Genomic DNA, 112,318 nt, shown 5'->3' with positions numbered 1-112,318 from the left:
TTTGATAAGCGCTTGGCTCAGGAAGAGGTATGGATTAGGCAGGGCATAAAAGCCCGGCGCACGCGCAATGAAGGCCGGGTGCGGGCGTTAAAGCGCTTGCGTGAAGAGCGCGGCGAGCGACGAAACGTACAAGGCACGGCAACCATTAACGTGGAATCAGCCAGTGGCTCAGGAAAATTAGTGGCCGAGGTTGAAGGTGCGAGCTTTAGTTTTGGGGGCAAACCCTGTTTGAGCATTTAAGTTTCAACATTATTCGCGGCGATAAAATTGGCCTGTTAGGACCCAATGGTGTCGGTAAAACGACTTTACTGAAAGTATTATTGGGTGAGCTGCAGCCAACGTCCGGGACTGTGAAATTGGGCACCCGTTTGGATATTGCTTATTTCGATCAGATGCGCGACAAGCTAGATGGCGATAAAACCATTGTTGATATTGTTGGTCAAGGTCGCGATAGCATTGAAATTAATGGCAAGTCACGTCACATTCTTAGTTATTTAGGCGATTTCCTCTTTTCTCCAGAGCGCGCCAGAACACCGCTAAGAGCGCTATCTGGCGGCGAGAGAAATCGCGTTCAGCTTGCTTGCTTGTTTAGTTTGCCAGCTAATGTATTGGTTATGGATGAACCGACTAATGACCTGGATGTAGAAACACTGGAGTTGCTAGAAACAGTCCTGGTTGAGTTTGACGGCACCATTTTATTGGTCAGCCACGACCGGGATTTTATGGACAATGTCGTTACCAGTACGCTGGCGTTCGAAGGTCAGGGGGTAGTGCGCGAGTATGTGGGGGGCTACCAGGATTGGATCCGTCAAGGCGGGCGCTTTATTGGTGAGGCAGAAGTTGCTGCAGAAAAATTATCCGCTGCCACTGCTACCAAACCTGCTGAGGTGAAAGCTGCGCCAGGCAAAACCAAAAAATTAAACTTTAAAGAACAACGTGAACTCGAAGAGCTGCCGGGATTGATTGAATCCTTGGAACAACAACAAAAAGCGCTTGAAGAGGAAGCAACTGCAGCGGATTTTTATCAGCAGGATCGTCAGCTTGTCAGCGATAAGCTGGAGCAGTTAGCAGCGGCTACCACCCAGTTGGAACATTGTTACGAACGCTGGGTGGAGTTGTCAGACGAGTAGGGAGGTTACTCACCTACCCGTACGGCCAATACGTCGCAGGTTGCACCATGTAATACGGCATTGGCCGTGGAGCCGAGCAATAATGCGATACCGTGGCGTCCGTGGCTGCCAACTACCACCAGGTCTACGCTTAGTTTTTTCACCAGATTGTGTATTTCACTTTCCGGGCGACCAATAACAATGTGCTGGTGTTCAGGATTGATGTTATAGCGTTTAGCGAAATCACTCATTTGGGCTTCTGCTTGTTTTTGCATTTCTTCCTGAATGCCTGAGAAATCCATCGGGATATCACCGCCATAGGCAAAGCTAAGGGGTTCTATCACGTGAATAAGATGCAGGCTTGCACCATTAGCTTTCGCGACAGCCATGGCTTTATCAGCAACCTGCTCAGCTTCATCGGATAAGTCTGATGCGAGTAAAATGGTGTTGTATTGGCTCATAATGGGCTCCTGAGAGGGTTAGGTTGTGGAATTATTTTGTTTTAAATCACCTATAAAATGTTAAAAGTTTAAGCGGGTATCTATTATTGATTAACGTCTATATTCAGTGTTAAGTCTACTGATATAAATCAAATAGTGCGCGTAATACTGCATACTCTTTGGGAGAGAAAATTGAGCTACATAATTATTGTTGTCGTTATGGCGGTGGTGCTGTCCCCCATATTTTGGATGATGCCAAGTCCTAAGCAAAAACGCCAGATGCAACTGCGCCAACATGCTATGAATTTAGGCTTACAAGTTAAAATTTGTGATTTACCGCAGACAGAGCGGGCAAAAGTCAGACGTGAACCAGTAGTGCAGGGGGTTATATACCGACTGCCATGGCGGAGTAAGCAGCGCGATGTTTTTCAGCATATTGTGCAGCGTAGCGACTTGGAGACAGAGCCGTTTCAAAAGGCTGGTAGTCGCGATTGGCAAACGTTGGTCGGCGCTACGCTAGCTGCCTTACCCGATACTGTCGTAGCCATAGAATATGCGACCGCTGGGCTGGCAATATTTTGGCGAGAACAGGGCGATGTGGATTTTGTAGAAAGTCTGAAGCGGCAATTACAGCAGTTGCAACAGCAGTTGCATGCACCCGGCTAACAGTAGAATTTAAAACAGTATATAGAAGGAAGAACGATGGCAGAGTTGCGACCAGGCCTTTACCGGCACTATAAAGGCAATGACTACCAGGTGATTGGTGAGGCGGGACATACTGAAACAGAGGAGCGCTTTGTGGTCTATCGCGCACTTTATGGTGAGCGGGGTTTATGGTTAAGGCCGCTTAGTATGTTTATTGAGCAGGTTGAAGTGGATGGCATTGTAAAGCCTCGATTCGAGTATATTTCAGAATAAAAATATTTAGTTGTATTTTGTGTACCTTGACCTCATGGCTTAAAATTAAAAATTTCCTGATATATCCAGTACTTAGCTAATAGTAGAGGTGCTTGAATTCGGATCGTTTTGTGTCTGAATCGGATTGCTCATCAGTAATTTTTATTTACTGTTGGGTTGACCGAGACTGTAACAGGACTTATATATGTCGCCTCGCGTCGGTAGCGGCGTAAAATATTTTCTGAATTTAGAAGGGTAATATGGGTAAATCACTGGTTATCGTCGAGTCGCCAGCTAAGGCTAAAACAATAAATAAGTATCTGGGCAAAGACTTTATTGTTAAATCAAGTGTAGGCCATATCAGGGATTTACCTACCGCAGGCAGCTCTTCATCCGACCCCAAAGCCCGCGCCGCGGCTGCAGCGATTACCCGCAAAATGTCGCCAGAGAAAAAAGTTGCTTACAAAAAGAAAAAAAGTCGTGAACAGTTGATCAACCGTATGGGCATCGACCCTGACAATGGTTGGGCCGCGCATTATCAAATCCTACCGGCCAAAGAAAAGGTCGTCACTGAGTTACAAAAGCTGGCTAAAGATGCCGATACTATTTATCTCGCGACGGATTTGGACCGTGAGGGAGAAGCTATTGCCTGGCATCTGAAAGAAGCGATTGGTGGCAATGAAGAGCGCTATCGTCGGGTAGTATTTAATGAAATCACCAAAAAAGCGATTACCGAAGCTTTTGAAAAACCCGGTCACCTCGATATTGATCGTGTAAACGCGCAGCAGGCACGCCGTTTTTTGGATCGCGTAGTTGGCTATATGGTGTCGCCACTGCTTTGGGCGAAAGTGGCCAGAGGTTTATCGGCAGGGCGTGTACAGTCGGTTGCTACCCGCCTGGTGGTAGAGCGGGAGCGTGAAATTAGAGCGTTTATCCCTGAAGAGTTTTGGCAGGTATTTGCTGATACCAGCGCTAAGGCCGGAGCCTTAAGGCTGGAAGTTAAAAAACAGGGTGACAAAGCCTTCAGGCCTCAAAATGAACAGCAAACTAACGCAGTGCTTGAGGCGCTAAAGCAACAAACCTTTACCGTTAGTAAGCGCGAAGATAAACCGACGCAGTCTAAACCTTCCGCCCCTTTTATTACCTCAACTTTACAGCAGGCCGCGAGTACGCGACTTGGTTTTGGGGTGAAGAAAACCATGATGATGGCGCAACGCTTATATGAAGCGGGTTACATTACTTACATGCGTACAGATTCGACCAACTTGAGTGCGGAAGCTGTCGCTAATTGTCGCGACTTTATTAGTAGTAATTATGGTAAGAAATACCTCCCATCTGATCTGGTCTCTTATTCCAGCAAAGAGGGGGCACAAGAGGCACACGAAGCGATACGGCCTTCTGATGTCAATACCAAGCCCGTGCAGTTACAAAACATGGAGCGTGATGCTGAACGCTTGTACGAGCTAATTTGGCGTCAGTTTGTCGCTTGTCAGATGGTGCCTGCGGAATTTACCAGTAGCAGTATCGTGGTGACTGCGGGCGAATTTGAATTACGCACTCGTGGAAGAGTGATGCGGTTTGATGGCTTTATGAAAGTCTTACCTCCTAATTCTAACAAAGATGAAGATGTTATTTTGCCCGATGTAAAGGTGAATGATCAGTTAACATTAGAAAAGTTAGACCCTAGTCAGCATTTCACTAAACCGACCGCGCGTTACGGTGAGGCCAGCTTAGTAAAAGAGTTAGAGAAGCGTGGAATTGGCCGCCCCTCTACCTATGCCTCGATTATTTCGACCATCCAGGACCGTGGTTATGTGCGGGTTGAAAATCGCCGCTTTTATGCGGAAAAAATGGGCGATGTAGTTACTGAGCGTTTAGTTGAAAGTTTTTCCGAATTATTAGGTTACGATTTCACTGCCAAAATGGAAGAGCGGCTCGATACAGTAGCTGCTGGTGATCTGGATTGGAAGGATTTGCTAAATAGTTTTTACACTGATTTTCAAAAGCAATTGGAAGTAGCGGAATCAGAAGAGGGTGGCATGCGTGCTAACAACCCTACTGAAACCGATATTGCTTGTCCCAAGTGCGAACGTCCGATGCAGGTTAGGACAGCTAGTACCGGCGTTTTTCTCGGGTGCTCAGGTTATGCCTTGCCTCCCAAAGAGCGCTGCAAGAGCACTATTAACCTGGTTTCTGGTGATGAAGTGGTCAGTGTTGATAGTGATGATGAAGCTGAGTCTCGTTTATTGCGAAAAAAACATCGCTGCAAGATTTGTAATACCGCGATGGACAGTTATTTAATTGATGAACAACGGAAATTACACGTTTGTGGTAATAACCCTGACTGTACTGGTTTTGAAGTAGAGCAAGGTAGCTTCAAAATTAAGGGTTACGAAGGTCCGGTGCTGGATTGCGATAAGTGCGGTGCAGAAATGCAGCTTAAGTCTGGTCGCTTTGGTAAGTATTTTGGTTGTACCAATGAGGATTGTAAAAATACTCGAAAATTACTTCGCAATGGCGATGCGGCACCACCTAAGATGGACCCTGTCCCCATGCCTGATCTCAAGTGTTTAAAGGTTGATGATCATTATGTGCTGCGTGACGGTGCCGCCGGTATGTTTTTAGCCGCGAGTAACTTCCCAAAAAATCGAGAAACGCGTGCCCCGTTGGTTGAAGAGATCTTGCCCTTTAAAAAAGCAATCGATCCCAAATACAAGCATTTATTTAAAGCGCCCACTGAAGACCCCGATGGCAATAAAGTGATCATCCGTTACAGCCGTAAAACGAAAGAGCATTATGTGCAAACGGAAATCGATGGTAAACCTAGTGGCTGGAAGGCTTTCTACGAAGGGGGCAAGTGGATAGTGCAGGAAGGTAAAACTAAAAAAAGCGCCAAGTAATGGATTTATTTAGTTGCTGCATGCTGATATCTGCCTGAATCGTTAATATTACTCAATATTGACTGAGTTTATTCACTAGTATTGCTGGCAGCTGTTAGAATATCCGCTATTAGTTTTACACGTTGTAACAGGAATATCAGTGTCGTCATCATTTTTAGAAATTATTGAGCTCCCTAGCGGAGAAATTGTATTAAAGCGATCTGACGAAGATGGCAGTGAGCCATTGGTGAATATTCGTTTTTCTGATGAATCAAAGGCGTATATGGGGGATGCAGGGCTGGATGTCGCTAAAGTGATGATCCAGGCAGGAATTCAAGCTGCCGCGCATATTACTGAAGAAACATTAGAGGATGATGCTATTGTTGAAGAAGAAATAACCCATACCTTGCATTGAATTTGAAGGTTCGGCTGTTCGCAATGATCGTGCTCCAGGCAATAAAAAAGCCCCTACGGGGCTTTTTTATTGCCTGGAGTAATTTTACTGTCGCCTTACTACGCCAACGCTTAGGCCTTCAATGGCAAAATCCTGATGGCGTAGATCCACTTCGATTGGTTGGTAATCCTGATTTTCCGGTAGCAGCAGGATTTGATGTTTGCTGCGTGTGGTCTTTAAACGCTTTACGGTCACTTCATCATCAATTCGAGCGACAATAATTTCGCCATTATTCGCTGTGGACGTTTTGTGCACGGCCAATAGGTCATCATCAAAAATGCCAATATCGATCATGCTGTCACCACTGACTCGAAGAAAATAATCCGCGCGGGGACTAAAGAAAGAGGGGGGCATTTCACAATAGTCTTCAATATGTTCTTGCGCCAGGATAGGGCTGCCAGCGGCAACTCGGCCAACGATTGGAATGCCTGCGTGCTCGTCATCGGGAATGCGTATGCCTCTTGATGCACCGGAATCATTTCGATTGCGCCTTTGCGAGCCAATGCCTTTAGGTGTTCTTCTGCGGCATTGGCAGATTTAAACCCTAGCTGACGGGCAATATCGGCGCGCGTTGGCGGGAAGCCAGTATCTTCGATATTACTTTTGATTAGGGCAAGTACTTCTGCTTGTCGGGGGGTAAGCTTGGTCATCATGAATTCCCTTGGTCTGTGTCATCGCTTGAAGCTAGCTAGTGCGATCTGTTTTTATATACAGTTCTGTGATTATATACAGTAAAGGGTGTGCTGCAAGTTTTTTGTACAGTTTATATCTTTGGTAGCGGATTAATTTACGGGCCGGGAATGCGGGAAGGGTGCGTTGTACGCTGCTACTTGAGAAAAATGGGTAAGGGTGATTGCCATTAAGAGGTGAGATGGCTAGCACTGTGCGCTGGTCAGCAGCGCCTGGATTGATGCATTATTTAGGTGCGGGTCTATTAGAAATCGTCGTACATACCATTAACGATGTCTGTTTCGATCATTTCCAGTGGTCCGCTCCAGTCTTCCGGATAAAAAGTATCATCGGCGTTGGCGTAATCTTCGCTGCTGAGCTCATAAGCATTGCGCCAATCTTCGGGTTCTTCGACTTCTTCCAATAGCATTTCACGCCAGCTATCAAAGTCAAATTCCGTGATAGCACCATCGATAAATTGGGTTTCAATCGTTTGTGCGCTGTCGTCAACTGCAACCACTTCGAACATTAAACCTTGCTGAATTTCTCTATACCAATTACCGATTTGTGGAATAGTGCTCTTCATTACAACGCCCCTATTTATTAATCGCTTAAGTTCAAAATAACACGTAAAAACCTGCTGTCCAGCCTCGTAGTTTTAATTGTTATTAAGTCGTATTAGTGATCGATATTTTTTACTGTTATGAAATATTCCAGCGTTTCAATAGCTTATGATTTGTAAAATTGCAGTCCATGTTTTATAAAGGGTTTTTTATAGGGTTTTAATATAAGAATTGGGTTGTTCGAGATAAATTTGTATAACTTATGGCTTGTTCAGTTCAAAATGAGTGTAATTCATGGCGCCTATCGACAGAGGGTGACCAATTAGCATTTTAGAGAAGCGTAATATGAGTGAGTCGTTGGCAGGTCAAACGTATTTTGGCGTTGATATATCCGCTTATCCCTGGTTGTGGGAGGTTTTTAGTCTGGTTTTGGCAACCCTGCTTGCTCATTATCTGCTGGGGTTGGCTTTTAAGAAGTTAGACGTTCAACTTAATAAGACCCACAACCTGTGGGACGATGCTTTGCTCGAAGCGGCCAAAAAGCCTGCAGGATTTATGGTGTGGTTATTCGGTTTTAGTTTGGTCGCTCAGGTGTTGATCGACAGCTCTGATGCCGTTGTGTTTCAGATGTTCGGCAATGTTCGCTCTTTGTTAGTGGTGGCATTATTAGCGTGGTTTTTAATTCGGGTAATTTACCAGGTTGAAAGGCGTTTAATCTCCTCTGAATACGATGAACCGGTGGATGAAACCACGGTACTTGCACTGGGGAAATTAGTGCGCGCTGCTGTAGTCATTACATCTGCATTGGTGATACTGCAAACCATGGGTTACAGCGTATCAGGTGTCCTCGCCTTTGGTGGGGTAGGCGGTATCGCCGTTGGTTTTGCTGCCAAGGATTTACTGGCCAACTTTTTTGGTGGGTTAATGGTCTATCTTGATCGGCCGTTTGCGGTTGGTGATTGGGTGCGTTCTCCGGATAAGGAAATTGAGGGCACGGTCGAACATATTGGCTGGCGTCAGACCAGAATCAGAACCTTTGATAAGCGGCCCTTGTATGTGCCGAATTCAGTATTTAGTCATATTTCTGTTGAAAACCCTTCGCGTATGCATAATCGCCGTATTTATGAAAAGATCGGTGTGCGCTATGACGATGCCAGCAAAGTAAAAGCCATTGTTGCCGATGTTAAAACGTTATTAGAACAGCATGAAGATATTGATCATGAGCAAACCTTGATCGTAAATTTTAATAGCTTCGCCCCCTCTTCATTGGAGTTCTTTATTTACACTTTTACCAAGACAACCAATTGGGTGGAGTACCACCAAGTAAAACAGCGGGTGTTGTTAGAAATACTGGATATCATCTTTCATCACGAAGCTGATGTGGCCTATCCAACAACAACTCTAAAAGTACCAGATGCTATCCATTTAGCTTCCTCTCAATAGTCAGCCTGGATGAAAGCGATTGTGGCGCAATATAATCGTGTGCCGTTGGGATTAAATTACAGTTGAATGAAAGGTTAATCTGAATGTTGGCGATTATTGGTGGTACCGGTCTTAACGACTTTCAACAGGGCGCAACCGTAGGCGAGCGGCTTACCCCTTATGGCGAAACGTCTGCAGCCATTATTCAAACCCAGCTAAATGGTCGTGATGTAGTTTTTCTTGCGCGTCACGGTAGTCCGCATCGAATTCCGCCACATAAAGTCAATTATCGAGCCAACCTGTGGGCGTTAAAGCAGTTAGGGGTGGATAGGGTGCTTGCGGTTAATGCGGTGGGTGGTATTCATCCATCGATGCCTGCGGGAGCCATAGTTATTCCGGATCAGCTTGTGGATTACAGTTACGACCGTGAGCATACTTTTTTTGATGGTGTTGCCATTGGTGATCAAGCGGCTGCGCTGGAGCATGTGGACTTTAGTTACCCTTATTCAGCGTCATTGCGTCAGGCATTGCTATCTGCAGCTGAACATATTGGTTTGGCGGTAAGCGATAAAGCGGTTTATGCGGTCACCCAGGGCCCGCGCCTGGAAACAGCCGCGGAAATTAATCGCCTGGAGCGAGATGGTTGCGATATTGTCGGGATGACAGCAATGCCGGAGGCGGTGTTGGCCAGAGAGTTAGGTATCGATTATGCCAGTATTTGTCTGGTGGTTAATCCTGCCGCTGGACGCAGTTCAACCCTAATCACTATGGATGATATTCATCGGGTGATAGCGTCAGGCATGGGCAGGTAAGGGCGCTGTTGGCAGCGGTTTAATTTTGCTGCTCGCTGATATTGGTAGTGGGTAGCGGCGTTTCTGCTGATAAGGGTTTTTCGTAGGGTGTAATTCGCACCAGTAAACCCATTAGTGGGTGATCGATATAATGCAGCTCTTGGCTACGCATGCGACGTTCCTGACGCAGCGTAATAGTTTCTGCTACTGAAAACAGATTACCGGCGGTATCGATAAAGGGATTATCAAAGCTAAAGGTTTGATCGCTAAATAAATTATTTTGCGCGCTATTGAGAAATGGGTCGCCCGAGGGCGTTAGCGAAGACGTAACGGCTTTGGATGTTATTGGTATCGGCGGTAATACAGGCCAAGGGGTTTTATCCAAACCGGCATTGCTGACAAAGTTGCTCAGCCATAAATCAGTACTAATATGCAGATAGCGTTCCAGGCCAATGCTAAGGGAGCCTTCCAGTTCAAAGTGATTATCATATTGATCGCCGCCACGTATTAAAATACTTTCTGCTGTGTCACGTTCACGAATGGGTTGTCGCCAGGCCGCATGAAATAGCTGACGAATATTGCGCTGGGCTGCCAGCCGCTTAGCAATAGTTTGAAAGGTCATTTCCTCTTTAGCTAGCAGAGTAAAAGGCTGTTCCTCCAGTTCGACCGTCATCACCGGTAAAACTGTCGACTCACTATCATTTAAGAGCTGTTTGTTGTTGTCGACCACAGGCTCGTTTGCTGGCACGTCGCTTTCAGTGATAGTTGCATCTGCTGGCGTAGTATCTTCACTGAAGGTCCTATCAAAAACAGACACCATAGGCGGTATTGGTTCATTAATGATGACCTGATTGGCAGTGGCTTGTTTAAGTTGCAGAATACGCTGCGGGTATTTTAGCCCAAGCTCCTGTGGCCATAGTTCTTGCTGGCTGTTGTCCCGTTGATACGCAAAGATCAGCACCTCAATCTGATACCACTTGGGGATGTCGACTTCCACAGATGGCTGTGCCTGTATGCTCAAGGCATTACCGAGAAACGAGATTACCAAAACTATGTAGGATATTGTTTTCATGGGCTAAGTGTAATGTACTCTGGTTATCACAGGCTAGTTTTGCGACTGAATTAGTGGGTCAACCGGCGTCAGCTTGTTGATTAAGTCCTCAACAAAACTAAAGCGTAGTTCTCTATCTTCCAGGGCTTCACTAAATTTCAAGGCGGTAGCGCCGGCCAGTTGATAGGTTTTTGATTGTGTTTGTACCAGCTTTACCAGCGCAATGGGTTCAACCTGGGTATTGTCGGCGAATTCTAACTTGCCGCCTGCGGCCGATGCTTCTACTTTCTTGATCCCGATCTGCTGTGCTTGCAGTTTAATTTGTGTGGCGCGAAACAAATTTTTCACCGGGTCCGGTAACAAGCCGAAGCGGTCGATCATTTCAACTTGTAGCTCACGTAAATCGTTGTTGTTTTCAGCGCTGGCGATGCGCTTATAAAGAATCAGCCGTGTGTGTACATCGGGTAAGTAGTCGTCGGGGATTAGCGCGGGTAAGCGCAGGTTAACTTCACTACTGGTATCAAATGATTGTTCCAGATCGATCGTTTTACCTTGTTTGATTGCGTTAACTGCGCGTTCGAGCATTTCCATATAGAGGGTAAAGCCGATGCTATGAATTTGCCCGCTTTGGTCATCGCCTAATAGTTCTCCCGCACCACGTATTTCCAGGTCGTGAGTAGCCAGGGTGAATCCCGAGCCTAAATCTTCCGCCTGACTGATGGCCTCCAGGCGTTTTTCCGCATCACGAGTCATGTTCTTTACGCCGGGTGTAAGCAGGTAGGCATAGGCTTGATGGTGAGAGCGGCCGACGCGTCCACGCAATTGGTGTAATTGCGCTAAGCCAAATTTATCAGCGCGGTCGATAATGATGGTGTTGGCGCTAGGGATATCGATACCGGTTTCAATGATGGTGGTACATAACAATAGGTTAAAACGTTTGTGATAAAAATCCGACATCACTTGCTCAAGTTGCCGCTCCGGCATTTGCCCGTGACCGATGCCAATACGTAATTCGGGTATTAACGCTTTTAGTTCCCGAGCAGACTGCTCGATAGTTTTAACCTCATTGTGCAGGTAATACACCTGACCGCCGCGCAATATTTCTCGCAGTATGGCTTCTTTTATTACACCATTATCCCACTCTCGAACAAAGGTTTTGACCGAGAGTCGTCTGGCCGGTGGGGTGGCAATAATGGATAAGTCGCGCATTCCCGACATTGCCATGTTTAGCGTTCTGGGGATAGGTGTTGCGGTTAAGGTGAGAATGTCGACTTCGGCGCGCAGGGACTTTAGCTGTTCTTTTTGGCGTACTCCGAAGCGGTGCTCTTCATCGATAATTAATAAGCCGAGATCATGGTACTTTACATCTTTTTGCAGCAGTTTGTGGGTGCCGATTAAAATATCTACTTTACCGCTGGCCACTTTAGCAAGTATTTGCTCCTGTTCTTTGACTGACCGAAAGCGGGATAGCACATCAATAGTTACCGGCCAGTCAGCAAATCGATCCTTAAAGGATTCATAGTGCTGCTGAGCCAGTAATGTTGTGGGTACTAAAATAGCGACTTGTTTGCTGTTGTGTGCGGCAACAAATGCCGCGCGCATGGCAACTTCCGTTTTACCAAAACCCACATCGCCACAGACCAGGCGATCCGTTGCTGTTGTGTTTTGCATGTCTGCCAGTACTGCAGTGATAGCTGTTTCTTGATCCGGCGTTTCTTCAAAGGGAAAGCCCGCGGCAAACTTTTGATAGGCTTGCTCGGGAACCACCAGTTTTTGCCCGGGTCTGGCGGCCCTGCGTGCATAGATATCCAGTAGCTCGGCGGCTACATCGCGTATTTTTTCTGCGGCTTTACGTTTGGCTTTTTGCCACTTGTCGCTTCCCAAGCGATGCAGTGGTGCCATCTCTTCATCGGCGCCACTATAGCGACTGATTAAATGGAGTGAGGCGACGGGGACGTACAATTTTGCGCCGTCTGCATATTCCAGTGTCAGGAATTCAGTCTCTTCACCGTCAATGCCAATACTTTGTAAACCGCGATAGCGTCCAACGCCGTGGTCAATATGTACAACTGGAGCGCCCAATCGTAATTCGGTGAGGTTTTTGATGACTGCATCGCTGTTGTCCTGCATTTTGCGACGGCGACGACTTTGCATCACACGCTGGCCAAATAGCTGTGGCTCAGCAATCAGTAAAATATTATCGAGCTTTAAGCCTGACTCTAATGGCCCTACGGTAATACCTAGCATTTCATCACTGGCTATAAACTGCTGCCAGCTATTAAACAGAGCTGGTTTGATATTGTGCCGCTGTAAAAGCTCCAGCAACGATTCTCTTCTGCCGGCACTTTCGGCACAAAATAAGATGCGAGCGTCAGCATTTGCTATCAAACTTTCCAGTTCGATTAACGGATTTTCTGCTTGTGCGTTAATGCTTAGGAACGGCGGCGGCTGGCTATCAAAATTGTAATTGCCAGCTTTGGCTTCCAGTGCATCGCGATGTAAAATAATTCGTGGATATTGTTTGAGCGCAGCAAATAGTTGCTCGGTTGCAATAAATAATTGGCTGGGATTTAACAGTGGTCGTTGTGGATCAATATTGCGATCTTCAAAACGTTGATGCAGGTCGCGCCAGAATTGATCAGCAGCAGCTTCCAACCCTTCGGTGCAGGTCACCATCGTGGTAGCGGGTAAATAATCAAATAAGGTGCTGGTTTGTTGAAAAAATAAGGGCAAATAATATTCGATACCCGCTGGCGCAATACCCTCGCTGACATCCTGATAAATCGGGCAGCGCCGGTGATCGACATCAAACTGTTGATGCCATTGATCACGAAAGCGTTTGATACCGGCTTCATCCAATGGGAATTCTTTGCCGGGCAGCAGGCTGATTTGTTGTACTTGTTCGACGGTGCGTTGGGTTTCGGGGTCAAAGGTGCGTAGCGTATCTATTTCATCATCAAGTAAATCAATCCGGAAAGGGTGCGGACTCCCCATAGGAAAAATATCCATGATCGAACCGCGCAGGGCAAACTCACCGTGTTCATAAACTGTATTCACACAGCGGTAGCCGTTGGCTTCCAGTTGCAGACGCATGCTGTCGATATTAAATTGCTGGCCGACATTAATGGCCAAGCTATGGGCATGCAAATAATCACTAGGAAGCAGTCGATGCATCAAGGTTGAAATTGGAACAACCAGAATACCGTGTTCCAGTTGTGATAATCGATGTAAAGTGGTGAGTCGCTCAGAAATAATATCCTGATGCGGTGAGAAATTATCGTAAGGCAGTGTTTCCCAGTCAGGGAAATGAAGAATATCCAGGTCACTCGCAAAAAATGCCAATTCCTGTTCCAGTCTGAGTGCGCTGGCGGTGTCGTTACAAATGACCAGCGTGAGTTGCCTGGATGATTGCGCCTGATTGGCAATGGCCAAGCTCGGAGCACTGCCGTAGAGACTCCCCCAGCGATGACGATCGCTGCCAGTAGTTGCAGGAAGAGGGGAGAGCAAAGCAAGCTTGGTCATAGTATTACTTAGTGATTAACGATGTATTTAAAAGCCGGCTATAGGCCGACAAAAATAGGCGGCGCTATTGTAGCTTGCCAAGGGGGCTTTTACACCGGCATTGTGCGACTGCTTTTTAGGAAACGTGTCAGGATCTTGGGTGCAGCTCATTTTTTACGGCAATTTGCCCGTAATTGGTTGACCAGTAGTTGAACTTGGCTCGGTGAATGAACATAATACGCCCCTTTTTTGCTGGCTCGTTTTTCGGGGTCGGGACTAAAGAAGTGGTTAGATATTTGGCCGAATAAGATGTCCTTAAGAACATTAAATACATCCAACATAAATACACCAACATAGGTATACGACAGTGAGTACTGATAGCAGCAACCGTAAACGCCCTGATGATTACTTTGAAGACTGGAAAGAGCGCGAAGCGCTAGCCGAAGGAATGATTCCATTAGTTGGTAAGTTGTATCGTGGCAGGGTTAAAACCTATATCTATGGTCAAAATCTAGTCAATCTATCGGTTTTGGAAATCATGCAGGCGCACCGCGCGGTCCGGGTGGTTGAGGGCAATGAACTTTCAGAGTTTGAAACATTTCCAGTGATTAAAGCCTTGTCAGACCTCAACTTGGGGATTGCTCATATTGACGCTGGCCGTATAGCGGTAATGTATGAAGAGGGCCCTAGAGAGCAAGGTATCAGTGTTGAGGATTTCGTTAAATCACAGGTTAAAGAATTAATTGACGATAAAACCCCGGCGCGACCATCACAAGATGTTGTGCTGTATGGTTTTGGTCGTATTGGCCGGTTGATGGCCAGATTGCTGATTGAGAAAACTGGTGGCGGCGATAATCTGCGTTTAAAGGCTATCGTTGTACGTCGTGGTGGTGCCGCTAATGATTTGGTTAAGCGCGCCAGTTTACTGCGTCGCGATTCTATCCATGGCCCTTTCAAAGGCACCATTCGTGTTGATGAAGAGCGCAGTTCATTTGTTGCTAACGGCAATGAAGTCAAAGTCATTTATGCCGGCTCCCCGAGGAAGTGGATTACACCGAATACGGTATTAACAATGCCATCGTGATTGATAACACCGGTATGTTTAAAGATGCGGCGGGCTTGTCGCGGCATCTTCGTCCTGGTGTTTCGAAAGTTATTCTGACCGCGCCTGGGAGCGATATCCCTAATATTGTGCATGGCATTAATAACAGCGATATCCGCCCTGAAGATCGCATTATTTCTGCAGCGAGTTGTACGACTAATGCTATTGCCCCACCCTTAAAAGCCATGAACGATAAGTTTGGCATTGTCTCCGGGCACATCGAAACTGTTCACGCCTATACCAATGACCAAAACCTGATTGATAATTACCATAAGGCAGATCGCCGTGGTCGTTCAGCGCCATTGAATATGGTTATTACTTCAACGGGTGCTGCCAAAGCGGTAGCTAAAGTGTTGCCCGTTATGAAGGGGAAGTTAACAGGCAACGCGATTCGTGTACCTACGCCGAATGTGTCTATGGCGATTTTGAAATTAACACTGGAGAAATCTACTACCGTAGAAGAGGTTAATGATTATATGCGGCAGGTGGCGCTGCATTCGCCATTGCGTAAGCAGATTGATTTTTCCAATTCACCAGAGGTGGTTTCCAGTGATTTTGTGGGTTCGCGCCATGCCTGTATTTATGACTCGGAAGCAACAGTAGTAAATGGTAATCAGGTAATTATGTATTGCTGGTACGACAATGAGTTTGGCTATAGCTGTCAGGTCCATCGCGTATTGGAGCAAATGGCGGGTGTTGATTACCGGGTCTATCCGAAAGAGCCCTGAGTATTTACGCGTTCAGTTAGCGTTAATAAAAAACCGTCTCAAGGCGGTTTTTTTACACCCTGAGAATCCCCTTGGTAGCTATGAAGCTGAGACTGGCCGTTATTTTTAAATATAGTTGTCCCAAGATTGCCGGGGCATTCACTTTATTGAATTAAATCTCTTACAAATCAAACAAATGCGGCCACTACCTATGGTATTTACAGGCCTCACTCTTTATACTTGCGCCATTTTTTTGATGGGCTAAATTCTTTAGCAATAAATCCGCCGGTAGCCGCAGCTTTTATGGTCTATCCTAGAGAGGCAGCTTGCGGGAAAGGATCAATTTAAGTGCTTTTTAGTGCTAAATTTGCCCATTAAAGCCGATTTTTTAACTTTCAACATTTCAGGCATATCTATGATTAAGATAAATCGTGGTTTGGACTTGCCTATCTCCGGTACACCTGTGCAGGTTATTAGTGACGGCGTGAAAGCGCGATCAGTTGCTGTAATCGGCTTTGACTATGTTGGTATGAAGCCAACTATGGAAGTGCAGGTCGGGGATAAGGTCAAGACTGGTCAGGTCATTTTCACCGATAAGAAAACCGAAGGGGTTAAATATACGGCCCCGGCCAGTGGCACCATTGCCGCCATTAACCGCGGTGATAAGCGTGTTTTGCAATCGGTGGTTATTGATATTGAGGGTGATGCGTCAGAAATATTTGCCACTGTCAGTGATGTTACCCAGCTGAGTCGTGAGCAAATCGTTACCACGCTGGTTGATTCAGGGCAGTGGACTGCCTTCCGCACCCGCCCGTATAGTCGAGTACCCGCACCTGCAAGCACGCCCAACGCTATTTTTGTAGCCGCCATTGATACTCACCCGTTGGCAGCTGATCCCGCCGTTATTATTGCCGAACAGGCGACTGCTTTTGCCGATGGTTTAACGGTATTGAGTAAATTAACCGATGGCAAAGTCTTTGTTGCTAAAGCACCAGGTGCGGCGATAGAGACTGGCAGTGCCCCAGTTGTTACTGAAGAATTTGCGGGGGCACATCCGGCTGGCTTGGTTGGTACGCACATGCATTTTCTTGCGCCAGTGAGTACCAGAAAAGTCGCCTGGAGTATCGCCTATCAAGATGTCATCGCCATTGGCAAACTATTTGTTGAAGGTAAATTATATACAGACCGTGTTATTTCATTGGCAGGCCCACAAGTTGAGCGTCCCGAATTAGTGAGAACACGACTGGGTGCGAACTTGGATGAGTTGACTGCGGGTAAGATGAAGGTTGGCAGCAACCGTATTATTTCCGGTTCAGTTTTAGGCGGTCGCACCGCTTCTGGCTCAGTGGCTTATCTCGGTCGTTATCACCAGCAAGTAACGGTATTGCTCGAGGGCAGTGAGCGCGAATTTATGGGCTGGATGTCACCTGGCCGCGAAAAGCATTCTGTATTGGGTATTTACATTTCCCAATTAACTAAAAGTAAATTGATGGACTTTACGACGACTACCAATGGTAGTGAGCGGGCGATGGTGCCAGTGGGTAATTATGAGAAAGTTATGCCGCTGGATATTTTGCCAACCCAATTACTGCGATCGTTAATAGTGGGTGATACCCAGATGGCTCAGGATCTGGGCTGTCTTGAATTAGATGAAGAAGACTTGGCCCTTTGTAGCTATGTCTGTGCAGGTAAGTATGAGTATGGTCCAATACTCCGCGATAACCTGACTCGTATAGAGAAGGAGGGTTAATCATGGCGGTAAAGTTCCCGGCACTGCGCAAATTTCTTGATGATATTGAACCGCATTTTCATAAGGGCGGTAAATACGAAAGTTGGTTCGCGCTGTATGAAGCAGCAGATACCATATTCTATTCTCCTGGTAGTACCACCAAAACATCTGCGCATGTTCGCGATGGTGTAGATCTTAAGCGGATCATGATTACCGTGTGGTTGTGTACTTTCCCCGCTATGTTTTTTGGTATGTGGAATGTGGGGTTCCAGGCTAATACCATTCATGCGGCCACTGAGTTAGCAATGAACGATGATTGGCGAAGCGGTCTAATCATGGCCTTCGCTGGTAATGACGTAAATAGTATCTGGGATAATTTCTGGTACGGTTTTTGGTATTTCATTCCTGTTTATCTAACGACTTTTATTGTTGGTGGTTTTTGGGAAGTGTTATTCGCGATGAAGCGTGGCCACGAAGTAAACGAAGGTTTTTTCGTAACCTCGATTTTATTTGCACTGGCGTGTCCGCCTTCCATCCCGCTGTGGATGGTGGCGCTGGGTATCAGTTTTGGTGTGGTAATAGGTAAAGAAGTGTTCGGGGGTACAGGTAAGAACTTCCTCAATCCTGCTCTTACCGGTCGCGCCTTTTTGTTCTTCGCTTATCCGGCAGCAATGTCAGGTGATGCAGTTTGGACGGCGGTTGATGGTCACACAGGGGCAACCGCGTTATCCGTTGCTGCCAGTGGTGGTGTTGATGCACTGGAAGCTGCGTTTAGCTGGAATTCAACCTTCTTTGGAACGATTCCAGGCTCGATGGGTGAAACCTCAACGCTGGCGATCTTCATCGGTTTAGCCGGTTTGATGATTACCAGAATAGCTTCCTGGCGTATTGTGCTGGGTGTTTTTGCTGGCATGTTTGCATTGACCACTTTATTTAACATGCTGGGTTCAGACACAAACCCGATGTTTGCTATGCCCTGGTACTGGCACTTAACGGTTGGTGGATTTGCTTTCGGCATGGTGTTTATGGCGACAGACCCCGTGTCTGCCTCTATGACTAACACCGGGAAATATTGGTTTGGTGCGTTGATAGGCATAATGGTGGTGTTAATCCGAGTGGTTAATCCTGCCTTTCCTGAAGGCATGATGTTGGCCATTCTGTTCGCCAACTTGTTCGCACCTTTGATCGACCACTTTGTGGTGCAAGCTAACATTAAACGGAGGCTCGCCCGTGGCTAATAAAGAAACGACTTCAAGGACCATTATTGTCGCCTTGGTGTTATGTATAGTGTGTTCGTTGGTAGTTGCCAGTGCTGCTGTCTTGCTGAAAGATCGACAGCAAGCTAATAAGAAGTTGGACCGTTACAGCAATATTCTGGCAGCGGCTGGCTTGTTGCAGTCTGGTCAGGATGTTGAAGCACAATTCAATGAATTGGTTACCGCAAAAGTAGTCGATCTGGATAAAGGTGTTTATACCGATGAGGTGGATGCCGCTAGTTTTGATCAACTGCGCTCAGCCAAAGAAGCTGATTTATCCGCAAGATTAACCGCTGAAGATGATCTGGCAAAAATTTCACGCCGTGAAAAATATGCACTTGTCTATTTGGTAGAAACGGATGGTGAATTAACTAAAATTATTTTGCCTGTTCGTGGTTATGGCTTGTGGTCGACGTTACATGGCTTTTTGGCTTTGGAAAACGATGGCAATACCATTGCCGGTTTAGGCTTTTCCGAGCACGGTGAAACACCTGGGCTAGGTGGTGAAGTCGATAACCCAAAATGGAAATCGCTCTGGCCGGGAAAAAAAGTGTATCAGGACGGAGATGTTGAAATCGAACTGATAAAAGGCTCAGTAGCCCCCGATGCAGCTGGTGCAGATTACCAGGTAGACGGATTAGCCGGTGCAACGTTAACCAGTCGTGGTGTCACCAATCTGGTGCAGTTCTGGATGGGTGATAAAGGCTTCAAGAAATTCCTTACTAATTTACGATCAGGGGAGGCAGGATAATGTCTAAAGTGAAGGACTCTCTAATCGATCCTATTTTCAAGAACAACCCCATAGCCTTGCAGGTGCTGGGTATCTGTTCAGCACTGGCAGTCACATCCAGTTTGAAAGTAACATTGGTTATGGCTTTGTCTGTGACCGTGGTAACGGGTTGCTCTAACTTTTGTATTTCATTGATACGCAATCAGATTCCAGGAAGTATCCGTATTATTGTACAGATGGTTATTATTGCCTCGCTGGTTATTGTTGTGGATCAGGTACTCAAAGCCTATTTTTACGAGATCAGTAAGCAGCTATCGGTATTTGTTGGTTTGATTATCACTAACTGTATTGTTATGGGGCGTGCTGAAGCCTTTGCGATGAAAAATACGCCGATCCCCAGCTTTTTTGATGGTGTCGGTAACGGCTTGGGTTACAGTACCATTTTGATAGCGATCGCGATTGTCCGTGAATTATTTGGTTCCGGTAAATTGTTCGGTATCGAAATTCTACCGCTTGTGAACGATGGCGGCTGGTATGTGCCTAATGGCATGTTGTTGTTGCCGCCCAGCGCATTTTTCCTGATTGGTTTGTTTATCTGGGCTTTGCGCGCATGGAAAACAGAACAGGTAGAAGAGCCTGAATTTAAAATCACAGCGAATACTCGCGCGAAGGAGGCTGTGTAATGGAACATTTTTTAAGTTTGTTTGTGCGCTCTGTCTTTATCGACAATATGGCGCTCAGCTTTTTCCTGGGTATGTGTACCTTATTAGCTCTCTCCAAGAAAATGAACGCGGCGATAGGTTTAGGTATTGCTGTAATCGTAGTGCTGGCCATCACCGTACCGGTTAACTACCTTATCTACACCTATCTATTAAAAGAGGGTGCATTGGTCTGGTTAAGTGCGGATTTTGCAGCGGTTGATTTAAGCTTTTTAGGCCTGCTTAGTTATATAGGTGTTATCGCGGCTCTGGTACAAATGCTGGAGATGTTTCTGGATAAATTTGTACCGGCACTTTATAACGCGCTGGGTGTGTTTCTGCCATTGATTACCGTTAACTGCGCCATCATGGGGGCGTCACTGTTTATGGTTGAACGCGATTATGATTTTGGTGAGTCCGTAGTGTTTGGTCTCGGTTCCGGTGTGGGGTGGGCGTTGGCAATTGTAGCGCTGGCCGGTATCCGCGAAAAAATGAAATACAGTGATGTGCCTGATGGTTTACAAGGTTTAGGCATTACCTTTATCACCGTTGGCTTGATGTCGTTGGGCTTTATGTCTTTCGGCGGCATAGACCTATAAGAGGCTAAGAAGAATGAATCAAGTAATTGTCCTCGGCGTAGGCATGTTCACAGTTATTGTGTTGTCTTTGGTCGCAGTGATTTTAGTCGCTAGAGCTCGAATGGTTAGCTCTGGTAATGTCAATATCGAAATTAATGGGCAGAAAACAATCTCTGTTCCTGCGGGTGATAAGTTGCTAAACACGCTGGCTGCACAAGGTGTGTATCTCGCTTCAGCTTGTGGTGGTGGCGGTAGTTGTGCGCAGTGTAAATGTGTCATTAGTGAAGGTGGCGGCTCTATGTTGCCTACTGAAGAAGCGCATTTCACTCCCCGCGATGCTCGTGAAGGTTGGCGTTTATCTTGTCAGGCTCCGGTTAAGCAGGATATGAAAATTGAAGTGCCGGAAGAGGTTTTCGGTATTAAGCAGTGGGAATGTACGGTTGAATCCAATCCCAATGTGGCGACCTTTATTAAAGAGCTGACGTTAAAATTACCGGAAGGCGAAAGTGTTGATTTTCGCGCTGGTGGTTATGTTCAGTTGGAAGCGCCAGCCCATCATGTAAAGTACAAAGATTTCGACTTAGGTGACGAGTACAAAGGTGATTGGGAGCGGTTTGGCTTTCTGGATGTTGAATCCAAAGTGGATGAGCCGATTATTCGCGCTTATTCGATGGCAAACTATCCTGATGAAAAAGGCATTGTTAAATTTAATATCCGTTGCGCAACGCCGCCACCGAATAATTTAAGTTTGCCTGCCGGCCAAATGTCCTCATGGGTGTTTAGTTTAAAACCTGGCGACAAAGTCACAGTGTTTGGTCCCTTCGGTGAATTTTTTGCAAAAGAGACTGATGCGGAAATGGTCTTTATCGGCGGCGGTGCCGGTATGGCACCTATGCGTTCGCATATCTTTGATCAGTTAAAACGTTTACGTACAGACCGCAAAATTTCATTCTGGTATGGTGCGCGATCATTGCGTGAAGTGTTTTATTCTGAAGAATATGATGCACTGGCTGCTGAGTTCCCTAACTTCAGTTGGCATCTGGCTTTAAGTGATGCTCAGCCCGAAGATAACTGGACCGGGATGACAGGCTTTATTCACAATGTTGTGCATGATAACTATTTAAAAGATCACGCCGCACCGGAAGATTGTGAGTTTTATATGTGTGGTCCTCCAATGATGAACTCGGCGGTGATTAACATGCTGCACAGTTTAGGTGTTGAGCCAGAAAATATTATGTTGGATGAATTCTAAATTGATCAGCAATGCCAGAGTGTTACCAAGAGCAGCTTCGCTGCTCTTTTTGTATCTGTTGCTTTCAGGTTGCGGCGATCAGCTACTGTCACATAGCAAGTTTTCCGGTTCCACCATGGGTACGTTTTACCATATCACCGTGCTTACCAATCCCGCAGCGTCAATCAGTGAACAGGATGTGCAGCAGGCAATCGATCAGCAGTTACAGTTAATCAATCAACAAATGTCGACCTATATCGATGACTCTGAACTGTCACAGTTTAATGCGGCGGCAGTGGATGAGTGGGTGCAACTTAGTCCTAATCTTTTTGATGTGTTGATGTTGAGTTTGGAGTTGGGCTGGCTGTCTAATGGCGCTTTTGATATTACCGTTGGTCCATTAGTCGATCTTTGGGGCTTTGGACCAGGTAGGCTTGATAGGGCTGATACAGTACCGGCGCAGATTAGTATTGACCGCCAATTAAAGGGGGTTGGTTTTCAGGCGCTGGAGTTTGACTTGGAGTCTTCCAAAGTCAGAAAGCGTAAACCGGTACGTTTGGATTTATCCGCCATAGCCAAAGGGTTTGCCGTTGATAAATTATCTGAATTATTACTCTTCGCTGGCTATACGGATTTTATGGTAGAGCTGGGTGGTGAGTTACGCTTACATGGTAACAGCCCTCGTAATAGTGCATGGAGGATTGCCATTGAACAGCCTGAATCATCGATGATGGCGGTGGCCAATAAAGCTATTAAGGTTAGCAATGTCGCTGTTGCCACATCCGGTGATTATCGAAATTACTTTGAATTACAGGGAAAGCGTTACTCCCACACCATTGACCCTGCTACCGGTTACCCAATCACCCACAAACTCGCGTCTGTGACTGTGATAGCCGACAGTGCAGCCTATGCCGACGGATTGGCCACGGCAATTAATGTTTTGGGCCCTGACAAAGGTTTCCAGTTAGCGCAACAGCAAGGTTTGGCAGTATATCTTTTAGTTAAAAGCGAGCAGGGTTTTGATGCCATTATCAGCGATGCTTTTAAGCCTTATTTGGAGTAACATAGTTTCAGTTGATCCCTGCTGTAGCAGGCAAAGATAAGTGAGAAAATTATGGCAACTATTATTTTAGCGTTTGTGTTGATGCTGCTTATTGTAGGAGCTATGGCAATAGGCGTTATTCTAGCTAACAAGCCGATCAAAGGTTCTTGTGGTGGCCTGGGTGCGCTGGGTTTAAAAGAAGATTGTATGATTTGTGGCGGCAACAAAGATGAATGGAAACGCGAAGTCGATATTATCGGTAAAGCGGATCTGGCTTACGATGCGATGAACCCAAAACCCTGAAGTTAACAGTCCAATAAAAAAGCCGCTCTGTAGCGGCTTTTTTATTGGCGGCAGTGCGGTCGGATGAAGGAAAAGTTTCATCTGCCCCCACTTTGTCATAATATTCAGGCTCTGTTTCGACAATAATGGAAGAGGATCTTTTCATGACCATAAAATGTGGATTTATAAATAAAGTGATACCAGCTGTAGTTATCGTAATGTCGGCAAGTGTGGTGCAGGCTCAGCCGAATGATATGGCAGTGATGATGCAAAATTTGCAGGATATGCAGCGCTGTATGGCATCCATTGATCAAACAGAGTTAAAGCAACTTGAGCAGCGTGCGCGCGGTATGGAGGCTGAGATTAAAAAGTTATGTGCGCAAGGCAATGAGAGTAAAGCCCAGCAGCAAGCATTGACATTTGCCCTGGAGATAAGAGATTCCAAATTATTGCAACAAATGAAAAAATGTACCGAAAAAATGGCTGATTTTGCTAAAAATATGCCTAATCCTTTAGCGGTCTATGACTCATTTTCTGATGAGAATGAGGCGAAAGGTATTTGCCAGAGTTTGTAAGGTATTGGATTACAGCAGCTCAGCAATGGACAGGCAGCGGGCAGATAAAAAAGGAAATCTTTTAATCGGGGCTGAGCGTCAACATGTAATTAACCAGCTTAATCCGTATCTTTTTCGTGCGCACCACGCCGCACACTGACTGCCTTCGCTAACACCTTCAGCGTTTCCTCGGTAGTCTCCCAGGAAATACAAGCATCAGTGATACTTTTGCCATAAACCTCAGGTGTTTTTTGGCTGCCTTCCACCAAATTACTTTCCAGCATGACCCCGGCTATAGCATGGCTACCGTTACTAATTTGCGCCGCGATATCCGCAGCTACCAACGGTTGGCGAGCAAAGTCTTTATTGCTATTACCGTGGCTACAATCAACCACTAAATGCGGCGGTAAATGATTGTTATCAAGTATGGCTACAGTGTTAGCGATGGCCTGCGGATCGTAATTGGGTCCCGCGTTTGAACCGCGCAAAATCACATGGCAATCGGGATTGCCGCTGGTGGTGACGATGGCAGAGATGCCTTGTTTGGTGACGGATAAAAAATGGTGCGGGTGAGCGGCGGCACCAATCGCGTCAATGGCAATTTGAATGCTGCCATCGGTACCGTTTTTAAACCCTACTGGCATTGATAAGCCCGACGCCAATTCTCGGTGTATTTGACTTTCTGTAGTGCGTGCACCGATGGCCCCCCATGAAACCAAATCGGCAAAAAATTGCGGGGATATTGTATCCAGGAATTCACAGCCTGTTGGAATACCGAGGTCGGCAATATCAAGCAGTAATTGCCGTGCCACGTGCAGGCCGCGATTAATATTAAAACTGCCATCAATACCGGGGTCGTTAATCAAGCCTTTCCAGCCAACTGTGGTGCGGGGTTTTTCAAAATATACCCGCATTACAATCAATAATTCTGCGCGATGTTGCTCAATGGCTTGTTGTAATTTGCCGGCATAGTCGAGTGCGGCATTGGTGTCATGAATTGAGCAGGGGCCAACTACCACCAGCAAACGATCATCTTTACCTTTAAAAATATTGGCAATATCCTGTCGTGCGTTTGTAATCATGCTGGCTGCGTCAGGTTTTAATGGTAATTCTTCCATTAAAATGGCAGGCGATACCAGCGGGCGTAGCTCTGCAATACGGACGTCATCGGTAGTAGTGGAGGGTGGTGTTGGGTGTGTCATGAATAGATCTCATCCTGTGCGAAGTACTCGAACAGGCCTAGTTTAAAGTGTCAATGGATTCAGTGAATCAGCGATTAATGATGGCCAGAGATTTTAGCCGCTATGGCGTCGTGCTGTCACCTTTGGGGAGATCCTTTTGTGCACGATGTTTTAATACGCTGTGGATGACCGCCTCATTCTCAAAATAAACACTAAAATCCTGATAGTCCCAGCGGATGATTTTTGGCTCGCCTTTTGGCTCATGGCTTGCAAGTGGTGCGCCAAATTGTGTTTTAACATCTGTCCGGGATTGTCCAAGCCTTGGCCGCTGAATGTCTCCCAGATATTGGCCTTGGCTGGCTATGGGCAACTGGATGGATTCAGCTTGTGACGGTAGTGCCGGAAATAGCAGCGAAACTACAGCTAGTACCGGGATTGTCAGCATGTTATAAGCCATTGGGTTGTTGCCGCCTTTCTGCTAATTGTAATTGCATAATGTGTTTGGCAATTATTTGCCGGTCTGCATCTTTCAGCTGCACAAAACTCAGAGCAGTTACAAAGTCATCACCGTTGCGAGAGCAATTAATCACCCGGCAGAAAACGGTAAGCGGAATGTGATTGGGTAATAGGGTTAACTGCAGAGCCATATAGCTATCATGTGCATGCTCTGTCATTGAGTGGAATGATAGCCCCCCTTCGCTGAGTGTAATGGCGTACTGCTGTTGATCGGGTGCCGGTTCTTCATACTCGATTAATTTGCCCGCAATTAAATCCAGCTTTTTATTGATACCCTTTAAATAGGCTTCAAGACTCCGGTTTTCTTCGCCAATGGCACGCAAAAATTTACTGTGTTCCTGCTCGATACTGAGCAGCTCACGAATCAGGGAGTATCCGGGCGCGTCTTTTAATTGGGGTGGCAAGTGATTAGCCAGTGCACTGTTTTGATCAACAGCGTGGTAGCGCATCAGCACGGTATCTTCTACCCGGAAATAGTCACGGCGTTCATTAATCGAGGGTTGGGAAGGCGATTTACGTTGCAATGGGGTAAACTCCAAGGCTGACAATAAGTTAAAGCAGTGTTCTAATCTGCTTTTTTAATAAAACTGTCATAACTTTAGTACAGCTTCGGCGAAATACCATGATTAATCCATGGCTTTTATTGACCTTGTCGTTACGGTAAAACCCGCAAATATGTATCAACCACTGTCACTATTTATCGGTCTGCGCTATACACGCGCAAAGCGTCGCAACCAGTTTATTTCCTTTGTGTCGATGATATCGCTATTGGGAATGATCCTCGGGGTCATGGCATTGGTGGTAGTGTTATCGGTGATGAACGGCTTTGAGGCAGAACTACGCGGCCGTATTCTGGCGCTGGTGCCTCACGCCTACGTGAATGGGCCGCAAACCCGCTTGTCAGATTGGTCAGCCAGCCAACAGCGATTAGCTGAATTACCCATGCTAAAAGGTGCTGCCCCTTATATCGCTGGTAATGTCATGCTGAGCCGGCCGGGTATGGTGAGGGGGGCACAACTACAGTCGATTAACCCCAAAGCGGAACAGCAAGTCTCCAAAATAGCCAGCAGTATGATTAACGGTAGTCTGGATGATTTGGTGGCCGGTCAGTATCGCATTGTTGTGGGCGATATTCTGGCGCGCTATTTGGGTCTTTACCCAGGCGATGAAGTCAGTGTGGTGTTGCCAAGGGTGACGGTTACCCCGGTGGGTGTGTTCCCCCGAGTGAAGCGATTTACTGTCAGTGGCGTGTTCCAGGTTGGGGCTGAGCTGGACAGCAATACGGTATTTATTCATTTAGCTGATGGCCAGAAATTATTTCAAATGGGTACGGATGTACAAGGTCTACGTCTGCAGTTTGATGACTTGATGGCGGTAAATAGCTATTTGGATGACGTCTTACAGCTGATGCCTGAAAACTCATCGGCCACGGCCTGGAGTGAAACCCAGGGTAGCTTATTTAAAGCAGTGGCGATGGAGAAAACCATGGTGGCTTTATTGCTGTTGATCATCGTGTTTATTGCTGCTTTTAATATTGTTTCCATTCTCAGCATGATGGTTGCCGACAAGCGCTCAGACATTGCTGTGCTCAGAACCATGGGGGCATCACCGGCCACAATTTTAAAAATATTTATGATTCAGGGGACGGTGGTTGGATTATCCGGTATCGCTATTGGAATCGGCTTAGGCATACCGTTAGCGCTGAATGTGGGTAATGTAGTGGTGTGGTTGGAAACCACTCTGGGTGGTCATGTGTTCAATCCGGATGTGTATTTTATTAGCCGGATACCTTCTGTGTTGGTATGGTCAGATGTGTTAATGGTTGCTGGCTGTGGTTTAGTGCTCAGCTTTCTAGCCACGATATATCCGGCAACGCGTGCAGCAAAAGTGCATCCTGCAGAAGCCCTTAGATATGAATAACGGATGGGTAGCAGTTAGTGTTATGCATACTTTAAAGAGATAGATATTTTGAATAATTCAGCAGCGGTATTGCAGTGTGTAGATCTGCATAAAACGTATCGACAAGGCCCGCAGGATTTACACGTGTTGGCGGGCATCAATCTCAACATTAATGCCGGTGAGCGCGTCGCTATTGTCGGTGCTTCCGGTGCGGGTAAATCGACCTTGCTCAATATGTTGGGCGGTTTGGATTTGCCCAGCACGGGTCAGGTATTTGTTGCCGGTAAAGATTTAAGTACGCTGTCGGAAAAACAGCGAGGAGAATTACGTAACCGCTATTTGGGTTTTGTTTATCAGTTTCATCATCTATTGGGAGAGTTCACAGCATTGGAAAATGTTGCTATTCCGCTATTGATACGCGGTGAAAAATCTTCATTGATAGAACAAAAAGCCAGCGCGATGTTGGCGCGGGTAGGGTTGTCGGCAAGATTGGAACATAAGCCGGGAGAACTCTCCGGTGGTGAGCGCCAGCGAGTTGCAATTGCCCGCGCATTAGTCACTGAGCCACAGTGCGTGATGCTGGATGAGCCGACCGGTAACCTCGATCATCATACCGCTAACGCTATCCATGACTTAATGAAAGAGCTCAACCAGCAGTTACAAACCAGTTTTATTATAGTTACTCATGACTTGGCATTGGCTGCGCAAATGGATAGACAGTTGTCGCTTGTTGATGGCAAATTGCAGGATGCTTGAACGTGTTTAATCCCTATCCCTTATTTATTGGTATCCGTTACGCCGGTGCTCGTAGACGAAGCCAGCTAGTCTCCTTTATTTCGTTAGTATCGATGATGGGCATGGCTTTGGGTGTGGCTTTGTTGATTTTGGTGCTATCAGTAATGAATGGTTTTGACCGGGAAATGCGCAACAAAATTTTAGGTTTGGTGCCGCATATCAACATCACCAGTTATCAAGTGCAAGATACATCCGTAGAGCAACAGGCCAGTTGGAAGCAAATTGAAAATAAAATTATGCATCATCCACAGGTGCAAGCGGTTGCGCCTTTTGTACAATTGAATGCGATGTTACTGCGAGGAACTAATGTAGAGGGTGTTTTAATTTACGGCATTAATCCTGAGCGTGAAAAGTCGGTCTCGATTCTGGCGGACTATGTCGACAATACTGCGCTAGATAATTTACAAGATAGTACAGAACGGCTTAGCCCGGGTATTTTATTAGGCGCAGCGCTGGCCAAGCGGGTGGGTGTTAGTGTTGGCGACACTGTCAGTGTAATGGTTCCGCAGGAAACCGACAGCGGTCGACTCAATCCAAGTTTTGTTCAACTGACTGTAGCCGATATTTTTACCACCGGTACCGAATTGGACCAATCAGTCGCACTGATCTCTTTGCATCGCGCTATTTCATTAATACCGCCGCAGCAACGGCAACAGGGTTTGCGGGTGACTGTCACGGATACCTTTGAAGCGCCACGCATCGCTTGGGAGTTAAGTCAGAATATACCTTATGGTTTTACCACTCGTGACTGGACTCGCACACATGGTAATTTATATTCTGCTATTCAATTATCAAAACAATTGGTGGGTTTGATGCTGGTTACCATTATCGCGGTGGCGGCATTTAATGTAGTGTCGGCGCTGATAATGATCGTGACGGATAAGCGTGGTGAGATTGCCATTTTACGTACCGCTGGTGCAAGCCCGTCAGGTGTAATGGCGGTGTTTATGGTGCAGGGAACATTAATCGCGTTAATCGGCACCGGTATCGGATGCATACTGGGTGTGTTATTGGCTATATCTATTACTGAGATTGTGGCGGCACTACAGACGTTGCTAGGAGTCCAGTTTTTGAATTCCGACGTTTACCCCATCGATTATTTACCATCAGATTTACGCATCCAGGATGTCATTGCGGTGTCTGCTACGGCGTTTGTGATGAGTGTGTTGGCGACGGTCTACCCGGCGTGGCGAGCATCTCGCGTACAGCCGGCAGATGCGCTGCGCTACGAGTAAACATCTAGCTTTTTTTCTGTCTTTTTAGACGGCGTTCATGCCAGCGACGAATAGTGTGCTGGCGCCAGGCATAACGTACAAAGGCCGAACCCGCTAAACCTGAAAATAGTCCGCAGAGTAAACACCCTAACAGAAACGGCTGCCACGTATAGCCAATCTCGGTAGTGAGCCATTGCCATGACAGTTCAAAAACAAATTGCTGTTCCGGTCTATCCATGACCGCAGCGCCCACTTTATACGCTAGATAGAATAGCGCCGGCATCGTGACCGGGTTGCTCACCCAGACTAAAATAGTCGCGATGGCTAAATTGGCTCGCATCAATACTGCCGCGAGAGCGGCTATTAGCATTTGTGTAGGTAACGGAATAAAGGCGACAAACAGCCCAATAAAGCACGCCATAGAAACCGAGTGGCGAGTTAAATGCCAAATATTGGGGTCATGTATCCAGTTACCCAGTAATTGCAGCGACTTCTGTTGCTTGATCCACTCGGGATCTGGCATATAGCGTTTGATGAATTTGCGAGCCATTAATGGCAATTACTCAGTGATTTAAGTATTAGCAGCCGCGCATTATGCACGGAATTGTCAGCCTTCTCTACTAGCGACCCTGTTAAGTTGCCGTTACTATTAATTACGATTATAAAATGTAAAGTACAAAGCCGGTTAATTGTAGCCAGCTAATGTTAAAGGAATAATTCTAATGTTGTCATGGATGATGGCAGTGTCGGTTGGCATTGCTGCAGTCTCGTTGTTGCCCGAATTACCCCCGCAATGGTATCTGTTATTGGCGCTACTGGTTAGCGTCTTGTTAACCTGTTGGCTTAAGCACTGGCGGTGGCTATTGCTGGTCTTGTTAGGAATCAATTGGGGTGGGTATTACGGTCATCAACTGTTGGCTCAACAGCTGCCTATAGAATTAGAACAACAGCCCATTTGGTTGCAAGGGCGGATCAGTGGCTTACCAACGTCTGGCATGAGTCGAGGTCAGTCATTCCAGCAATTTGATTTGAATGTTACTGACCATCGCTGTATTAGCCCTGCAGGTGATTGCGCTCACCGCCTAAAGCGCGTGCGGTTGAAATGGTATGGTGCGCCGCAGCCACTCAAACCTGGTCAGCATTGGCGTTTGTTAGTAACACTTAAGCGGCCTTATGGCACCAGTAATCCCGGCGGTTTTGATTATCAAAGTTGGTTAATCCAGCAGGGGATTGGCGCCACCGGTTATGTGCGGCCATCGCATCAGATTCGGCTGCTTGCAGATGATCAATGGGGTGTTGATCGATGGCGTTGGCGGGTCGCCAATTATATGGATAGCTTACCCAATTTGCCCCATAGCCACTTGTTGAAGGCGCTGTTGATCGGCGATAAGCGCGATATCGGCTCTGGTCAGTGGCAATTATTCGCGGCAACAGGGACGACGCATTTGATGGTGATCTCCGGCCTGCATGTGGGCATGGTGACTGGTCTGGTATTTTTAATAAGCCGTTGCTTGCTGGTGATCTCTCTGCCAAATTGTCGTGCCCATGTTGGCGCCGCCTGGCTCGCTATATCGGTAGCGTTACTTTATGCACTCGCTGCGGGTTTTACCTTACCCACTCAGCGCGCATTATTGATGATTGCGGTGGTATTGTTGTGTGTGATTCGCCAGCGGCATATTTCACCACTGGCCGGCTTGGCATTGGCGTTATTGCTCTGTTTATTATTAGACCCCTTAGCAGTCATCACTGTGTCGTTTTGGCTGTCCTTTGTTGCAGTGGGTGCCATCTTGTATGCCAGTACCGGAAGACGGCAGAGTAAGACCCAAAGTCGCCAATGGATGCTTGCCCAGTACGCCGTTTTCATTGGCTTAATACCGGTGTTGGCAATGTGCTTTGGTCAAATAACGTTGCTATCACCAGTTGCAAATAGTCTGTTGTTGCCGGTGTTCAGCATTTTAATCGTGCCCTTGGATTTAGTGGCAGCTGTGCTCGCCTTTTTTAGTGAAAGTGCTGCGCAGTGGTTGTGGCAACAATTGGATCGGGTTTTAGCTATCAGTTTGCAGGGTTTATCCTATTTGCATGAGGTTGCTGGTGTTGGTGTGCTGACGATTAGCGCTAAACCATTGATGGTGAAATGTATGGCGCTAGTAGGGGCAATGGTGCTGTTGCTGCCTAAAGGCCTGCCGTTAAAATGGTTAGGTTTGTTATTACTCATACCGTTGTTTGCTTATCAGTCACCGCTCATGGCGCGGGTGATCTAGAGCTGACCGTGTTGGACGTTGGCCAGGGGCTGGCCATTGTAGTGATCAGTCGCGAGCATGTGTTGGTTTATGATGTGGGTGCCAAATTCAGTGACGATTTCTCGATGGTGACAGCGGTCGTTCAACCTTTTTTACTGCAGCGTGGCGTGGAGACGATCAATACTTTAGTCATCAGTCACAACGATAATGATCATGCCGGTAACTGGCTGTCCTTGCGGGATCAGTTCACGGTTGATCAGGTGATGATGGGTGATCCTTTGCCCTATCAGCAATACGGTGTTTTGCCTTGTCTGGCAGGTCAGCAATGGCAGTGGGATGGTATCGATTATGCGGTGTTACATCCTCAAACTGATACGACTTATGCTCGCAGTAACAACCGCTCTTGCGTGTTAAAGATTAGCAGTCAGCAAATCGGCTTTTTATTAGCCGGAGATATCGAGCAGTCCGTAGAGACGCTCATGGTACATAATCTCGGTCCCCAATTAGCCAGTAACGTACTGATTGCACCCCATCACGGCAGTCATAGTTCCTCGTCATGGCCTTGGGTAAAGTCAGTGGCTGCTGAGTATGTGGTTTTTAGCAGTGGCTATCGCAATCAGTTTTCGCACCCGCGGCCAGATATCCAACAACGCTACCAGCAAGTGGACAGCAACACGTTGATTAGTCATCAGACTGGCGCACTCACATTTACTGTTAGGCAGGGGAAATTACTGATACCGAGTGCTTATCGGCAGCAGCGACGACGTTATTGGTTGGCACCAGTTGATAGTGATTAAAAACTTGTCAACAAATTAGCTATAGTCGATAGTTTTTCCTTGGCTGGTCAGTATAATGCAGTTCAATAAGTGCATAAGAAAGCGTGGCTAAGTAATTGTCTTAGCAGACGAAAATGGGAGAACGTGAGTGTTTGAACTGATAAAGGCGGGTGGCTGGTTAATGCTGCCGATCATGCTTTGTTCGATAGCCGCAGTGGCGATTTGTATTGAACGCTATCTGGCTCTTAATCCGGCAAAAATTGCACCTCCACACCTTCTGGCCCAAGTCTGGGGCTGGATCAAAAATAATCAGGTGACCGCTGATAAATTGCGAGAGTTAAAACAGTCTTCGCCATTGGGCCGTATATTGGCTGCTGGCCTGAGTAATTCACGCCATGGTCGTGACGTCATGAAAGAAAGTATTCAGGAGGCGGCCAGTCATGTAGTCCATGATCTGGAACGCTACCTCAATACGTTGGGTACCATCGCGGCGGTTGCGCCTTTACTGGGCTTGTTAGGTACGGTCATCGGCATGATTAAAGTATTCACCGAGATCATGTTGCAAGGTACCGGCAATGCCGGTGTATTGGCTGGTGGTATTTCAGAGGCGCTGATTACCACGGCGGCGGGTTTGAGTGTCGCGATCCCGGCATTGATTATGCACCGGTTTTATTCCCGTCGTATTGATAACGTTGTTGTAACGTTGGAGCAGGAAACTATTAAGTTGGTGGATGCTCTTCATGGCGAACGCAAAGTCGATATCAAATCCAGTTAACGGACACAAAATACGTGCAATTTCGACGACAAAAAGGTGAAGAAGTCACCGTCAACTTAACGCCACTGATCGATGTGGTGTTTTTGTTGTTGATCTTTTTCATGGTCTCTACCACGTTTACTAAAGAGACCCATCTGAGCCTGGATCTACCTGAAGCCACCGGCGAAGAGTCCACTGATCAGCCACAACAGATTGAAATTATTATTGATGCCAATGGCCAGTATGTGGTGAATGGCAATAGTTTGGTGTCCAGTAAAAAAGATATTATCGCCGCCGCATTGAAAGAAGTGGCTGCTGGCGATTTCAGTTTACCTTTAACCATTACTGCTGATGCGAAAACGCCTCATCAAGCGGTTATTACCGCGATGGATGTAGCGGGGCAGTTGGGTTTTTCTCATCTCAGTTTGACCACTAAAAAGCCTGCAGGCGAGTAGGGTAATCAGCGTGGCAAAATCTTCAGCAGAAAATAGCCGCGAGCATTTTCTGGTGCGTGCCTGGTATCAGAGGTCGCCATGGCTGTTACTGCTGACACCTCTGAGTTTACTTTATCAGCTGATGTCCGGTGTGCGGCGTCATTTATATCAGCGCGGTTTGTTGGCTTCCTTCCGTCCACCGGTACCTTGATTGTGGTCGGCAATATAACGGTAGGGGGGACGGGTAAAACACCGATGGTTATCGCATTAGTTGAAGCGCTTCAACAGGCAGGCTTTAGTCCGGGTGTTATTAGTCGCGGCTATGGTAGTCAAGCACCTCATTATCCTTATACCGTCACTGCTGAGAGCCCGGTGCAACACAGTGGTGATGAAGCGTTGTTAATTGCCTTGCGTGCTAAGGTGCCAGTCGTGATTGATGGCAACCGGCAGCAAGCGGTCACCGCTTTATTAGCTGCGCATAGTTGCGATGTGATTATCAGCGATGATGGACTGCAGCATTATGCCTTGCAGCGTGATTATGAAATTGTAGTGGTAGATGGGAGTGCGGGGTTTTGCTAATCAGTTGTTATTACCGGCCGGCCCGCTACGGGAGTCACTGGCGCGATTAACCACTGTCAATCATGTGGTTTGTAATGGGCGCCCAGTTCCCTTACCTGCTGCAGTCAGCTCTAGCGTTATGCGATTAATCCCTGCGAGCCTTCACGCATTAAATGGCGACACAACCATTGCTGCCAATGAATGGTCGGGCAATAAACAGGTACATGCCATTGCCGGCATTGGTAACCCCCAACGTTTTTTTACCAGCTTAAAACAATTAGACTTTGATCCAACAGAACATTGTTTTGCTGATCATCATCCCTTTGTAGAAACTGACCTACAGTTTGATGATGATCTGGCAATTATTATGACGGAGAAAGACGCGGTAAAAATTCGTTGCTTACCGCGTACATCCAATAGCTGGTATTTACCAGTGAGTGCGAACATTGAGGGTGAGTTGCTAACTGATGTGGTCGCAACCCTTAAACGGCTTGCTGCTGTTAACAAGGAGCCCGAATGAGCTTTAGTGTCATTATTCCATCCCGCTATGCCTCCAGTCGCTTACCGGCAAAACCGTTGGCAGATATTGCTGGCAAACCTATGGTGCAACGCGTCTATGAGCAAGCCTGTAAAAGTGCCGCCGAACGGGTGATCATTGCCACTGATGATCAACGTATTGCTGAGGTTGCTCTGGCTTTTGGTGCAGAGGTGTGTATGACATCGCTTACTCATGAATCCGGTACTGATCGCCTGCAGGAAGTGGTCACTCAATTAGGTTTCTCGAGTGATCATATTGTGGTGAATGTACAAGGTGATGAACCACTGATTCCCCCTGCGGTCATCAATCAAGTGGCTGCCGATTTGGCCGCTGATGCGCAAGCGGCGATTTCGACTTTGGTAGAACCTATTACTGATATTGATACGGTATTTAACCCCAATGCAGTGAAAGTCACTATGGATTGTCATGGTCGCGCTTTGTATTTTTCCCGCGCGCCTATACCTTGGTACCGCGATGGATTTAATGGCGACAACGAACAACTTCCTGACGGCGTAAACTATTATCGCCACATTGGTATTTACGCTTACCGGGTCGGGTTATTGCATCAGTTCGTGGAGTGGCCAGTCAGCCCGTTGGAGCGAACAGAAAAGCTGGAGCAGCTACGTGCGTTGGAAAATGGCGCCATCATCGTTGCCAAACCCGCCTGCCAATCGATTCCTGCCGGGGTAGATACCGAACAGGACTTGCAAGCGGTGCGCGCACTTTTTTCTTAGGATATAGTCAATGCCTCGAATTAACGTACTGTTTGTTTGTCTGGGGAATATTTGTCGTTCACCCACTGCGCACGGGGTGTTTCAGCAACACATACGAGCCAGTAAGCTAGAGCATGTGATCAGTGTGGACTCAGCGGGCACGGGCGACTGGCATGTCGGTAAAGCGCCGGATCAGCGTTCTGTGAAAGCCGCTGCGACACGTGGCTATGATTTATCGGCTTTGCGTGCCAGACAAGTATGCGCTCAGGATTTTTACGACTTTGATTATATTTTGGCAATGGATAATAGTAACTTAAGTGATTTGCAAACCTTACAGCCTAATGATAGTCGTGCGTCACTTTCATTATTGCTGAGTTATGGGGATGTCGCCGTCGCCGAAGTGCCAGATCCATACTATGGTGCCGGGGATGGTTTTCAAACAGTGCTGGATTTAATAGAGCAAGCGAGTAGCGCGTTATTGCAACAAATTATTAACGACCATCAGTTGGTACAGGATTAAATGAAAGCGTTGCAACAGCAGGTGTCGCTGCAGCCTTATAACACATTGGCCATTGCAGTGAATGCGCGATACTTTGTCGAGCTTGATAAAGCTGAAGCGCTGCCTGAGTATTTAGCCTTTGCTGAGCAACAGCAACTACCAGTACTGGTGTTGGGTGGTGGCAGCAATATCGTTTTACGGCAGGATTTTCCCGGCCTGGTGATTAAGATAAGTCTTCATGGTATTGCTGCCGAAGCATTGGATGATTCAATCATTGTGACCGCTGCTGCCGGTGAAAACTGGCACGATTTGGTGATGTGGTGTTTAGAGCGAGGTTATAACGGCCTGGAAAATCTTGCGTTAATTCCAGGTTCAGTCGGGGCCGCGCCGATTCAAAATATAGGCGCTTACGGCGTTGAGTTTACGCAGGTGTTTGCGCACTTACACGGCTGGGATATCCAGCAACAATGTTGGCGCACTTTATCTAAAGCCGAATGCCAGTTTGCCTACCGTGACAGCATTTTTAAACATGCATTAAAAAACCAGTTTATAGTGACTTCGGTTGCGTTGCGCTTACATACAGAGCCCAGGGTAACTACCAGTTATGCTGCGTTACGCCAGTACTTGCAGCAGCAGTCGTTAACAGCACCCACTGCTAGACAGATCGCTGCAGCGGTTATCGCTATTCGCCAAAGTAAATTACCCGACCCTGTGGTATTACCCAATGCGGGCAGTTTTTTTAAAAACCCCATTGTGAGTCAGCAGCAGGCTCAGCAATTAGTAGATCAGCTGCCAGCGTTGGTACATTATCCACAAGATGATGGCAGTGTTAAACTTGCGGCGGGGTGGTTGTTAGAGCATGCGGGGTGGAAAGGAAAACAGTGTGGCCTGGTGGCAATGCATCAACAACAGGCACTGGTATTAATTAATGTGGGTGATGGTAAAACGATGGCTAGTGGTGCGCAGGTATTGGCGTTTGCTAAGCAGGTTCAGGCCGATATTCAACAACGTTTTGGTGTGATACTGGAAATAGAGCCGGCGATAATTGGTGATCAGCCCTCCATGGCAATGGTGAGTAGCTAACGATGCAGCCCAGTTTGTTTGCGACTGATAATTCCCAGTTTGATCTGCCTGATGCCGAGCTGCACTACACGGATAATTTCATTGCCGAGCAAGCCCTGATCTATCAACAGTTGTTAGCCCAACTTGAATGGCGGCAAGATACTATCAAAATGTACGGTCGGCGAGTAAAAATCCCACGGCTCAATGCCTGGTATGGGGATGTTGATGCGCACTACGGGTATTCGGGCTTGGCGTTGCAGCCCCGGCCCTGGCAGCCGTTATTACTAGCACTCAAGCAACAGCTAGAAGATTTTACCGGCGAACAATTTAATAGTGTGCTGGCCAATTATTATCGCGACGGCAATGACAGTGTCGCTTGGCATAGCGATGATGAAAAAGAATTGGGTGTTAATCCTGTTATTGCCTCTTTGAGTTTTGGCGCCAGTCGCCAGTTTTCGCTGCGGCATAAATCATTAAAACAATTTGCGCCAATACATATTGATTTGGCCGGTGGTTCTTTATTGTTGATGGCGGGTACAACGCAACGTTATTGGCAGCATCAAGTGGCGAAAACGTCTGGCCAGGTCGGCGCTCGTATCAATCTAACATTTCGCCGCATTGTTTGAGTGCGGCTATGACTAAAAAAATTACAGACAAAACCGTGCCGGCAGAGACCGTCAACAATGATAAGGTTGACAAAAAACTTCTGTTTGATCACAAAACCTTTTTAGCTTCCGTCACCCAGAAACCCGGCATCTACCAGATGTATGACGCCGAAGGCAAAATTCTTTATACCGGCAAAGCTAAAAATCTTAAGAATCGTCTGGCAAGTTATTTTCGCAAACAGGGCTTGGCGATTAAAACGGCGGCGTTAGTAACAAAAATTGCCGCCATCGAAGTGACCGTAACCAACACTGAAGCTGAAGCTTTGCTGTTAGAACACAACCTGATTAAGCAGCAGCGCCCGCCCTATAATATTTTGCTCCGCGACGATAAATCCTACCCGCATATTTATTTATCTACTCAACATGAATTTCCACAGCTGTCTATTCATCGCGGTGCTAAAAAATCGAAAGGTCGTTATTTTGGACCTTATCCAAGCGCCGGTGCAGTTAAGGAAAGTTTGAATTTTTTACAAAAAGTTTTCAAGGTTCGCCAGTGCGACGACAGTTTTTATAGCAATCGCTCACGCCCATGTTTGCAGCATCAAATTAATCGTTGTACCGCGCCCTGCGTCAATAAAATATCTGTAGAAGAATACCAGCAGTCGGTACGACATACAGTCATGTTTTTAGAAGGCAAAAATCAAACATTGATTAAAGAACTCGCTGATCAAATGGAACGCGCATCGGCAGAGCTGGCCTTTGAAGAAGCGGCAGAGTGCCGTGATAAAATCCAATACCTTCAGCAAGTACAAGCCAGTCAATATATCGAAGGTGAGCAGGGCGATATCGATATTGCCGCCTGTGAATTTACTGCTGGCGCCGTTTGTATTCAATTGTTGTTTGTTCGTGGTGGTCGGGTGCTGGGGAGTAAAAGCTATTTTCCGAAAGTGTATTTGGATGAAGACGAGGCGCAAATACTGGAAGCATTTTTAGCCCAGTATTATTTATCCGGCAATGCCCGCGCGACCGCTGAAAATAGTTTGCCGAGGGAAGTGGTACTGAGTCACGCTATCGATAGCGCACCCTTGGTGGAGGCATTAACCGGGTGGCTGGTCGTAAAGTCAGTGTCAGTAGCAGTGTGCGTAGTAATCGTGCCAAGTGGTTAAAGCTGGCAGCCGAAACGGCCAAACAGAATCTCACCAGCCATCTGGCCAATAAGCAAACGATCTATCAACGTTTTGAAGCGTTGCAAGATGTTCTGCTGCTGGCTGAAATTCCGCAACGATTAGAATGTTTTGATATCAGCCACAGTAGTGGTGAGGCAACGGTGGCTTCCTGTGTGGTATTTGATACCAATGGCCCGCTTAAATCCGATTATCGTCGATTTAATATCGAAGATATTACCGCTGGCGATGATTATGCGGCTATGCATCAGGCATTAAGTCGCCGTTATACCAGGATCAAATCCGGTGATGGCCAGTTACCCGATATTTTATTTATCGACGGCGGTAAAGGTCAGGTTAAACAGGCCGTTGAAGTGTTGGAAGAATTACAGATTACCGAGTTGCTGGTAGTGGGGTCGCCAAAGGGACCACCCGCAAAGCGGGGTTTGAGGTGCTGTACCGAGCCGATACCGGTAAAGAATTTGTAATGCCCTCTGATTCATCGGCCTTACATCTGATTCAGCATATTCGTGACGAATCCCATCGGTTTGCCATCACCGGTCATAAGCAGCGGCGGGATAAAAAGCGCCGTGAGTCACCGCTTGAGGGTATACCCGGCGTTGGACCTAAGCGTCGACGTGAATTGTTACGTCATTTTGGCGGATGGCAGGGTGTCAGTGCCGCAAGTGTTGAAGATTTAACCAAATTACCCGGAATTAGTGAAAAATTAGCATTGGATATAGTGGCGGCGCTCCAGAATGGTTAGAATCCCTGCTGTAAAAATAACCGCAGATGATTAATGAATATCCCAAATCTCCTTACGCTATTACGTATCGTGCTGATTCCTGTGCTGGTATTGGTGTTTTATTTAGAATATCAGTGGAGTTTTATCGCTTGTTCTGTGATTTTTGCACTGGCCGGTATTACCGATTGGCTGGATGGTTACCTCGCCAGAAAGCTGGATCAGAGCACGCCCTTTGGTGCTTTTCTGGACCCGGTGGCTGATAAATTAATGGTGGCCATTGCCCTGGTGCTGTTGGTTGAACGCTATCAAGTGTGGTGGTTTACCTTGCCGGCCATGGTCATTATCGGTCGTGAAATTGTTATTTCCGCCCTGCGGGAATGGATGGCCGAGCTGGGTAAGCGCACCAATGTCTCTGTGTCCTACATTGGTAAAGTAAAAACAGTATTTCAAATGCTCTCGATTACGGTTTTGCTAGCAGCAGTGCCGCCTGATACCACCGGTTTTTTATTGGAATTAGGTGTGGTGCTGATGTACCTTGCGGCGCTGCTCACACTGTGGTCTATGTTCGTGTATTTACGTGCAGCCTGGCCTGAGTTTGGGCTCGGTAAGTCGTAAGTTTATTTATTGAATAGTTGAGTCATATTGCCCGTTATTCTCCTGCGCGCCCTATGTTAAATTTTTCGATCGGCTGAACAACCGATCCATTTCTTTTTTAGAGCTAGCCTATGAATATCAAACAAGAATTGCAGAAAAGTAATAATAAACTCGACAAGTTTCGGGTGAAGCTGGCAGCGGCTGAACAGCGTCAGGATCAACTTAATATCACCAAGTTCACCGATGATATAACTGCCGTTAGCAAGCATATTGCCAGTTTAAAGGGGCGACTGGAGAAGGAAGTCGGGAGTAAAAGTGCTGCGGTAAAAAATCTGGCATTTAACCGTGTGCTGACCAAGGCAGAACAGGCGGACATGGGGAAATTAAAAAAATCAGTGCGTGGCCTAGTCGTTGTGCACCCAATGACGGCATTGGGGCGTGAGATGGGTGTCAGTGCGGTAACTGGTTTTGCCCCCAAGAAATTCTAGGGAGCAAAGACCTGAATGTCTAAGCACCATAAAAGACATCGACTAATTCGCCGGTATTGACATCCGTTATATTTTTATAAGATTTCAGTATTTCTTCAATAGCTTTTCGATCTGTCTCGGTCGCTGAACCATAGCGATAGGCAGAGGTAACAAAACCTTCAAATTCATTATCATCGCCATCAACACTCACTACTAGATTTAACTCTTCCACTTTATCCGCAAAGCTATCAAAAAACTGATCATAGTCAGCTTCAGTGTCTAAAATTATTTTGCATGAAAATTCAAAGCCCATAATCGCATATTCTTCCAGATAAAGTTTTTTACGAAGGCGCTTATTTCTAATAATTTCATTGCTCATGATGTTGATACCTGGTGCTTGTTTGTGTTTGAAGGCTTGCTTACGACCAAGGCTGCTATAATCGACATTACAGTCATAAACCGGTTGGCATATTATCAGTATTCGTAGAAAAAGGGTGCAATACTCTTACTGATGAAGGAAAAATGTTTTGGGCATGATTGTTTACTTGTCCATATGCAAAAAGGGCATTCGCTGTGGTTTAGAAAAATTGACCCTTAATGAAGTTGAAATGAAGTTGAGTGTTTCATAAGTGTCTTGAAGGTAGGCTGCCTTCAGCTACCAATCGATTTCTGCCTTAATGTAATAGGCTCGGGTTACGCCGGTGTTAAGGCGCGTAGTGTCTATCACTTGTGTATCTGCGTCATCCAGTAGGTTTTGGCCTGCCAAAATAATGTTTAGATTTTTATTGAAGCGATATTGAATATTAGCATCTACTTTCATATTACTGGAAAAGGCGTCATTGCTGCTTTCTGGTAGTACATCGGTATTATAAAATGCAGAAAAATTAACCTGTAATTGTTCGTTAACACTCCAGTGTAATTGAGCGCCTGAAAGCTGTTTTACATTATCAATACCTGATTGATTAAATGAGTTGGGGGTTGAATTCCTATCATCATTATCATGAAAAGAATACTGCAAGGCTGCGCTCAGGCCTGGCGTTATATATTTCGTTAAATTTAGTTCAAAGCCATAAAGGTCGGATTTTTGACCTTTACTATTTTCGTCCTGGTGAAGGTGGTCATATTGGTTATAGAAAGCCGTGGCTTCAAAAAGCATAGTATCTTTTGAATATCGATAACCCAGCTCAAAGGCTTCTACTGTTTCAGCCACAGCGTTACTATTACCAAAGGGAATAAATGTTGAGCCAAACTGCTGTCCAAATTCAGCGTCAGCTCTGCCAGGTATATTGACTGAGCGTGATAATGCAGCCCAGACCCGGTTATTGTTGTCTATTTGATAAAGGGCTCTCAACGTGGGTTGGTGTTCCCAGTGAGTATATTCATTATTATCTAAGCGTAAGCCCGCTGTGATATTGGCCTTACCGTCCAGAAAGTGATAGGAATCCTGAATAAAAATACCATGATATTGCAGCGTTTTATTAGCGGGAATAAAAACCACTGTACTCAATTTTTCCGTTTCATCTTTTGAGTGGATATAAGAATATCCAGTTAATAAATTATGCTGGCCTATTTCTCTTTCGTACTGAGCAGATAACTCTCGAGATGTTCTTTTTTCTCCAAGGCTGCCATCTTTCCTATTGGTGCTTTGTGTGGTTGCGCTTATAAAGAGGTTGTCATTATTATCAAGAGGCAGATTCCACTGTGCTTGTAGGTAATGTCCATCTGATGAAATAGTATCTGCGACAGGCGTATTCATTGCGAAGCCTGTTATTCGCGTTTGATCATACTCGGCGTCAAAAATCTCACCAGTAAGTGTTAGCGTCTGATCGTTTATCTTTGAATCCAGACGGAAGCCAACAAGATCGTGGTCCCATTTATCCTCTCCAGAGTCACCAGCGCGTAAACCTAGATTTGTTACTTGATTGATATCGGTAAGTTCACCACCCGCGTGTCTGGTTTTCTGTAAATAGACGCGGCCTTCAATATTATCGAAGCTGAAGCCTTGCCTAATCAAACCTGATTTTTCGACTTCATTGTCCCCGGCGATGGCCGAGACATGAGTGCCTAATGTTTTGCTGCTGTGTTTAGTAATGATGTTGATGACACCATTGTTGGCATTGCTGCCCCAAGAGGCTCCGCCGGGACCTCGTATAACCTCAATTTTCTCAATGTCCTTCAATGGTGGCACATGATGCTCCCAGTAGGTACCTGAGAACAGTGGCGTAAAGATATTACGACCATCAATCATTACCTGAAGTTTGCCATTGAATCGATTACCAAATCCTCTGATCGAAACCCACCATTTATTGCTATCGGCACGTCCGACATGGAGGCCGGGGACTAGTCGAAGAATGTCGGGCAATTGGGTGAAACCACTATTTTGAATTTGATCCTGGTTGATGACGGTTACTGCGGCGCTAGTATTAAGAAAAGGTTGGCTGGTACGAGAGGCGATGGTCACTTCGACCTGCAATAGTTCTTGCAAGCTTAGATCAAAAAGGTCTTCTTCTGCTTGTCCAGTGGCAACATGAGAAGCCAATCCGATTAAAATACATGCTTTAACTCTGATTCTTTGGTGCATTCGTGTAGGTCCAAAAAATTGAAAAAAACCAATGTAACCGCAATCTCCTAATAGAGTAGCCTATTTTTTACTTCTACAGTGTAGTTTGTAGTTTCCTTGCCCATGTTTTGGTGTTTTATCCTTGTTTATTATCCAAAGTACAGCGTTATATTGGTGGCTGCGCAGATAGATGCTTCGGGCTAATCAGTTTGGTTAAAGTTAAAGAGTCGCTAGTGTGAATTTTACCAATATAGGTGTTCATACTAATGCTTTAACTTTGGTCTAGTAATTATAGTTGTCGTGGAGTTAATTATAATAACGAGGAATATCGTGATGTTTATTTTAGAGTGGGGCCATCAGTTTGTTCGTTGTATTTGCTCCGGCAGTGTTTCCGGTAGCGAATTGCTGCGCGCTAATCAATTGATACATGCTGATGCTCGCTTCGATGAGTTAAAGTTTATGACTTTTAATATGGAGGACGTAGAAAAGATTGACGTGTCTATACCTGATATTGAACGTGTTGCTGCTTTTGGTGTTGGTGCGGCCCGAAGTAATCCAAATCTACGTTGTGCCATGGTATCAACAAGTGAGGATTTATACGGCTTGTCTTCAATGTATCAGATGACTATGGAGGAAGCCGGTGGTGCTACGTGGTCCATGGGTATGTTTGCTACAACTGATGCGGCCGAAATTTGGCTTAGTCAGGAGTGCGTTTAGTTATAATAAATTGCGGCTGTGTAGAAATTAATTAGCAAACCTGCATATAGTTATTTTGTGATAATACTCGTGTCGATAGTTAGTATTTCTCATCACTAAAAAGTTTAATGATGAGAAAGTTTATCAGCCTAAGGTCGTCCGGTTGTGAAATTGGTGATAGTTTCCCTACGTAATTCTTTTGCTTCAACATCCGCTGTACAAAACGCCATATCGATCCAGCCAGATTGGCTATAGAGTTTGGTGGCGTCGGCAAAGTGATCAGAGGCGGGGTCAGTAGATTGTGAGTAGGTTAAAATAGCGCTGGCATCGGGACAATCGGTTTCATCCCAGGTGACCGTCTGCATATAGCTATTGCCGTGGCGAATATTAGAATAACCTTCACCGTCTACCAGGCTTGAAGTGATAACACTGAATAGCATGCCGCCAGAGCCGCCATGAATAGGAATCCGCTCCCCGTTTTTTTCATCGAACTGAACGTCACCCCAGGGTTGGTCAAGTGCAATTCCGGCGTTAGTCAGCACGGCAACGCCATCGGCTAGCGCCTGACGTAAATCTTCGGCCACCGTTGAGTCCGCGGTATTTAACGAGTTGGGCGTATTAACAGGGTCAGCCGGGTTGAACGGTATTTGCCATAAGTCATCCAGTTCACGGGCAATGCGCCAAAACTCGGTAAAGATATGGCCGCCGGTACTTTCAATCGTATGACGACCATCCCAACTCGCCAACAAGCTACATGCTTCTGCTACGGAGCTGGGATTAGCGCTGTAAGTTGACCAATCACTAACGGCACTACAGAGTGTTATCAGGTCTTCTAGCACCAGTTCGGCAGCATAGTTTCGTGCACTATAAGAGATTTGTTTTACTTGCTCGGCAGTGAACGTAGGGCTAGTGCCAAGTCCATCGGTAGCAGCGAGCCGCTGTTCGGCTTGGGTAAAGGTCAGCCGTGTCCGCAGCGATTGCTCAATTTCTTCCTTGCCGATAATCGGTGAAAAACCGGTGGTTAAGTTTCTGGGGTTGGGTAGCCAATAGCTGTCGTTAGCGTTGGCGCCGTACTCCCGGGTTTGCAATTTGGGGGAGGCTATCAAAGCCAAACACACCCTCTGGTGCACCCGCATCATTGCCCCATTCACAGTCAGAGGTTGAACCGTCCAGCGTAGTGAAGCCGCCCTGAGTTAACAGTTGAGCAATGGTGCCGGTGACACAGCTATTCAGTTTTTGTTGGGTAACATGCGGTACAGCAGAAATGTCGGCGTAAAGTGCATCGCCATAACGGTCTGCGGCAATCGTGTTGACCCAAGGGATACCTATTGCTTTAAGTTCATTGGTAAATTCTTCCAGGTTGGTCGCTTGGCCCATGCCAATCCATTGGTCAAAACCCCGAAAATTTTCCAGATTAGCATCGCGGTATGCCATTACGGTACCAGCAAAATTTGGCCAGCCCGCCAGTACGCTGCTGACACCGCCGAGGTCTAATACCGGACCAAAACGGCTAAGGTAAAAGGTGTGCTCTGAACTTACCACGTCACCCGTGCTGCTAAGGCTGTCAGCGGAAACCGTTACTGCTTCCAGATCCAGCCATTCACCATCATAGTCATATTGCAGTGGGTTGCCCGGGTTCAGGGTAAGCTCATAAAAAGTAAACCGTTGCCCGGTTGAAACGGTATGACTCCAGGCCAAGTCACGATTAAAACCGATTAAAATAGCTGGTACACCAAACAGGGATCCACCAGAGACATCATATTCGCCGGGTATGGTCATATGGCTCATATAAAAACGGTTGGAACCTTGCCACGGGAAGTGAGGGTTGCCGAATAAAATGCCAGCGCCGGTAGCGCTGGCATCCGCACCGATGGCATAGGCATTACTGCCAAGTTGTTCGGGAGAGGGCATCCCTAGCTTGGTGGCTAGCGTTTTGGGGTCGATTTGGGCGAGTAGGGTAGTTGCTTTGGCTGCATCAGTTGTAACCACTGACGCAGGTGGTGTCGCGGCAACGATGTAATCGGCCAAGGGGTCGGTACTGGCTCTCAGCATCAGTTTATGCAGGAACTTCACAACATCCGCTTGGTTAATGGTTCTGGCGTAACTTGCCCCACGGCAGCCTTCCTCACCTTCGGCAAGGTTGTCGACGCCGGTTTCCTTAAAGTAACGGTTTACACCGGCAACGTAACCATTAAGTAATTGGTTGAGCTGATCTGAAAAGCTGGCAATGAGAACAGCATTAATCCGCTCATCATTATTGATAAACTTCCACACATAGTCTTTATCAAGGTCACCGTCCTCAAGGTAGCGCGCTGAATTACCGTTGGCACGGACGATCTCTTGCATCAATACACAGTAATTTTCCTGCGAGAAGGCATAGCCATAGCCATAACCTAATCCACCCCAGTCTTTTGCGGTGATATGGGGGATACCATATTCCGTCCAGACAATTTCAGCTTCATAGCGATCATTTTTACTGTTACTGTTGTTGTGACAGGCGGGTAGCAAGAATAGACAAATGATGAGCAGCGTAATTGTTTTCATTATTAGAGGCCTGTGCAGGGAAGTTTGGTTTAGCAGTCTATCAAAATGCTGTGTCTCGTGTCTCGTGCATCAATATGAAGAGAACGTAATGGTAGATTATGGTCAAAGTTAATCGACAGAATATAACACTCAAGGTCAATAATGATAATACGACAATACAAGGCTGCAGACCTGCAGCCAGTACTGGATTCCTGGGAAGTATCAACCCGCATGGCTCATCAATTTATGACTGATGATTTCATCGCGCAGGAGCGCAAAAATGTCGCTGACATTTACCTTCCCAATACAGACACCTGGGTGGCTGTTATCGATGACGAGGTTAAAGGCTTTATCGCACTGATGGGAAATGAAGTGGGTGCGATCTTTCTACAGCCTGAATGTCATGGTAAAGGCATAGGTAAAGCGCTAATGGATAAAGCGCAATCGCTGCACGGTGATCTTGAAGTGGAAGTGTTTAAAGAAAATGTGATTGGTCGAAAATTTTATGCGCGGTATGGTTTTAAATTTATGGAAGAGAAACTCCATCAGCCGACAGGGCAGCAAGTCTTGCGGCTTAGGTATAGTCTTGCGGCTTAGGTATAGTCTTGGGGTTTAGTCTAAGCTAGAGTTGTGACGATATTGCCTGTTTTTTCTTGCTGGATAGGCGGTACTGGATAATCAAAAGAATCGGGCGTAGCTAGTTTGGAACTCAACTTCTACATATAGGTAAAAAGCAAGTTTTAATCAGTAAGCATCATTATTCTTGATTCGTTCTCTTTATAGGCTTTTTTGCCACTCAATTAGTAAAGTTTGAACAACAGATTATTCTGATTTAATCAATTCTGAATAAATTTCTCTAACGTTCAACAAATGGTGCTCAGGTAATATCCTAACCTGTACTCATATTTTGTGAATGCCTCTGCATTATCAAAAGTATTAAACCATCTGCAGCCTGCTTTGCAAGCAAGCTTACAAAGATTGTGTTTAGCTACCCTGCCAAGCTTGGTTTTTCAACCGCCAGGATAATCGCTATTCCTTGAAAATTCTTCTTTCCAAGCTTTCAGTATCGTATACCCACAGTGGATTTAAATGATTAAAACAGGGAATTCCATTTTTATATAATTTTCATTTAATTCATTTTTGGAATTAGATAATTTTTATTTATTCCGTTTATATATCCGGTTTTGTTAGTCGCCATGCTTCTGTTATTCGTATTTGCAGTGAATTCCAATGATCAGTGCTACGTATGCAGATTTATTTTAATAAATATGAAATATTTTAAAAAACAGTATTGACTGATTCTTTTTATTAGTGGATAGTCTGCCTATAAAAATAAATAACACAATAAATACAGCTGCGAAGATTACTGCCTCATGCTGAAAAAGCCTCTAGCCCTTGCTGGCTAAAGGCTTCCATATATTGCCATTACAGCAATTGTGTCCTCGCGTGTCATTGACACACAAATAGTCACCGGTGGTGGCTAGACATAAACCACTGCAATCAAAAACTATAAAAACGAGGCTCTTATGAAAAATAATAGAAGGCGTCGACCCATTGGGTCAATTTTAACCATGTTGTTCTTTGTCATCTCTATCCAGGGTTGTGTTGTCGGTAAGATCACAGATTCTGCCGGCAATGTAATCCAGGATGTGGATGTAGTTGCTATATCTGAATGCTCTGGTGCAGGTTGTGCGGCAAATCAGGCCCAAGTGGTAGTAGGTAGTGACGTATATACAGGCTATAAGGCTACCACCAATAGTAATGGGCATTACGTATATGACCCGTATGCAGAGGTGGCTGCGCCTGAAGATGCGATGGCGCTGTATGTGCCGCAAGAAAACCCTGATAAAACGATAAAATTCGCTATTTCAAAAAGTGGTTATCAGGACATCTTGCTTCATCATGCGCCCCAATATGAAAGCTATACCAATAACGAAAATGGTAAAAAATACATTATTGCCACAGTGCCTGAAATGCATCTTTGTCGTGATGATGAAATAGACTCAGATGGTGACACGATATGTGACGAGTCAGAAAAACTGTACGGGACTAGCCACGGTAATGCGGATACTGATAAAGATGGTGTTAATGATAATGTGGAGCTATTTGTAACCGGTACCCCACCAGGCGATTTGCAGCAGTGTGTGTTTGCCTACTGTCAGACTGATGTTCTCGGTTGTCTTGGCGATCCCGAATGTAGTGGATGGTTATCCTGTATGGAGAACTGTGGAGAGGACAGCATGCTTTGTCCAACAGAGTGCGGTGCTTTTTATCAGTCTCCGGTCATTGATTCGCTGTCCTCTTGTGCTCTTGGCAACGGTTGTGCCTTTGTAGAGTTCCCTGATCTACCACTGTGTCAGCTGCCTGAAGCAGAGCACGCTACAGTCGGTAATATTGATGGGATTTGGTGGGTATCGGCAATCAAAGGCTATGACTATGTACTCTATGATGATTGTCAGCAATTCAATTTCACCGCATTGAATGCAACTGAAATCGATGTTGAAGGTTCTCATCCTATTACGTTTGAAGGCGAAACAAGAATTGCAATCAATGACGGTCTATTTACACGCTCTCCTGAAGGGTATCTGGAGCTTGTTTATGAAAATTGGGCTGGCTATAGAGAGCGGTATAACCCTTATTATGTCACTCCGAATGTAATGGTTATGCATGTTTGTTCTGTTGGTACGGACGACATATGCCATGATTATGGCACGCTAATTCTTACTCGCCAGTCTCTATCGTCCATGGATAGTGCAGAACTCGCAGCATTGGAAAGCGCCCTTGCTAATATTTTCCAAACCAATCTGTTGGATGATTACACCATGATAGGAACAGAAAGCTGCCCTAACGATGCGACCTTGCCTTAGTTTAGCTGTTCGCTAGTTATTGAAAAAAGCTCGTTTAAATGACGAGCTTTTTTTATGCAGGCAAAACCACAGAAAACCGGGGACAGACCACAGTTTTCAGTGACTATATTGCTGAAAAGTATGCCTGTGAAAGTGTGTGTCCCCGGTTAATTTTAATCAAACCGGTTAATTGATAGCAGGAATCAGAGCTACGCTGTTTGTTAACTATCGTTTTATCTAGTAATTTTTCAAAAATAACTGACGGATTTTCATAATCAGCAAGCTCCAACACGTTATAGCACCTATGCTAGGTTCCAGAACTCTTTCTTGTTAAATACTATTTTTAGAGACCATCAATAATGAACAATAGCCAGCGTTTGCATGGATTGGATTTTTTGCGCGCGCTAATGATGAGTCTGGGCGTGCTGCTGCACACTGCCCAGCTCTATACCACAATGCCGTTTGTTGATTATTATTGGGACCTATCACGCTCAATTAGTATGGATGCGCTACTGATCTTTATTAACACTTTTAGAATGCCCACTTTCTTTTTACTGTCAGGGTTCTTTACTGCATTGCTGGTATCACGTAGCGGTTTGTCCGGCATGTTGCTGAATCGACGTAAGCGATTGTTATTGCCATTTGTTATTTTTCTACCGTTACTGGCTATCTCAATGTCCACGTTGCGAATTATGGCGGTACATATAATGGTGAAGGGCGAGTGGGGTTTCGATCCTGCACTGGTCGAACCACAAAGTGCGCTTTGGAATAACACACATAACCTATGGTTTTTGTATTATTTGATGATGTATGTCGTCACTGCGGCGCTATTGTTGTATTTAAGTCCCTATATAAGAGTATTTACTGCAGCTTTGAAAGCAGGTTGGTTGGGGCGACTGCCGGTGTATTCGCCCCTGACCATTTGTGTTGTAGCCTTATGGTTGGCTGTGATCGGTAGCAGTAGTTATTCTGGTCGTATCAGTGGTGCATTGGGTTTTATACCTCTTGCGACTGTCTATGCCTACTTTGGTTTATGTTTTTTAATGGGCTGGTTTTTGTTTCAGCGACAAGGCGATATCGCTGTGCTGGTAAAACGCTCATGGTGGTTGTTAGCCATGGCCATAATGTGTTTGTTAATAGGCTTATTGGCCTTCCTAAAGCAAGGTGAAATGGGTGATGCAAACTATTCAAGTTGGCACCTAGTGTTGTCATTAGGTAATGGCTTCTCGATGGTGTTTTTTATGTTTGGCTTAGTAGGGCTTTTCTGTCGATATTTTACTCGCCACCATCCATGGGTGCGTTACTTTTCTGATAGTGCTTATTGGATATTTATTTTTCATTCTGTGCCGATGATTGCGATAGCGCTATTAATGCATGATTGGGTAGTGGCAGCTGAAATTAAATTTTTAGTGGTTGTTAGTGGCACTTTTGGGGCTTGTCTTTTGAGCTACCACTATGCTGTTCGGAGTACGGCAATAGGTGCCTTGTTGAACGGGCGGCGGTATTCTCGGGAATGCTATTGATATGGAAAACCAAGGACAGACCACAGTTGGCAGTTACTGTATTGCTTAATGGTGTGCCTGCAGCATATACAGTGTAATCTGTCTCCGGTTAAGTGGATTTTTCTTTAGTTTATTTGCGCCATTATCATTTCGGGAGCCAGAGCAGCAACCGCATCAGTACTAGGCTCGACTTTTTGTAATGATAGGCGATGTTTCTTATCAATATCACCACTGACATAGGTCACTGCACCGGCAGCAACCACCACCTTTAGCTTGGTACGCTTGGAATCAGTCGCAGAAATAACATGCTCTCCCTCTTCAAGTTTGAGTCCGATCACCGCGCGCTTACTCAGCTTTCCTACACGCTTACCGTCAACCATGACCCGGTAACTTATCGCTGAACGATCCGTATCACGATAAATAACCAGGTTGGGTTGCATTGTTTGATCAAGTGTTTGACCAGTCTCACTGGCAGTCACCGCAGTACTCAAGACGCTGGTCATAAACAGTGTGCAAGCAATCATTATGTTTTTCATATCAAAGTCCTTCTTCATTGAATGTGGCGTTATTCTATGGCTCAATAGCTCTGTCGTAAATTGCACATAACTCAACAACTATTGTCTGTTTATAAACATTGATCTTATTAACTAAATGGTTCGATAATTTCACCTTAACAAGGAGACCGTCGGTGAGAGACTGGGAAAACCTTCGCTATTTTCTGGCCGTAGCACGTCAAGGCACCGTATCCGGGCTGCGCGTGAACTTAACGTTAGTCACTCCACGGTACTCAGGCGTATTGAACAATTTGAAACCATACTTGGCAGCAAGCTGTTTAAAAAGCTCCAGCGTGGTTACGAGCTAACAGCGGCAGGTGAGCAGCTCTACGAAAACGGACAATCGATAGAAATAAATATTGACCAGCTATTATCACAGGCCGAAGGCCATCATGATGTCACACAGGGTAAGCTACGTATCTCACAACCAGAGATAGGCATATTGAATATCTATCCTTTGTATGCCGAGTTTAAACGCCAGCATCCCGATATAACGTTGGAAATCCAAAGTACCATGGCGGCGCATAACTTGGCTCAGCAAGAAGTGGATATTGTTTTGCGGTTTTCCGAACAACCACCAGAGCTGCTGGTTGGCCGCTTAATCGGCACAGTTAAAGCAAAAGCCTATGCCAGTAAACACTACCTAAAGCAGTTGCCCAAAAATCACACCAGCAAAGACTATGACTGGATACAATGGCAGAGACCCAAAAGCGTTCCTGCGTCTAATTGGGTTAAAGACAACATACTTAATCCACGAATTGTATTCCGTACTCCGCACATGCCAGATGTCGTTAGCGCCATCCTCAGTGGTATAGGTGTTGGTTTTATGTCCAGTCATGAAGCCGCACAACATAAAAGTCTGGTCGAGCTGTTCGATGGAGAAATTATCGCTACATATCCACTCTGGATGCTCACCCATCGCGACCTACGCAATAGCGAGCGGGTTACCACTTTTATGCGTTTTATGGCAGAAAACCTACATCTCGATTAACCGATTGTATATAAACACTATTAGCAAGGTATATAACTATGGATTTTAAACATCTAAAACTTTACCACTATCCGGCCACTCGAAGCGCTCGGGTAAAATGGGCGCTTCATGAAACGATTGGTGATAACTTTGAGGTTGAAGTGGTTTCTCTCTACGATGGCGAGCAATATCACCAAGACTATATGCAAATAAACCCGAACCACTCAGTACCGACACTTGAAATCATCTTTGCTAACGGCGAGGTGAAGCAGATGCTGGAAAGCGGTGCCATCGTCAGTTTTCTTGCTGATGCTTTTCCGCAAAAAAATCTGGCACCCGCAGCCAACAGTTTTTCTATAGAGCGTGCCGACTATCAGCAAATGCTATTCTTTGCTGCCAGCGCTATCGATATGATGCTCTGGCAAATTCGTATTCATGAGCATGTGTTACCACCCAGTGAAATAGATCAACCCAGTTCAGCGCGTTATCGCCATAAATTTACTACTGAAGTCGAGCCCCAGCTTATTAAACGCCTGAACAAGCATGCTTATATTTGTGGCGAACATTTTACCGCAGCAGATATTATTATGGGTCACAATGTGATGTGGGCGAAAATGTACGGTATGTGTAATGATAAGGCGTTTAGTGCTTATTTATCATTAATATCCAAGCGGCCTGCTTTTTTGCAAGCCTTTGCGGATGCGGGTAAGTTTAATCCTGAGCCACCAGCAGGTTCAAGAATGGCTGGGGTTTTTACTGGGTGATAGAAGAGAAGAGGGCTGTGTCTTGCCCTTTGCCCTTGCGGACCGGCTTTAAAAATGGTGGATATAGCATGAAAAATTTTGGCTATTATTTTAGAGTTAGTCTCATTGTTAAAGCAAAAGGCAAGACATCTTCTTTTTGGGAAATAATCGGTACAAAGAAGAAATTTAAAAGTGTACTGGGTCGGAAGGCGACGAGCCGTAATAAGGGGTCGTAACGAATATTATTTGATCAGTTATTTGCCTTCGTGTAATGTGCTTTTTTGTGAAAAGGATTTCGCAATGCCTAGAAAAATTCGGATGTACCTACCGGGCGTACCAGCCCATATCGTTCAACGTGGTAATAATCGTAATGCCTGTTTTTTTTCAGATGACGATTACTTTTACTACAAGCATATTTTAGGGGAAGGGTTGCGTCGATATGGTGGGCAGTTACATGCCTACTGCTTGATGACAAATCATGTCCATTTAATAATTACGCCCACTGAAAAAGATAGTATTTCTCGCATTATTCAGCACACTGGCCGCCAATACGTCCAATACATAAATAAAACATACCAGCGTAGTGGCACTTTGTGGGAAGGGCGTCATAAGGGCAGTTTGGTGGATGCTGAACAGTATTTGTTAGCGTGTTACAGATATGTTGAATTGAATCCTGTTGTAGCTGGAATGGTGAATACACCGGACGAGTACCCGTGGTCTAGTTATCGCTGTAATGCCTGGGGTGAGGTTGATGACTTGGTTATACCGCACAGTATTTATCAGTCCGTTGGTCTCACGGAATTTGAGCGATTACAAAGCTATAGAGAGTTATTCTCTATACCAACTACTGAATATGATGTTCACTTTATTCACCAGTCAGTAAAGCAAAACTTGCCTACAGGGAATAACCGGTTTAAAGAAGAAATTGAAGCTGCATTAGGCCGAAAGGTTGGGCGGGGGCTGCGGGGTAGGCCAGTTAAAGCTGATTAAAAAATATTCGTTACGACCCCTTTAATTTTACCCGATTAAGTGTTTTCTGCACTTTGTAAAGCATGGCCCCCATCAATGAACTAGCTTTTTATTAGGATTATTTTTTCTTTAACTAGAGGCGTGCCCGCTTAACCCCCAGCAACGCAAGTACAGAGGACCCAAACAGCCAAGCTGTAGCCGGCAACGGGACAGAAGTTACACTCATGAACATTTTGTAGCTATTTCCACCCGCAGCCCAATAATGAATGTCTCCATTACCAGTACTATCAACCGTATTCAGCACGACATCAATTGGCAGCTCCCCCAAAGGGGCTCCGCAGTCTATACCTATACCTGGAAGTATAGCGAGCTCACATGATGAGTAGTTTATTGTTCCGGTCAATTCATTAATTACCCACTCAGCACTTGCTGTTGTAGTTAGGCTATCCCAGCTCCCTGAAAACTCTATAGCCCCTGTCAATGAGTCATAGGTGCCGGCACCGGTGCCGAACAAGTCTTCCACTGCAGCCATAGTTGTGGTTGCCCCTATTTCAACGTTTACAGGGATAATTTCCGCCCGCAAGACAGGGCTAGATAGCAGCAGCGGCGCTACTGCTCCAAGTGTACAGATAATATTTTTCATAATAACAAATCTCCCTTGTATTTTATTATCGTCTTAGCTCTCGATATTCAGGTTGAAAGCGGCCTTTATGATAGCCGTGTTCAAATATTTATCAAATTTATAATACCTAAAAAGCATATTGATATTCAGGTCATAAAATAAATAAAAACTCATTCGCACTTAACGAGGCTGTAGATTAATCCCAATAGAGCAGCAGAAGAGGATATTAACTAACAATCTGAATATTTCCCTACCGCTTATTTTTAAGGACTAAAAACAAACCTTCCTTTATTTTGATAGACTAATCATGCCCGATTCAGTCTTATATGGCCAGTATTTAGACCCTGTTGCCGTAACGCTGGATCTTCTCAATATTGTGTACCATACAATACATCAGCCACTGTGCATTAACCTTGGCTTTACCTCGTAAACTAAATCGACTCAGCCGTTTTGTCGTATTGATATTGCCAAATACCGGCTCAATAGTACCCAGTCGCTTGCAGTAAATATGTCGACCTTCATCACTATCGATTTTCGCTTTCATTCTATCGATACTGCTGACGCTTTTATTTTTCTGCCGCCCCAGCTTAATCGATACTTGCCGCCCACAGACTGTTGCCGGTCGCCTCATGCATTGCTTTTGCAGCGGGCAACCACTGCACTTATTTAGATAGCCGGTAAAGGATGCGTACTCATTGCCTTCTATAATTCGCTTACCACTAGGCCACATAGCATTACCCGCTGGGCAGCGACAGCGCTGTGTTACCGGATCATAGTCAAAGTCTTCAGCCTTAAACCATTTGGCTTTCCTGTTTTTCGGCTGGTAGCGGTCTCTATCAATAAAACGGGGGTCTCGCTTTCTGAAATTACCATCGGCTAAATACGCATCAACGTTTTGATCAAAACAATATTCAACACTGTCTTTGCAATGGAAGCCGGAATCGGCAGTCACCTTAGTGCTATGGGTATAGCTTTCACCCAAATTACTTGCAACGATTTCTATCATTGGTTGAAGTAAATTATTCTCTGGACCCTGACCAAAGGCCGCTGCGCCAACAATTACCTGATGCTTATCATCGGCAGCAGCAACACCATTATACCCCTGCAAAACCCCATGAGAAGTCAGCATTTTGGCACTTTCATTATCGGTAATATTACTCTTAACAATTTTCCCGTTGATACCACGGCGATCATCCGTGGTCTCTAAATGCTTTTTTATCTTACGCGACGCCTTTCGTAGTGCTTCAATATTTTTTTCTTCTGCAGCGCGGCGTGTATGGTCATTGCTCTGGCTAACGGCATCCTCTTCTCGATGCTTAGCGAGCATTCGCCTAACGGCTCTATCAATCTTCTTATGTTTTTTATTTAACTCCGCATGCGTGCCCGAATGTTCTTAGGAAGCGTTTGAGGGCATTTTACACCCGTCGATGGCGAACAAATTGCCGCCAATTAATCCCTGATCATCACAGACCATCAATACTTCAGTGAAAAGTGGTTGAATCACATCACTCATCTGCGCAATAAATTTTGCAATGGTAGTGAAATGAGGATGTGTGTCAGCTGACAACGCCATGAACACAACGTTTTCATTGCACAGCGCTTCAATATCGCGACTGGAGGTAAGCCCCCGTGCGTAAGCAGATAGAATAACCTTCAGCAGCAATGCTGGGTCATAGGCTGGCCGGCCAACCTCATCGTTTTTATAGCGCTCATCAAACACCTCCATATTGAGATGTTCATCCACTAAAAAACTGACCGTGTATTCGAAAGTACCAGGTGTTATCTGCTCAGAAAAAACAATAGGAATAAATTTGCTTTGATTAAGGTCGTAATCTTTATAACGCGCCATCATAAAATCCACTAAGGGGCTGATGGGGTTATTTTAAAACAATAAAGGCTATGAATCTCGAAGGAAAATGAATTTTTTAGGGTTTTTCTACAGCCTCAACGCCAAGCGAAGGGGCGAAGTGCGCAGCACTTTGTCCCGCTTGCGCTTTTTTGTTATGAGTTGCTGTTGGTAAAGCTATTCCCTCTTCTCCATCCTAGGCCTAAGAGCCCTACACAAAGAAGTGCAATTGTAGATGGTTCTGGAACGGCACTTGCGCCGACAATTATAGGTAATCCAGAATTATCATATGTGAAAGACCTAAGAGAGACAGTATTCGATGCTGAGTAATAGTCATAGGTCATGTAACCAAAATAGTCCCCAATGGTTGTATTACGCACAGCTAGATATAAAAGGTCATCCTGTACATAACCGTTAGGGCTAGGCCAATAATTTCCTGACCACCATTCAGTATCAGCGTTAATTTCATCGCCAATTAGTGAGTATGACCTGCTGAATCTTGTATCTAAGTTAAATACATTTGCATAACGGTTTGACGCGAGGTTTATGTCAGTATTCCCGTCAGCATCGAGATCAATTGGGACGTAACCACTATATGGAAGATTAGTAATATTGTGTTCAATAGTGATAAGAGTAGCATTAGCTGACAAAGACAATGCCAGAGTCGCTAATACGAGGGTTTGTTTCAGCATGGGTAGTACTCCTTGTAATATTAAATGATTTTTTTAAATTATAATAATTTTTATGAATCTCTAGTTTTTCGTTGATTTATATCTGCGCGGAAGCTACGAATAATGAAGCATCTTGGGCTACCCGCACTCATAACAGTTTATTCATAAGCCCCAGTCGCTATATCTCAATGGCGCATTATCCCGGAACCAAAAAAATAAAGCGCTGAGAAAAACCATCAGAAATCAATGTGTTATTAAAATGGAAGGGGAGTGTGTGCTTAGATAGTGAGCCTTATTTCTATTCTTATTATCCAAATCCATTCCCTTGATCATAAATCAGATTCTTGTTAAATCAAACACTTAAGTTAACCATATCCAGTGATATAAGGCCGTAGGCTACTGATCTGGAGTGAAAAAGGGCAAAAACTGGTGCTGTCTGTTGGGTAGGGCCTTGATTGAATATCTGATGGCGGCTTTGGGTAATGGCGCGAACAGTTACGGGCTTGTGATATCAAGCTTTTGGAGGGTTTAGCTGAAGGTGTACAGGGTTGATTTTTGGATTCTGAAGGATGTTTGTTTATGTCAGCCCTGTCTACATTGGGTCTACATAAAACATTATGTTAGTGAGCACTAATCTGGAAAGTTTTGCCCGGGGCCGGAGTTGATAAAAACAACCTAAGGGCTGTTTTCACCCCTGCGGGGCATCGTCGCTTTGCTCCTCGTCCAAATTGCCTGCGCAATTTGTGAACCTCACCGATTCAAGTCCTAGTATCGCAGTACTAAGTTGTGTGGAGGAGGGGATTTAAACTGTGAGAATTAAGTGGTGCCCGGGGCCGGACTTGAACCGGCACGCTCTTGCAAGCGCAAGATTTTAAGTCTTGTGTGTCTACCGATTTCACCACCCGGGCATCGAGGGGTTGTTTATACACGGCGGTAGCCGTGTTATTTACTGAGCGGTCAGTCAGTAAATGGAGGCGCGGGTCGGAATCGAACCGGCGTACACTGAGTTGCAGTCAGCTGCATGACCACTCTGCCACCGCGCCTTGATCTTACTCTGGCAACTTAACGGTGCCTTTACTGCGCTTGTTAATTATTGGAGCGGGAAACCAGGTTCGAACTGGCGACCTGTACCTTGGCAAGGTACCGCTCTACCAACTGAGCTATTCCCGCTTAATCTATAACAAGTCTTTCTGGTTTGGCTTGGCGTATTGCCTGTGGCCTTCCCGAAAAGAGCGCCTATTCTAATGGGTGCATTCGAAGTGTCAAGAAAAGACATCGTGACAGGGTTAAAAAGCTGCAATAAGTTATTGTTTTTGGTCGTTTTCAGCCTGCTGTCCGGGTGAGCCTGGCAATCCCCACAGCTGTGGCGGCGTAAGTTGCTTTAGGCTGAGGGTGATGCACATAGGCTAACTCATTGCAAACAGCATGACATCAGCTGCTCGCGTCAGATTTCTTACTCTAAGTGCCTAAAGGGGTAAAAATAAGTACCGGTATTCTGCGTACGCCCTCGGTGCGCGCGCGATACTCTTTATAGTCTGCATACATATCTTCCAGTTGCGGCCATAGTAATTGTTCTTCTTGCTCATTGGCTTCGCGCATGGTGTAGGTTTTTTTAACGCTGCCAATTTGAATTTGAGCTTCCGGCTTGGCTTTTAAGTTGAAGTACCACAGGGGTAATTTTGACATGCCCCTTTGGATGCTGTCATGACCACTTCTTCGCCGTGCATTAAAAATAGCAGCGGGATTTTTCTTTCAATACCACTTTTGCGGCCGACGGTAGTAAGGATTGCGACGGGCGAGCCCAGAAATTTGTTCCATACCCGGCCACCTGTAAGTTCATAAATAGTTGTTTGCCAGCGGCCGATTTTATTAATAATCCAAGTCCCGAATTTTTCTTGTTTGGCGCTATAGGGCTTGATGGGTTGTTCGCTCATGTGTATTCCCTTTAAAGTATTATCGCAATATCAATCATGAATGATGCACGGTGCAGCTGAGCCTGTCTTCTTAACATCTATTAATTAATTTGTCGGTTTCTAATTGTAGAGTTGGCCAGCGGATTTTTAGGGGGGGCAGAGCAATGGTCAGTCGTTGAGCATTGCTCTGGCGAGTGCCTATACCACGCCTTCTTCAAGGTAGTCATCCTGGACTGCCAGCGTTCTGATGAGTTCAACTTTGTTGCCCATGGCTGATTGCAACATTGTCATGCCCATTTGATACATTGAAATATCAATTGTTGTTGTCTGAATCATTAAGTCGGTATTATCCCGCTCGCTACGATACAGTTCGGACGTCTGCCTGGTGTTCAGTTCCCTGGCATTCATCCAGCGTTTTGCCTTACTAGTAATTACGCCAATAATCGCACTGAATGCTTTCTGTTGCGCTAATTCATACATTGCAACGCTAAGTAGGCCGGTGCTGAGTTGTCCTAGCCGGGTGCGGCTGCTTTTACCGACCCAGCGAGAGCTCTCCCAAATAGTCGGTGATTTTGGCAGCTTGGTACCATGTGTCAGGTACTGATAGCTACTAGCTTCCAGTTCATAATCGTAGATTGTGGGTAAAAATCTAACGGCACTGATAAGGGAGTCCTGACCTTTGGCAGTGGTTTCAGTTATCATGATATAAATGGTTGATGGCTGTTGATCGAAGTGATCTAACTCTATTTGCTGTTGATGGTTCATATTCACATAGGGATCATCAGGGTCAAAGCATTGATAGCGAAGTTGGCCGTATTGTTGTTTAAGGTGAACGGGGGTTTGGGTTGCGATGTAGAGCCGGGTTTGTAAGTGCTTCATAGTAACTCCTTAAATGATTGCTCAGAATTGAGCCCATTTAAGTTAAGCTATTGGCGAAGAATAAAACTACCTTTTGGGGTAGTTTGGTGTTGTGCGGGTAGGAGTGGGCGTGAAGAGCCAGTTTATAGATCTGATTGTTGAGGATATTGCGCCTGGCGGCTGCACCAGAGGTGCGAATGACCCGGAATGTATCAATCGCTTACAACAGACCATTGAGCGTGCAGCAGCTTCACTGGGGTTTCGATACTATCGGTTTGCTTTTCGCTTGAAGGGCATGGCGATTAACTCGATGATTTCACCGGGCTTTTATTTGAGTAATTTTCCGGTGGCATGGGACTCACGTTATATTGCTGAGCGTCATTATCTGTTTGATCCCGTTATCCGCTTCACCAGCGATTCGGATTCACCTGAATATATTGACCATGGCTATTGGTCGGAACTGATCGATAAAGCGCTGGCCAAACCGATTAATGTGGACAATCTAGGCGAGAAGGAATACTTGCAACGGGCGATGAATGTGTATTCTGAAGCCGCACAGCACGGTATCTATAGCGGTATTTTTCTGCAAATTGCCAATGATATTTATATCAGCGATTTAAGTTTTGCTACGCCTGAGAATACAAGCAACAAAGTCGATTGGCGTGAGGTTAGGGCAGGTGCTTTATTGTTGGGGGACATAATTAACTCTTTATATGACTGTGAGTCTTGTAAAGACGCGGGGCAAAACCCGGCTGATATTAAATCGCCGTCTTTGAGTAAAGCTGAAGCGGAGGTATTAAGGTTATTTTTTGAAAACCCCAGTGCTGGCCAAAAACAGATTGCTGAACTTAAAAGTTGTACTGTTGATAACATCAAAGTGCATTTAAAGAATATCAGAAAGAAATTTAATCTTCCTAAGGTTTCGGGTCATCAGCTGGCTAGGCTTGCACGAAACCAACATTTTTTGTAAAAACTACCCCTCTAGGTAGTTGTTATATATTTAAAGCCTGCCACTATCGTTGTAGAATAATAGTAATTTCTGCTTTGTAAATTTATGTAAAGAGGGTGCCGTGTTAATACTAACGAGAAGAATTGGTGAAACTGTGATTATCGGAGACGATGTTAAAATCACTGTCCTTGAAGTACAGGGTAACCAGGTTCGATTGGGGATTGCTGCTCCTAGAGAAGTTGAGGTTCACCGCGAGGAGATCTATCAACGTATTCAGCAAGAAAAAATGGCAGGTGTAGCTGGCGAGGCCAGTGGTAACCGCTAATTAAAGCGACGGGGGTATAGCCATATTGCTGCCCCTGCCAAAACCTTTCTGTTTTATTTTATTTGATCATTCGTATCAACCCGTCCGGCTATTCAAACGTTCCGAATAATTTGTCGTACAGCAATGTGATAGTTGCGTAATTCCCTTTGTGCATGTTTTCGTGATGTACCGAATGTTTTGCTGTAATCCAGCTGAGCGTTTTAAATGGAAAATACTGCAGATCAACATGGGTGTGGTTGACTGTATTGAGCTGAGTGAAAATCAAAAAAACAATCACCAGCGTTGCTGAGTGATACGGGCCTAGAAAGAGACCCAAGCCTACAATAGTCAACATAAATAACGCTATCCCCATAAACGTTTCCACTGGATGTACGTAATAGGCATCGATATGGGTGGTGGGGCTACGAGCCTGGTGATGTAAGGCGTGTACCCGCCGAAAATAACCTTGGCCGTGAAACAGAAAGCGGTGCATTAGGTAATAAAAAAAATCATAAATCATTAGTATTAAAACAGAATCGATTAAGATTTTTGTTACTGACTGCGTTTGCAGGGTGACAAAAAAAGGCGTAACAGCAATAAAAAAGATCAGGTTGCTAACAAGGCCGATAAGATTATTCCTTTTAATAATAGGGGGGTATTTCTCCTGCGCTTTACGCTTTTTATCTTCCGCATGATTCAATTGCCGCGTGTTTGCTAATGCGGGAATAGAAAACAACAGGGTACGTCCAATCATTGTGATTGCTATTAGCGGTATAACAAAACAAAGGGTTGCAAGCCAGTCATAATTCATAGTTGTATTTTCACCCTTTATTTTTAATGTGGAGCGGTAGCTTTAATAGCGTGTGTTGTGGCAGCGTCTTGTTGGCTAAGCAACTGCGCCAGTCTTAAACAATCGTCAGCGCTTAATTGATGTCTAAGCTTTGCCGCTAAGGCTAATAGTGCGCTGTTATCACTGTAACGCGTCGGCTCTATGTTCAGGGCCTTATGTAAATTAGCGACTAATGACTTTAATTTTATAAAATTTTTGTTACCCAAAATATCAATAAAATCCTGCTCTAATTCTTTGACTGACTGTACTGAATCTTCTATCAGCAATTCGCCTTGGGTTGTCAGTGTTAATAGCTGTTGTCTTGCATCGTGAGGGAGTGTGATGCGTTGGATGTAGCCTAATGTAACCAGCTCCGCTGCTATTGCACTAATTGATTGTTTACTGACATTGTTGATGGCAGCAATATCTTGAATACGGCGGCCACCATTACTAATTAAAGTGAACACCTGGCCGTGTGATAATTTTAATTGTGGATGCCCTTGTTCTATGGTCAGCTGCATCAGCCGTTGCATAATATGGTTACTTAAGCCGGGTAATAACGTTGCAAGAATAGCAGGGGTATTGTGTTGACGTCCGCTAATGCGTTGTTGGTCAATACCCAGGCTTGTCATCAGCATGAACAGGATATGGGTTAATTCACTTATTGCCTGTTGCCCAAGATGATTTGCAAACTGCTGCTGCAATGCAGCGGCTGCCGCCATGCCATCTTTTTTTAGGCGTATACCTTGTGGCGTTAACTTAAGAATTTTTCCGCGGCCATCTGCTGGGTCTGGCTGACGATATAGATACCCTTTAATTTCTATCTCGTTAATACTCTGGTTACAGGCTTGCTTACTGATATTTAATAAAGTGGCGAGTTCACTTGGTCGGCACCCGTTTTTATCCACTAAACTAATAAAGGGCTCAAAGCTTAGCCTTAACCCCTTATGGCCGCACTGTTGAATAAGTGACTGCATTATTTCAGTCTGCATATATCTGGATATTTCAATTATTTGTCGCGGCATATTGTAGCGATACTGGTGCCAGCGAGGGGGTTGTGGACTGCCTGTATATCATTCATTGGCCAATAGTAAATACAAGTACAAAATCAGTCAATACAAATTGACTTGTTGGTCTTGCTGCATTTACTATCTGCTGGCCAGATCTAGCTGATATCATAATTGCATGACATTGTCATATGCTAAGCAGCTTAGAAATAAATACTAAATCCAGTGTGTGGAGTCAGCTAATGTCAGTACTAACCAATAAAACCTATATCATTACGGGTGCCTCTAAAGGGTTTGGCTTGGCAATAAGCAAAGCATTGCTTGCGGCAGGCGCCAATATTGGAATGTTAGCGCGCAACGATGAGCAGCTACAGCAGGTGGTCTCAGGTCTTGCTACTGATTGTGCGATGGGTATTGCTTGTGATGTGACTGATGCCAAGCAATTACAACATGCATTTGCTCATATAAAGAATCACTTTGGCAGCTTGAATGGAGTGATTAATAATGCCGGTGTAGCACGTCCAGGTAGCGTTGAAAGTATTCGGGCTGACGACTTACACTTGCAAATAAATACGAACTTTATTGGTACTGTGCTTTGTTGTCAGACCTCTATTCCCTTGCTTCGGGGTGAGGATAATCCGCGTATTATCAATATTTCTTCCGCCAGTGCCTGGCATTACGACGAGATGCTGCACCTGTCGATTTATGCCGCTACCAAAGCGGCGGTGGAACGATTCACTCGCGATTTACGAACCGAGCTTCAAGAGGATGGGATTGGTGTAACCTGTATTCGCCCCGGGGCAGCCTGGACAGATTTTTCTAGCGGTTGGGATGAGGCTTTACTGACAGCAGGCATTCAGGCCTGGCACAAAGTCGGCACTACTATGGATACCGGAATGGAAACGGAGCATGTTGCGCAAGCGGTACTTAACTGCCTGTCTTATCCCGCTGGCGTTGCTGTAGATTTACTGGAAATACGCCCGAATATTCCTGTCCCTAAAATTCAACTGTAACTAACTTTTAAGTGACCAAAACGTAATATTGTTATTTTGATACTTTCGACGGCATTTATGTACTGTTTTCCGTGTCTAATAATCAACAACGTTAGTCCAGCATCCTTTCTGAACAAGGGCGCGCTGTACGAGAGCTAAATAAGACTGTCAGTCCGTAAATACCATAGCTAATTTTGATTCGATGCAACTGGCATCATCTTGGGGTATAAATCTTCTGAAGCAATTGTCAACATATTCCTGTACAATGGCTGCGATTTTGAACTTTATACAATGACTCCTTAAGGCAGGCACTAACGATGGCTAAAGCCAAGAAAAACACAGCAGAAACTGAAACTTCACGTTCTATCGACAATCAAATTAAAGAATTCCTTAAATCTGGTGGTGAGATTGAGCACATTGAAACCGGAGTCAGTGGCCAGCTGTCAATGGCACCGAACAAGCATATTACGCTCGGCAATAAATCTACTGCAAAGAGTTAATTCGATAGCCAAGCTTAATTTGACCAAGGATGCCCCCTTTAAATTAAGCAGCTTGTCTAGTGGGCCTCTTTTTATTACCGCTTGATGTTGTGCCCATCTGGCCATAGCTGCCACATCAGTTTTCCCTTTATGTTTGTTTTGCTCTAGCCTCTTTCCAATATTTAATTACCCCTCTGAATATCGCCACGCCGTTATCCTTATCAAGCTATAGACACCGGCTGATTGGTGATTCTGACGGGGTAGTTGAAAGTTTAGATATCCCGGTCATCCAGTAGCGCGGTCATGGCTTTATCAATCTGGGTGATTAAGACCGTCGATGCATTTTTGGGCTGGAATTGTTGATGGCTTAAACAATCATGTTGCACTCTAGTCCAAGCTTAGCAAAGACTTTACAGCTCAATCGCGAGGCCTGTAAGCTACTGAAGTGTAGATTGGTTCACAGCAAATACCATTTATCAGCTTACACTCCTGCCTATTACGGTCTATCCTCTTGTTAGGATATATTTTGGGGTGTTTAGTGTTTAAACAGTCGGTTTTTAACAATCAGGCAAAAGGTTTTGCCAGTGGCTAATCAAGTCAGCTATGAAGCTATACTATTTATGGGTCAGCATGGCGTGGCTAAGGAAATGCTTTACCCTGAATTTGAAGCAATTCTTGATCATGTGGTGGCTATTGACGAATTTAAGGCCCAGCAAGTAGCCGCCGTCTATCTTCGTATCAATCATCACTTGCAGATCCGCGCTGCTGTTTTTTTCTACCTCAATTTTACTGCTGAGGGTTATGCCGATTCCAGCTGGAACTTACCTTTACAGCACCTGGCAGATCAAGCTGGCCCCGGCCCTGATTTGGGCGCTGGTCCGATTAAGTTATCGTGCCGCAGCCAGTGTTCAGTGGCCTGGCATCAGCGGGCGCTTTGGGACCCGGTTATTGATGATAGTAGTGCTAGTAAAACCTTTCCTCAGTTAGTCAATGTTATAGCAAAAAACCGATTAGGTTTTGATGTGGTAATAGCACCAACACCCGTTGAAAAGGACGCGCCCAAGATAGTACCGCGAGACAATAATGGTGAGCAGGAGCAGGCTAAACAACAAAAGCGATTAAAAGAGCAATCGGAAGCCCGAATAGCAGCATTGGTGCAAGAGCATAAATTACGTATTGACTCACTTAAATCTGAAGCGAAATCATTTATAGAAACTCAGCAGCGTCGCTTTCAGCAACAGCTAGCAGAAGTAACAGAGACACTGGAAACAACCAAACAATTATTTTTAGAAGAGAAGCATAAAAATTTGCAGCTGAAAAAAGCCCAGCAGCAACAGGCAGATACATTGCATGAAACACGGCACGATTATCAACAACAAGTGCTGAGTAATAAGGAAATGGCTGATGACCATATTAAGGAGCTAGAGCAAAAGTTTGAGTTGGAGATGTCCGCGAGAATTGAAACCGCCACTGCAGAAATGCAGCAAATGTTAGAAATGCGTGAAGTGGAATTATTCTATCGCGATGAACAGGTTAAGCGGTTAAATGATGAAATAACTTTGTTGCGCCAACAAAAACAACAGCTGGCTAATGGTGGTGATCGTTTATTACAAACAATGAATGATAAGGGTGTTAGCTTTGTAGCTTATCAAATCGGACTGGATCAGATCACCTTGTCGATGGCTGAAATGTCCCAATATTTAGATTCTCCCTTAGCTTATTATGCTGAGAAAACGGGCCTGGATGTCAATCACTACCAACAATGGCTTGCACACTATAATAAGCCTCAATGCAATCATATAAATGATCGTGGCGAAGCCTGCGGCTCATCGATTCCTAGAGTTAAAACACCTCAGCGTTTTGTTTGTGGTGAAAATGATCGCTGCGTAAATCATAGTCGTGCTTCTGCTGCTTTATCCGAGCTGCTTAAAGTTCGTGAGCCAGTTAACTAGTTCAATGTCTTTGCCCCTGTTCGCGCCCTTGCAGCGTATTAATGATAAAAGGCTTAGTCAGTCCGGGATTGATTTGCAGGTTTTACGTCTAGATCAATATTCACCGCAGCTTTCAGGTAATAAATATTTTAAGTTGAAACTTAATCTTGAAGCCGCCAGGTCACAGGGATTTAGCCGCTTAGTCAGTTTTGGTGGTGCTTTTTCAAATCATATTCACGCGGTAGCCAAAGCTGGTCAGTATTATGGTTTCAGTACGATGGGGTTTATTCGTGGTGAGGAGCATTATCCGCTTAATTCTACCCTCCAGGACGCAGTTGATGCCGGCATGCAATTACATTACCTTTCTCGTGAAGATTATCGACTAAAGTCAACGACAAACTTTATTAGGCTATTGCCGGATGCATTGCGTGAAGCTTATCAAAACGCCTATATCATTCCAGAGGGCGGTAGTAATCTGTTAGGTGTTAAGGGCTGCATGGAGATTGTTGAGCATATTCATCAGCAAATCGATCGGGAGTATGATGCTATTGTCGTTCCATGCGGTACCGCTGCTACACTGGCAGGTATTGCTGCTGCAGTGCCTGCTGATAAACAAGTAATAGGTATTTCAGTATTAAAAAATAGCCAGTATCTTGAGTTGGAGTGTCAGCGCTATATTGAGGCTGTAATGGTAAAGCCAATACATTGCTGGCAAATATTGCATGAATTTCATCATGGCGGCTATGCTAAAACCAGCCAGGCACTGATATCGTTTATCGCTGATTTTTTTGATCAACATGGCATACCGCTTGATCCGGTCTATAGTGGCAAGATGTTTTATGGTTTATTTCAGCTGTTGAGTCAGCGCACATCTTTATTGCCCAAGGGACTTAGAGTGGTGGCAATCCATACTGGCGGTCTGCAAGGTGCGCGCGGTTTTAAAGGTCAACGCCAAAGACCTGTAGCTGCTAAATTATTAGCGTAGCCTCATTAGTAAGGAATTTAACAATAATGAATGAGTACAGTCCGGTTACAGCAACACATGCAATAGCCCAGCGCTTATTACAAACGCTGGTTCCAGTGAATGCACTCACTGTCGATCACCTGAATACCTTGTTGCGTGATCAATTTATAGAGTCTGTCTGCCCTGGCCAATTATTATTTGATCACAATGATTTTGACAGCAAACATGTGTACTTGCTCAGTGGTGAAATATCGCTGACTGATGATTCTGGGTTATCGACGATATTAACTGCTGACAATCCAATTTGTCGCTACCCATTAACCCATTTTCAACCCCGTCGTCATAGTGCAAAAACGCTGACAGATTGTAGCTTGATGCGATTTGATAGTGATCAGCTGGATGCCATGTTAGCGTGGGATCAAGCGTCACGTTATATCACTCTGGATATTGCTGCACAGAGGGATTTGGATGAAGACGCTGATTGGATGCTGACACTGTTAAATTCCAATTTCTTTTACAAAGTCCCACCGATGAATATTCGAAGTGTATTGAGTAAGTTTGAAGCCCAATATGTTGCATCGGGCGAAACTATTTTGCGTCAGGGTGAGCTGGGGGATTGTTGCTATTTTATTAAGGAGGGGGTCGCTGAAGTTTTTCAGGCTCAAGCAGAAAACCACCATTCCGAGCTTGTTGCTGAGTTAGGTGTGGGGCGTTGTTTTGGTGAAGATGCATTGGTCGGTGATAAGCCGCGTAATGCGACGATTGTGATGAGAAGTAATGGTGTCTTGATGCGATTGGATAAGCAGGATTTCTTTTTGTTGCTGAAACCACCGTTAACTCAGGGGTTAAGTTTTGACCAAGCTATAACTACCATTACAGAGCCTGCCCAGTGGATTGATGTCAGAACACAGGATGAATTTGAGCAAGGTCATCGTGCAGGCGCGATTAACATGCCGTTGGATTTACTAAAGCTTAAATCCCGCATGCTAGATCAAGCAAAACGTTATTTAATTTATTGTAACAGTGGTCGCCGTAGTTCAGCCGCTGCCCATTTATTGGGGCAAGATGGGTTTGATGCAGCGGTATTAAGTGATGGCGTAGCGAACCTTAGTCGGCAGCAACAGGAACAATTCAGTTCAGGGCTCAATAGTTAGTAGTTTCACTCAAATAGTGGCCACTGATCATTAGTGATCATAAATCGCTGTTCTTCATTATAACCCCCTGTGCATTCCTGCATCAGGCAGAGCATTAATGGACGCTGCTGTTGTTGAAAATACTCAAGTAATACTGCTTTTAATTGATTGCTATTCATTAACTTTTCTGTATTTTTCAATTCTACCCATGCCGGACTTATCCAAAGTGATTTTTCCAGCACTATCCAGTAAGCAGATGACAAATCTAATTCTATAAATTCTGTCAATGGGTACCAGCGCCCCTGGTGATGGTTTTCTGCCAAGGTGATTTTTTGATGGTTCGGGGTTGGTTGATGTAGTTGTGGATAAAACAACGTGCCTTTGATAATGATACTTTGCAGTAATTTTTCCGCGCCATGTTGCTTCAGTACAAATTTGCCTTCATCAAGTTGGGACAGTGTTATCTGGTGATCCAATAATCGATTAACTTTTTTATCAAGACGGTCATTGGCATTTGGCCCTAGCCAATGCTTAAGTTCAGCCGAGCATTCGGCTGCTTGGTCCAGAGTTATTAACGAGCTATTAAGATAATATTTGGTAGAAAGCTCCAAATGAGTAAATTCTTTTGTGGTCTTATTCTGGTAGATAATGTCGAATTCACCATAAGTTTTTTTGTCGCGATAGATAGGTAAATTATGAGCTATCAGATTAAGGTTAGTGTCTTGCTGAAGAAAAAACTGCCATAAAGCTTCAAAGTAAATGCCCAGTCGCTGGCTTTTTAATGTCGCAAGATATTCGAACAGTGGGCTTGGCTCTTTGTCCAGCTGCCGAAGCCAATGGATGCGTTGCTCTGTTAGCTCGAAGTTACCGCTACTAATAGGTTTGTCATCGCTTGCGAAGCTAAAATCATTGATTAAATTTGCACCAAAGCATGCCCAGGCTAAGTCCCGTACCACTTGTTGCTTGAAAAAGGGGATTGTTTGCATAGATTTTACTCAGCAGGGCGGCTGCTGGTTCTGCTCAAGTTGAAAATTAAGTATACTGCGGGCAACTATAACAGCAGATTTGATCGCTATGGGTGAATTTAAAACAATTGGTATTATTGGTCGTGAAAGCGATGCGGTGGGTGAATCCCTCAAAGTGCTTACCCGCTTTTTAAAGAAGCGGTCCGTAAAGGTGCTACTGAGTGAAAAAATTGCATCGTTGCTTCCCAATACTCAACTCCCTATTTGCAACCGTACCCAGCTTGGTGAAAGTTGTGATTTGATTATTGTGTTAGGTGGTGATGGCAGTTTGCTCGGTGCAGCAAGGATGCTTGCCAGGCACAATGTTCCAGTATTAGGTATTAATCGTGGGCGGCTGGGGTTTTTGACCGACATTTTACCTGATGAGCTGGAACAAAATGTCGGCAATGTGCTGGATGGACACTATGTGCTCGATAAACGCTTCTTGTTAAATGCTGTGGTCAAGCGTGGTGCGGAAACAATCGGCCGCGCAGAAGCTTTAAACGATGTAGTGGTTAACTCAGGCACATCAGCGCAAATGATTGAATTTGACTTGTATGTTGATAATGAGTTTGTGTATCGGCAACGTTCTGATGGCTTGATTGTTTCTACCCCGACAGGCTCAACCGCCTACTCGCTATCGGGCGGCGGTCCCATTATGCATCCAAAACTGGACGCTGTGGTTCTAGTACCTATGTTTCCTCATACCTTAAGTAGCCGGCCAATTGTTATCGATGGCAATAGTGAAATACGGATTGAAGTGAATGGCAGGAATGCGATTCATCCCCCGGTTACCTGCGATGGACAGGTCATTATTACTGCGGAACCTGGCGACACCATTTTTATTAATAAAAAGCGGCATAAATTGAAGTTAATCCATCCGGTAGATCATAGTTTTTATGCCAGTTGCCGCGATAAGCTGGGCTGGGGCAGTGCACTGGTATAGAGAGATTAATTGTAACTTTTACAGTGGCGTCGCATACGTCTACGTTCAGACATAATAGATTGGGGTTTGATGTGCAGATTTTTATACGGCTTGTTTTTACTTTCGCGATACTGATGCCCGTGACTGGCTGGCCTGATGCTGGAAATGAAACGTACCAATCTACTATTCTGATTACAGGGGCTAACCGAGGTATCGGCCTTGAGTTTGTAAGGCAGTATAGCCAGCTGCAGTGGAAAGTGATAGCTACTGCTAGAAAACCAGCTGAGGCTGATGAGTTAAATGCACTAGCCAGCAACAATAACAATATTGTTATCGAGCAACTGGATGTCACTGATCACCAGCGCATTGATGAATTGGCTCAAAAATATCAATCACAAGCGATTGATATTCTAATGAATAATGCTGCTATTACGCCAAAGTATCTTTCCGCATTCAGGTCGCTCGATGGTGTCGATTTAAACATGGCCCGGTTAAGTTTTGATGTTAATGCTATGGGCCCACTGAAAATGGCGCAAGCATTTATGCCACATGTTGAAGCATCTCAACAAAAAAAGATTATCGTCATTTCTAGCAAAGCAGGTTCTTTTGCCGAGAGTCCTGAGGCCGCAATGATGTACAGCTACAGGGCTAGCAAGGCTGCACTTAATATGTATATGTATACGCTCGCTTTTGAGACAGAAAAGCGCGGTATTATTCTCACTTTATTATCTCCCGGGACAGTGAATACCATGGGTTTTTTCGGCCGATTTATGCCTGGTTCCATCCAGCCTGAAGAAAGTGTTAGTAATATGGTTAATGTTATTGCCGAGCTTAAACTACAAGACAATGGAAAGATGCTAAATCATATTGATGGCTCGGTGATCAGTTGGTAATAAGGTCAGGTTATCCATTGAAGTATGACGCGGAGTTTGTATTTTCGATTTCTGTTGTATTAGGCGTTGATTATGACTGCTGCTGAACCTCTTAATAGTGACAGACACTTTGCTGGTTATGATCTCATCGGAGATGTGCATGGCTGTGCGGACAGTTTAGTAAAACTACTCACCTTGCTGGGTTACAGTAAGCAGCGAGGAGCCTATCAATTTTCCAATCCGTCCCGGCCTAGACAAATCATTTTTATGGGCGATATTCTCGATCGTGGCCCGAAGATTCGCGAGGCAATGCTGATAATTAGAGAAATGGTTGAGAGTGGAAGCGCTCAAATTGTTATGGGTAATCATGAATATAATGCCTTGGGCTATACAACATTGGCACCCGGCAATAGTAATAAAACCTATTTACGAGAACACACCGAAAGCCATACCCATTCGATTCAGCAGACTCTGGATCAATACGCAAATCACCCTGGAGACTGGAGTGATACTTTGCAGTGGATCTACCAATGGCCATTGTTTTTAGAGTTCGAAAGTTTCAGGGTTGTTCATGCCTGTTGGGATCAGCAGCTTATCGATGAATTTTTATTACAGCGACCTGATGCAACGATAGATCATGCATTTTTGCTTAAATCCCAGGATTATAAAAATTTTGCAGGACGTTTTATGAGTCGAACGGTTCGCGGTGTTAGCTTAATGCTGCCTGATAATTTATCGATGATCGGGCAGGATGGATATACGCGCCGCGCTTTTAGGGCTAAGTATTGGGTTAAAAACCCCCGTACTTACGGTGATGTAGAATTTCAACCCGATGCTTTGTCATCAACGGTTGCTAAGACATTGTTAAGTGCAGCCGAAATACAACAGATTCCATACTATGATAAGCATCAGCGCCCTTTGTTTATTGGGCATTATTGGCAAAGTGGTGATCCTGCGCCACTCACTCCCAATGTTGCTTGTCTTGATTATAGTGCGGTAAAAAATGGGCGATTAGTGGCTTATCGCATGGATGGTGAGCAACACTTAACTGCTAACAAATTTACTTGGGTGCATGGTAATGAAACGCTCGAGTTATAGAATTCCTGATGTTGAGTAGTGAATATGGGTGAAATTGTCGTAGTTAATGTCGGACTGGACGAGGACCTTCAGGCATTTAGCCAGTACCTGTGGCAGCAGGGTGTTGCGCATCGCGTAATAGAGAGTGAGGGGCGCCGCCTGTTGTTGGTCGGCGATAAAACGGTGGCAGCCCAGGTTCACGACATCTATCAACAATGGCAAGATGGTGTGGAAGAATTACCAGCGATTAATTTACCACCAAAACCTGAGGCCGCTGTAATCGCCAGTAAGCTTTTTCAACACTTACCTGTAACGATCGTTTTTATTGCCCTGAGTATTGTTGGCTTTCTTATTGTTTCCTTCGATCGTGATTATGATCTAGTCAAATATTTTACTTTTTTCGATTTCGATCGAGTGAGACAGTATGTAGTCTTTAGTATTCCTGAAGGGCAGTATTGGCGCTTGATTACCCCTATCTTTCTACATTTTGGATTAATGCACATCGCTTTTAATATGTGTTTGTTGTGGTTCGTTGGCCAGCGCATTGAGTTGCTTCAGGGCAGTGTTAGAATGCTGGGCATCACTATGGTTATCGGTTTAGGGTCTAACATACTTCAAGCCAAGTATGCCGAGGTGTCAATATTTGGAGGCATGTCGGGTGTAGTCTATGGCTTGCTCGGGTACGGCTGGATTTGGAGTCTATTAAGGCCAGCTAAAAATTTGCAAATCCCAAACGTAATTTTATATTTTTCTTTAGGGATGATGGTGTTGGGTTTTGCCGGTTTTGCCGGCATGCTTGGGGCTGGTAAAATCGCCAATGTTGCCCATTTAGGCGGTTTAATTATGGGCTGTTTGATGGGGTTAGGCGCGGCTCTGATTGATAAGTTTTCTGCCGATCAGCAGATTCAGAACTAGCTTTATGGTTGGTTCAATGCAAGAACCTGAATACTATCTTTTTAATACGAATGCAGAGTACGACATGAATTTTGAACAATTAATTAACAACCTTACGCCGGACATTCATGCCAGTTTAAAGAAGGCCATAGAAATTGGAAAATGGCCTGATGGTAAAGCCCTGACACAAGAGCAAAAAGAATTATGTATGGAAGCAGTGATTAATTACGAACAGCGCTTTCTTCCTGAGGAACAACGCGTGGGTTATATAGATCGTGGCAGCAAGGCTGAAGGAGAGCAGTGCGGGGATGACGCTTCTCCCGATGCTGATGCCGACACTCCTCTAAAATGGCACTAAAAGTAAACCTGATTTATAAAATTTCACCGGAGTTTTCAATTGTCTGATCTAATCGCTGGTAACCTACGTAAAATGCAAGTGGCTATGGCCGGGGAGAGTGATAATCAAGTACTTTATCAGTTGCCACTGAGTGACCAGCTGGTGCCATTAAATGAACTTATTGGTAAATCCATCAAGTTACACTATACCGGTGCTATTCAATGTAATCATTGCGGACGCAATACTAAAAAGAGTTTTAATCAAGGCTACTGCTATCCTTGTTTCACCAAACTGGCACAATGTGATACTTGCATAATGAGCCCTGAAAAATGCCACTATGAACACGGCACATGCCGTGAGCCAGAGTGGGGGGAAGCCAATTGCATGATTGATCATGTTGTTTATCTTGCTAATTCTTCAGGTATTAAGGTGGGTATCACACGCGGCACTCAGGTGCCTACCCGCTGGATTGATCAAGGTGCTATTCAGGCGTTGCCGATCTATCGAGTTTCAACTCGACGTCTATCTGGCTTGGTTGAAGTGGTGTTTAAAAATCATGTTGCAGACAAAACCAATTGGCGCAAGATGTTAAAGGGTGATGTTGAGTTTATTGATTTAGTTGCTGAGAAGAATCGCCTACAACAAGAATGCGCAGCATCCATTGCAGAGTTGCAGCAACAGTATGGTTTGCAAGCGATACAATCAATCGATGATGCCCAGGCTTATGAATTCGACTTTCCAGTAGCAGAATTTCCCAGCAAAGTGATTTCACTGAATTTTGACAAGCAACCTCTTATTGAGGGCGTGTTGAAAGGAATAAAAGGCCAATATCTTATCCTCGACGTGGGCGTATTGAATATTAGAAAATTTGGCGCTTATCATATCGAGTTCAGTACACACTGATTTTATAATAATTATACAAAGTTAATTTTTGGAGCATACAAAATGCGTGATGCGCAACCGCACACTATTTATTTAAAAGACTATAAGGTTCCTGATTTCTTAATTGAAAAAACGGATTTGCACTTTTCTCTGGATGAGAGTTTGACTGTGGTAACGTCAACATTATTGTTGCATCGCAATCCTGATGCTGCTGATAATAGCGTACCATTAGAACTGCACGGGCAGGACCTGGTTTTACAATCAATAAAAATCGACGGTGTGTTATTAGCAGCAGATCGCTTCGTGGTCACTGCAGAATCACTAGTAATTCATTCAGTTCCCGACCACTTTACGTTGACCTGTACTACCGAAATAAAACCGCAGGAAAACACATCATTAGAAGGCTTATATAAGTCCCAGACGATGTTTTGCACTCAGTGTGAGGCAGAAGGTTTCAGAAAAATTACCTACTATCTTGATCGGCCTGATGTTATGTCGGTATTTACTACCACTATAGAGGCTGATAAGAAACGGTATCCGGTATTACTGTCAAATGGAAATCAGGTGGCTAGTGGCGAGCTGGACAATAACCGCCACTGGGTGAAGTGGGATGACCCCTTTAAAAAACCTGCCTATTTATTTGCATTAGTTGCTGGGGATTTGGCATTTACTGAGGATTATTTTACCACCGCTTCCGATCAACATGTCACATTGAGAATATTTGTTGAAGCTAAGGATCTCGATAAGTGCGAGCATGCAATGACTTCACTAAAAGCGTCGATGCGATGGGACGAAGAAGTCTATGGTCGCGAATACGACTTGAACATATTCAACATTGTAGCCGTTGATGATTTTAATATGGGCGCTATGGAGAACAAAAGTCTCAATATTTTTAATACTTCCTGTGTATTAGCTAAACCCGAAACCACTACCGATGCCGGGTTTCAACGGGTAGAGGGTGTGGTTGCCCATGAGTATTTCCATAACTGGTCCGGCAATCGGGTGACCTGTCGAGATTGGTTTCAGCTTAGTTTAAAAGAAGGCTTCACCGTCTATCGAGACACTGAATTTTCTGCCGATATGGGGTCGCGTACGGTTAAGCGAGTGGAAGATGTATCAATGCTGCGCTCCATACAGTTTGCTGAAGACGGTGGACCGATGGCACACCCGGTACGGCCTGAGTCGTTTATGGAAATTTCCAATTTTTATACCGTGACGATTTATGAAAAAGGCGCCGAGGTTGTCAGGATGATAGCCAATTTGCTGGGGCCAGAAAATTTCCGTAAAGGTTCAGATCTGTATTTTGATCGCCATGATGGACAGGCCGTAACCTGTGAAGATTTTGTTAAAGCGATGGAAGATGCATCAGGCAAGGACTTGAAACAATTTAGGCGTTGGTACAGTCAGGCGGGTACTCCACGGCTGACGATCTCAGGTCACTACGATGAGCATGCCCAAACCTATACGCTGGATGTTGCGCAGAACTGCCCTTTGTTAGCGGGTGAAACGGAGAAGCAACCTTTCCATATTCCACTGGCAATGGCCTTATTAGGTGAGGCAGGTGCCTTGCGCCTGGAGCTGGCTGGTACTGCGGCTAATGTTGAAAGCAGTGATAATACCGAGTTGGTTCTTGATGTCACTGAGGCGAATCAACAGTTTATCTTTAACAACGTCATTGAGCGTCCCGTCCCCAGTTTACTACGTGGCTTTTCAGCGCCAGTTAAGTTGGCATTTGATTATAGCCGCGATGATTTAATGTTTTTAATGAACCATGATAGTGACGGATTTATACGCTGGGATGCGGCCCAGCAATTGGGTGTTCAGATAATTAATGATTTGGTTAGCGATTATCAAGCTGGACGGGAACTTAATTGTGACTCTCGATTAATTGACGCTTATCGGGCGATTTTAATTGATGATACGCTTGATAAGGCAATGGTTGCCTTGATGCTGCAATTACCAACAGAGGCCTATCTGGCTGAAATTTCATCCCCTGCCGATGTACATGCAATCTATCATGCGCGTACCTTTGCTCGCTTGACGATAGCCGAACAGCTAGAGCAGGAGTTGTGGCAGGCCTATCGTGCGAATGATTCCAGACAGGCTTACCAGCCTACAGCAGAACAAATTGCTGAGCGAAGTTTAAAAAATACCGCATTGGCCTATTTGATGTTGCTAGAAAGTGATGAAGCGTTGGCTGCCTGCAGTGCACAGTTCGATCGTGAAGAGAATATGACGGATGTGCTGGCAGCTTTTGGCTTTTTACTAAACAGTTCTTTTGGTCATGAGAAGGCCAGAGTGCTAGGTGTTTTTTACCAGCGCTGGCAGCATGAAGCATTGGTGGTTAACCAATGGTTTATGGCGCAGGCTACGTGCGCAACCCCGGGTACATTGGGCAGGGTTACCGAGCTAATGAACACCCGGCTTTTGATATCAAAAATCCCAATAAAGTACGTGCATTGATTGGCGCATTTTGTGGTCAAAACCCGGTAAATTTTCATCAGCAGGATGGGGCAGGCTATGCTTTTCTTGCCGACCAGATTATTCATTTAAACGGGCTTAATCCGCAGGTGGCGTCACGCTTGGTTGGGCCGCTGACTAAATGGAAAACGTATACCGTTGAGAGTGCCAATTTAATGAAAGCTGAATTACAGAGAATTCTCGCAGCGCCAAATTTATCCAGCGATGTTTATGAGGTAGTATCAAAAAGCCTGGCCTGAATTAGGTTAGGCTTTTAAAAATTCGTAAACCCTGAAGTCAGAGACATAGCCTAGCTTTTCCCATACAACACACTTGGCCATATAGTCATTGATCATGGGTAGGCCGTTTTCTTTTTCTTTGATGCTAATGCGGTAGTAGATTAGATACTGATTTTTTTGCTCTTCAAAGCGGGAAGATAAATTGTCGTAATGCTTACTTACTAGTTTATCGCCATATTTGTTGACAATTTTATCCTCGCAATCATAGGTTGCATCATTGATGTCGCGGACGTAGAAGGTTTTGGGTTTGGTATCACCAAGGTAAAAATACAATATCAACCCAGTACCGACTAGCACCGATACAATCACTATCCCAATAAGGATATTCTTCACCATATTATTGTTTTTTTTGGACATGAGACCTAGCTGATTTGAGGGTGGATCGGATTGGATGAATGGTAAAAAATATCAGTATAGTTGAAATTTTCGGTTTGGCAGCCTGTTATAGGCTATTCGTGCGCCATTGTTTTGGTCAGCCGATTCATCTTGATCATTCGGCATATGTTCTGGCGATATCAGGTTTAAACTGCAAATGTTGCGATATTATTGTCTCCAACACTCGCTGTTAGCTACCAACAAGGAGTACAGATTTCTGTGTATTTACTTAAGCTTGATACGCTATTTCTTGTTTTAAAGCACTGAAAAGTATCCTATATGTCTGTGGCTATGAGTAAGACATAAGCTGCTGTTTATGCAAAGTGACCTTAACAATATTGGCAAGACTATAGTGAGTTATTTTTAATCACATAGTGTTATCGTTATAATCGAGAGCTTAACGGGTTTTTCAATTGTCTTTAGCTGTGGCGTAGATAATATTAACTGCTTGTTTATGGAGATCTTTTGTTGAGTATTTCTATCCTTTCTCGCTGTGGATTTATACTGGCCCTGACTGCTATAACTGTTCTTGCTTTAGCGCCACAAGAACAGGCTACAGTTTCTTTGGGTTGGGATAAAGCCAATCACTGCGTCGCGTTCTTTGTATTATTTGTACTATTAGACCTTGGCTACCCAAGCCGCCATATGTGGTTAGCCAAATTGCTGCCGTTATTTTCTTATGGTGTGTTGATTGAGCTTATCCAATTATTTTTACCTTACCGTGAAGGGTCGGCCATTGATCTCGTAGCAAACTTGTTTGGCCTATTATTATATCAATATACAAGATATGAATTAATTAAGCGCTCAGGGAAAGATCTATCTGGCTGGCTAAGTCGAACTTGATGATATGACTAAGAAGCTTGCTATTATTTATCATTCGCAGTCGGGTAATACCCGGCAGTTAGCCGCTGCTGTTGCTACGGGTGCGAATTGTGAAAAAGGCATAGAAATCCGCCTGTTACGGGCAATGGAGGCCTCATCAAAGGATTTGTTATGGGCGGATGGTGTGATTTTTGGCAGCCCTGAAAATTTGGGTTATTTATCTGGCGGTTTAAAAGACTTTTTTGACCGCAGTTTTTACCCCACGCAAGCTCATCAGCTAAATATACCTTATGCATTTTTTATTAGCGCAGGCAATGATGGCTCGGGAGCTGCCCGCCAAATTCAGGTCATTGCTAAAGGCTATCCTTTAAAATTAATCGCTGAACCCTTAATAATGCAGGGAGAGGCATCAGTTGATATGCTTTCGCAATGCAAGGAGTTAGGTCAGGCAATGGCTGCCGGACTGGTACTTGGTATATTTTAAATGTCTGAGATATTCACAAGTGATCTAATAAGTGACCCTTAATTGCTTGGATTTGTTATTTACACTTGCTTTATTAGTACTAGAATGAGGAGTAAGGTCGTCAGTGTCGGTTATTCGACTGATATAACAATAAGTTTCATAATTTCTTTGGGGGAAAATATGAGTCGTCAAAAAAGTAACTACGTTCCATTAGTATCCGCTGCACTACTTTCATCTTTATCGCCATTCTCGCCGCTTACTGCAGAGGAGTTGGTGCTTGAAGAGATTCTTGTTACGGCCCAAATTCGTACTGAAAGCTTGCAGGACGTACCTGTGTCCGTTTCTGCAGTTTCTGGCTCGAAATTAATGGAGGCGGGGATCGATAAGATTGAGGATTTGCAGGCTTATGTGCCAAATCTCACCATGTCTGAAACGGGTATCGGTACCAATATTTACATACGTGGTATTGGTTCCGGGATTAATCAGGGTTTTGAGCAATCTACGGGTATGTATATAGATGGCGTATCTTACGGTCGTGCTCAATTATCCCGAGCTCCTTTTCTGGATTTAGAAAGGGTTGAGGTGCTTAGAGGCCCGCAAAATATATTATTTGGTAAAAATAGTATTTCAGGTGCTCTGAGTATTATCACCGCCAAGCCAAGCAGTGAATTTGAAGGTTCGGTGACGGCTTTATATGAGCCAGAGCATGGTGAAGAGATTTTTGATTTAGTCCTCAACGGGGGACTTACCGATAATTTAAGTGCGCGCTTAGCCTACCGTAGCCGTGAAATGGACGGTTATATGGAGAATATCTTTAGCGGTGATGATGAGCCAGGACGGGATGAAGAGACTATTCGTCTCGCTTTTGCTTTAGACGTAAATGAAAATTTAGATTTATCACTGAAAGTTGAACATGGTGAATTTGATGTTACCGGTCGACAAATTGAAATTGTTAATGAAGAGCCCGGTGCCAACAATTTAACCTATAGCCAGCTTCTGGTTGCTGGTTTTGGCGCTGATGCATCAGTCTTAAATAATGAGCAAGACTATAAACGTACATCTAATGGTGATAGCAGTGAAAATGAAACGGATAGTATCACCTTTACTGCAAATTACGCCTTGGGCGAGGGGACACTGACTTTTATCACCGGATTACTCGAATATGAGTATGACGAAGTCTGCGATTGTGATTTCACCGGCGCGACTATTTTTTCACTGCGTTCACAAGAAGAATATGAGCAAATTAGTCAGGAGATTCGCTTTACCTCTCCAGTCGGTGAAACCTGGGAGTATATCGGTGGATTGTATTATCAATCCAGTGAGTTGGTTTTCAATGACCGTATCACGTTGGATTCCAATAGTATTTTACCTGCAGCAGTTAATGCCGGTTTTGCCGCGTTTAACATCACGCCCGGTGATCTCTTGGTAAATACGGCAGTGCCTCGAGAGTTCACCACCGATACCGATATTTATTCCGCATTTTTACAAGCAACCTGGAATGTACGTGATGATTTGCGGTTAACTTTTGGTGGCCGTTATACCGAAGAAGAAAAGGATGGTAGCCGCGAATTAACTTACACGGATCTACAAGGCAATGAGTTACCGTTTGATTATGGCTCTATATTTTCGGCACAGCCTTTTGGTGTTGATGCAGTTTACGGATTGGTTTTTAAAGTCGATCGGCATAACTTAAAAGACAGTCGTAATGAGCAGGCTTTTTCACCCTCCATATTAGTCGAATATGACATCAACCCAGACATGATGATGTACGCCAATATTTCTCAGGGAAGTAAGTCAGGAGGATTTGATGCTCGTTCAAATGCTGACCCCGCAGGTTCTCCCCCGGAATTTCCCGCGGCAGCTGCAGGTTTCGGTTATTTTCCTAATGTAGGTACCTTTGAATACGAAGATGAAAAAGCGACAAGCTTTGAGTTGGGTGCAAAAACAACGCTGATGGATGGCGCCGCTGAACTTAATGTCGCGCTTTTCTATACCGAGTATGAAGATCTTCAAGTCAGTATCTTTGACGGCACTTTAGGCTTTAATGTGGGTAACGCTGGTGAGGCAGAAACCTATGGCCTGGAGCTTGATGGCCGCTGGAGAGTTACCGAGAGCTTTACTGTTTCCGGGTCCTTGGCTTATCTGGATTTTGAATTTACTGATTATGCTGAAGGCCAATGTAATTTCGGTGAAACACCTAATTCCCCCAGCGGTAATAATTGTGACTATAAAGGTCGTACTAACCAATACGTCGCCGACTGGAGTGGTAGTTTAACCGGTAATTATTTTACTACTATCGGCGACTCTTTAACGTTGAGTAGTTCTCTGGATTTAATTTTTACTGATGATTACAACCCCACTCAAACACTTGACCCTGGCATGGATCAGGATGGCTATGTCAAAGTCAATGCCCGTATTGCCATTTCTGATATTAATGCCAATTGGGAGGTGGCCTTGATAGGTAAAAACCTGACTGACGAGGAGATCATGACCTATGGTAACCAAACACCGCTGGCAGGTACGTCCTTTGATGTGGCTAGTCGGTATGCTTTTTACGAGCGCAGTAAAAGTGTAGCGGTGCAGGGTGTTTACCGGTTTTAGGTGGTAAGTTACAAGCCATAAAAAAAGCCGCAATTGCGGCTTTTTTTATGGCAGTAATATCGTTATAACTGGGTGATTAAAAAACCGATACCCGCCACTGTGGCGAGACCAATAACGACAATAATTGCAGTCCATAGTGTATTGCTGGCTTTTTTAACCGTCGACATTTGCTCGGTGGTGCTGCGGTTGCCAACAGAGGTCGGCTTGGTTTTCCAGTTTTTGGAATCAGGACGTGGCTTGGGTGATGTCACTGGTTTTTTAGGGAGGGCTTCTCTAATCATAGTCGCGTTGCTGTCGAGTTCCGCTGACTCTGGCCCCTGAATACGAAAGCGTAATACATCAAAGCGAACGGTGTCTCCTGTTTTTAACTCTGAATCCATGACTTTTACATCGTTGACATAAGTGCCATTAGATGAACCCAGATCGCGTATTTGTAACTTATTGCCTTTGACCGCCAGCTCAGCATGACGTCTGGATAAATGGGTGCCGGGTATAGTGATATCGCAGCTGGCATCTCTACCTAACACCGCGTGGCCGTTTATTCTAAATCGTTGGCCTACTAGCCAATCGCCCTCAGCGACCAATTCCCAAATTGCAGTACTGCTTTTGGCAGGGTTGAACGGGTTGTCTTCTTGGATTGCCAACGTAATTCTCCGTAGCTACTTATTTCTATCTATGCTTTTTAGCAGAAAATTTAGCAATGGTCACTGTCTATAGCATTATTAATGCTTGTTCTAGCGTCTATACTTTAGCTCATAAAATAACTATTGATAAATATGAGTCGCTTTTGTCTTCGATACCTCCGCTAGAGTTGCCTGGATACCAGATAAAGAATCCCTTGGGTGAAGGGGGCATGGCGGTTGTGTATCTTGCTGTGCAGCAATCGCTTGATCGCCCAGTGGCTATTAAAGTCTTGAATACCACGCTATTGGCGGATCCCATTGTAGAATCCCAGTTTCAGCAGGAGTCCTTACTTGTTGCCGGACTCAATCATCCCAATATTATTCAGGTCTATGACCAGGGCACATTGGTAGACAGTGATGGTCAAGCGCACCCTTATTTTGTCATGCAGTATGTCAAAAGCATCACTTTAACCGCAATTACAAAGCGTGCTGATGTTTCCTGTCACGTAAACTCGATATTGTAGTCCAAATCTGCAAAGCCTTGTCCTATGCGCACCGTAATGGCGTAGTACACCGTGATATTAAACCTGCCAATATTTTGGTTGATTATGACGGTCATGTGCGGGTGGTTGATTTCGGTATTGCCGGTTATTTCAAAAAGCTGGCTAATGCTAATGGCCAGCAAACTCAGTCTGTGATTATGGGCACCCCTGCTTATATGTCGCCTGAGCAGGCTGACCCGGAAGCCGAGGCAAGCTATCTCAGTGATATTTATTCGCTTGGGGTTTTGATGCATGAATTGTTTTTAGGTTTTCGTCCTGACGAGAAAAAGTCAGTGACTCAGCATTTAGCCAAAGCGCTAATGGATATTATCAGGCAGTGTTTGCATACTGATTTGAAACAGCGACCCCAATCTGCTGAGGAAGTAGAGCGCCGCTTACTGTTATTGTTACAAGGTAAGCATTTAGCTAATCCCTTATGGGAAAAGAGCGCCAGCGCGACCAGTTACCCGATAATTACAAATTACTTGATGTGCTGAAAGAAAATCAATTTGGCGCCAGCTACTTAGTGAGCGAGCCAAAACGTCAACAGTGGTTGGTTGTAAAAAAACAACAGATCGCTTATGAAGGTAATGCTTATATTACGGCAACTGCTTTAGCTAAATTATCGCATCCACATATAGCAAGGATTCATGGCACCGCAAGAAATGACCGTGTGTTTATTGTAGTGATGGAATACGTCACTGGCGGTAGTTTGCAGGAACGATTAACCCAGGCCTTTTCATTGGATCGATGGTTGTTATTAGCCCAACAAATATGCAAAGGCCTTCATGAAGCCCATCAACTTGGCTTATTACATGGTAATCTTCGCCCCAGTAATATTCTGGTGGAGACATCCACGCATATAAAACTGACGGATTTTGGTTTTGATGATCATAGTGTCGGTACTGGCATCGACTGGTATCAACCGCTGCATGAACAGTGCTCAGTGGCCTCTGATATTTTTTCCGCGGGTGCAGTATTATTTCACTTATTGACTGGAGAAATAATTCTCCAGAACGGAAAAGGTATCAAGAACATTGATGCGTTAAGTATTTTACCTGGACCGCTTGAGAAAATTGTTAGTAAGATGCTGGCGGTAAATCCTGATAAGCGTTACAGCAACATTGAGCAGGTAAGGGTGGCGTTACAAACCTTTTGCGAAACAGAAGAAACGATCAAAATACAAGCCGAGCCTGCACAGGATAAACTTCATCGGGGCAATAAGCGGTGGCATCGGCTGGCTAAAGCGGGCTTGATTTTAGCGGGATTGTTTTTTGTCGCTGAAATTTTCTGGTTGCTGGATTTATTCGGGCCATTAAGAGACGCCATTGGCTTGTAGCGCCTCAACAAAGGCGTTAGCCGCATTGCTAAGGCTGCGATTGGGATGCACAACATAACCTAACGTTCGATGTAATTTTAGATCATCAATGTCTAATACTTTAAGACTGTCATCAATCATCGTGTGTGGCAGCACACTCCAGCCCAATCCTATCGACACCATCATTTTTATCGTTTCCAAATAGTTTGTTGCCATTGAGACATCGAGCTTTAACGAATGCTGTTGAAATAATGCTTTTATAATTTGCCCAGTGTATGTATTCAGGCCAGGTAAGATTGCCGGAAATTGACTGAGGGTAGTGATGTCAGCACGGCCTGATTGCGCCAGTGGGTGGTCTGGCGATACGGTAACCAGTAATTTATCTTGCCAGACCGGCTGGCGGCGTAACGGGCTATTGTCTGCCGGGTCCAGTGTGACTACACCTAGCTCAATCTGACCATGCATCACTTGTTCATGTGCCTCTTCGGAATCCATAAAATCTATATCAAAATGGACATTGGGGTGTTGGCGTGTAAAGGCTTGTAATACGGGCGGTAAACGATGCAGGCCAATATGGTGACTGATACCAATCCGTAACTGGCCACTTATATCACCCTGTAAATCATCAATGCTGCGTTTCGCCTCCTGCACTGCCAGCAGGATTTGCCGGGCTTTGGGGAGCAGCGAATGGCCGGCTTCAGTTAGCTGTACAGTGCGATTGATGCGGTCGAAGAGCTTGCAATCCAGTTGGCTTTCAAGCGCTGCGATCCGCTTGCTGACGGCTGGCTGTGTTAAGTGCAGTATTTCTGCGGCGTGAGAAAAAGAGCTGGTTTCGGCCACTTCCACAAAGGCCTTTAAGTTTTGGGTATCCATGGTGGGTTGTTTGCTTGCCTTTTTACTATGAATTACTTAATGGAATTCAATCTATGAATAATATGAATTTGTTTTATTCTAGCGCCGCGCTTAAAATTCGTCCACTTAAACGCCATATTCAAATGAGGTAACTTATGAGCGCGAAAACCCTCTATGACAAATTGTGGGACGCCCACTTGGTCAAGCAGCGGGACGATGGTACTGCGTTGATTTATATCGACCGGCAATTAGTCCATGAAGTCACGTCCCCTCAGGCTTTTGAAGGGTTGCGTCTCGCAGGCCGCAAGTTATGGCGCTCGGATGCCAACTTGGCGACCCCTGATCACAATGTACCTTCGCTGAAATCTGAGCGTGATGGCGGTGTTGCCGGTATTGTCGAGGATATCTCACGTATTCAAGTTCAGACCCTGGATGATAATTGTGATGAATTTGGTATTCCAGAGTTTGAGATTAACGATATTCGTCAGGGTATTGTCCATGTAATTGGTCCTGAGCAGGGTGCCACATTGCCAGGCATGACCGTAGTCTGTGGCGACTCTCACACCGCAACCCATGGCGCCTTGGGTGCTTTGGCACATGGTATTGGTACTTCTGAAGTTGAGCATGCACTGGCAACCCAGTGTTTGATTCAGAAAAAAATGAAGAATATGCAGGTCAATGTCGATGGTGTGCTGAACCCTGGTGTTACCCCGAAAGACGTGATTCTTGCCATTATTGGCACCATCGGAACAGCGGGTGGCAATGGCCATGCGATTGAGTTTGCCGGCAGTGTGTTCCGTAATATGTCGATTGAAGGCCGCATGACGGTTTGTAATATGGCGATTGAAGGCGGTGCTCGCGTGGGTATGGTCGCGGTTGATGAGACCACTATCGACTATGTAAAGGGGCGTCCCTTTAGCCCCAAGGGTGACGACTGGGACAAGGCGGTCAGCTGGTGGAAGACCTTACACAGTGATGACGGTGCACATTTTGATCGCGTGGTTACTATTGATGCTTCAAGCATAGTGCCGCAAGTGACATGGGGTAATTCCCCGGAAATGGTGACCGGTATTAATGGCATTGTACCTAACCCTGCTGATATCGCTGATCCTGCGAAAAAAGCCGCCACTGAGCGTGCTTTGCAATACATGGGTTTAACCGGTGGCATGTCAATTACTGACATTAAACTCGACTGTGTATTTATAGGTTCCTGTACCAATTCCCGCATCGAAGATTTACGAGCTGCGGCAAAAGTTGCCAAGGGTAAAAAAGTCGCCAGCAATGTTAAGCGCGTATTAGTTGTGCCTGGGTCGGGCTTGGTCAAAGCGCAAGCTGAGGCGGAAGGTCTTGATAAAGTTTTTCTGGATGCGGGTATGGAGTGGCGTGAACCGAGTTGCTCTATGTGTCTGGCTATGAATTCTGACAAATTAGGGGCAGGGGAACACTGTGCATCGACTTCAAACCGAAATTTTGAAGGTCGCCAGGGCTTTGGTGGGCGCACCCACTTGGTTAGTCCTGAAATGGCCGCAGCAGCAGCCATTGCCGGTCACTTTGTTGACGTTCGCGACGTCATGTAATCAGCGCACAAAGAAGAGAGATTAACGATGAAAAGTTTTACTACAGTTACCGGCTTGGTTGCACCCATGGATCGCGCCAATGTTGATACCGATATGATTATGCCCAAGCAATTCCTTAAATCGATTAAGCGTTCGGGTTTTGGTCCCTTTATGTTTGATGAGCTGCGCTATTTGGATGAAGGGCAGCCTGATATGGATTGTTCATCACGACCAAAAAACCCTGACTTCCCGTTAAACTTCGATCGTTATCAAGGTGCGGAAGTATTGCTGGCCCGTGATAATTTTGGTTGCGGTTCTAGCCGTGAACATGCGCCTTGGGCGATTGAGGATTATGGCTTTCGTGCGTTGATTGCGCCTAGCTTTGCTGACATTTTCTTCAACAACTGTTTTAAAAATGGATTGTTACCCATTGCGTTAGATGCCGCTATTGTAGATCAGTTATTTCAGGAAATGTATGCAGAAGAGGGCTATAAGCTCACCATCGATTTACAGGCGCAAATTATTCGGAAACCCAATGGTGATGAAATCCCGTTTGAAGTCGATGGATTTCGCAAACACTGTTTGCTAAATGGTTTGGATGATATTGGTATTACCTTGCAAGATGCGGATGCTATTAAAACCTTTGAAACCGAGTGGCAAAAAAAATCCCCCTGGTTGTTTGGGGCCGGTCAGTAACGACCTGCAACAATAGTAAAACAAAGGGGGCTTTAAGCCTCCTTTGTCATATTATGAAGTTTAAAATTTATAAACACATAACATTAAGTGTTTACTGAGTATAGGTGGCAATGTGACTGTAAGTAGAAAAGTATTAGTAATTTCCGGTGATGGTATTGGCCCTGAGATTACCGTAGAAACCCGCAAGGTGCTTGATGTACTGAACCAGCGGATGGATTTGGGAATAGAATTTGATGAGGCGTTGTTAGGCGGTGCTGCTCTTGATGTTACTGGCATACCCATGCCTGCCGAAACGCTTGACAAAGCAAAAGCTTCCGACGCTATTTTATTTGCTGCCATCGGTGGCCCCAAGTGGGATGCTGTTGGCCGTGATTTACGCCCGGAAAAAGGTTTGTTGCAATTTCGTTCGGCGCTGGAATTGTTTGGTAATTTACGTCCCGCTATTTTGTACCCACAACTTGCCGATGCCTCTTCGCTAAAGCCCGAAGTGGTAGCTGGTCTCGATATTTTAATTGTCCGTGAATTAACCGGTGGTATTTATTTTGGCGAGCCGCGCGGTATTCGCACATTAGAAAACGGCGAGCGAGAGGGCTATAACACTTACAAATACAATGAGTCTGAAATTCGTCGCATCGGTAAAATGGCCTTTGAAGCTGCGCAAAAGCGCGGTGGTAAATTATGTTCCGTCGACAAATCGAATGTATTGGAAGCCACTATTTTATGGCGCGAAGTGATGCAGGAAATGGCGGCAGACTACCCAGACGTTGAGCTGTCACATATGTATGTGGATAACGCGGCAATGCAACTGGTGCGTGCGCCTAAACAGTTTGATGTAATTGTTACCGGAAATATGTTTGGCGATATCCTCTCAGACGCGGCGGCTATGTTGACCGGTTCGATTGGTATGTTGCCATCTGCGGCGCTGGATAAAAATGGTCGTGGCATGTATGAACCCTGTCATGGTTCGGCACCCGATATAGCTGGGCAAGGTAAAGCGAATCCATTGGCGATGATTTTATCGGCAGCGATGATGTTGCGGTATTCTTTAGGCGCTATTGAGGCCGCCAATGCCATCGAAGCTGCTGTCGGTAGCGTGTTAGATGCGGGTTTGCGAACCGGCGATATTTATTCTGCTGGCACTACCTTAGTCAGTACCAGTGAAATGGGTGATGCGGTTGCCGCAGCACTATAGAAAACTTTAGGTGTAAGGAAGAGAGTAACGTAATGAAAAAAGTAGGTTTTGTAGGTTGGCGCGGCATGGTTGGTTCTGTATTGATGGAGCGCATGCTGGCAGAAGGGGACTTTGATTTTATTGAAGAGCCTATCTTCTTTACCACGTCTAACGTTGGAGGTCAGGGGCCTGATATTGGTAAAGCCATCGCGCCATTGCACGATGCCAATGATATTAAGGCGTTGAGCCAGTTGGATGCGATTGTCTCTTGTCAGGGTGGAGACTATACCAAATCAGTATTTGCGCAGTTACGCAGTAATGGCTGGGATGGTTATTGGATTGATGCAGCCTCGAGTTTACGGATGGCGGATGATGCATTGATCATCCTTGATCCTGTCAATATGGATATCATCAAGGACGGCTTGAATAATGGGGTTAAAAACTTTGTTGGTGGTAACTGCACGGTTAGCCTGATGCTGATGGCTATGGGCGGTTTGTTCAAGCACGACGTGGTTGAGTGGATGAGTGCAATGACTTATCAGGCTGCCAGCGGTGCTGGCGCCCAGAATATGCGTGAGTTGATTGCGCAAATGGGGGCCATAGAATCCAGTGTGACCAGTGAGCTGGCAGATCCTGCTAGCGCCATTCTCGACATTGATCGTAAAGTAGTTGCGACTATGCGGGACGGGGATTTCCCTACTGATAATTTTGGTGCGCCTTTGGCCGGAAGCTTGCTTCCATGGATTGATACCCAACTTGAAAATGGCCAGAGTCGTGAAGAGTGGAAGGGGCAGGCCGAGACCAATAAGCTGCTTGGGCGTACGCATATCGTGCCAGTTGACGGTATTTGTGTGCGAATTGGGGCTATGCGCTGTCACAGCCAGGCGTTAACCGTAAAGTTGAAGCGCGATCTGCCGATGGATGAAATAGAATCCATGCTAGCCGAGGCGAATGACTGGGTTAAGGTCGTGCCTAACCAGCGTGATCTCTCGCTGCAGGAGTTAACTCCAACAGCAGTTACCGGTTCACTGCATGTGCCAGTAGGGCGCTTACGTAAAATGAATATGGGGCCAGAGTACCTGTCAGCCTTTACCGTTGGCGATCAGTTATTGTGGGGGCGGCAGAGCCACTGCGTCGCATGCTGCGGATATTGATTGAGCGTTAACAGCACGCGTCAATCGTTATTAATTTTAGCGGCTACTTGAGTGTGCAATTTAGGTTATGGGCTGTTTATTGGCTCAATAATAAAGCGTCTGATTAATACACTTACGGCAATTTGTGCGCCATGTCTGAAAAAAAGTATAAAAGAGCTGCCGATCATTCCCCATGATCGGCCGAATTCTTGCTAAAACTCTATTTCTCACTAATACTTACGTGAAATAGTAAAACTCTATTCTAGCTTTGGGATTGTGTATTTTTTGTCTAAAGTAACAATAAAATTACTCTGGCAGTGGCGACTTGGCACAACTAATAGTTATAACGAAATTTTAACCCATGATTAGGGTCGCTGTATTAGCGGCTTATTCACTCGGTAAAGAAGGGACGGAATATGGTACGTAATAAGCTTGCAGCAGCGATTGCAGCGATTGGGGCATTGCAGGCAGGCCTGGTAAATGCATTGGGAATGGGGGATTTCTCCCTGAACTCTGCGCTCAACCAGCCATTAAATGCTGAAATTCGCTTATTAAATACTGAAGATCTGGATCCAAGTCAGGTTAAGGTAAAACTTGCCAGTAATTCAGATTTTGCCAATGCCGGGGTTAGTCGTGAGTTCTTCCTAACCAACCTTAAGTTCAAAGTTGTAATGGACGGTAAAGGCGGCGGTGTAATTAAGGTCTTTACTCGTGAACCTGTGCTTGAACCTTATCTTAATTTCTTAATAGAAGCGCATTGGCCTAGCGGTCGCCTGATGCGCGAATATACCGTTCTTCTCGACCTTCCCGTATTCAGTGATAGTGAGGCCGCGCCAGTAAAAGCGGCCCAAGCTGCTCCTTCTAAGGCTTCTGCCAGACCTGTAACCCCTTCATCTTCAAACCGCCCAGCAGTACAAACTTCCCCCGGCAGACTCTGCAACAGGGTGAATTAACGGCTGGAGAGAAATACCGGGTTAAAAATGACGATACATTATGGGAAATAGCCGTTAAGAGTCGTCCTGCTCAAGGGGTCTCAGTACAACAAACGATGGTAGGTATTCAGGCGCTTAACCCGGATGCTTTTATCAACGGTAATATCAATCGACTCAAGGCCGGTTCGGTATTGCGATTACCAACCGCTCAAGAGATATCTGTTTCTGATCGTCAGGCTGTAGGTGAAGTCGCCAGCCAGAATCGAGCTTGGCGCCAAGGGGATGATGCTGTTGCTCCACAGCTGGATGCGACAGCATCGAAGCCGGGATCAAGTGTTGCTGCAACAGAACAGCCTCGTTTATCGATAGCGACAGGTGGAAATACTGATCGTGCAGCTGATGGCGCTGGCGATATTGACTCAAAAGGAAGCCAGGCATTGCAAAATGAGCTGGCTGTTACTGCTGAGGCGCTGGATAAAAGCGCGCGTGAAAAAGAGGAGTTGGCGCAAAACCTAGCTCATATGGAAGAAAAACTGGCGACAATGCAGCGCTTGCTGGAATTAAAAGATGACCAGTTAGCGAGCATGCAAGCCAATGCAGGTGACCAACCGGAGCCAGTCGCCGAGCCCAGTCCCGCAGTAGAGGAAAAACCTAAACCCGCCAAGCCACCAGCCCCAGCTCCTGAGCCAGATTCAATGTTCAGTGATCCCTTGGTTTTAGGCGGTGCGGCTGCGTTGTTGTTATTACTAGCAGCGGGCGTGGTAGTTATGCGTCGTCGCCAGAGCGATGAAGGCGATGCTGATACTATTGATTTTATTGAAGAGGAGCCTCTGGCCGATACTTCTCTGGACGAGATATCAGCGGAAGAGACTGCCCCATTCATGGAGGAAGAGCTTGATACTACGGATGATTTAGTCGCCGAGCTTGAGCAACAAATTGCTGCTGACAACGCCGCTGAGGCTGCGCTTGCTGCTGAACAGGAAGATCAGGAAGTTGCCGCGGAAAGTGCGCCTGCTTTGCAAGCTGAAACCGGTGATGTGGTTGCAGAAGCCGAGATTTATATTGCCTACGGTCGCTATCAGCAAGCTATCGACTTATTAAGAGGCGCTATTGGCAAGGAGCCTAATCGTAGTGATTTGCAGGTTAAGTTATTGGAAGTTTGTGTTGAAACTCGCGATAAGCCAAGTTTTCAGCAGCAGTTTGTTGCTTTGCAGGCATTGGGCGATGAAGCCGCAATCGCTGATGTTAAAGAGATGCTTTCTACTGTAGACGGTGTTTCTGACTGGCTTAATGATTTACCAGGCTCCATGGATGATTTCACCGACGAGGATATGGATGCCGATTTACTTGATGACGGATTAATAGCTGAGCCAGCCGCTGCGGATATCCAATTAGATTTAGATGATGATTTAGATATTGATCTTGAATTAGATGGTTTGGATCTTGATACCGACGATGTGGATTTCGGTAGTACCATGGAAACCGATGCTGTTAGCGATGCGGATCTCGAGCTACATGATCTGGGTCTGGATGAATCCTTTGACGAAACAGACGCCGGTGATTTTGCAGCAGAGCTGGATTTAGGCGAGCTGGAGGCAGAAGCAGAGGAAGACTCCTTTACTGCGGATAAGACTGTGCAGATGGATGCTGCTGCTATACAGGCTGAACTTGCTGCCCAAACAGAATCTACAGAGAATAACCTTGATCTTGACCTTGATGGCGACCTTGATCTGGATTCCCTGGACGATACAGACTTGGGGGATCTCGAGGCTGAGTTTGGTGAAATTGGTGATGTTAAGGCTGATCTCGATATTGCCGAGTCTGAATTGGAGCCACTTGCAGAAGAGCTTGAATCAGATACAGAAACCACTACTGCAGAGTTAGAAGCAGATATCGATTTCGATGACATGGATTTTGACCTGGAGGCATCCGCAGATAACGATGTTCCTGTATTGGCTGAGTTTGACGCTGAGCCCGAAACAGCTGAGCCGCCACCGGTAGAAACTGATAAAGGCTTTGACGAATCAGTAACTACACCAGCGGGCTCTGAAGATGATTTTGATTTTCTCGCTGATACTGATGAGGTAGCTACCAAGCTTGATTTAGCCAGAGCCTACATTGATATGGGTGATACCGAAGGGGCGCGCGACATTCTTGATGAAGTGCTACAAGAGGGCAATGATGAGCAGAAGCAAGAAGCAACAGCACTGGTTGATCGTATCGAATAATTAATAAGTGCTTAATCATCGCTATAGCATAGCGGGAACAGTGTAAACTGTTCCCGCTTTTTGTTTTAATCGGCACCAATTTTAGTCTCATCTCGCTAACATCCAACAAGAGCTTTCAGTTTGTTTACCGATCAATTTAACCCTGGTGATACAGTAGCAATGGCCATAAGCTACGATGGTAGCGCCTATCACGGGTGGCAGGCGCAACGTAAGCCACAAGTGGCTACGGTGCAGGAAGAGCTTGAAAAAGCGCTCAGCCAAGTTGCTAATAACCCCGTTAAAGTGCAGTGTGCCGGTCGTACCGATGCCGGTGTTCACGCTAGCTATCAGGTAGTGAATTTTGAAAGTCCGGTTGCGCGAGGAGAAAAAGCCTGGGTCACTGGCACTAACACCTTGATGCCTCGCAATATTGCTGTGCAATGGGCCAAGCAGGTCCCTGCTGATTTTAATGCCCGCTTTTCAGCGACGGCGCGCCGTTATCGCTACATTATTTTGAATACAACCGCACGTCCCGCGTTATTACAATCCGGCGTTACCTGGGAGAGTCGGCAGCTCGACCATAATTTAATGCATGAAGCCGCCCAGCATCTTATTGGGGAATTGGATTTTACCTCCTATAGGGCTGTGGCATGTCAATCCAACACGGCCATGCGCAACATTCACTTTATTGAAGTGAGTCGACGTGGAGAGATGGTTATTATTGATATTCAGGCGAACGCTTTCTTACTGCATATGGTGCGTAATATAACTGGAGTACTGTTAGAAATTGGTAAAGGTAATCAGCCATCTTCATGGGCTAAAGCTGTGTTAGCAGCCAAAGATAGAACCGTTGCCGCCGCTACGGCACCGCCACAGGGTTTATATTTAGTCGGGGTTAGCTATCCTGAGCATTATGGTTTACCAGTGTATGCTCCCGGGCCTTATTTTATCACTGAATAAAAGATTCTCCTTTCTTATTGCAGACAGCATAGCCTGCAGTTTGTTACCATGGTGCTTTATTCCGGCAGGCTAATTTAATGCGTGGTAGCCGGTTGGTCAGTCAATAAAATAGTATTCAGAAACCTTGATCCCACCGTGAATCGAACTCGTATAAAAATATGTGGTATTACGCGTCCAGAAGATGCCGTCGCTGCTGTTGAAGCAGGGGCAGATGCTATTGGTCTGGTATTTTATGCCCCTAGTAGCCGTGCCGTGAGTATCGATCAGGCAGCAAAAATATGTTCGGTTTTACCTGCCTTTGTTTCCATTGTGGCTCTAACCGTTAATGCTGATCTGCCATTGTTGCAACAAATCGATAAATACTTACCTATTAGTTTGTATCAATATCACGGTGACGAAAACGCTGCTGATTGCATGCAGCTAGGTCGGCCTTATATGAAAGCGCTAAGGATGCGCCCAGATATAGTGTTGCTGGATGAAATTGCCAGCTTTTCGTCCGCCCAGGCAATTTTATTAGATGCTTACCAGCCTGGCGTTCCTGGCGGTACCGGTGAACGATTTGACTGGCAGCGGATACCACCACAAATTCGGCCACAAATTGTATTGGCGGGCGGTTTACAACCAGACAATATTGAGCAGGCGGTGAGCAGTGTTAAGCCATTCGCGGTTGACGTGAGTGGTGGCGTTGAAGAGTCTCCGGGAATTAAAAGTTCAGAAAAAATTATGCAATTTATTCAAGGCGTACAATGTGCTGATCGCTTGGCACTCGCCGGTTAATAATGGTGGCAATACAAAATGACAAGCAGTAAAACAAAATCGGCAGTAGATTATGCTGCAGTTCCTGACGCTCAAGGCCACTTTGGTGAGTATGGCGGCCGTTTTGTTTCAGAAACGTTGATGCAGGCTCTGGACGAGCTTGAAACCAGTTATAAAAAATTATCCAAAGACCCGGCCTTTCAAGCAGAATTCGATCAGGATTTGGCTCACTATGTTGGCCGTCCATCACCTTTATATTTTGCTAGACGCTGGACTGAGCAGCTCGGTGGTGCAAAAATTTATTTAAAGCGCGAAGACTTGAATCATACCGGTGCGCATAAAATCAATAACACTATTGGTCAAGCGCTGTTAGCAAAATACTCGGGTAAATCCCGTATCATCGCTGAAACCGGAGCGGGGCAGCATGGCGTAGCGACTGCGACAATTGCTGCCAGATTAGGTATGGAGTGCCAGGTATTCATGGGGGCTGAAGATGTACAGCGACAGTCCCTCAATGTTTACCGTATGAAACTGCTTGGTGCCGAAGTGATACCAGTGACATCCGGTTCCAAAACATTAAAAGACGCTATGAATGAAGCTATGCGCGATTGGGTCACTAACGTTGATGATACTTTTTATATTATTGGTACTGCTGCAGGACCTCATCCCTACCCATTATTAGTGCGCGATTTTCAGTCTGTCATTGGCCGTGAAGCTAGAGCACAGTGTTTGGAATTAACTGGCCAATTACCTGATGCACTTATTGCTTGTGTTGGTGGGGGTTCTAACGCTATCGGTCTATTTCATCCCTTTCTCACAGATGAAAATGTCGCCATGTACGGTGTAGAGGCGGGTGGCGATGGTGTGGATACTGGCCGACATGCTGCGCCTTTATCCGCTGGTGAGCCTGGCGTATTACATGGCAATCGTACTTATCTGATGCACGATGAAAACGGACAGATCATTCATACTCACTCAGTTTCTGCAGGGCTGGACTATCCAGGTGTTGGCCCAGAGCACTCATGGTTAAAAGATATTAAACGTGTAAATTACGTTGCAATTAATGATGACGAAGCTTTAGCCGGTTTTCGCGGCCTAACTAAAATTGAAGGTATTATGCCAGCGTTAGAATCCAGTCATGCAGTGGCTTATGCTAACAAGCTGGCACCCACTATGGATAAAGACCAAATTATTATTATTAATTTATCTGGCCGTGGCGACAAAGACATTCATACCGTGGCAGGCATCGATGGTATTACTATTTAATCTCGTTGCTTTGGCAACTATCAAGATAGGAGATAATTCTTGAGTCGTATTGCTGCTTGTATGCAAGCGTTACAAACGCAGGGCCGCAAGGCATTAATCCCGTATATTGTTGCCGGTGATCCCAACCCGGATTTTACCTTGCCGTTGATGCATCAATTAGTTGCCGATGGCGCTGATATTCTTGAGCTTGGCATTCCATTTTCTGACCCGATGGCCGAAGGCCCGGTCATTCAGTTAGCCCATGAACGGGCGCTGGAATATAACATCAGTCTACGCGATGCGCTGGCCATTGTTGCTCGGTTTCGTGAAACAAACCAGCATACGCCGGTGGTATTAATGGGTTATGCAAACCCGGTAGTAGTGATGGGGTTTGAACAATTTGCTCAGGCCGCAGCTAAAGCAGGCGTAGATGGTTTATTAACGGTTGATATGCCACCGGAAGAGGCAGGCGCTTTAAATACTGCGCTTAAAGCCTCCAATATTGATAGCATATTTTTATTGGCGCCAACGACAACTGCCGCGCGCATTAAGCACATTGCCGAATTAGCCACGGGTTATCTTTACTATGTTTCGCTTAAGGGTGTTACTGGTGCCGGTCATTTGGATGCTGACTCTGTTCGTAATAAATTGACCGAAATTAAAGCCATTACCAACTTACCTGTGATGGTAGGTTTTGGTATTAAAGATGCTGAGTCAGCCTCTACTATTAGCCGTTTGGCTGAAGGCGTAGTAGTAGGCAGTGCACTGGTTCAAAAGGCTGTGGAATTATCACAACAAAATGATAGCAACGCCATCGCTGGCGCTTCAGCGTTGATTGCCGACATGCGTCAGGCAATGGATGCAGTTTAAACTATACTTATTAACACTTAATTTTAACGGGATAACACGATGAGCTGGCTAGATAAAATACTTCCTACCATTGGTCGTACTGGAGAGCAGGATAGAGATCGGCGCACCAGTACCGTACCTGAAGGCTTGTGGAAAAAATGTGTTAAATGTGAGGCGGTTTTGTATCGCCCTGAACTTGAGAAAAATCTCGATGTTTGCCCTAAGTGCGAACATCATATGCGTATTGGTGCCCGTCGCCGCCTTGCTGGTTTTCTCGATGAGGCTGATCAACAAGAAGTACTGGCAAGCATCGAGCCAGTTGATCGCTTGAAATTCAAAGACAAGAAAAAATATAAAGATCGGCTATCTGCTGCGCAAAAATCAACTGGCGAAAAAGATGCGCTTATTGCCGTGCAGGGTAAAGTTAAAGGCGTACCTGTGGTCGTGGTCGCATTTGAATTTAATTTTCTGGGTGGCTCTATGGGTTCTGCTGTCGGTGAAAAATTTACCCAGGCAGCAAATCTGGCGCTCGAACAAAAAATTCCTTTTATCTGTTTTTCTGCTTCCGGTGGCGCCCGTATGCAAGAGGCTTTAATTTCATTAATGCAGATGGCGAAAACCAGCGCAGTTTTGGAGCGCCTTAAGCTTAATGGAGTACCGTATATTTCTGTAATGACCGATCCGATTTACGGTGGTGTGTCGGCAAGCCTGGCTTTGCTTGGTGATATTAATATTGCCGAACCTGATGCCCGCGCTGGTTTTGCCGGCCCGAATATTATTGAACAAACCATTCGCCAAAAACTACCGCCGGGCTTCCAGCGTAGTGAGTTTTTATTAGCTCATGGTGCAATCGATATGATCGTTCATCGGAAAGATATGCGTGATACTTTGGCCAATCTATTATCCATGCTTACACGGCGTGCTGCTGCTTAGGCGTTTCTTTTTACATGCGCTTTAATCTACTGCAGGACTGGCTGAGCTGGCTTGAGTCCTGCCACCCTTCTGAAATTGAACTTGGTCTAACGCGTGTTGGCACTGTTGCCAGCACCATGGGGCTTGATTTATCTGAATGTAAAGTCGTTACGGTTGCTGGCACTAATGGCAAAGGCTCCTGTGTCGCCAGCTTAAACACATTACTGCGCTCTGCGGGTTACCGTGTGGGCTGTTTTACTTCACCGCATTTTTTAGAATATAACGAGCGAATTGTTGTTAATGACAAACGCGCTACAGATCAACAAATTAGTGCAGCATTTGATGCTATAGATCAGGCTAGAGCTGATATCAGTTTAACGTATTTTGAATTTGGTACGCTCGCAGCATTCTATATTTTTCAGCAAAGTGAATTGGATGTAGTCATTCTTGAAGTGGGGCTTGGTGGGCGATTGGATGCGGTCAATATTATTGATGCCGATATTGCTGTTGTCACTAGCATTGATATTGATCATGAAGAGTGGCTGGGTAATGATCGTGAAGTTATTGGACGCGAAAAAGCCGGTATATTTAGAGCAGGGCGTTACGCTATTTCAGCGGGTTATTCGCCACCTCAATCTTTACAGCAAGCCGCTGCTGAGTGCGGTGCCATACTCTTGCAAGCCGGCGATGATTTCACCTTTAATGCGGATAAAGGCTGCTGGTCCGGACAAAACCTGTCATCTCAACCCATACAATTAACTGCATTACCGGCAGTGCAACTGCCAACCGAAAGCGTTTCGGCTGCTATTCAGGCATTGCATTTACTTGATCTACCTATTGCATCGGTGGATTACCAAGTGCTGGCCGCTACCGCCCTGACAGGTCGTTTTCAGCAGCTTCGTATCGCTGGCAAGCACGTCATCATGGATGTTGCCCATAATCCAGCTGCTGCGACCCATCTTGCTCATCAGTTGCTGGTTAACGTTTGCCAAGGTCGAACATTCGCTCTTTTTGCAGTCATGGCTGATAAGGATATTCCCGGCATTATCTGTGCCATTGAGCCACAGATAGATAGCTGGTATTTAGCGGATTTACCGCACACGTCCAGAGCTATGTCTGCTAGCCTGTTAGCCAACGAAGTTGTTAAACATTCCTCCTCGCAGGTTAGTGTTTGCCATAATATTCAACAAGCATTACAGCAGGTATTATCATTAATGACAGGGCAAGATCGTCTGGTGGTTTTTGGCTCTTTTTTCACCGTGGCTGATGTTCTGGCTTTTAATCAGCAGCCCTCAACAATATTATGAATGAACTATTAGGTAGCATGCATGAATGACGGATTTAAACAGCGTTTAGTGGGCGCAGTGGTGTTGGTGTGCCTCGCATTGATCATGTGGCCACTTATTTTTTCTGATGCTGACCGCATTGCAATGGATCGAACCAGTCAAATACCGCCTACACCGGCTTTTGAAAAATACACTGTCACAGCGCCAGCAAGGCCTCCATCTATTGAGCCAGTGGTCACGCCACAAGAGCAACCCGTCGCAGCGCCAACGCCTAGCCTTCCTAAGGCTGAAGAACCCCCAATTAAACTGACACCAAGGCTGGATTCGCGTAACTTGCCGGAAGCATGGGTGCTGCAAATTGCCAGTTTTTCCGAGACGGCGAATGCCAGAGAATTGACCAAGGCTTTGGTTGAGAAGGGCTATAAAGCCTATACACGTACTGTCACTACCAGTGATGGCCCCTCTACTCGGGTTTATATCGGTCCGAGACTGACTAGTGATGCCTTCGATGACATTATGCCAACCATCAATAAAGCCTATGGTGTTAAGGCCATGGTTGTACGTTACGAACAATAACCAGGGTGTTAGATTTGATCGTTGCAGATAATAAAATTACTAGGGCAGTGACACGCCCTCTGTTAGAATTCGCGCTGTTAATTTGTCGCTCTTATCGTCGTTGAAAACAGGTTGCTAATGAATTGGGCAGATTGGACCATCGTTTCCATTATAACGATCTCCAGTTTATTGAGTATTAAGCGAGGCTTTGTTAAAGAAGCAATCTCGCTAGCAATCTGGGCGCTGGCTTTTTTTATCTCTGTCGCTTTTCATGAGCGATTGGCCGTATTGTTAGAAGATCTTATTACCTCTCCTTCTCTTCGCTATCTGTTATCATTCGCCGTTCTTTTTGCAGCCACCCTCGTGGTTGGTGCCATGGTCAAATATTTAGTTGGCGAGTTGGTAAAGATGACCGGGCTTAGTGGTACCGATAGACTTTTTGGTATGGCATTTGGATTTGTCCGTGGCGTCATTATTGTGATGGCATTGTTGATATTATCGCCAATGGCTGTCCCGGTTAATAATGATGGCTGGTGGCAGCAATCGTTATTAATCCCGCATTTTTTATTGATTGAGCATTGGTGTAAAGACAGCTTCAGTTTTTTACTTGAGTTTTTTGGCCAGTGGTTATAACTATCTTCCCGGATTGGGGATAGCTAAATTTATGGATAGTGTTGTTAACTCTACAATAGCATTGTAGCTTGATGAGGTTTAAACCATGTGTGGCATTGTAGGTATAGTCGCCAAGTCTAATGTAAACCAGGAACTCTATGATGCGCTTACCGTGCTGCAACATCGCGGCCAGGATGCCGCTGGCATTGTTACTTTTGATAACGGCCGATTAAACCAGCGTAAAGGTAATGGGTTAGTTAAGGATGTGTTTCACACTCGCCACATGCAGCGTTTGACCGGTAATATTGGTATTGGCCATGTGCGCTACCCAACAGCAGGAAGTTCCAGCCCCGCTTTGGCACAACCGTTTTATGTCAATTCCCCTTACGGTATCAGTCTGGCTCACAACGGTAATTTAACTAACTCTGCAGAGTTAAGTCGCGAGTTATTCCAAACAGATCTTCGCCACCTCAATACTGATTCAGATTCTGAAGTACTACTCAATATTTTTGCCCATGAATTACAAAAGCTCGGTAAATTAGCGCCATCTGCTGAAGATATTTCAATGCAGTCACTGCTGTGCATAACCGCTGCAAAGGTGGTTATGCCGTAGTGGCAATGGTTGCCAATTACGGTATTGTGGCTTTTCGTGACCCGCATGGTATTCGTCCAGTGGTATACGGTGAGCGTGTCACCGCTACCGGCAAAGAGTATATGGTTGCTTCCGAAAGCGTTGCGTTGGATGTCCTGGGTTTTAAACTCGTTGGCGATGTCCCGGCAGGTGGCGCTGTTTATATCGATACTGACGGCCATCTACACACTCGCCAATGTGCAGAAAACACGATTACTACCCCGTGTATTTTTGAGCATGTCTATTTCGCTCGCCCTGATTCCATTATTGATGGTATTTCTGTTTATAAATCCCGTCTACGACAGGGTGAAAAACTAGCCGCTAAAGTGTTAGAGCTGCGGCCTGATCATGATATTGATGTAGTCGTGCCAATTCCAGACTCCAGCCGCATAGCTGCTCAATCAATGGCGCACAAGCTTGGCGTTAAATTCCGCGAAGGTTTGGTCAAAAATCGCTATATCGGCCGTACGTTTATCATGCCGGGTCAAAGTCAACGAAAAAAATCGGTGAAACAAAAGCTCAATACCATCGGTTTAGAATTTAAAGATAAAAACGTCATGCTGGTCGATGATTCCATTGTACGCGGTACGACATGCAAACAAATTATTGAAATGGCTCGTGATGCCGGTGCAGCCAAGGTGTATTTTGCCTCTGCTGCTCCACCAGTAAGGTACCCCAATGTTTATGGTATCGATATGCCATCTGCTGAAGAGCTCATCGCACATGGTCGCACTGAAGAGGAAGTAGGTGAGCTGATTGGTGCTGACTGGTTGGTGTATCAAGATCTTGATGATCTGATTGATAGTTCTGCTGAAGGTAATCGTTCTATCAAAAATTTTGATTGTTCGGTCTTTACCGGTGAGTATGTAACCGGTGATATCGATGCCGCATATTTAGCACGTATTGACGCTGAACGTAATGATGAAACAAAGTCCAAACAAGAGTCCGCAGATGAGGGGGCAGTGATGGCTTGCACAATGACGATGCCCTATAGCATTATTGGGCATTTTGAACCATCGACCGAATAATCGAGAACAAACAGGTAAACCAACATGTCACTTAAAGAAGAGCAGCGCCGAGCCGCCCTGGAGCATGCCCGGATCGATACGCTGGCGATTCGTGCCGGTCAAATACGTACGGCCGAAGGTGAGCATGCCGAGCCCATTTTTCCTACTTCCAGTTATGTATTTGATAGTGCTGCACAGGCCGCCGCTCGTTTTAAGGGGGATGAAAAGGGCAATGTTTATTCTCGCTACACTAATCCCACCGTACGCAATTTTGAGCAACGTATTGCCGCGCTGGAAGGCGCCGAGGCGGGAGTGGCTACTGCATCAGGCATGGCAGCCATACTGAGTACTTGCATGGCCTTATTAGCAGCCGGTGATCATGTTGTCTGCTCTCGCAACGTGTTTGGCACCACCACCAATCTATTTTTAAAATATTTATGCAAGTTTGGCCTTGAAGTCAGTTTTGTTGATTTAGTGGACCTCGATGATTGGGCGTCAGCAATTAAACCTAATACCAAATTATTATTTTGCGAAACGCCTTCGAACCCTATTTGTGAAGTAGCCGACTTAAGTGCGCTATCAGTGTTGGCTAAAAAACATCAGTGTCTGTTTGTGGTTGATAATTGTTTCTGTACACCCGCATTACAAAAACCAATCGACTTTGGTGCCGATCTGGTTATTCACTCTGCGACTAAATACCTTGATGGTCAAGGTCGTTGCGTAGGGGGCTGTGTAGTCGGCAGGCATGAGCAAATTGAAGAAATTGTCGGTTTTCTACGTACCTGTGGTCCGACTATGAGTCCCTTTAATGCCTGGGTATTTTTAAAAGGTCTGGAAACACTGCGCTTGAGAATGGATGCACACAGTGCTAATGCTCTAGCTCTCGCGCAATGGCTGGAACAACAGGATGCAGTGGAGAAAGTCTTTTATTCAGGTTTGGATTCTCACCCGGGCAAGCCCTTGGCAACCAAGCAACAGCGCGGTTACGGCGGGGTACTCTCATTCCGGGTTAAAGGCGGTCGCGACGAAGCCTGGCGCTTTATCGATGCCACTCGCATTTGTTCATTAACCGCCAACTTGGGCGATGTTAAAACCACCATCGTTCATCCTGCTACGACCACGCATGGCCGTTTAACCGATGAACAGCGCGCTGCAGCCAGCATAAGCGATAACTTAATTCGCCTTGCAGTGGGCTTGGAAGATATTGAAGATCTTAAAATCGATATGCAGCGGGGTTTAGACGCACTTTAAACCAGCGTTTATTCCGCCAACGTTTCTGACTATAAAATTGGTTGCAATCGTTATTGCCTATGAGCTGCTAAATTCTTAGTGTTTCGCTTACTTTAAGAAGGGAAACAAAGATGGCTTATATCGTCACCCAAGCATGTATTGGCAACAAACATACCGACTGTGTTGATGTGTGTCCGGTCGACGCATTTCGTGAAGGGCCGGAGATGCTCTTTATCGATCCTGAAGTTTGTATCGATTGTAATGCCTGTCTCACTGAATGCCCTGAGCGCGCTATTTTTCCAGCATCATCAGTACCTGCAACGATGCGGCATTTTATCGATCTCAATGCCGTAAATTCCCAGCTGTATCCATTAATAAGTGAAAGCATTCATCGTCAAGCTCACACCACTCATTCCAGTGCGGCAGCAAGGTTTGCCGTCGTCGGCTCAGGTCCCTCCGGCTTTTATACCGCAGATGCATTATTAAATAAGATGCCATCAGCGCAGGTCGATATTTTTGAACGCCTACCGACACCATTTGGATTGGTGCGTTATGGCGTGGCGCCGGATCATCCCAAGATTAAATCAGTAAGTAAAAATTTTGAACGGGTGGCGGAATCTCCGCAGGTACGTTTTTTTGGTAATGTGAATGTAGGTACTGATTTATCGGCGGAGGATTTACGCCAGCACTACCATGCTGTTGTTTACAGCACCGGTGGGTCTAACAGTAAAACACTGGCCATACCCGGTGCAGAACTAGGTAACGTATTTGGCTCTTCGGAGTTTGTCGGCTGGTATAACGGCCACCCTGAGCATCAAGCGTTACTGCCTGATTTGTCATCCGGTTCGGCCGTGGTGATTGGTATGGGCAACGTCGCGCTGGATATTGCACGTATATTATCGGCAGAGCAACTACAGCAAACGGACATTGCCGATCAGGCACTTACAGCTATTGCTAATAGCAATATCAAAGATGTTTATCTATTAGCCCGTCGTGGTGCTATGCAAGCAGCCTTTACGCCTAAAGAGCTAGAGCAGTTAATGGCTATGCCAGAAATCGACCTCGTTGTTGATAGTAATGATCTCGCGCTTGATAGCCAATCTTTAATTGAATTAGAACAACCGGAATGTAGTGAAGCAAAGCAAAATATACACTTGTTACAAAAAATAGCGGCGGGCAACGTTAATAAACAGGTCGCAGCTAAAACGATTCACTTTATGTTTGGTTTGAGCCCCACCGCAATCAAAGAAAATAGTAATGGCAAAACGTTATCTGCAAGCCGCAATAGGTTGCAACGGGGTGCAGACGGAAAAGTAAGCGCTGTTGCTACTTCTGAAAGTATCATTCTATCGACAGGGTTAGTGATTAACGCAACGGGATACCAAGGTGAACCCATTACCGGTTTACCTTTCGATCAGCAGCAGGGGGTAATCACCCATCATAATTCGTGTATTGATCTAGCAAGAAAACAACCGCAGGAGTATGTCTCCGGGTGGATTAAACGCGGTGCCAGTGGTGTGATTGGTAGCAATAAGCAATGTGCCGCTGACACGGTCGATGAATTATGTGCCAATTTTTCAGTCGGGATCGATGCCGATACGTGTCAAGACATAAGTACACTATTACAGCAGCGCCACATTGATTACGTCAGTTTTAGCGACTGGAAGCTACTGGATAACTATGAACAAGAACAAGGTAAGCGAGAAGGGCGCCCGCGGGTTAAAGAAACCAACATTAACCGTATGCTGCAGATTATCCGTGACATTAAATCGCGGGAGGTAGCGGAAAATGATGCACAACATGCATTACCGATAAAAACACATTTTCGCAGTTGTACCCTCTGTGAGGCTATGTGCGGCGTTAAAATAGAATTTCAAGGCGATAAAATACTGTCCATTATTGGTGACGAAAATGACCCGCACAGCCAGGGCCATATTTGCCCCAAAGGTTATTCCCTGCAAGATCTACATAACGACCCCGACCGATTGAAAAAACCGTTGCAGAAAGTAGATGGCCAATGGTTAGAAATATCCTGGGAGGAAGCACTTGATATTACCGCCGGCAAGCTAGCTGAAATACAAGCACAGTATGGTAACGACTCAGTAGCGGGTTACTGGGGTAATCCGACCTCGCATAACTTTGGTTTACTGTTAGCGACGGGAAAAATTCGCAAAGCGCTAGGCAGCCGCAATTTATTTACCGCCGCCTCACTTGATCAAATGCCTCATCAATTAACCTCTTACCTGATGTTTGGTCATGCGCAGGTGTTTACGATTCCCGATATTGACCGCACTGACTATATGCTTATGTTAGGCGCAAATCCGGCGGTCTCTAACGGTAGTTTGATGTCTGCTGGTGATGTCCTCAAGCGTCTGGAGGGAATAAAACATCGTGGAGGCAAGTGGGTACTGATCGATCCTAGAAAAACTGAATCGACACTCTATGCATCAGAGCACCATTTTATTCGGCCAGCCAGTGATGCGCTATTTTTAATCGGTATCATTCAGCATATTATTCAATACCGGCTTTATAAACCTGGTCATCTCGAACCGATAATGAATCAATGGGAGCAGTTGCTGACGCTGTTTGATCATTTTTCACTAACTGATATTTCTGGGTTGTGCGGTATTGCTGAACAACATATCCAGCGCATCGCCGAAGAATTCAGTGCCGCCGAAAGCGCCGTTTGTTATGGGCGGATGGGAATATCTACCCAAACTTTTAGTACCCTTAATCATTGGCTAATCAATGTGCTGAATATTATTACCGGCAATATGGATCGTGCAGGCGGTATGATGTTTACCACACCGGCGATGGACTCCGCGGTACAAGCCAGTGCTGCAGGCAGTTTTGCCAGTTACCATACCCGCGTGCGAGGTTTGCCCGAGTTTAATCGTGAGTTTCCAACAGCGGCTATGGCCGAAGAAATGCTGACACCCGGGGAAGGTCAGGTCCGTGGTTTTATATGTATTGCTGGCAACCCGGTATTGTCTTCGCCTAATGGCAGGCAGTTGGATCAGGCGTTAGAACAGCTAGACTTTATGGTATCGGTTGATTTCTATCTAAACGAAACCTCCAGACATGCTGATATTATTCTCCCGCCTACCGGTCCCTTAGAGCACGAGCAATTTGATTTAGTGTTTAATTTATTAGCCGTACGCAATGTCGCCAAATTTTCCGAACCACTGTTCGAGCATGCGGAAGGAGCACTATCAGACTGGGATATTATGCAGGGTTTGATCAGCCGTCTTGACGAGCATAAAGGCTTGTCGACAAAAGAAGGGGCTGAACCAACACCCAGGCAAATACTTGATTTTTCATTGCAACACGGCCCCTATAGAAAATCGTTTACTGAATACAGAGGTACGGAGCAAATACATCACGATCAAGGTCTCAGTCTACAGGTATTAAAACAGTTTGAGCATGGCCTGGATTTAGGTCCATTAGACGCACGTTTTCCTGACCATTTATTTACCTCGGATAAAAAAATTCATCTACTCCCTGAACCTATCATGCAAGATCTTGAAAGATTTTATGCTGGGATTGACGCTTTACTTAAACCCGACGCATTACTGCTAATCGGGCGCAGGGATTTGCGTACCAATAATTCATGGATGCATAACAGTCAGCGACTGATTAAAGGGAAGGACCGTTGTTCGTTGTTGATTCACCCGAATGATGCTAAAACGCAGGGTCTGGAAAACCAACAGCAAGCAAAAATTAAGTCACGGGTTGGCGAGCTGATTGTTGATATCAAACTGACCGAAGACATCATGCCTGGTGTTGTTTGTCTTCCTCACGGCTGGGGTCATAGCCGCCAGGGTATTGGTTTACGCGTCGCGCAAACTCAGCCCGGTGTAAACAGCAATGACTTAACAGATGAATTAAACGTTGATCAATTATCGGGTAACGCGGTACTTAATGGCATCCCCATACAATTGCAGGCCATTTAGAGTAAAAAGGGGTTTTTAAATCAGTCAGCTCCCTGTTAGTCTATGCCTACGTTGTTAAGGCTGGTTAGGGGCATCTTATTTCATGCAAAAAAAAATAGACCAGGCCGTAGCCGAAATTAGTACGGTACTGCTAGGTAAAGAATCTCAAGTCCGACTGGCATTGTGCTGCTTACTAGCCAAAGGCCACTTATTAATCGAAGACCTGCCTGGGATGGGTAAAACCACCTTATCTAATGCCTTGGCCAGAGTGTTAGGTTTAGAGTATCAGCGTGTTCAGTTTACCAGTGACTTATTGCCCGCCGATATTTTAGGTGTTTCGGTTTTTAATCGTGATACTTCTGCATTTCAATTTATTCCCGGGCCTATTTTTACTCAAGTATTATTGGCTGATGAAATTAATCGCACAACGCCAAAATCACAAAGCGCGTTACTTGAAGCAATGGAAGAAGGGCAGGTCACCATAGAAGGACAGACGCGAGAACTACCGGCTCCATTCTTTGTTATCGCTACTCAAAACCCGGCAACGCAATCTGGTACCTATCCATTACCCGAATCTCAACTCGATCGATTTTTGATGCGTCTTTCTTTAGGTTACCCTGACCCTGATGCCGAACGAAAATTATTACTTGGTGAAGATAACAATAAAAAACTCGCACGCATGCGGCAGGTTATCAGCGTTGCAGAACTGGTCAGTATTCAGCAGGCGGTTAACGAGATCCATTGTTCGGATAGTTTGCTAGATTATGTCCAGCGCTTGGTCGCAAGTAGCCGTGATAATCAACAATTTGTCTGTGGTTTATCGCCTCGTGGTGCCTTGGCGTTGTTGCGCTGCGCTAAAACCTGGGCGCTAATGTCTGGTCGTGGCCACGTGGTACCGGAAGATGTGCAAATGGTACTACCATCCGTTGCTGAGCACCGGTTAGGCACAGCAAGCGATTATCAGCATCAGAGTCGCGGCCTTGCCTATAAGTTACTGGAAGACGTGGCTGTTATCGGGTAATACTCATGTTTAACTTGCTGAAAAAAACCATTCAACAGCGCTTTAAGCAATGGTTAGATCGGCGCATCCCTTCTCAAAAATCTATTACGCTTAATCAGCGTCGTATTTTTATTTTTCCATCAGCTCAGGGGCGCTGGTTCAGTGCAGTGTTATTGGTAATGTTAATTGCCGCAATTAACTACCAAAACAATATGATGTTTGCCTTCGTCTTTATGTTGTCCAGCGTTTTTGTAGTCGTTGTGCTACATACCTATGCCAACCTATCGGGATTAACCATTACTGCAGGTAAAGCCAAGCCGGTTTTCAGCGGCGACAATGCGGAGCTTGAGGTTATTCTTCAGCGGCATGGCAGTAGCCCTTATTTTGACATCAATGTTAGCTGGCCCGAGAGTGAGGGTCGACTGGTATCATTGCTGGATCATCAAAGTGAATCGGTGTTACTCCATTTACCTGTCAGTGATCGCGGTTTATTTACTCCGCCGCGTCTTTTGATTGAGACCTTTTATCCGCTTGGTTTACTGCGCTGTTGGAGCTGGTTAGCTTTGGATATTCAGGTGCTGGTCTATCCGCGTCCGTTGGAGTGCAAACTGCCAATCACTCTGGCAGCGACTTCAGAAAGTGATGGTGAACTTATAGCAGCGGTCGGTAGTGACGAATTTGATGGCTTTAAAACCTATCAGGCAGGGGACCCATTAAAGCATGTTTTCTGGAAAGGCTACGCCAAAGGCCAGACGCTGCAAACCAAGCAATTTGCCGCCTATCGTGAACAACATTGCTGGCTCGATATTAATGACTTTGCTGGTAGTACCGAACAACGTTTGTCGCATATCTGTTATTGGGTATTAAAATTGGAGCAGACAGAGGATGATTATGGTTTGCGTTTAGGCGACCTGCTTATTGAACCCGGTAACGGCATCGGTCATCAACAAAATATTTTAAAGGCTCTCGCGCTTTACGGTAGGGGGACATAGCCGATGGCCGTGTCATGGCAGGTTCCGCGCAATTGTCTCGCCTGGATTTTAATCTCACAAATGGCGTTAATTGCGCCACACTTTGAACGCCTACCCTGGTGGGTGCTGGCCTCCTATGCTATCTGCGCTTGTTGGCGAATAATGATATATCAAGGGCGTTGGTCAAAGCCGCCCAGCTGGCTAAAAATATTATTGACGCTACTTTGTTGCGGCGGCATCTATCAAAGCTATGGCTCGCTTATTGGTATGGAACCAACGGTGGCATTATTGATTACCGGGTTCTGCTTAAAGCTGCTTGAACTTTCCAGCAAGCGGGACGTGTATGTGCTGCTGTTTCTTGCTTACTTTGTTGCTATCACCGCTTTTTTGTTTTCACAGAATTTTTTCCTGGTTGTCTTCGTTTTTTTTACAAGTGGATTGATAACTACTGCCTTAGTTGCATTACATCAACACCATTATCAGCAATTTGAACTCGCCAGTTTAAAAAAAGGCTTACTTATCGTACTCCAATCGGTACCAATCATGGTGGTATTGTTTATTATCTTTCCACGATTCGAACCTTTATGGAAAGTACCTTCATTTTCGGAGCAGGCTAAAACCGGCGTTAGTGAAGTCATGTCTCCAGGTGACATCTCACAACTTAGCAATAGTAGCGATCTTGCTTTCAGGGCAGTATTCAGAGATGAAGTTCCTGCGCGTAATAAACTCTATTGGCGCGGGCTGGTGTTGTCTGAATTTGATGGGAGAAGTTGGCGTCAGGGTAGGCGTGCGGAAGATGTACTCTCCTCTCTAGAGGCCATGCGACTGTATAATAAATTTGAAAACCCGATAAGTTATCGAATTATTCAGGAAGCCACATATCGCAACTGGCTATTCACTTTAGCGTTGGCTTATAGCAAAGATCCAACCGTGAGAATGGTGAATGATTACCGGTTGATAAGTACCAAAGAAATTAGTAAACGCATTGAATATCAGATTTGGTCAGATACTGATCGTCTTATTCAGCCCGAGCTGAGTTCAGAGCAGCGACTTTTTGAAACCCGATTACCTGAATATGGTAATCCGGAGTCCCATCAGTTTGCTCAGCGATTACATCGCGAAGCGGGTAGTGACCAGAAATATATCGATGCAGTATTGGCAATCTATCGACAACAAAAATTCGTATACACATTATCACCACCAGCTTTAGGCGAGCACTCTATTGATGAATTTTTATTTACCACTAAACGCGGATTTTGTAGTCATTATGCCAGTAGCTTTGTTTTCTTAATGCGTGCTGTCGGTATTCCTGCGCGCGTTGTTGCTGGCTATATGGGCGGGGAGATTAATCCCCTTAATGGCACAGTGTTGGTTCACCAGTTTGATGCCCATGGCTGGGCTGAAGTATGGCTGCCCGGTGAAGGCTGGCGTAGAGTAGATCCTACCGGAGCGGTCTCTCCCGACCGTATTGAATTTGGTCTTGAAGCAGCTTTAGCACAAGAGGGTGATTTTTTATCCGGCTCACCATTATCCCCATTACGTTACCGAAAAGTTGCCTGGATAAATAAATTGCGACTACAGCTAGATGCCTTTAATTATTATTGGTCAATAAAAGTATTGCAATATGATGACAAAAAACAGCGTAAAACGTTTAATGATTTGTTAGGAGGTGCCGATCCTTGGCGCATCGGTGTGTTTTTGATGGCGATAGGCGGCCTAGTAATGGGCGTTATCGGTTTACGCTTATTAAAGGGCAGAGGCAAGCCGCAACTAATGCCGGAAGTGCGCCTATATTTGAAACTGTGTGATCGATTACAGAAAAAAGGGTTTGTTCGTGAAAATAACGAAGGTGCGATTGAATTTGCCCGTCGTGTCGCCAAACAACAGCCTCTATTAAAAACTGAATTGTTAGCGGTGACCCGCAGTTTTGTTGATCTAAGTTATACGCCTCTGGATGGCCAACAAAAAAAATTACTCTTTAAACAGTATCAATTAGATCTTGTTAAATTGAATAAACGGCTAGTGACTATTAAAAAAAGGTAGAAGGATTATATCGTTTTGAATGTGCATAAAAAAACCCGAGGTTAAACTCGGGTTTTTTTATGTGAGCTCGACACTTACATTTTTACTTCATCAATCTGCACAGCGTTGATCTTGGCACTATCCGCAGCTTCCTGGAAGGATGCAATCTGATCAAAATTCATATATCGATAGATTTCAGACGACATTGAATCCAGATCTTTAGCGTATTCCATATATTCTGCAGGCGTTGGCAATCGACCCAAAATTGAGCCTACCGATGCCAGCTCTGCCGATGTCAGATAAACGTTAGCACCATCACCTAGACGGTTGGGGAAGTTTCGGGTCGAGGTCGAAAGTACAGTACTGTTAGCGGCTACCCGTGCCTGATTACCCATACACAAAGAGCAACCCGGCATTTCAGTACGTGCACCTGACTTACCGAAGATATTGTAATAACCTTCCTCCATCAAAGTGTGCTCGTCCATTCTGGTTGGCGGTACGATCCACAAGCGGGTAGAGATACCACCAGCAGCATGTTTGTCTAACAATTTACCTGCGGCGCGGAAGTGACCAATATTGGTCATACAAGAACCTATAAACACTTCGTCTACTTTATCGCCAGCAACGTCAGACAACATTTTAGCGTCATCCGGGTCATTAGGGCAGCAAACGATAGGCTCTTTGATTTCGTTAAGGTCAATTTCAATAACCGCAGCGTATTCAGCATCGGCATCGCCAGTCATTAACTCCGGGGTTGCTAACCAGGCTTCCATAGCTTGTGCGCGGCGCTCTAACGTTCGTGCGTCACCGTAGCCTTCGCTGATCATCCAGCGCAATAGGGTGATGTTTGAGCGCAGGTATTCGCTAACCGAATTTTCATCCAGTGCAATAGTACAGCCGGCGGCAGAGCGTTCAGCTGAGGCATCAGATAATTCAAAAGCCTGTTCAACGGTTAGATTTTTCAAACCCTCAATTTCAAGAATACGACCAGAAAAAATGTTTTTCTTGCCTTTTTTCTCTACCGTTAATAAACCTTCCTGAATTGCCTGATAAGGAATGGCGTGAACTAAATCGCGCAACGTAATACCCGGCTGCATTTCACCTTTAAACCGAACCAAAACTGATTCGGGCATATCCAGTGGCATAACACCGGTGGCGGCAGCGAAAGCGACCAGACCAGAACCAGCAGGGAATGAAATACCCATTGGGAAACGCGTGTGCGAATCGCCACCGGTACCGACAGTGTCAGGTAGCAGCATGCGGTTTAGCCAAGAGTGGATAATACCGTCGCCAGGGCGCAGTGAAACACCACCACGGGTCATAATAAAATCAGGCAGAGTGTGCTGAGTATCTATATCAACAGGTTTTGGGTAGGCGGCTGTATGACAGAAAGACTGCATGGTTAAATCGGCAGAAAAACCCAGACAAGCCAAATCTTTTAACTCATCGCGCGTCATTGGCCCAGTTGTATCTTGTGAGCCAACAGTGGTCATTTTAGGTTCGCAATAAGTACCGGGCGAATGCCGTCAACACCACAGGCTTTACCCACCATTTTCTGACCTAGCGAGAAACCTTTGCCGCTATCAACCGGAGCAACCGGCGTACGGAATAATTCTGATATGGGTAAGCCTAATGATTCGCGTGCTTTGGTGGTTAGACCACGACCGATAATCAGGTTAATACGTCCACCGGCCTGAACTTCATCCAATAACACTTCTGACTTAAGTTCAAATTCACTGATAGTAGCGCCGGCTTCATTAAGAATTTTGCCTTCATAGGGACGGATTTCAATGACGTCACCCATATTCAAATCATCAACTGGTGCTTCAAATACCAAAGCGCCAGCATCTTCCATTGTATTGTAAAAAATCGGCGCGACTTTACCGCCAATACAAATACCGCCACCGCGCTTGTTAGGAACACCTGGCAGATCATCACCGAAGAACCACAGTACTGAGTTAGTCGCAGACTTACGTGATGAACCGGTGCCCACAACATCGCCAACAAAGG

101 protein-coding genes, 3 tRNA genes and 9 pseudogenes (1 of these 113 cut by a window edge) are annotated in these 112,318 nt (G+C 45.3%); 83 read left to right on the top strand and 30 right to left on the bottom strand.

Annotated features, from left to right (window positions below; translation table 11 throughout):
* Together UNITIG_RS25730 and UNITIG_RS17325 are read left to right on the top strand one after the other, a co-directional pair.
* A pseudogene (locus UNITIG_RS25730) lies at positions 1–240 on the top strand (ABC transporter ATP-binding protein); the annotation flags it as partial.
* Entirely contained in the window at positions 225–1,130 is a 906-nt protein-coding gene (locus UNITIG_RS17325; RefSeq protein WP_369809219.1) for an ATP-binding cassette domain-containing protein, read from the top strand. The pseudogene UNITIG_RS25730 and the gene UNITIG_RS17325, both read left to right, overlap by 16 nt.
* A 5-nt stretch (positions 1,131–1,135) precedes the next feature.
* Here UNITIG_RS17325 and UNITIG_RS17320 read toward each other — a convergent pair whose 3' ends face one another.
* Entirely contained in the window at positions 1,136–1,570 is a 435-nt protein-coding gene (locus tag UNITIG_RS17320; protein WP_101759615.1) for a universal stress protein, read from the bottom strand.
* A 171-nt stretch (positions 1,571–1,741) separates the two neighbouring features.
* Between UNITIG_RS17320 and UNITIG_RS17315 the strand changes: the two genes are divergently transcribed.
* The 4 genes from UNITIG_RS17315 (at position 1,742) to UNITIG_RS17300 (ending at position 5,740) form a co-directional block, all read left to right on the top strand.
* Positions 1,742–2,215, top strand: a complete 474-nt coding sequence (locus tag UNITIG_RS17315) for a hypothetical protein (RefSeq protein WP_145999211.1) — start codon at positions 1,742–1,744, stop codon at positions 2,213–2,215.
* Between the two features lie 36 nt (positions 2,216–2,251).
* The gene (locus tag UNITIG_RS17310) at positions 2,252–2,467 is read left to right on the top strand and encodes a DUF1653 domain-containing protein (protein WP_101759613.1); all 216 of its coding nucleotides are present in this window, start codon (positions 2,252–2,254) and stop codon (positions 2,465–2,467) included.
* 239 nt (positions 2,468–2,706) lie between these two features.
* Positions 2,707–5,346, top strand: coding sequence for a type I DNA topoisomerase (gene topA / locus UNITIG_RS17305; protein ID WP_101759612.1), 2,640 nt, complete (start codon positions 2,707–2,709; stop codon positions 5,344–5,346).
* 139 nt (positions 5,347–5,485) lie between these two features.
* The gene (locus UNITIG_RS17300) at positions 5,486–5,740 is read left to right on the top strand and encodes a hypothetical protein (RefSeq protein WP_101759611.1); all 255 of its coding nucleotides are present in this window, start codon (positions 5,486–5,488) and stop codon (positions 5,738–5,740) included.
* A gap of 84 nt (positions 5,741–5,824) precedes the next feature.
* On the opposite strand, the pseudogene lexA reads toward UNITIG_RS17300, so the two are convergent.
* Together lexA and UNITIG_RS17290 are read right to left on the bottom strand one after the other, a co-directional pair.
* A pseudogene (gene lexA / locus UNITIG_RS17295) lies at positions 5,825–6,429 on the bottom strand (transcriptional repressor LexA).
* A 284-nt stretch (positions 6,430–6,713) separates the two neighbouring features.
* Positions 6,714–7,034: a DUF6763 family protein gene (locus tag UNITIG_RS17290; RefSeq protein ID WP_101759610.1), complete on the bottom strand. Its 321-nt coding sequence runs from the start codon at positions 7,032–7,034 to the stop codon at positions 6,714–6,716.
* A gap of 322 nt (positions 7,035–7,356) precedes the next feature.
* On the opposite strand from UNITIG_RS17290, the gene UNITIG_RS17285 reads away from it, so the two are divergent.
* Positions 7,357–8,454: a mechanosensitive ion channel family protein gene (locus UNITIG_RS17285; RefSeq protein WP_101759609.1), complete on the top strand. Its 1,098-nt coding sequence runs from the start codon at positions 7,357–7,359 to the stop codon at positions 8,452–8,454.
* Positions 8,455–8,537: 83 nt separating this feature from the next.
* On the top strand, positions 8,538–9,245 hold the full coding sequence (locus tag UNITIG_RS17280; protein WP_101759608.1) for an S-methyl-5'-thioinosine phosphorylase: 708 nt from the start codon (positions 8,538–8,540) through the stop codon (positions 9,243–9,245).
* Between the two features lie 19 nt (positions 9,246–9,264).
* Here UNITIG_RS17280 and UNITIG_RS17275 read toward each other — a convergent pair whose 3' ends face one another.
* Together UNITIG_RS17275 and mfd are read right to left on the bottom strand one after the other, a co-directional pair.
* Positions 9,265–10,245 carry a CsiV family protein gene (locus tag UNITIG_RS17275; RefSeq protein WP_159931196.1) on the bottom strand — a complete coding sequence of 327 codons (981 nt, stop codon included), beginning with the start codon at positions 10,243–10,245 and terminating at the stop codon, positions 9,265–9,267.
* An 84-nt stretch (positions 10,246–10,329) separates the two neighbouring features.
* Positions 10,330–13,797, bottom strand: coding sequence for a transcription-repair coupling factor (mfd, locus tag UNITIG_RS17270; protein ID WP_101759606.1), 3,468 nt, complete (start codon positions 13,795–13,797; stop codon positions 10,330–10,332).
* A 427-nt stretch (positions 13,798–14,224) separates the two neighbouring features.
* Here mfd and UNITIG_RS17265 point away from each other — a divergent pair.
* The 10 genes and pseudogenes from UNITIG_RS17265 (at position 14,225) to UNITIG_RS17220 (ending at position 23,706) form a co-directional block, all read left to right on the top strand.
* Positions 14,225–15,606: pseudogene (locus tag UNITIG_RS17265) on the top strand (glyceraldehyde-3-phosphate dehydrogenase).
* A 394-nt stretch (positions 15,607–16,000) separates the two neighbouring features.
* The gene (locus tag UNITIG_RS17260) at positions 16,001–17,335 is read left to right on the top strand and encodes a Na(+)-translocating NADH-quinone reductase subunit A (protein ID WP_101759637.1); all 1,335 of its coding nucleotides are present in this window, start codon (positions 16,001–16,003) and stop codon (positions 17,333–17,335) included.
* Positions 17,336–17,337: 2 nt separating this feature from the next.
* Positions 17,338–18,552 carry an NADH:ubiquinone reductase (Na(+)-transporting) subunit B gene (locus tag UNITIG_RS17255; protein WP_101759605.1) on the top strand — a complete coding sequence of 405 codons (1,215 nt, stop codon included), beginning with the start codon at positions 17,338–17,340 and terminating at the stop codon, positions 18,550–18,552.
* The gene (locus UNITIG_RS17250) at positions 18,545–19,321 is read left to right on the top strand and encodes a Na(+)-translocating NADH-quinone reductase subunit C (RefSeq protein ID WP_101759604.1); all 777 of its coding nucleotides are present in this window, start codon (positions 18,545–18,547) and stop codon (positions 19,319–19,321) included. The genes UNITIG_RS17255 and UNITIG_RS17250 overlap by 8 nt, the downstream gene beginning before the upstream one ends.
* A complete protein-coding gene (locus tag UNITIG_RS17245) occupies positions 19,321–19,983 on the top strand; it encodes an NADH:ubiquinone reductase (Na(+)-transporting) subunit D (protein WP_101759603.1) in 663 nt (220 codons plus the stop codon). Before UNITIG_RS17250 ends, UNITIG_RS17245 begins: the two co-directional genes overlap by 1 nt.
* A complete protein-coding gene (gene nqrE, locus UNITIG_RS17240) occupies positions 19,983–20,597 on the top strand; it encodes an NADH:ubiquinone reductase (Na(+)-transporting) subunit E (RefSeq protein ID WP_101759602.1) in 615 nt (204 codons plus the stop codon). Before UNITIG_RS17245 ends, nqrE begins: the two co-directional genes overlap by 1 nt.
* 13 nt (positions 20,598–20,610) lie before the next feature.
* The gene (gene nqrF / locus UNITIG_RS17235; RefSeq protein WP_101759601.1) at positions 20,611–21,828 is read left to right on the top strand and encodes an NADH:ubiquinone reductase (Na(+)-transporting) subunit F; all 1,218 of its coding nucleotides are present in this window, start codon (positions 20,611–20,613) and stop codon (positions 21,826–21,828) included.
* Positions 21,818–22,870 (top strand): FAD:protein FMN transferase, encoded by a 1,053-nt coding sequence (locus UNITIG_RS17230; protein WP_101759600.1) that lies wholly within the window; start codon positions 21,818–21,820, stop codon positions 22,868–22,870. Before nqrF ends, UNITIG_RS17230 begins: the two co-directional genes overlap by 11 nt.
* Positions 22,871–22,921: 51 nt before the next feature.
* Positions 22,922–23,152 (top strand): (Na+)-NQR maturation NqrM, encoded by a 231-nt coding sequence (nqrM, locus tag UNITIG_RS17225; RefSeq protein ID WP_101759599.1) that lies wholly within the window; start codon positions 22,922–22,924, stop codon positions 23,150–23,152.
* A 143-nt stretch (positions 23,153–23,295) separates the two neighbouring features.
* Positions 23,296–23,706, top strand: coding sequence for a hypothetical protein (locus UNITIG_RS17220; protein ID WP_101759598.1), 411 nt, complete (start codon positions 23,296–23,298; stop codon positions 23,704–23,706).
* Between the two features lie 98 nt (positions 23,707–23,804).
* On the opposite strand, the gene UNITIG_RS17215 is transcribed toward UNITIG_RS17220, so the two are convergent.
* The 3 genes from UNITIG_RS17215 to UNITIG_RS17205 all read right to left on the bottom strand — a co-directional run bounded on the left by UNITIG_RS17215 (position 23,805) and on the right by UNITIG_RS17205 (position 25,906).
* Entirely contained in the window at positions 23,805–24,887 is a 1,083-nt protein-coding gene (locus UNITIG_RS17215) for a 3-deoxy-7-phosphoheptulonate synthase (RefSeq protein ID WP_101759597.1), read from the bottom strand.
* Between the two features lie 100 nt (positions 24,888–24,987).
* On the bottom strand, positions 24,988–25,323 hold the full coding sequence (locus UNITIG_RS17210) for a phosphodiesterase (protein ID WP_101759596.1): 336 nt from the start codon (positions 25,321–25,323) through the stop codon (positions 24,988–24,990).
* On the bottom strand, positions 25,313–25,906 hold the full coding sequence (locus UNITIG_RS17205) for a PilZ domain-containing protein (protein WP_145999210.1): 594 nt from the start codon (positions 25,904–25,906) through the stop codon (positions 25,313–25,315). The genes UNITIG_RS17210 and UNITIG_RS17205 overlap by 11 nt, the downstream gene beginning before the upstream one ends.
* Before the next feature lie 109 nt (positions 25,907–26,015).
* Here UNITIG_RS17205 and UNITIG_RS17200 point away from each other — a divergent pair, with 109 nt between their 5' ends.
* Genes UNITIG_RS17200 through UNITIG_RS17190 form a run of 3 tightly spaced genes read left to right on the top strand, consistent with a single transcriptional unit; the run spans position 26,016 to position 29,311 of the window.
* Positions 26,016–27,302: a lipoprotein-releasing ABC transporter permease subunit gene (locus tag UNITIG_RS17200; RefSeq protein WP_235015468.1), complete on the top strand. Its 1,287-nt coding sequence runs from the start codon at positions 26,016–26,018 to the stop codon at positions 27,300–27,302.
* Positions 27,303–27,350: 48 nt separating this feature from the next.
* Positions 27,351–28,037, top strand: a complete 687-nt coding sequence (gene lolD, locus UNITIG_RS17195; protein WP_369809214.1) for a lipoprotein-releasing ABC transporter ATP-binding protein LolD — start codon at positions 27,351–27,353, stop codon at positions 28,035–28,037.
* Between the two features lie 2 nt (positions 28,038–28,039).
* On the top strand, positions 28,040–29,311 hold the full coding sequence (locus UNITIG_RS17190) for a lipoprotein-releasing ABC transporter permease subunit (protein WP_101759593.1): 1,272 nt from the start codon (positions 28,040–28,042) through the stop codon (positions 29,309–29,311).
* 4 nt (positions 29,312–29,315) lie between these two features.
* Here UNITIG_RS17190 and UNITIG_RS17185 read toward each other — a convergent pair whose 3' ends face one another.
* A complete protein-coding gene (locus UNITIG_RS17185; protein ID WP_101759592.1) occupies positions 29,316–29,840 on the bottom strand; it encodes a DUF2062 domain-containing protein in 525 nt (174 codons plus the stop codon).
* Positions 29,841–30,012: 172 nt separating this feature from the next.
* Between UNITIG_RS17185 and UNITIG_RS17180 the strand changes: the two genes are divergently transcribed.
* The 15 genes and pseudogenes from UNITIG_RS17180 (at position 30,013) to UNITIG_RS17125 (ending at position 40,459) form a co-directional block, all read left to right on the top strand.
* The gene (locus UNITIG_RS17180) at positions 30,013–31,551 is read left to right on the top strand and encodes a ComEC/Rec2 family competence protein (protein ID WP_101759591.1); all 1,539 of its coding nucleotides are present in this window, start codon (positions 30,013–30,015) and stop codon (positions 31,549–31,551) included.
* A complete protein-coding gene (locus UNITIG_RS17175) occupies positions 31,482–32,327 on the top strand; it encodes a ComEC/Rec2 family competence protein (RefSeq protein ID WP_145999209.1) in 846 nt (281 codons plus the stop codon). Before UNITIG_RS17180 ends, UNITIG_RS17175 begins: the two co-directional genes overlap by 70 nt.
* 127 nt (positions 32,328–32,454) lie before the next feature.
* Positions 32,455–33,081 (top strand): MotA/TolQ/ExbB proton channel family protein, encoded by a 627-nt coding sequence (locus UNITIG_RS17170; RefSeq protein ID WP_200821354.1) that lies wholly within the window; start codon positions 32,455–32,457, stop codon positions 33,079–33,081.
* A gap of 14 nt (positions 33,082–33,095) precedes the next feature.
* Positions 33,096–33,515, top strand: coding sequence for a biopolymer transporter ExbD (locus tag UNITIG_RS17165; RefSeq protein WP_101759589.1), 420 nt, complete (start codon positions 33,096–33,098; stop codon positions 33,513–33,515).
* Positions 33,516–33,593: 78 nt separating this feature from the next.
* Positions 33,594–34,073, top strand: a complete 480-nt coding sequence (lpxK, locus tag UNITIG_RS23710) for a tetraacyldisaccharide 4'-kinase (protein ID WP_200821353.1) — start codon at positions 33,594–33,596, stop codon at positions 34,071–34,073.
* Entirely contained in the window at positions 34,057–34,572 is a 516-nt protein-coding gene (locus UNITIG_RS23705) for a tetraacyldisaccharide 4'-kinase (RefSeq protein ID WP_200821352.1), read from the top strand. Before lpxK ends, UNITIG_RS23705 begins: the two co-directional genes overlap by 17 nt.
* Positions 34,569–35,324, top strand: coding sequence for a 3-deoxy-manno-octulosonate cytidylyltransferase (gene kdsB, locus UNITIG_RS17155; RefSeq protein ID WP_101759588.1), 756 nt, complete (start codon positions 34,569–34,571; stop codon positions 35,322–35,324). Before UNITIG_RS23705 ends, kdsB begins: the two co-directional genes overlap by 4 nt.
* Positions 35,325–35,334: 10 nt before the next feature.
* A complete protein-coding gene (locus tag UNITIG_RS17150) occupies positions 35,335–35,823 on the top strand; it encodes a low molecular weight protein-tyrosine-phosphatase (protein ID WP_200821351.1) in 489 nt (162 codons plus the stop codon).
* Entirely contained in the window at positions 35,824–36,885 is a 1,062-nt protein-coding gene (gene murB / locus UNITIG_RS17145) for a UDP-N-acetylmuramate dehydrogenase (RefSeq protein WP_101759587.1), read from the top strand.
* Positions 36,886–36,887: 2 nt separating this feature from the next.
* Positions 36,888–37,490, top strand: coding sequence for an alpha-ketoglutarate-dependent dioxygenase AlkB (locus tag UNITIG_RS17140; protein ID WP_101759586.1), 603 nt, complete (start codon positions 36,888–36,890; stop codon positions 37,488–37,490).
* Between the two features lie 8 nt (positions 37,491–37,498).
* The gene (uvrC, locus tag UNITIG_RS25725) at positions 37,499–38,635 is read left to right on the top strand and encodes an excinuclease ABC subunit UvrC (protein ID WP_369809213.1); all 1,137 of its coding nucleotides are present in this window, start codon (positions 37,499–37,501) and stop codon (positions 38,633–38,635) included.
* A pseudogene (uvrC, locus tag UNITIG_RS25720) lies at positions 38,575–39,128 on the top strand (excinuclease ABC subunit C); the annotation flags it as partial. The gene uvrC (UNITIG_RS25725) and the pseudogene uvrC (UNITIG_RS25720), both read left to right, overlap by 61 nt.
* On the top strand, positions 39,120–39,398 hold the full coding sequence (locus UNITIG_RS25715; RefSeq protein ID WP_369809218.1) for a helix-hairpin-helix domain-containing protein: 279 nt from the start codon (positions 39,120–39,122) through the stop codon (positions 39,396–39,398). The pseudogene uvrC (UNITIG_RS25720) and the gene UNITIG_RS25715, both read left to right, overlap by 9 nt.
* Before the next feature lie 33 nt (positions 39,399–39,431).
* Positions 39,432–39,992, top strand: a complete 561-nt coding sequence (gene pgsA, locus UNITIG_RS17130) for a CDP-diacylglycerol--glycerol-3-phosphate 3-phosphatidyltransferase (protein ID WP_101759585.1) — start codon at positions 39,432–39,434, stop codon at positions 39,990–39,992.
* A 110-nt stretch (positions 39,993–40,102) separates the two neighbouring features.
* Positions 40,103–40,459 (top strand): YibL family ribosome-associated protein, encoded by a 357-nt coding sequence (locus UNITIG_RS17125; RefSeq protein WP_101759584.1) that lies wholly within the window; start codon positions 40,103–40,105, stop codon positions 40,457–40,459.
* 19 nt (positions 40,460–40,478) lie between these two features.
* On the opposite strand, the gene UNITIG_RS17120 is transcribed toward UNITIG_RS17125, so the two are convergent.
* Together UNITIG_RS17120 and UNITIG_RS17115 are read right to left on the bottom strand one after the other, a co-directional pair.
* Complete coding sequence (locus tag UNITIG_RS17120; RefSeq protein ID WP_101759583.1) at positions 40,479–40,817, bottom strand: YggL family protein; 339 nt, start codon at positions 40,815–40,817, stop codon at positions 40,479–40,481.
* A gap of 276 nt (positions 40,818–41,093) precedes the next feature.
* Positions 41,094–43,019, bottom strand: a complete 1,926-nt coding sequence (locus UNITIG_RS17115) for a TonB-dependent siderophore receptor (protein WP_101759582.1) — start codon at positions 43,017–43,019, stop codon at positions 41,094–41,096.
* 312 nt (positions 43,020–43,331) lie between these two features.
* Here UNITIG_RS17115 and UNITIG_RS17110 point away from each other — a divergent pair, with 312 nt between their 5' ends.
* Entirely contained in the window at positions 43,332–43,715 is a 384-nt protein-coding gene (locus tag UNITIG_RS17110) for a hypothetical protein (RefSeq protein WP_101759581.1), read from the top strand.
* A 128-nt stretch (positions 43,716–43,843) separates the two neighbouring features.
* Here the strand turns inward: UNITIG_RS17110 and UNITIG_RS17105 are convergent, their stop codons facing one another.
* Together UNITIG_RS17105 and UNITIG_RS17100 are read right to left on the bottom strand one after the other, a co-directional pair.
* Complete coding sequence (locus tag UNITIG_RS17105; protein ID WP_159931195.1) at positions 43,844–44,800, bottom strand: penicillin acylase family protein; 957 nt, start codon at positions 44,798–44,800, stop codon at positions 43,844–43,846.
* Positions 44,751–46,238 carry a penicillin acylase family protein gene (locus tag UNITIG_RS17100; RefSeq protein WP_101759579.1) on the bottom strand — a complete coding sequence of 496 codons (1,488 nt, stop codon included), beginning with the start codon at positions 46,236–46,238 and terminating at the stop codon, positions 44,751–44,753. The genes UNITIG_RS17105 and UNITIG_RS17100 overlap by 50 nt, the downstream gene beginning before the upstream one ends.
* Positions 46,239–46,379: 141 nt before the next feature.
* On the opposite strand from UNITIG_RS17100, the gene UNITIG_RS17095 reads away from it, so the two are divergent.
* The 3 genes from UNITIG_RS17095 to UNITIG_RS17085 all read left to right on the top strand — a co-directional run bounded on the left by UNITIG_RS17095 (position 46,380) and on the right by UNITIG_RS17085 (position 50,586).
* Positions 46,380–46,814, top strand: coding sequence for a GNAT family N-acetyltransferase (locus UNITIG_RS17095; protein ID WP_101759578.1), 435 nt, complete (start codon positions 46,380–46,382; stop codon positions 46,812–46,814).
* Between the two features lie 929 nt (positions 46,815–47,743).
* On the top strand, positions 47,744–49,084 hold the full coding sequence (locus tag UNITIG_RS17090) for a hypothetical protein (protein WP_145999208.1): 1,341 nt from the start codon (positions 47,744–47,746) through the stop codon (positions 49,082–49,084).
* A gap of 338 nt (positions 49,085–49,422) precedes the next feature.
* Entirely contained in the window at positions 49,423–50,586 is a 1,164-nt protein-coding gene (locus UNITIG_RS17085; protein WP_101759576.1) for an acyltransferase family protein, read from the top strand.
* A gap of 104 nt (positions 50,587–50,690) precedes the next feature.
* Here the strand turns inward: UNITIG_RS17085 and UNITIG_RS17080 are convergent, their stop codons facing one another.
* Positions 50,691–51,101: a hypothetical protein gene (locus tag UNITIG_RS17080; protein ID WP_101759575.1), complete on the bottom strand. Its 411-nt coding sequence runs from the start codon at positions 51,099–51,101 to the stop codon at positions 50,691–50,693.
* A gap of 160 nt (positions 51,102–51,261) precedes the next feature.
* On the opposite strand from UNITIG_RS17080, the gene UNITIG_RS17075 reads away from it, so the two are divergent.
* From UNITIG_RS17075 to UNITIG_RS17060, 3 genes are all read left to right on the top strand, one after another.
* Positions 51,262–52,110: a LysR family transcriptional regulator gene (locus UNITIG_RS17075; RefSeq protein ID WP_369809217.1), complete on the top strand. Its 849-nt coding sequence runs from the start codon at positions 51,262–51,264 to the stop codon at positions 52,108–52,110.
* Positions 52,111–52,148: 38 nt separating this feature from the next.
* Positions 52,149–52,853, top strand: coding sequence for a glutathione S-transferase family protein (locus tag UNITIG_RS17070; RefSeq protein WP_101759573.1), 705 nt, complete (start codon positions 52,149–52,151; stop codon positions 52,851–52,853).
* Positions 52,854–53,132: 279 nt separating this feature from the next.
* Positions 53,133–53,822: a transposase gene (locus UNITIG_RS17060; protein WP_101759571.1), complete on the top strand. Its 690-nt coding sequence runs from the start codon at positions 53,133–53,135 to the stop codon at positions 53,820–53,822.
* A 112-nt stretch (positions 53,823–53,934) separates the two neighbouring features.
* Here the strand turns inward: UNITIG_RS17060 and UNITIG_RS17055 are convergent, their stop codons facing one another.
* From UNITIG_RS17055 to UNITIG_RS17015, 9 genes and pseudogenes are all read right to left on the bottom strand, one after another.
* Positions 53,935–54,444 carry a hypothetical protein gene (locus UNITIG_RS17055; RefSeq protein ID WP_101759570.1) on the bottom strand — a complete coding sequence of 170 codons (510 nt, stop codon included), beginning with the start codon at positions 54,442–54,444 and terminating at the stop codon, positions 53,935–53,937.
* 316 nt (positions 54,445–54,760) lie between these two features.
* The gene (locus UNITIG_RS17050; RefSeq protein ID WP_200821350.1) at positions 54,761–55,750 is read right to left on the bottom strand and encodes a transposase; all 990 of its coding nucleotides are present in this window, start codon (positions 55,748–55,750) and stop codon (positions 54,761–54,763) included.
* A gap of 66 nt (positions 55,751–55,816) precedes the next feature.
* Entirely contained in the window at positions 55,817–56,272 is a 456-nt protein-coding gene (locus UNITIG_RS23700) for a transposase (protein ID WP_200821349.1), read from the bottom strand.
* 152 nt (positions 56,273–56,424) lie between these two features.
* Positions 56,425–56,961: a PEP-CTERM sorting domain-containing protein gene (locus UNITIG_RS23695; RefSeq protein WP_200821348.1), complete on the bottom strand. Its 537-nt coding sequence runs from the start codon at positions 56,959–56,961 to the stop codon at positions 56,425–56,427.
* 800 nt (positions 56,962–57,761) lie between these two features.
* Positions 57,762–57,848, bottom strand: a tRNA-Leu gene (locus tag UNITIG_RS17040).
* A 61-nt stretch (positions 57,849–57,909) separates the two neighbouring features.
* A tRNA-Cys gene (locus UNITIG_RS17035) sits at positions 57,910–57,983 on the bottom strand.
* A 51-nt stretch (positions 57,984–58,034) separates the two neighbouring features.
* Positions 58,035–58,110, bottom strand: a tRNA-Gly gene (locus UNITIG_RS17030).
* A gap of 288 nt (positions 58,111–58,398) precedes the next feature.
* Positions 58,399–58,874 (bottom strand): annotated as a pseudogene (locus UNITIG_RS24535) (nitroreductase family deazaflavin-dependent oxidoreductase).
* 177 nt (positions 58,875–59,051) lie between these two features.
* The gene (locus UNITIG_RS17015; RefSeq protein WP_101759567.1) at positions 59,052–59,732 is read right to left on the bottom strand and encodes an acyl-homoserine-lactone synthase; all 681 of its coding nucleotides are present in this window, start codon (positions 59,730–59,732) and stop codon (positions 59,052–59,054) included.
* Between the two features lie 109 nt (positions 59,733–59,841).
* On the opposite strand from UNITIG_RS17015, the gene UNITIG_RS17010 reads away from it, so the two are divergent.
* The gene (locus UNITIG_RS17010) at positions 59,842–60,681 is read left to right on the top strand and encodes an autoinducer binding domain-containing protein (RefSeq protein WP_159931193.1); all 840 of its coding nucleotides are present in this window, start codon (positions 59,842–59,844) and stop codon (positions 60,679–60,681) included.
* Positions 60,682–60,781: 100 nt separating this feature from the next.
* On the top strand, positions 60,782–60,985 hold the full coding sequence (gene csrA / locus UNITIG_RS17005) for a carbon storage regulator CsrA (RefSeq protein WP_101759565.1): 204 nt from the start codon (positions 60,782–60,784) through the stop codon (positions 60,983–60,985).
* 88 nt (positions 60,986–61,073) lie between these two features.
* Here csrA and UNITIG_RS17000 read toward each other — a convergent pair whose 3' ends face one another.
* Both UNITIG_RS17000 and UNITIG_RS16995 read right to left on the bottom strand, forming a co-directional pair.
* A complete protein-coding gene (locus UNITIG_RS17000) occupies positions 61,074–61,718 on the bottom strand; it encodes a sterol desaturase family protein (protein ID WP_159931192.1) in 645 nt (214 codons plus the stop codon).
* 80 nt (positions 61,719–61,798) lie between these two features.
* On the bottom strand, positions 61,799–62,770 hold the full coding sequence (locus tag UNITIG_RS16995; RefSeq protein ID WP_159931191.1) for a MarR family winged helix-turn-helix transcriptional regulator: 972 nt from the start codon (positions 62,768–62,770) through the stop codon (positions 61,799–61,801).
* 272 nt (positions 62,771–63,042) lie between these two features.
* Between UNITIG_RS16995 and UNITIG_RS16990 the strand changes: the two genes are divergently transcribed.
* From UNITIG_RS16990 to UNITIG_RS16970, 5 genes are all read left to right on the top strand, one after another.
* Positions 63,043–63,813, top strand: coding sequence for an SDR family oxidoreductase (locus UNITIG_RS16990; protein ID WP_159931190.1), 771 nt, complete (start codon positions 63,043–63,045; stop codon positions 63,811–63,813).
* A 296-nt stretch (positions 63,814–64,109) separates the two neighbouring features.
* Complete coding sequence (locus UNITIG_RS16985; protein WP_101759561.1) at positions 64,110–64,292, top strand: hypothetical protein; 183 nt, start codon at positions 64,110–64,112, stop codon at positions 64,290–64,292.
* A 563-nt stretch (positions 64,293–64,855) separates the two neighbouring features.
* Positions 64,856–66,223, top strand: a complete 1,368-nt coding sequence (locus UNITIG_RS16980; protein WP_145999207.1) for a hypothetical protein — start codon at positions 64,856–64,858, stop codon at positions 66,221–66,223.
* The gene (locus tag UNITIG_RS16975; RefSeq protein ID WP_200821347.1) at positions 66,207–67,187 is read left to right on the top strand and encodes a 1-aminocyclopropane-1-carboxylate deaminase/D-cysteine desulfhydrase; all 981 of its coding nucleotides are present in this window, start codon (positions 66,207–66,209) and stop codon (positions 67,185–67,187) included. Before UNITIG_RS16980 ends, UNITIG_RS16975 begins: the two co-directional genes overlap by 17 nt.
* Positions 67,188–67,213: 26 nt before the next feature.
* Positions 67,214–68,320, top strand: coding sequence for a cyclic nucleotide-binding domain-containing protein (locus UNITIG_RS16970; protein WP_101759559.1), 1,107 nt, complete (start codon positions 67,214–67,216; stop codon positions 68,318–68,320).
* A gap of 5 nt (positions 68,321–68,325) precedes the next feature.
* Here UNITIG_RS16970 and UNITIG_RS16965 read toward each other — a convergent pair whose 3' ends face one another.
* Positions 68,326–69,285 (bottom strand): DUF1853 family protein, encoded by a 960-nt coding sequence (locus UNITIG_RS16965; RefSeq protein ID WP_101759558.1) that lies wholly within the window; start codon positions 69,283–69,285, stop codon positions 68,326–68,328.
* Between the two features lie 88 nt (positions 69,286–69,373).
* Here UNITIG_RS16965 and UNITIG_RS16960 point away from each other — a divergent pair, with 88 nt between their 5' ends.
* The 7 genes and pseudogenes from UNITIG_RS16960 (at position 69,374) to pepN (ending at position 77,010) form a co-directional block, all read left to right on the top strand.
* Positions 69,374–70,249, top strand: a complete 876-nt coding sequence (locus UNITIG_RS16960; protein WP_101759557.1) for an NAD(+) kinase — start codon at positions 69,374–69,376, stop codon at positions 70,247–70,249.
* Between the two features lie 71 nt (positions 70,250–70,320).
* Positions 70,321–71,121, top strand: coding sequence for an SDR family oxidoreductase (locus UNITIG_RS16955; RefSeq protein WP_145999206.1), 801 nt, complete (start codon positions 70,321–70,323; stop codon positions 71,119–71,121).
* A gap of 72 nt (positions 71,122–71,193) precedes the next feature.
* A complete protein-coding gene (locus UNITIG_RS16950) occupies positions 71,194–72,198 on the top strand; it encodes a metallophosphoesterase (RefSeq protein ID WP_101759555.1) in 1,005 nt (334 codons plus the stop codon).
* A gap of 24 nt (positions 72,199–72,222) precedes the next feature.
* Positions 72,223–73,092: a rhomboid family intramembrane serine protease gene (locus tag UNITIG_RS16945; RefSeq protein ID WP_101759554.1), complete on the top strand. Its 870-nt coding sequence runs from the start codon at positions 72,223–72,225 to the stop codon at positions 73,090–73,092.
* Between the two features lie 16 nt (positions 73,093–73,108).
* A complete protein-coding gene (locus UNITIG_RS16940) occupies positions 73,109–73,429 on the top strand; it encodes a YeaC family protein (protein ID WP_369809212.1) in 321 nt (106 codons plus the stop codon).
* 72 nt (positions 73,430–73,501) lie between these two features.
* Positions 73,502–74,311, top strand: coding sequence for a DUF2797 domain-containing protein (locus UNITIG_RS16935; protein WP_235015474.1), 810 nt, complete (start codon positions 73,502–73,504; stop codon positions 74,309–74,311).
* A 42-nt stretch (positions 74,312–74,353) separates the two neighbouring features.
* A pseudogene (gene pepN, locus UNITIG_RS16930) lies at positions 74,354–77,010 on the top strand (aminopeptidase N).
* A gap of 6 nt (positions 77,011–77,016) precedes the next feature.
* On the opposite strand, the gene UNITIG_RS16925 reads toward pepN, so the two are convergent.
* Positions 77,017–77,406, bottom strand: coding sequence for a hypothetical protein (locus tag UNITIG_RS16925; protein WP_101759552.1), 390 nt, complete (start codon positions 77,404–77,406; stop codon positions 77,017–77,019).
* A gap of 483 nt (positions 77,407–77,889) precedes the next feature.
* Here UNITIG_RS16925 and UNITIG_RS16920 point away from each other — a divergent pair, with 483 nt between their 5' ends.
* The 3 genes from UNITIG_RS16920 (at position 77,890) to UNITIG_RS16910 (ending at position 81,310) form a co-directional block, all read left to right on the top strand.
* On the top strand, positions 77,890–78,267 hold the full coding sequence (locus tag UNITIG_RS16920; protein WP_101759551.1) for a VanZ family protein: 378 nt from the start codon (positions 77,890–77,892) through the stop codon (positions 78,265–78,267).
* Positions 78,268–78,271: 4 nt separating this feature from the next.
* Positions 78,272–78,730 carry a flavodoxin family protein gene (locus UNITIG_RS16915; RefSeq protein ID WP_101759550.1) on the top strand — a complete coding sequence of 153 codons (459 nt, stop codon included), beginning with the start codon at positions 78,272–78,274 and terminating at the stop codon, positions 78,728–78,730.
* Between the two features lie 159 nt (positions 78,731–78,889).
* Positions 78,890–81,310 (top strand): TonB-dependent receptor, encoded by a 2,421-nt coding sequence (locus UNITIG_RS16910; protein ID WP_101759549.1) that lies wholly within the window; start codon positions 78,890–78,892, stop codon positions 81,308–81,310.
* A 62-nt stretch (positions 81,311–81,372) separates the two neighbouring features.
* Here UNITIG_RS16910 and UNITIG_RS16905 read toward each other — a convergent pair whose 3' ends face one another.
* On the bottom strand, positions 81,373–81,954 hold the full coding sequence (locus UNITIG_RS16905; RefSeq protein ID WP_159931189.1) for an FHA domain-containing protein: 582 nt from the start codon (positions 81,952–81,954) through the stop codon (positions 81,373–81,375).
* Between the two features lie 143 nt (positions 81,955–82,097).
* Between UNITIG_RS16905 and UNITIG_RS25185 the strand changes: the two genes are divergently transcribed.
* From UNITIG_RS25185 to UNITIG_RS16890, 3 genes are read left to right on the top strand one after another with little or no spacing between them, the layout of a single operon-like run.
* Positions 82,098–82,457, top strand: a complete 360-nt coding sequence (locus UNITIG_RS25185; RefSeq protein WP_159931188.1) for a protein kinase — start codon at positions 82,098–82,100, stop codon at positions 82,455–82,457.
* A gap of 17 nt (positions 82,458–82,474) precedes the next feature.
* Positions 82,475–82,972: a serine/threonine-protein kinase gene (locus UNITIG_RS25180; protein WP_159931187.1), complete on the top strand. Its 498-nt coding sequence runs from the start codon at positions 82,475–82,477 to the stop codon at positions 82,970–82,972.
* Positions 82,912–83,814, top strand: a complete 903-nt coding sequence (locus UNITIG_RS16890; protein ID WP_101759545.1) for a serine/threonine-protein kinase — start codon at positions 82,912–82,914, stop codon at positions 83,812–83,814. The genes UNITIG_RS25180 and UNITIG_RS16890 overlap by 61 nt, the downstream gene beginning before the upstream one ends.
* Here UNITIG_RS16890 and UNITIG_RS16885 read toward each other — a convergent pair.
* A complete protein-coding gene (locus tag UNITIG_RS16885; protein WP_101759544.1) occupies positions 83,791–84,666 on the bottom strand; it encodes a LysR family transcriptional regulator in 876 nt (291 codons plus the stop codon). The genes UNITIG_RS16890 and UNITIG_RS16885 overlap by 24 nt on opposite strands.
* 134 nt (positions 84,667–84,800) lie before the next feature.
* Between UNITIG_RS16885 and leuC the strand changes: the two genes are divergently transcribed.
* From leuC to UNITIG_RS16785, 20 genes and pseudogenes are all read left to right on the top strand, one after another.
* Positions 84,801–86,222 (top strand): 3-isopropylmalate dehydratase large subunit, encoded by a 1,422-nt coding sequence (gene leuC / locus UNITIG_RS16880; RefSeq protein WP_101759543.1) that lies wholly within the window; start codon positions 84,801–84,803, stop codon positions 86,220–86,222.
* Positions 86,223–86,249: 27 nt separating this feature from the next.
* Positions 86,250–86,897 (top strand): 3-isopropylmalate dehydratase small subunit, encoded by a 648-nt coding sequence (leuD, locus tag UNITIG_RS16875; RefSeq protein WP_101759542.1) that lies wholly within the window; start codon positions 86,250–86,252, stop codon positions 86,895–86,897.
* Positions 86,898–87,009: 112 nt separating this feature from the next.
* Positions 87,010–88,089 (top strand): 3-isopropylmalate dehydrogenase, encoded by a 1,080-nt coding sequence (gene leuB, locus UNITIG_RS16870; protein WP_101759541.1) that lies wholly within the window; start codon positions 87,010–87,012, stop codon positions 88,087–88,089.
* Positions 88,090–88,121: 32 nt separating this feature from the next.
* Positions 88,122–89,233 (top strand): annotated as a pseudogene (asd, locus tag UNITIG_RS16865) (aspartate-semialdehyde dehydrogenase).
* A 384-nt stretch (positions 89,234–89,617) separates the two neighbouring features.
* The gene (locus UNITIG_RS16860) at positions 89,618–90,154 is read left to right on the top strand and encodes a FimV family protein (protein ID WP_101759540.1); all 537 of its coding nucleotides are present in this window, start codon (positions 89,618–89,620) and stop codon (positions 90,152–90,154) included.
* Positions 90,094–92,361: a FimV/HubP family polar landmark protein gene (locus tag UNITIG_RS16855; protein ID WP_369809216.1), complete on the top strand. Its 2,268-nt coding sequence runs from the start codon at positions 90,094–90,096 to the stop codon at positions 92,359–92,361. The genes UNITIG_RS16860 and UNITIG_RS16855 overlap by 61 nt, the downstream gene beginning before the upstream one ends.
* A 120-nt stretch (positions 92,362–92,481) precedes the next feature.
* On the top strand, positions 92,482–93,300 hold the full coding sequence (truA, locus tag UNITIG_RS16850; RefSeq protein ID WP_235015467.1) for a tRNA pseudouridine(38-40) synthase TruA: 819 nt from the start codon (positions 92,482–92,484) through the stop codon (positions 93,298–93,300).
* A 135-nt stretch (positions 93,301–93,435) separates the two neighbouring features.
* Positions 93,436–94,077, top strand: a complete 642-nt coding sequence (locus UNITIG_RS16845) for a phosphoribosylanthranilate isomerase (protein ID WP_101759629.1) — start codon at positions 93,436–93,438, stop codon at positions 94,075–94,077.
* An 18-nt stretch (positions 94,078–94,095) separates the two neighbouring features.
* Positions 94,096–95,322: a tryptophan synthase subunit beta gene (gene trpB, locus UNITIG_RS16840; RefSeq protein ID WP_101759538.1), complete on the top strand. Its 1,227-nt coding sequence runs from the start codon at positions 94,096–94,098 to the stop codon at positions 95,320–95,322.
* Positions 95,323–95,361: 39 nt separating this feature from the next.
* The gene (gene trpA, locus UNITIG_RS16835) at positions 95,362–96,171 is read left to right on the top strand and encodes a tryptophan synthase subunit alpha (RefSeq protein WP_101759537.1); all 810 of its coding nucleotides are present in this window, start codon (positions 95,362–95,364) and stop codon (positions 96,169–96,171) included.
* A gap of 39 nt (positions 96,172–96,210) precedes the next feature.
* Positions 96,211–97,083, top strand: coding sequence for an acetyl-CoA carboxylase, carboxyltransferase subunit beta (gene accD / locus UNITIG_RS16830; RefSeq protein WP_101759536.1), 873 nt, complete (start codon positions 96,211–96,213; stop codon positions 97,081–97,083).
* A gap of 14 nt (positions 97,084–97,097) precedes the next feature.
* Positions 97,098–98,369, top strand: a complete 1,272-nt coding sequence (folC, locus tag UNITIG_RS16825) for a bifunctional tetrahydrofolate synthase/dihydrofolate synthase (RefSeq protein ID WP_101759535.1) — start codon at positions 97,098–97,100, stop codon at positions 98,367–98,369.
* Positions 98,370–98,390: 21 nt separating this feature from the next.
* Positions 98,391–98,924 (top strand): SPOR domain-containing protein, encoded by a 534-nt coding sequence (locus UNITIG_RS16820; protein ID WP_101759534.1) that lies wholly within the window; start codon positions 98,391–98,393, stop codon positions 98,922–98,924.
* 117 nt (positions 98,925–99,041) lie between these two features.
* Positions 99,042–99,536, top strand: a complete 495-nt coding sequence (locus UNITIG_RS16815; protein ID WP_101759533.1) for a CvpA family protein — start codon at positions 99,042–99,044, stop codon at positions 99,534–99,536.
* 85 nt (positions 99,537–99,621) lie between these two features.
* Positions 99,622–101,140 (top strand): annotated as a pseudogene (purF, locus tag UNITIG_RS16810) (amidophosphoribosyltransferase).
* A 58-nt stretch (positions 101,141–101,198) separates the two neighbouring features.
* Positions 101,199–102,404 (top strand): O-succinylhomoserine sulfhydrylase, encoded by a 1,206-nt coding sequence (locus UNITIG_RS16805; RefSeq protein WP_101759532.1) that lies wholly within the window; start codon positions 101,199–101,201, stop codon positions 102,402–102,404.
* Between the two features lie 110 nt (positions 102,405–102,514).
* Positions 102,515–106,336, top strand: a complete 3,822-nt coding sequence (locus UNITIG_RS24525) for a molybdopterin-dependent oxidoreductase (RefSeq protein ID WP_235015466.1) — start codon at positions 102,515–102,517, stop codon at positions 106,334–106,336.
* Positions 106,337–106,418: 82 nt separating this feature from the next.
* A complete protein-coding gene (locus tag UNITIG_RS16795) occupies positions 106,419–107,336 on the top strand; it encodes a MoxR family ATPase (RefSeq protein WP_101759531.1) in 918 nt (305 codons plus the stop codon).
* A gap of 5 nt (positions 107,337–107,341) precedes the next feature.
* Positions 107,342–108,307, top strand: a complete 966-nt coding sequence (locus UNITIG_RS16790; RefSeq protein ID WP_101759530.1) for a DUF58 domain-containing protein — start codon at positions 107,342–107,344, stop codon at positions 108,305–108,307.
* 3 nt (positions 108,308–108,310) lie between these two features.
* Entirely contained in the window at positions 108,311–110,329 is a 2,019-nt protein-coding gene (locus UNITIG_RS16785) for a DUF3488 and transglutaminase-like domain-containing protein (RefSeq protein WP_101759529.1), read from the top strand.
* A 74-nt stretch (positions 110,330–110,403) separates the two neighbouring features.
* On the opposite strand, the pseudogene acnB reads toward UNITIG_RS16785, so the two are convergent.
* Positions 110,404–112,318, bottom strand: a pseudogene (gene acnB, locus UNITIG_RS16780) (bifunctional aconitate hydratase 2/2-methylisocitrate dehydratase); it runs 699 nt beyond the window's last position.

It is taken from the genome of Oceanicoccus sp. KOV_DT_Chl (assembly GCF_900120175.1).
Classification (GTDB): domain Bacteria; phylum Pseudomonadota; class Gammaproteobacteria; order Pseudomonadales; family Dasaniaceae; genus Oceanicoccus.
The sequence above is the reverse complement of the archived record's forward strand: the minus strand, read 5'-3'. Positions and strand labels throughout refer to the sequence as shown.

Excerpts from the sequence above, each read along its gene's own strand:
- topA (WP_101759612.1), top strand. The coding sequence starts at position 2,707 with ATGGGTAAATCACTGGTTATCGTCGAGTCGCCAGCTAAGGCTAAAACA.
- UNITIG_RS17070 (WP_101759573.1), top strand. The coding sequence starts at position 52,149 with ATGGATTTTAAACATCTAAAACTTTACCACTATCCGGCCACTCGAAGC.
- UNITIG_RS16785 (WP_101759529.1), top strand. The coding sequence starts at position 108,311 with ATGGCCGTGTCATGGCAGGTTCCGCGCAATTGTCTCGCCTGGATTTTA.
- UNITIG_RS17260 (WP_101759637.1), top strand. The coding sequence starts at position 16,001 with ATGATTAAGATAAATCGTGGTTTGGACTTGCCTATCTCCGGTACACCT.
- UNITIG_RS17055 (WP_101759570.1), bottom strand. The coding sequence starts at position 54,444 with ATGAAAAATATTATCTGTACACTTGGAGCAGTAGCGCCGCTGCTGCTA.
- UNITIG_RS16885 (WP_101759544.1), bottom strand. The coding sequence starts at position 84,666 with ATGGATACCCAAAACTTAAAGGCCTTTGTGGAAGTGGCCGAAACCAGC.
- UNITIG_RS17200 (WP_235015468.1), top strand. The coding sequence starts at position 26,016 with ATGGCTTTTATTGACCTTGTCGTTACGGTAAAACCCGCAAATATGTAT.
- nqrM (WP_101759599.1), top strand. The coding sequence starts at position 22,922 with ATGGCAACTATTATTTTAGCGTTTGTGTTGATGCTGCTTATTGTAGGA.
- UNITIG_RS16945 (WP_101759554.1), top strand. The coding sequence starts at position 72,223 with ATGGGTGAAATTGTCGTAGTTAATGTCGGACTGGACGAGGACCTTCAG.
- UNITIG_RS17050 (WP_200821350.1), bottom strand. The coding sequence starts at position 55,750 with ATGCTCGCTAAGCATCGAGAAGAGGATGCCGTTAGCCAGAGCAATGAC.
- UNITIG_RS16965 (WP_101759558.1), bottom strand. The coding sequence starts at position 69,285 with ATGCAAACAATCCCCTTTTTCAAGCAACAAGTGGTACGGGACTTAGCC.
- pgsA (WP_101759585.1), top strand. The coding sequence starts at position 39,432 with ATGAATATCCCAAATCTCCTTACGCTATTACGTATCGTGCTGATTCCT.
- UNITIG_RS16995 (WP_159931191.1), bottom strand. The coding sequence starts at position 62,770 with ATGCAGTCACTTATTCAACAGTGCGGCCATAAGGGGTTAAGGCTAAGC.
- UNITIG_RS16790 (WP_101759530.1), top strand. The coding sequence starts at position 107,342 with ATGTTTAACTTGCTGAAAAAAACCATTCAACAGCGCTTTAAGCAATGG.
- UNITIG_RS17150 (WP_200821351.1), top strand. The coding sequence starts at position 35,335 with ATGCCTCGAATTAACGTACTGTTTGTTTGTCTGGGGAATATTTGTCGT.
- UNITIG_RS24525 (WP_235015466.1), top strand. The coding sequence starts at position 102,515 with ATGGCTTATATCGTCACCCAAGCATGTATTGGCAACAAACATACCGAC.
- trpB (WP_101759538.1), top strand. The coding sequence starts at position 94,096 with ATGACAAGCAGTAAAACAAAATCGGCAGTAGATTATGCTGCAGTTCCT.
- UNITIG_RS17290 (WP_101759610.1), bottom strand. The coding sequence starts at position 7,034 with ATGAAGAGCACTATTCCACAAATCGGTAATTGGTATAGAGAAATTCAG.
- folC (WP_101759535.1), top strand. The coding sequence starts at position 97,098 with ATGCGCTTTAATCTACTGCAGGACTGGCTGAGCTGGCTTGAGTCCTGC.
- accD (WP_101759536.1), top strand. The coding sequence starts at position 96,211 with ATGAGCTGGCTAGATAAAATACTTCCTACCATTGGTCGTACTGGAGAG.
- UNITIG_RS17310 (WP_101759613.1), top strand. The coding sequence starts at position 2,252 with ATGGCAGAGTTGCGACCAGGCCTTTACCGGCACTATAAAGGCAATGAC.
- UNITIG_RS16970 (WP_101759559.1), top strand. The coding sequence starts at position 67,214 with ATGAATGAGTACAGTCCGGTTACAGCAACACATGCAATAGCCCAGCGC.
- UNITIG_RS17255 (WP_101759605.1), top strand. The coding sequence starts at position 17,338 with ATGGCGGTAAAGTTCCCGGCACTGCGCAAATTTCTTGATGATATTGAA.
- UNITIG_RS17180 (WP_101759591.1), top strand. The coding sequence starts at position 30,013 with ATGTTGTCATGGATGATGGCAGTGTCGGTTGGCATTGCTGCAGTCTCG.
- UNITIG_RS16935 (WP_235015474.1), top strand. The coding sequence starts at position 73,502 with ATGCAAGTGGCTATGGCCGGGGAGAGTGATAATCAAGTACTTTATCAG.
- UNITIG_RS25715 (WP_369809218.1), top strand. The coding sequence starts at position 39,120 with ATGCCCTCTGATTCATCGGCCTTACATCTGATTCAGCATATTCGTGAC.
- UNITIG_RS17115 (WP_101759582.1), bottom strand. The coding sequence starts at position 43,019 with ATGCACCAAAGAATCAGAGTTAAAGCATGTATTTTAATCGGATTGGCT.
- UNITIG_RS17085 (WP_101759576.1), top strand. The coding sequence starts at position 49,423 with ATGAACAATAGCCAGCGTTTGCATGGATTGGATTTTTTGCGCGCGCTA.
- UNITIG_RS16910 (WP_101759549.1), top strand. The coding sequence starts at position 78,890 with ATGAGTCGTCAAAAAAGTAACTACGTTCCATTAGTATCCGCTGCACTA.
- leuC (WP_101759543.1), top strand. The coding sequence starts at position 84,801 with ATGAGCGCGAAAACCCTCTATGACAAATTGTGGGACGCCCACTTGGTC.
- UNITIG_RS17175 (WP_145999209.1), top strand. The coding sequence starts at position 31,482 with ATGGTTAGGTTTGTTATTACTCATACCGTTGTTTGCTTATCAGTCACC.
- UNITIG_RS16940 (WP_369809212.1), top strand. The coding sequence starts at position 73,109 with ATGCAAGAACCTGAATACTATCTTTTTAATACGAATGCAGAGTACGAC.
- UNITIG_RS17080 (WP_101759575.1), bottom strand. The coding sequence starts at position 51,101 with ATGAAAAACATAATGATTGCTTGCACACTGTTTATGACCAGCGTCTTG.
- UNITIG_RS17090 (WP_145999208.1), top strand. The coding sequence starts at position 47,744 with ATGAAAAATAATAGAAGGCGTCGACCCATTGGGTCAATTTTAACCATG.
- UNITIG_RS17220 (WP_101759598.1), top strand. The coding sequence starts at position 23,296 with ATGACCATAAAATGTGGATTTATAAATAAAGTGATACCAGCTGTAGTT.
- mfd (WP_101759606.1), bottom strand. The coding sequence starts at position 13,797 with ATGACCAAGCTTGCTTTGCTCTCCCCTCTTCCTGCAACTACTGGCAGC.
- UNITIG_RS17125 (WP_101759584.1), top strand. The coding sequence starts at position 40,103 with ATGAATATCAAACAAGAATTGCAGAAAAGTAATAATAAACTCGACAAG.
- leuD (WP_101759542.1), top strand. The coding sequence starts at position 86,250 with ATGAAAAGTTTTACTACAGTTACCGGCTTGGTTGCACCCATGGATCGC.
- UNITIG_RS16990 (WP_159931190.1), top strand. The coding sequence starts at position 63,043 with ATGTCAGTACTAACCAATAAAACCTATATCATTACGGGTGCCTCTAAA.
- UNITIG_RS17015 (WP_101759567.1), bottom strand. The coding sequence starts at position 59,732 with ATGAAGCACTTACAAACCCGGCTCTACATCGCAACCCAAACCCCCGTT.
- UNITIG_RS17100 (WP_101759579.1), bottom strand. The coding sequence starts at position 46,238 with ATGAAAACAATTACGCTGCTCATCATTTGTCTATTCTTGCTACCCGCC.
- UNITIG_RS17185 (WP_101759592.1), bottom strand. The coding sequence starts at position 29,840 with ATGGCTCGCAAATTCATCAAACGCTATATGCCAGATCCCGAGTGGATC.
- murB (WP_101759587.1), top strand. The coding sequence starts at position 35,824 with ATGAAAGCGTTGCAACAGCAGGTGTCGCTGCAGCCTTATAACACATTG.
- UNITIG_RS16860 (WP_101759540.1), top strand. The coding sequence starts at position 89,618 with ATGGTACGTAATAAGCTTGCAGCAGCGATTGCAGCGATTGGGGCATTG.
- UNITIG_RS17120 (WP_101759583.1), bottom strand. The coding sequence starts at position 40,817 with ATGAGCAATGAAATTATTAGAAATAAGCGCCTTCGTAAAAAACTTTAT.
- UNITIG_RS17140 (WP_101759586.1), top strand. The coding sequence starts at position 36,888 with ATGCAGCCCAGTTTGTTTGCGACTGATAATTCCCAGTTTGATCTGCCT.
- UNITIG_RS17095 (WP_101759578.1), top strand. The coding sequence starts at position 46,380 with ATGATAATACGACAATACAAGGCTGCAGACCTGCAGCCAGTACTGGAT.
- UNITIG_RS16805 (WP_101759532.1), top strand. The coding sequence starts at position 101,199 with ATGTCACTTAAAGAAGAGCAGCGCCGAGCCGCCCTGGAGCATGCCCGG.
- UNITIG_RS16795 (WP_101759531.1), top strand. The coding sequence starts at position 106,419 with ATGCAAAAAAAAATAGACCAGGCCGTAGCCGAAATTAGTACGGTACTG.
- UNITIG_RS17320 (WP_101759615.1), bottom strand. The coding sequence starts at position 1,570 with ATGAGCCAATACAACACCATTTTACTCGCATCAGACTTATCCGATGAA.
- UNITIG_RS23700 (WP_200821349.1), bottom strand. The coding sequence starts at position 56,272 with ATGGCGCGTTATAAAGATTACGACCTTAATCAAAGCAAATTTATTCCT.
- UNITIG_RS17210 (WP_101759596.1), bottom strand. The coding sequence starts at position 25,323 with ATGGCTTATAACATGCTGACAATCCCGGTACTAGCTGTAGTTTCGCTG.
- UNITIG_RS23695 (WP_200821348.1), bottom strand. The coding sequence starts at position 56,961 with ATGCTGAAACAAACCCTCGTATTAGCGACTCTGGCATTGTCTTTGTCA.
- UNITIG_RS17215 (WP_101759597.1), bottom strand. The coding sequence starts at position 24,887 with ATGACACACCCAACACCACCCTCCACTACTACCGATGACGTCCGTATT.
- UNITIG_RS17230 (WP_101759600.1), top strand. The coding sequence starts at position 21,818 with ATGAATTCTAAATTGATCAGCAATGCCAGAGTGTTACCAAGAGCAGCT.
- kdsB (WP_101759588.1), top strand. The coding sequence starts at position 34,569 with ATGAGCTTTAGTGTCATTATTCCATCCCGCTATGCCTCCAGTCGCTTA.
- UNITIG_RS16820 (WP_101759534.1), top strand. The coding sequence starts at position 98,391 with ATGAATGACGGATTTAAACAGCGTTTAGTGGGCGCAGTGGTGTTGGTG.
- UNITIG_RS17280 (WP_101759608.1), top strand. The coding sequence starts at position 8,538 with ATGTTGGCGATTATTGGTGGTACCGGTCTTAACGACTTTCAACAGGGC.
- UNITIG_RS16925 (WP_101759552.1), bottom strand. The coding sequence starts at position 77,406 with ATGTCCAAAAAAAACAATAATATGGTGAAGAATATCCTTATTGGGATA.
- UNITIG_RS16915 (WP_101759550.1), top strand. The coding sequence starts at position 78,272 with ATGACTAAGAAGCTTGCTATTATTTATCATTCGCAGTCGGGTAATACC.
- UNITIG_RS17285 (WP_101759609.1), top strand. The coding sequence starts at position 7,357 with ATGAGTGAGTCGTTGGCAGGTCAAACGTATTTTGGCGTTGATATATCC.
- UNITIG_RS17000 (WP_159931192.1), bottom strand. The coding sequence starts at position 61,718 with ATGATTGGACGTACCCTGTTGTTTTCTATTCCCGCATTAGCAAACACG.
- UNITIG_RS16815 (WP_101759533.1), top strand. The coding sequence starts at position 99,042 with ATGAATTGGGCAGATTGGACCATCGTTTCCATTATAACGATCTCCAGT.
- UNITIG_RS17110 (WP_101759581.1), top strand. The coding sequence starts at position 43,332 with ATGTTTATTTTAGAGTGGGGCCATCAGTTTGTTCGTTGTATTTGCTCC.
- UNITIG_RS16950 (WP_101759555.1), top strand. The coding sequence starts at position 71,194 with ATGACTGCTGCTGAACCTCTTAATAGTGACAGACACTTTGCTGGTTAT.
- lpxK (WP_200821353.1), top strand. The coding sequence starts at position 33,594 with ATGGCTGTTACTGCTGACACCTCTGAGTTTACTTTATCAGCTGATGTC.
- UNITIG_RS16960 (WP_101759557.1), top strand. The coding sequence starts at position 69,374 with ATGGGTGAATTTAAAACAATTGGTATTATTGGTCGTGAAAGCGATGCG.
- nqrF (WP_101759601.1), top strand. The coding sequence starts at position 20,611 with ATGAATCAAGTAATTGTCCTCGGCGTAGGCATGTTCACAGTTATTGTG.
- nqrE (WP_101759602.1), top strand. The coding sequence starts at position 19,983 with ATGGAACATTTTTTAAGTTTGTTTGTGCGCTCTGTCTTTATCGACAAT.
- UNITIG_RS16890 (WP_101759545.1), top strand. The coding sequence starts at position 82,912 with ATGGGAAAAGAGCGCCAGCGCGACCAGTTACCCGATAATTACAAATTA.
- UNITIG_RS16985 (WP_101759561.1), top strand. The coding sequence starts at position 64,110 with ATGGCTAAAGCCAAGAAAAACACAGCAGAAACTGAAACTTCACGTTCT.
- uvrC (WP_369809213.1), top strand. The coding sequence starts at position 37,499 with ATGACTAAAAAAATTACAGACAAAACCGTGCCGGCAGAGACCGTCAAC.
- UNITIG_RS17060 (WP_101759571.1), top strand. The coding sequence starts at position 53,133 with ATGCCTAGAAAAATTCGGATGTACCTACCGGGCGTACCAGCCCATATC.
- UNITIG_RS17245 (WP_101759603.1), top strand. The coding sequence starts at position 19,321 with ATGTCTAAAGTGAAGGACTCTCTAATCGATCCTATTTTCAAGAACAAC.